The organism is Stakelama saccharophila (assembly GCF_032229225.1).
Classification (GTDB): Bacteria; Pseudomonadota; Alphaproteobacteria; order Sphingomonadales; family Sphingomonadaceae; genus Sphingomonas; species Sphingomonas saccharophila.
Genome location: NZ_CP135076.1, coordinates 1,290,424 through 1,402,035, shown reverse-complemented (window position 1 = coordinate 1,402,035; position 111,612 = coordinate 1,290,424). Strand labels below are relative to the sequence as shown.

General features: G+C 65.9%; 114 protein-coding genes (2 of these 114 cut by a window edge). 30 read left to right on the top strand and 84 right to left on the bottom strand.

Features of this window, described 5'->3' with window-relative positions; genetic code table 11:
- From nagZ to argS, 3 genes are all read right to left on the bottom strand, one after another.
- On the bottom strand, positions 1-973 hold the 5' portion of the coding sequence (nagZ, locus tag RPR59_RS06565) for a beta-N-acetylhexosaminidase (protein ID WP_313917905.1). The gene continues 41 nt to the left of window position 1, outside the view; only the first 973 of its 1,014 coding nucleotides appear in the window; the start codon lies at positions 971-973; its stop codon lies beyond the left edge, outside the window.
- A gap of 71 nt (positions 974-1,044) precedes the next feature.
- A complete protein-coding gene (locus tag RPR59_RS06560; protein WP_313917903.1) occupies positions 1,045-1,791 on the bottom strand; it encodes an SPOR domain-containing protein in 747 nt (248 codons plus the stop codon).
- A complete protein-coding gene (argS, locus tag RPR59_RS06555; protein ID WP_313917901.1) occupies positions 1,791-3,518 on the bottom strand; it encodes an arginine--tRNA ligase in 1,728 nt (575 codons plus the stop codon). Before argS ends, RPR59_RS06560 begins: the two co-directional genes overlap by 1 nt.
- A 136-nt stretch (positions 3,519-3,654) precedes the next feature.
- Here argS and purL point away from each other — a divergent pair, with 136 nt between their 5' ends.
- The 5 genes from purL (at position 3,655) to bfr (ending at position 8,448) form a co-directional block, all read left to right on the top strand.
- Complete coding sequence (gene purL / locus RPR59_RS06550; protein ID WP_313917899.1) at positions 3,655-5,898, top strand: phosphoribosylformylglycinamidine synthase subunit PurL; 2,244 nt, start codon at positions 3,655-3,657, stop codon at positions 5,896-5,898.
- 73 nt (positions 5,899-5,971) lie between these two features.
- Positions 5,972-6,346 carry a hypothetical protein gene (locus tag RPR59_RS06545; RefSeq protein ID WP_313917897.1) on the top strand — a complete coding sequence of 125 codons (375 nt, stop codon included), beginning with the start codon at positions 5,972-5,974 and terminating at the stop codon, positions 6,344-6,346.
- Positions 6,347-6,379: 33 nt separating this feature from the next.
- Positions 6,380-7,621 (top strand): DUF418 domain-containing protein, encoded by a 1,242-nt coding sequence (locus RPR59_RS06540; RefSeq protein WP_313917895.1) that lies wholly within the window; start codon positions 6,380-6,382, stop codon positions 7,619-7,621.
- Between the two features lie 108 nt (positions 7,622-7,729).
- Positions 7,730-7,900, top strand: a complete 171-nt coding sequence (locus RPR59_RS06535; protein WP_313917893.1) for a (2Fe-2S)-binding protein — start codon at positions 7,730-7,732, stop codon at positions 7,898-7,900.
- A gap of 65 nt (positions 7,901-7,965) precedes the next feature.
- Positions 7,966-8,448 carry a bacterioferritin gene (gene bfr, locus RPR59_RS06530; protein ID WP_313917892.1) on the top strand — a complete coding sequence of 161 codons (483 nt, stop codon included), beginning with the start codon at positions 7,966-7,968 and terminating at the stop codon, positions 8,446-8,448.
- A gap of 23 nt (positions 8,449-8,471) precedes the next feature.
- Here bfr and RPR59_RS06525 read toward each other — a convergent pair whose 3' ends face one another.
- From RPR59_RS06525 to panB, 6 genes are all read right to left on the bottom strand, one after another.
- Positions 8,472-8,891: an Hpt domain-containing protein gene (locus RPR59_RS06525; RefSeq protein ID WP_432280298.1), complete on the bottom strand. Its 420-nt coding sequence runs from the start codon at positions 8,889-8,891 to the stop codon at positions 8,472-8,474.
- A gap of 90 nt (positions 8,892-8,981) precedes the next feature.
- Positions 8,982-9,191, bottom strand: coding sequence for a sulfurtransferase TusA family protein (locus tag RPR59_RS06520; RefSeq protein WP_313917889.1), 210 nt, complete (start codon positions 9,189-9,191; stop codon positions 8,982-8,984).
- Positions 9,188-10,540, bottom strand: coding sequence for a ribosome biogenesis GTPase Der (der, locus tag RPR59_RS06515; RefSeq protein ID WP_313917888.1), 1,353 nt, complete (start codon positions 10,538-10,540; stop codon positions 9,188-9,190). Before der ends, RPR59_RS06520 begins: the two co-directional genes overlap by 4 nt.
- A gap of 37 nt (positions 10,541-10,577) precedes the next feature.
- The gene (locus RPR59_RS06510) at positions 10,578-11,900 is read right to left on the bottom strand and encodes an outer membrane protein assembly factor BamB family protein (RefSeq protein ID WP_313917886.1); all 1,323 of its coding nucleotides are present in this window, start codon (positions 11,898-11,900) and stop codon (positions 10,578-10,580) included.
- Positions 11,897-12,634, bottom strand: a complete 738-nt coding sequence (locus tag RPR59_RS06505; RefSeq protein ID WP_313917883.1) for a tetratricopeptide repeat protein — start codon at positions 12,632-12,634, stop codon at positions 11,897-11,899. Before RPR59_RS06505 ends, RPR59_RS06510 begins: the two co-directional genes overlap by 4 nt.
- 62 nt (positions 12,635-12,696) lie before the next feature.
- Positions 12,697-13,563 (bottom strand): 3-methyl-2-oxobutanoate hydroxymethyltransferase, encoded by an 867-nt coding sequence (gene panB / locus RPR59_RS06500; RefSeq protein WP_313917882.1) that lies wholly within the window; start codon positions 13,561-13,563, stop codon positions 12,697-12,699.
- Positions 13,564-13,688: 125 nt separating this feature from the next.
- Here panB and RPR59_RS06495 point away from each other — a divergent pair, with 125 nt between their 5' ends.
- Together RPR59_RS06495 and RPR59_RS06490 are read left to right on the top strand one after the other, a co-directional pair.
- Positions 13,689-14,123, top strand: coding sequence for a DUF2178 domain-containing protein (locus tag RPR59_RS06495; protein WP_313917880.1), 435 nt, complete (start codon positions 13,689-13,691; stop codon positions 14,121-14,123).
- The gene (locus tag RPR59_RS06490; RefSeq protein WP_313917878.1) at positions 14,116-14,328 is read left to right on the top strand and encodes a helix-turn-helix transcriptional regulator; all 213 of its coding nucleotides are present in this window, start codon (positions 14,116-14,118) and stop codon (positions 14,326-14,328) included. Before RPR59_RS06495 ends, RPR59_RS06490 begins: the two co-directional genes overlap by 8 nt.
- A gap of 10 nt (positions 14,329-14,338) precedes the next feature.
- Here the strand turns inward: RPR59_RS06490 and RPR59_RS06485 are convergent, their stop codons facing one another.
- The 40 genes from RPR59_RS06485 to rpsL form a co-directional block, all read right to left on the bottom strand.
- Positions 14,339-14,992: a TIGR02466 family protein gene (locus RPR59_RS06485; RefSeq protein ID WP_313917876.1), complete on the bottom strand. Its 654-nt coding sequence runs from the start codon at positions 14,990-14,992 to the stop codon at positions 14,339-14,341.
- A gap of 67 nt (positions 14,993-15,059) precedes the next feature.
- The gene (locus RPR59_RS06480; RefSeq protein WP_313917875.1) at positions 15,060-15,407 is read right to left on the bottom strand and encodes an ArsC family reductase; all 348 of its coding nucleotides are present in this window, start codon (positions 15,405-15,407) and stop codon (positions 15,060-15,062) included.
- Positions 15,404-16,045, bottom strand: coding sequence for a hypothetical protein (locus tag RPR59_RS06475; RefSeq protein ID WP_313917874.1), 642 nt, complete (start codon positions 16,043-16,045; stop codon positions 15,404-15,406). Before RPR59_RS06475 ends, RPR59_RS06480 begins: the two co-directional genes overlap by 4 nt.
- Positions 16,039-16,470 carry a hypothetical protein gene (locus tag RPR59_RS06470; RefSeq protein ID WP_313917873.1) on the bottom strand — a complete coding sequence of 144 codons (432 nt, stop codon included), beginning with the start codon at positions 16,468-16,470 and terminating at the stop codon, positions 16,039-16,041. Before RPR59_RS06470 ends, RPR59_RS06475 begins: the two co-directional genes overlap by 7 nt.
- Before the next feature lie 2 nt (positions 16,471-16,472).
- Positions 16,473-17,435, bottom strand: a complete 963-nt coding sequence (locus tag RPR59_RS06465; protein ID WP_313917872.1) for a cobalamin-binding protein — start codon at positions 17,433-17,435, stop codon at positions 16,473-16,475.
- Positions 17,435-17,971 carry a hypothetical protein gene (locus RPR59_RS06460; RefSeq protein ID WP_313917871.1) on the bottom strand — a complete coding sequence of 179 codons (537 nt, stop codon included), beginning with the start codon at positions 17,969-17,971 and terminating at the stop codon, positions 17,435-17,437. Before RPR59_RS06460 ends, RPR59_RS06465 begins: the two co-directional genes overlap by 1 nt.
- Before the next feature lie 390 nt (positions 17,972-18,361).
- Entirely contained in the window at positions 18,362-19,921 is a 1,560-nt protein-coding gene (gene guaA / locus RPR59_RS06455; RefSeq protein ID WP_313917870.1) for a glutamine-hydrolyzing GMP synthase, read from the bottom strand.
- A 57-nt stretch (positions 19,922-19,978) separates the two neighbouring features.
- Positions 19,979-20,371, bottom strand: a complete 393-nt coding sequence (locus RPR59_RS06450) for a hypothetical protein (RefSeq protein WP_313917868.1) — start codon at positions 20,369-20,371, stop codon at positions 19,979-19,981.
- 167 nt (positions 20,372-20,538) lie between these two features.
- Complete coding sequence (locus tag RPR59_RS06445; RefSeq protein WP_313917866.1) at positions 20,539-22,707, bottom strand: prolyl oligopeptidase family serine peptidase; 2,169 nt, start codon at positions 22,705-22,707, stop codon at positions 20,539-20,541.
- A 182-nt stretch (positions 22,708-22,889) separates the two neighbouring features.
- Entirely contained in the window at positions 22,890-23,312 is a 423-nt protein-coding gene (gene rplQ, locus RPR59_RS06440; RefSeq protein ID WP_313917864.1) for a 50S ribosomal protein L17, read from the bottom strand.
- Between the two features lie 227 nt (positions 23,313-23,539).
- Positions 23,540-24,604, bottom strand: coding sequence for a DNA-directed RNA polymerase subunit alpha (locus RPR59_RS06435; RefSeq protein ID WP_313917863.1), 1,065 nt, complete (start codon positions 24,602-24,604; stop codon positions 23,540-23,542).
- 107 nt (positions 24,605-24,711) lie between these two features.
- Entirely contained in the window at positions 24,712-25,101 is a 390-nt protein-coding gene (rpsK, locus tag RPR59_RS06430) for a 30S ribosomal protein S11 (RefSeq protein WP_313917860.1), read from the bottom strand.
- 87 nt (positions 25,102-25,188) lie between these two features.
- Entirely contained in the window at positions 25,189-25,557 is a 369-nt protein-coding gene (gene rpsM, locus RPR59_RS06425; RefSeq protein ID WP_313917859.1) for a 30S ribosomal protein S13, read from the bottom strand.
- Between the two features lie 267 nt (positions 25,558-25,824).
- Positions 25,825-26,505 (bottom strand): adenylate kinase, encoded by a 681-nt coding sequence (locus RPR59_RS06420; protein ID WP_313917857.1) that lies wholly within the window; start codon positions 26,503-26,505, stop codon positions 25,825-25,827.
- A gap of 42 nt (positions 26,506-26,547) precedes the next feature.
- The gene (gene secY, locus RPR59_RS06415) at positions 26,548-27,912 is read right to left on the bottom strand and encodes a preprotein translocase subunit SecY (RefSeq protein ID WP_313917856.1); all 1,365 of its coding nucleotides are present in this window, start codon (positions 27,910-27,912) and stop codon (positions 26,548-26,550) included.
- A gap of 114 nt (positions 27,913-28,026) precedes the next feature.
- A complete protein-coding gene (gene rplO / locus RPR59_RS06410) occupies positions 28,027-28,551 on the bottom strand; it encodes a 50S ribosomal protein L15 (RefSeq protein ID WP_313917855.1) in 525 nt (174 codons plus the stop codon).
- Positions 28,552-28,766: 215 nt separating this feature from the next.
- On the bottom strand, positions 28,767-28,961 hold the full coding sequence (gene rpmD, locus RPR59_RS06405) for a 50S ribosomal protein L30 (protein WP_313917853.1): 195 nt from the start codon (positions 28,959-28,961) through the stop codon (positions 28,767-28,769).
- A gap of 6 nt (positions 28,962-28,967) precedes the next feature.
- Positions 28,968-29,720, bottom strand: coding sequence for a 30S ribosomal protein S5 (rpsE, locus tag RPR59_RS06400; RefSeq protein ID WP_313917852.1), 753 nt, complete (start codon positions 29,718-29,720; stop codon positions 28,968-28,970).
- A 3-nt stretch (positions 29,721-29,723) separates the two neighbouring features.
- Positions 29,724-30,080 carry a 50S ribosomal protein L18 gene (gene rplR, locus RPR59_RS06395; protein ID WP_313917851.1) on the bottom strand — a complete coding sequence of 119 codons (357 nt, stop codon included), beginning with the start codon at positions 30,078-30,080 and terminating at the stop codon, positions 29,724-29,726.
- Positions 30,080-30,613, bottom strand: coding sequence for a 50S ribosomal protein L6 (gene rplF / locus RPR59_RS06390; protein ID WP_313917850.1), 534 nt, complete (start codon positions 30,611-30,613; stop codon positions 30,080-30,082). The genes rplR and rplF overlap by 1 nt, the downstream gene beginning before the upstream one ends.
- Complete coding sequence (gene rpsH / locus RPR59_RS06385; protein ID WP_313917848.1) at positions 30,613-31,008, bottom strand: 30S ribosomal protein S8; 396 nt, start codon at positions 31,006-31,008, stop codon at positions 30,613-30,615. Before rpsH ends, rplF begins: the two co-directional genes overlap by 1 nt.
- A gap of 12 nt (positions 31,009-31,020) precedes the next feature.
- Positions 31,021-31,326, bottom strand: coding sequence for a 30S ribosomal protein S14 (rpsN, locus tag RPR59_RS06380; RefSeq protein ID WP_313917846.1), 306 nt, complete (start codon positions 31,324-31,326; stop codon positions 31,021-31,023).
- 19 nt (positions 31,327-31,345) lie between these two features.
- Positions 31,346-31,930: a 50S ribosomal protein L5 gene (rplE, locus tag RPR59_RS06375; protein WP_313917842.1), complete on the bottom strand. Its 585-nt coding sequence runs from the start codon at positions 31,928-31,930 to the stop codon at positions 31,346-31,348.
- On the bottom strand, positions 31,923-32,240 hold the full coding sequence (rplX, locus tag RPR59_RS06370; RefSeq protein WP_313917840.1) for a 50S ribosomal protein L24: 318 nt from the start codon (positions 32,238-32,240) through the stop codon (positions 31,923-31,925). Before rplX ends, rplE begins: the two co-directional genes overlap by 8 nt.
- On the bottom strand, positions 32,240-32,608 hold the full coding sequence (rplN, locus tag RPR59_RS06365; protein WP_313917838.1) for a 50S ribosomal protein L14: 369 nt from the start codon (positions 32,606-32,608) through the stop codon (positions 32,240-32,242). The genes rplX and rplN overlap by 1 nt, the downstream gene beginning before the upstream one ends.
- 157 nt (positions 32,609-32,765) lie before the next feature.
- Entirely contained in the window at positions 32,766-33,038 is a 273-nt protein-coding gene (rpsQ, locus tag RPR59_RS06360) for a 30S ribosomal protein S17 (RefSeq protein ID WP_313917836.1), read from the bottom strand.
- A gap of 13 nt (positions 33,039-33,051) precedes the next feature.
- Positions 33,052-33,255 (bottom strand): 50S ribosomal protein L29, encoded by a 204-nt coding sequence (gene rpmC, locus RPR59_RS06355; RefSeq protein ID WP_313917833.1) that lies wholly within the window; start codon positions 33,253-33,255, stop codon positions 33,052-33,054.
- Between the two features lie 5 nt (positions 33,256-33,260).
- On the bottom strand, positions 33,261-33,692 hold the full coding sequence (gene rplP, locus RPR59_RS06350; RefSeq protein WP_313917831.1) for a 50S ribosomal protein L16: 432 nt from the start codon (positions 33,690-33,692) through the stop codon (positions 33,261-33,263).
- A gap of 20 nt (positions 33,693-33,712) precedes the next feature.
- A complete protein-coding gene (rpsC, locus tag RPR59_RS06345) occupies positions 33,713-34,408 on the bottom strand; it encodes a 30S ribosomal protein S3 (RefSeq protein WP_313917829.1) in 696 nt (231 codons plus the stop codon).
- Positions 34,409-34,411: 3 nt separating this feature from the next.
- Entirely contained in the window at positions 34,412-34,789 is a 378-nt protein-coding gene (gene rplV, locus RPR59_RS06340) for a 50S ribosomal protein L22 (RefSeq protein ID WP_313917827.1), read from the bottom strand.
- Positions 34,789-35,064, bottom strand: a complete 276-nt coding sequence (gene rpsS / locus RPR59_RS06335) for a 30S ribosomal protein S19 (protein ID WP_313917825.1) — start codon at positions 35,062-35,064, stop codon at positions 34,789-34,791. The genes rplV and rpsS overlap by 1 nt, the downstream gene beginning before the upstream one ends.
- A gap of 5 nt (positions 35,065-35,069) precedes the next feature.
- Positions 35,070-35,906, bottom strand: a complete 837-nt coding sequence (gene rplB / locus RPR59_RS06330) for a 50S ribosomal protein L2 (protein ID WP_313917823.1) — start codon at positions 35,904-35,906, stop codon at positions 35,070-35,072.
- 5 nt (positions 35,907-35,911) lie between these two features.
- Complete coding sequence (locus RPR59_RS06325; RefSeq protein WP_313917821.1) at positions 35,912-36,229, bottom strand: 50S ribosomal protein L23; 318 nt, start codon at positions 36,227-36,229, stop codon at positions 35,912-35,914.
- Positions 36,222-36,854, bottom strand: a complete 633-nt coding sequence (rplD, locus tag RPR59_RS06320; protein ID WP_313917820.1) for a 50S ribosomal protein L4 — start codon at positions 36,852-36,854, stop codon at positions 36,222-36,224. The genes RPR59_RS06325 and rplD overlap by 8 nt, the downstream gene beginning before the upstream one ends.
- A 4-nt stretch (positions 36,855-36,858) precedes the next feature.
- The gene (gene rplC / locus RPR59_RS06315) at positions 36,859-37,614 is read right to left on the bottom strand and encodes a 50S ribosomal protein L3 (RefSeq protein WP_313917817.1); all 756 of its coding nucleotides are present in this window, start codon (positions 37,612-37,614) and stop codon (positions 36,859-36,861) included.
- 342 nt (positions 37,615-37,956) lie between these two features.
- Complete coding sequence (rpsJ, locus tag RPR59_RS06310; protein WP_313917816.1) at positions 37,957-38,268, bottom strand: 30S ribosomal protein S10; 312 nt, start codon at positions 38,266-38,268, stop codon at positions 37,957-37,959.
- A 632-nt stretch (positions 38,269-38,900) separates the two neighbouring features.
- A complete protein-coding gene (gene tuf / locus RPR59_RS06305) occupies positions 38,901-40,091 on the bottom strand; it encodes an elongation factor Tu (RefSeq protein ID WP_313917814.1) in 1,191 nt (396 codons plus the stop codon).
- A gap of 80 nt (positions 40,092-40,171) precedes the next feature.
- Entirely contained in the window at positions 40,172-42,244 is a 2,073-nt protein-coding gene (gene fusA, locus RPR59_RS06300; RefSeq protein ID WP_313917812.1) for an elongation factor G, read from the bottom strand.
- Positions 42,245-42,452: 208 nt separating this feature from the next.
- Complete coding sequence (rpsG, locus tag RPR59_RS06295; protein ID WP_313917810.1) at positions 42,453-42,923, bottom strand: 30S ribosomal protein S7; 471 nt, start codon at positions 42,921-42,923, stop codon at positions 42,453-42,455.
- A gap of 99 nt (positions 42,924-43,022) precedes the next feature.
- The gene (gene rpsL / locus RPR59_RS06290; RefSeq protein WP_029936467.1) at positions 43,023-43,394 is read right to left on the bottom strand and encodes a 30S ribosomal protein S12; all 372 of its coding nucleotides are present in this window, start codon (positions 43,392-43,394) and stop codon (positions 43,023-43,025) included.
- Between the two features lie 374 nt (positions 43,395-43,768).
- Here rpsL and RPR59_RS06285 point away from each other — a divergent pair, with 374 nt between their 5' ends.
- Entirely contained in the window at positions 43,769-44,194 is a 426-nt protein-coding gene (locus RPR59_RS06285; RefSeq protein ID WP_313917808.1) for a bactofilin family protein, read from the top strand.
- A 421-nt stretch (positions 44,195-44,615) separates the two neighbouring features.
- On the opposite strand, the gene lpdA is transcribed toward RPR59_RS06285, so the two are convergent.
- From lpdA to RPR59_RS06260, 5 genes are read right to left on the bottom strand one after another with little or no spacing between them, the layout of a single operon-like run.
- A complete protein-coding gene (gene lpdA / locus RPR59_RS06280) occupies positions 44,616-46,010 on the bottom strand; it encodes a dihydrolipoyl dehydrogenase (protein ID WP_313917806.1) in 1,395 nt (464 codons plus the stop codon).
- A gap of 25 nt (positions 46,011-46,035) precedes the next feature.
- Positions 46,036-46,416: an acyl-CoA thioesterase gene (locus RPR59_RS06275; protein WP_313917804.1), complete on the bottom strand. Its 381-nt coding sequence runs from the start codon at positions 46,414-46,416 to the stop codon at positions 46,036-46,038.
- Positions 46,409-46,627, bottom strand: coding sequence for a hypothetical protein (locus RPR59_RS06270; RefSeq protein ID WP_313917802.1), 219 nt, complete (start codon positions 46,625-46,627; stop codon positions 46,409-46,411). The genes RPR59_RS06275 and RPR59_RS06270 overlap by 8 nt, the downstream gene beginning before the upstream one ends.
- Entirely contained in the window at positions 46,627-47,034 is a 408-nt protein-coding gene (locus tag RPR59_RS06265) for a hypothetical protein (protein WP_313917800.1), read from the bottom strand. Before RPR59_RS06265 ends, RPR59_RS06270 begins: the two co-directional genes overlap by 1 nt.
- 4 nt (positions 47,035-47,038) lie before the next feature.
- A complete protein-coding gene (locus RPR59_RS06260) occupies positions 47,039-48,406 on the bottom strand; it encodes a pyruvate dehydrogenase complex dihydrolipoamide acetyltransferase (RefSeq protein WP_313917798.1) in 1,368 nt (455 codons plus the stop codon).
- Between the two features lie 128 nt (positions 48,407-48,534).
- Here RPR59_RS06260 and RPR59_RS06255 point away from each other — a divergent pair, with 128 nt between their 5' ends.
- Positions 48,535-48,990: a universal stress protein gene (locus RPR59_RS06255; protein WP_313917796.1), complete on the top strand. Its 456-nt coding sequence runs from the start codon at positions 48,535-48,537 to the stop codon at positions 48,988-48,990.
- A 3-nt stretch (positions 48,991-48,993) separates the two neighbouring features.
- On the opposite strand, the gene RPR59_RS06250 is transcribed toward RPR59_RS06255, so the two are convergent.
- The gene (locus RPR59_RS06250; RefSeq protein WP_313917794.1) at positions 48,994-49,977 is read right to left on the bottom strand and encodes a sulfotransferase; all 984 of its coding nucleotides are present in this window, start codon (positions 49,975-49,977) and stop codon (positions 48,994-48,996) included.
- Positions 49,978-50,081: 104 nt separating this feature from the next.
- Here RPR59_RS06250 and RPR59_RS06245 point away from each other — a divergent pair, with 104 nt between their 5' ends.
- Positions 50,082-51,383: a M28 family metallopeptidase gene (locus RPR59_RS06245; RefSeq protein ID WP_432280297.1), complete on the top strand. Its 1,302-nt coding sequence runs from the start codon at positions 50,082-50,084 to the stop codon at positions 51,381-51,383.
- Between the two features lie 21 nt (positions 51,384-51,404).
- Here RPR59_RS06245 and RPR59_RS06240 read toward each other — a convergent pair whose 3' ends face one another.
- The 7 genes from RPR59_RS06240 to RPR59_RS06210 form a co-directional block, all read right to left on the bottom strand.
- Complete coding sequence (locus RPR59_RS06240) at positions 51,405-52,394, bottom strand: RcnB family protein (RefSeq protein ID WP_313917792.1); 990 nt, start codon at positions 52,392-52,394, stop codon at positions 51,405-51,407.
- Positions 52,395-52,708: 314 nt separating this feature from the next.
- Positions 52,709-53,191, bottom strand: a complete 483-nt coding sequence (locus RPR59_RS06235; RefSeq protein WP_313917790.1) for a GAF domain-containing protein — start codon at positions 53,189-53,191, stop codon at positions 52,709-52,711.
- Positions 53,192-53,199: 8 nt separating this feature from the next.
- A complete protein-coding gene (gene arfB / locus RPR59_RS06230) occupies positions 53,200-53,607 on the bottom strand; it encodes an alternative ribosome rescue aminoacyl-tRNA hydrolase ArfB (protein ID WP_313917788.1) in 408 nt (135 codons plus the stop codon).
- The gene (locus tag RPR59_RS06225) at positions 53,600-54,250 is read right to left on the bottom strand and encodes an RluA family pseudouridine synthase (RefSeq protein ID WP_313917786.1); all 651 of its coding nucleotides are present in this window, start codon (positions 54,248-54,250) and stop codon (positions 53,600-53,602) included. The genes arfB and RPR59_RS06225 overlap by 8 nt, the downstream gene beginning before the upstream one ends.
- Positions 54,250-54,762 carry a DUF421 domain-containing protein gene (locus RPR59_RS06220; protein WP_313917784.1) on the bottom strand — a complete coding sequence of 171 codons (513 nt, stop codon included), beginning with the start codon at positions 54,760-54,762 and terminating at the stop codon, positions 54,250-54,252. The genes RPR59_RS06225 and RPR59_RS06220 overlap by 1 nt, the downstream gene beginning before the upstream one ends.
- A 67-nt stretch (positions 54,763-54,829) precedes the next feature.
- Positions 54,830-55,432 carry an NAD(P)H:quinone oxidoreductase gene (wrbA, locus tag RPR59_RS06215; protein WP_313917782.1) on the bottom strand — a complete coding sequence of 201 codons (603 nt, stop codon included), beginning with the start codon at positions 55,430-55,432 and terminating at the stop codon, positions 54,830-54,832.
- Positions 55,433-55,482: 50 nt separating this feature from the next.
- Positions 55,483-56,205: a pirin family protein gene (locus RPR59_RS06210; protein ID WP_313917780.1), complete on the bottom strand. Its 723-nt coding sequence runs from the start codon at positions 56,203-56,205 to the stop codon at positions 55,483-55,485.
- A gap of 82 nt (positions 56,206-56,287) precedes the next feature.
- Between RPR59_RS06210 and RPR59_RS06205 the strand changes: the two genes are divergently transcribed.
- From RPR59_RS06205 to RPR59_RS06190, 4 genes are all read left to right on the top strand, one after another.
- Positions 56,288-57,199, top strand: a complete 912-nt coding sequence (locus tag RPR59_RS06205) for a LysR family transcriptional regulator (RefSeq protein WP_313917779.1) — start codon at positions 56,288-56,290, stop codon at positions 57,197-57,199.
- Positions 57,196-58,221, top strand: a complete 1,026-nt coding sequence (locus RPR59_RS06200; RefSeq protein ID WP_313917776.1) for an AI-2E family transporter — start codon at positions 57,196-57,198, stop codon at positions 58,219-58,221. Before RPR59_RS06205 ends, RPR59_RS06200 begins: the two co-directional genes overlap by 4 nt.
- A gap of 146 nt (positions 58,222-58,367) precedes the next feature.
- A complete protein-coding gene (gene ctrA / locus RPR59_RS06195; protein ID WP_313917774.1) occupies positions 58,368-59,075 on the top strand; it encodes a response regulator transcription factor CtrA in 708 nt (235 codons plus the stop codon).
- 206 nt (positions 59,076-59,281) lie between these two features.
- A complete protein-coding gene (locus tag RPR59_RS06190; protein WP_313917772.1) occupies positions 59,282-59,857 on the top strand; it encodes a L,D-transpeptidase family protein in 576 nt (191 codons plus the stop codon).
- A 36-nt stretch (positions 59,858-59,893) separates the two neighbouring features.
- On the opposite strand, the gene RPR59_RS06185 is transcribed toward RPR59_RS06190, so the two are convergent.
- Positions 59,894-61,510, bottom strand: a complete 1,617-nt coding sequence (locus tag RPR59_RS06185; RefSeq protein WP_313918368.1) for an amidohydrolase — start codon at positions 61,508-61,510, stop codon at positions 59,894-59,896.
- Positions 61,511-61,691: 181 nt separating this feature from the next.
- On the opposite strand from RPR59_RS06185, the gene RPR59_RS06180 reads away from it, so the two are divergent.
- A complete protein-coding gene (locus RPR59_RS06180) occupies positions 61,692-62,933 on the top strand; it encodes a threonine ammonia-lyase (RefSeq protein ID WP_313917769.1) in 1,242 nt (413 codons plus the stop codon).
- Positions 62,934-63,074: 141 nt separating this feature from the next.
- Positions 63,075-63,851, top strand: a complete 777-nt coding sequence (locus tag RPR59_RS06175) for an arginyltransferase (RefSeq protein WP_313917767.1) — start codon at positions 63,075-63,077, stop codon at positions 63,849-63,851.
- Between the two features lie 96 nt (positions 63,852-63,947).
- Here RPR59_RS06175 and RPR59_RS06170 read toward each other — a convergent pair whose 3' ends face one another.
- Positions 63,948-64,562: a redoxin domain-containing protein gene (locus RPR59_RS06170; RefSeq protein WP_313917765.1), complete on the bottom strand. Its 615-nt coding sequence runs from the start codon at positions 64,560-64,562 to the stop codon at positions 63,948-63,950.
- A gap of 20 nt (positions 64,563-64,582) precedes the next feature.
- Positions 64,583-66,646 (bottom strand): protein-disulfide reductase DsbD family protein, encoded by a 2,064-nt coding sequence (locus RPR59_RS06165; protein ID WP_313917763.1) that lies wholly within the window; start codon positions 66,644-66,646, stop codon positions 64,583-64,585.
- 73 nt (positions 66,647-66,719) lie between these two features.
- Between RPR59_RS06165 and RPR59_RS06160 the strand changes: the two genes are divergently transcribed.
- Positions 66,720-68,396, top strand: a complete 1,677-nt coding sequence (locus tag RPR59_RS06160) for an alkaline phosphatase family protein (RefSeq protein WP_313917761.1) — start codon at positions 66,720-66,722, stop codon at positions 68,394-68,396.
- Between the two features lie 180 nt (positions 68,397-68,576).
- A complete protein-coding gene (locus RPR59_RS06155; protein WP_313917750.1) occupies positions 68,577-69,809 on the top strand; it encodes an MFS transporter in 1,233 nt (410 codons plus the stop codon).
- 104 nt (positions 69,810-69,913) lie between these two features.
- Here the strand turns inward: RPR59_RS06155 and RPR59_RS06150 are convergent, their stop codons facing one another.
- The 9 genes from RPR59_RS06150 to RPR59_RS06110 all read right to left on the bottom strand — a co-directional run bounded on the left by RPR59_RS06150 (position 69,914) and on the right by RPR59_RS06110 (position 82,972).
- Positions 69,914-70,351 (bottom strand): FKBP-type peptidyl-prolyl cis-trans isomerase, encoded by a 438-nt coding sequence (locus RPR59_RS06150; RefSeq protein WP_313917749.1) that lies wholly within the window; start codon positions 70,349-70,351, stop codon positions 69,914-69,916.
- Positions 70,352-70,569: 218 nt separating this feature from the next.
- Positions 70,570-72,144, bottom strand: a complete 1,575-nt coding sequence (locus tag RPR59_RS06145) for a DUF885 family protein (RefSeq protein WP_313917746.1) — start codon at positions 72,142-72,144, stop codon at positions 70,570-70,572.
- Positions 72,145-72,149: 5 nt separating this feature from the next.
- Complete coding sequence (locus RPR59_RS06140) at positions 72,150-73,157, bottom strand: alpha/beta hydrolase (protein WP_313917744.1); 1,008 nt, start codon at positions 73,155-73,157, stop codon at positions 72,150-72,152.
- Entirely contained in the window at positions 73,154-74,773 is a 1,620-nt protein-coding gene (locus tag RPR59_RS06135) for a family 43 glycosylhydrolase (protein WP_313917741.1), read from the bottom strand. The genes RPR59_RS06140 and RPR59_RS06135 overlap by 4 nt, the downstream gene beginning before the upstream one ends.
- A gap of 79 nt (positions 74,774-74,852) precedes the next feature.
- Positions 74,853-77,672 carry a TonB-dependent receptor gene (locus RPR59_RS06130; protein WP_432280296.1) on the bottom strand — a complete coding sequence of 940 codons (2,820 nt, stop codon included), beginning with the start codon at positions 77,670-77,672 and terminating at the stop codon, positions 74,853-74,855.
- Positions 77,673-77,955: 283 nt separating this feature from the next.
- Entirely contained in the window at positions 77,956-79,488 is a 1,533-nt protein-coding gene (locus tag RPR59_RS06125) for a carboxylesterase/lipase family protein (RefSeq protein WP_313917737.1), read from the bottom strand.
- A 165-nt stretch (positions 79,489-79,653) separates the two neighbouring features.
- Positions 79,654-80,409 (bottom strand): 2-dehydro-3-deoxy-D-gluconate 5-dehydrogenase KduD, encoded by a 756-nt coding sequence (gene kduD, locus RPR59_RS06120; RefSeq protein ID WP_313917734.1) that lies wholly within the window; start codon positions 80,407-80,409, stop codon positions 79,654-79,656.
- Between the two features lie 5 nt (positions 80,410-80,414).
- Positions 80,415-81,248 (bottom strand): 5-dehydro-4-deoxy-D-glucuronate isomerase, encoded by an 834-nt coding sequence (gene kduI / locus RPR59_RS06115; protein WP_313917732.1) that lies wholly within the window; start codon positions 81,246-81,248, stop codon positions 80,415-80,417.
- A 677-nt stretch (positions 81,249-81,925) separates the two neighbouring features.
- Positions 81,926-82,972 carry a LacI family DNA-binding transcriptional regulator gene (locus tag RPR59_RS06110; RefSeq protein WP_313917730.1) on the bottom strand — a complete coding sequence of 349 codons (1,047 nt, stop codon included), beginning with the start codon at positions 82,970-82,972 and terminating at the stop codon, positions 81,926-81,928.
- A gap of 225 nt (positions 82,973-83,197) precedes the next feature.
- On the opposite strand from RPR59_RS06110, the gene RPR59_RS06105 reads away from it, so the two are divergent.
- Entirely contained in the window at positions 83,198-83,989 is a 792-nt protein-coding gene (locus RPR59_RS06105) for a 2-keto-4-pentenoate hydratase (protein WP_313917729.1), read from the top strand.
- 111 nt (positions 83,990-84,100) lie between these two features.
- Here the strand turns inward: RPR59_RS06105 and RPR59_RS06100 are convergent, their stop codons facing one another.
- Both RPR59_RS06100 and RPR59_RS06095 read right to left on the bottom strand, forming a co-directional pair.
- Positions 84,101-84,511, bottom strand: a complete 411-nt coding sequence (locus tag RPR59_RS06100; RefSeq protein WP_432280295.1) for a cupin domain-containing protein — start codon at positions 84,509-84,511, stop codon at positions 84,101-84,103.
- 13 nt (positions 84,512-84,524) lie between these two features.
- Complete coding sequence (locus RPR59_RS06095; RefSeq protein WP_313917727.1) at positions 84,525-86,162, bottom strand: pectate lyase; 1,638 nt, start codon at positions 86,160-86,162, stop codon at positions 84,525-84,527.
- 214 nt (positions 86,163-86,376) lie between these two features.
- Between RPR59_RS06095 and RPR59_RS06090 the strand changes: the two genes are divergently transcribed.
- From RPR59_RS06090 to RPR59_RS06065, 6 genes are all read left to right on the top strand, one after another.
- A complete protein-coding gene (locus RPR59_RS06090) occupies positions 86,377-87,366 on the top strand; it encodes a TRAP transporter substrate-binding protein (protein WP_313917725.1) in 990 nt (329 codons plus the stop codon).
- A complete protein-coding gene (locus tag RPR59_RS06085) occupies positions 87,359-87,859 on the top strand; it encodes a TRAP transporter small permease (RefSeq protein ID WP_313917723.1) in 501 nt (166 codons plus the stop codon). The genes RPR59_RS06090 and RPR59_RS06085 overlap by 8 nt, the downstream gene beginning before the upstream one ends.
- A gap of 3 nt (positions 87,860-87,862) precedes the next feature.
- A complete protein-coding gene (locus RPR59_RS06080) occupies positions 87,863-89,146 on the top strand; it encodes a TRAP transporter large permease (RefSeq protein WP_313917720.1) in 1,284 nt (427 codons plus the stop codon).
- Between the two features lie 344 nt (positions 89,147-89,490).
- Positions 89,491-89,883: a GtrA family protein gene (locus tag RPR59_RS06075; RefSeq protein WP_313917716.1), complete on the top strand. Its 393-nt coding sequence runs from the start codon at positions 89,491-89,493 to the stop codon at positions 89,881-89,883.
- A gap of 81 nt (positions 89,884-89,964) precedes the next feature.
- Positions 89,965-91,038, top strand: coding sequence for a potassium channel family protein (locus RPR59_RS06070; RefSeq protein WP_313917714.1), 1,074 nt, complete (start codon positions 89,965-89,967; stop codon positions 91,036-91,038).
- A gap of 201 nt (positions 91,039-91,239) precedes the next feature.
- Entirely contained in the window at positions 91,240-92,817 is a 1,578-nt protein-coding gene (locus tag RPR59_RS06065) for a BCCT family transporter (RefSeq protein ID WP_313917712.1), read from the top strand.
- An 82-nt stretch (positions 92,818-92,899) separates the two neighbouring features.
- On the opposite strand, the gene RPR59_RS06060 is transcribed toward RPR59_RS06065, so the two are convergent.
- Both RPR59_RS06060 and RPR59_RS06055 read right to left on the bottom strand, forming a co-directional pair.
- Positions 92,900-93,958, bottom strand: coding sequence for a glycosyltransferase family 2 protein (locus RPR59_RS06060; RefSeq protein WP_313917710.1), 1,059 nt, complete (start codon positions 93,956-93,958; stop codon positions 92,900-92,902).
- A gap of 2 nt (positions 93,959-93,960) precedes the next feature.
- A complete protein-coding gene (locus RPR59_RS06055; protein WP_313917708.1) occupies positions 93,961-96,465 on the bottom strand; it encodes a DegT/DnrJ/EryC1/StrS family aminotransferase in 2,505 nt (834 codons plus the stop codon).
- Between the two features lie 139 nt (positions 96,466-96,604).
- Here RPR59_RS06055 and RPR59_RS06050 point away from each other — a divergent pair, with 139 nt between their 5' ends.
- Positions 96,605-97,993: an MFS transporter gene (locus tag RPR59_RS06050; RefSeq protein ID WP_313917706.1), complete on the top strand. Its 1,389-nt coding sequence runs from the start codon at positions 96,605-96,607 to the stop codon at positions 97,991-97,993.
- A 426-nt stretch (positions 97,994-98,419) separates the two neighbouring features.
- On the opposite strand, the gene RPR59_RS06045 is transcribed toward RPR59_RS06050, so the two are convergent.
- Positions 98,420-100,717: a glycoside hydrolase family 3 N-terminal domain-containing protein gene (locus RPR59_RS06045; protein ID WP_313917704.1), complete on the bottom strand. Its 2,298-nt coding sequence runs from the start codon at positions 100,715-100,717 to the stop codon at positions 98,420-98,422.
- 194 nt (positions 100,718-100,911) lie between these two features.
- Between RPR59_RS06045 and RPR59_RS06040 the strand changes: the two genes are divergently transcribed.
- From RPR59_RS06040 to RPR59_RS06030, 3 genes are all read left to right on the top strand, one after another.
- On the top strand, positions 100,912-101,910 hold the full coding sequence (locus tag RPR59_RS06040) for a LacI family DNA-binding transcriptional regulator (protein WP_313917702.1): 999 nt from the start codon (positions 100,912-100,914) through the stop codon (positions 101,908-101,910).
- A gap of 123 nt (positions 101,911-102,033) precedes the next feature.
- The gene (locus tag RPR59_RS06035; RefSeq protein WP_313917700.1) at positions 102,034-105,066 is read left to right on the top strand and encodes a TonB-dependent receptor; all 3,033 of its coding nucleotides are present in this window, start codon (positions 102,034-102,036) and stop codon (positions 105,064-105,066) included.
- A gap of 71 nt (positions 105,067-105,137) precedes the next feature.
- Entirely contained in the window at positions 105,138-106,577 is a 1,440-nt protein-coding gene (locus RPR59_RS06030) for a glucoamylase family protein (protein ID WP_313917698.1), read from the top strand.
- Between the two features lie 6 nt (positions 106,578-106,583).
- Here the strand turns inward: RPR59_RS06030 and RPR59_RS06025 are convergent, their stop codons facing one another.
- Genes RPR59_RS06025 through RPR59_RS06005 form a run of 5 tightly spaced genes read right to left on the bottom strand, consistent with a single transcriptional unit; the run spans position 106,584 to position 110,943 of the window.
- Positions 106,584-107,729 (bottom strand): aminotransferase class V-fold PLP-dependent enzyme, encoded by a 1,146-nt coding sequence (locus RPR59_RS06025; RefSeq protein ID WP_313917695.1) that lies wholly within the window; start codon positions 107,727-107,729, stop codon positions 106,584-106,586.
- Positions 107,726-108,490: a tryptophan 2,3-dioxygenase gene (locus RPR59_RS06020; protein WP_313917693.1), complete on the bottom strand. Its 765-nt coding sequence runs from the start codon at positions 108,488-108,490 to the stop codon at positions 107,726-107,728. Before RPR59_RS06020 ends, RPR59_RS06025 begins: the two co-directional genes overlap by 4 nt.
- A 16-nt stretch (positions 108,491-108,506) precedes the next feature.
- Complete coding sequence (locus tag RPR59_RS06015; RefSeq protein WP_313917691.1) at positions 108,507-109,388, bottom strand: type II secretion system minor pseudopilin; 882 nt, start codon at positions 109,386-109,388, stop codon at positions 108,507-108,509.
- Complete coding sequence (locus RPR59_RS06010; RefSeq protein WP_313917689.1) at positions 109,385-109,915, bottom strand: type II secretion system protein GspJ; 531 nt, start codon at positions 109,913-109,915, stop codon at positions 109,385-109,387. The genes RPR59_RS06015 and RPR59_RS06010 overlap by 4 nt, the downstream gene beginning before the upstream one ends.
- A complete protein-coding gene (locus RPR59_RS06005) occupies positions 109,912-110,943 on the bottom strand; it encodes an ABC transporter substrate-binding protein (RefSeq protein ID WP_313917686.1) in 1,032 nt (343 codons plus the stop codon). Before RPR59_RS06005 ends, RPR59_RS06010 begins: the two co-directional genes overlap by 4 nt.
- An 86-nt stretch (positions 110,944-111,029) precedes the next feature.
- On the opposite strand from RPR59_RS06005, the gene gspN reads away from it, so the two are divergent.
- Positions 111,030-111,612 carry the 5' portion of a type II secretion system protein N gene (gspN, locus tag RPR59_RS06000; protein WP_313918364.1) on the top strand. The gene runs 44 nt beyond the window's last position, so the window shows 583 of its 627 coding nt (coding positions 1-583); the start codon lies at positions 111,030-111,032; its stop codon lies off the right edge, out of view.

Here is a 111,612-nt window from a genome sequence, read left to right as displayed (position 1 = left end):
TCAGGTCGGCAAGATCGGCCTCCCGGCGCGCCTCTGCCAAGCCGGACATCGCCCGGTCGAGGCGATCGCGGCCGCCGGAAGAGAGCGTTCCGGTCCGTTCGGCGATGTCCGTCATCTCGTCCATGCGCGCCCAGCAGTCCAGAACCACGTCACAGCCGGCCGCGATCGCCGCCGCCGCCTTTTCGCCGGCGGACCCCGTCAGCGCCTTCATGTCGATGTCGTCGGTCATCAGCAGGCCGTCAAAGCCGATGCGGCCGCGAATGATGCGCTCGATCACGGTCGGCGACAGGGTGGCCGGCCGGTCCGTGTCCCATGCCTGGTAGACGACATGCGCCGTCATCCCCATCGGCGCCGATGCGAGCGTGCGGAACGGTTCGATGTCCGACGCCAGTTCGTCCTCGCCCGCGGTCACGACGGGAAGCTCGTAATGGCTGTCGACCTGCGCACGGCCGTGGCCGGGCATGTGCTTCACCACCCCCACGACGCCGCCGCGACGCAGACCGTCCAGCATCGCGCGGCCGAGCGCCGCCACCCGCATCGGATCGGCACCATATACGCGTTCCGCCACGGCCGGCGTGGTCTCCGCCCGGCGCACGTCCAGCAGCGGGAGGCAATCGACCGTGATCCCCACCTCCGCCAGCATCATACCCAGCGCGTGTCCGTTCAGAAAGGCGGCCTGGATCGCCGAGGCGGGGGCCTTCTCGTACAGCGCATCGAAAGCGGGTCCGGCGGGAAAAGCGGGCCATTCCGGCGGCTGCATGCGCGCCACGCGTCCACCCTCCTGATCAATCAAAATCGGCAGGTCGTCACGGCCCGACAGGGCGCGCAGATCGTCCGTCAGCGCGCGAAGCTGCGCGCGGTCCGCCACGTTGCGCCGGAACAGGATGTAGCCGACGGGATCGGCCTCCCGAAAGAAGGCGCGTTCGTCGGCGGTCAGTTGGAGGCCGGACAGGCCGTAGATAACGGGCTTCATGCCCGCCGCGCTAGCAAATCAGCGCGGCAATAGGGAGAGGCAAACGCCGGCGCCGCGATTCCACCGGCACGTCACTGCGCCGGGATATAGCATGCCTCGCCGGCGACCTTCAGCTTGCCGCACAACTGCTTCGCCTGTCCGGCACTGCCGGCATTCACCCGCAGCCGGTAAACGGTATTGCCGTCCACTTCGGCCTTCTGCACCGACGAGCCGAGGTCGGCGAGATATTTGAAGCGCTCGGAAAACTGCTTCCACGCCCGGTTCGCGCGCGCCTCGCTGGGGAAGGAACCGAGCTGGATCACCGATCCGCCGCCGCCCGGTGCGGTGCCCGCGGTCGATGACCGGGACGGTGCTTTCGGGGCGCGTTCCAGGTTCTTGCTATCGCCGGGCACCGCGGCCACGACCGTCTTTTCCCCCTTGCCGGCGGGCGCCTGCGGTTCGGCCACGCGGCGGCCGTCGACGGGCTGTTCCGGCAGGGCGTCGACGTCCAGCGCACCGCGGGCCGCGCCGCCTTCACTGGTGACGAAGCGCGTATCGCCCTCTCCCGCCACCTTCATGCCGCCGCTTTCTTCGGGCCGCACCTTGTAGCTGCCCTCCTGCGCCTGGATCAGCTGGCCGCTGCCATGGCCGCCGCGGCTGCGCTGGTACATGAGATAGCCGAAGACGAGCGCGGCGATGACGACCAGGCCGAGTGCCACCAGCGCCGCGACGCGCAAGGCCGAGGGTCCCTCGTCGCGCTCTTCCGCCACGCTTTCCAGCCAGGGCAGCCGATCCTCCTCGCGAAGGTCGTGATCACCGTCGGCGCCGGTGTCGGTCATCAGTGCATCTCCTCGACGGCCTCCACCCCCATGATGCCGAGACCGTTGCGGATTATCTGCCCGATCGCGTCCGCCAAGAAAAGGCGCGCGGCAGTCCGTGCCGGGTCGTCGGACCGCACGAACCGACGGGCCGGATCGTCGTTGCCCATATTCCACAGCGCGTGAAATTCGGCCGCCAGGTCATAGAGAAAAAACGCGATTCTGTGCGGTTCGCGTGCAGCCGCCGCGCCCTCCACCGTGCGCGGGAACTGTGCGGCGCGCTTCACCAGCGCCAGTTCCGCTGTATCAAGAAGGGACAGGTCGGCACGATCGGCCGCGATATTCTCCGCCGCCGCCTTGCGCTTCAGCGAGGCGATCCGGGCGTGCGCATACTGGACATAGAAGACCGGATTGTCCTTCGACGCCTCTACCACCCTGGCGAAGTCGAAATCCATCTGCGCGTCGGCCTTGCGCGTCAGCATGGTGAAGCGCACGACGTCCTTGCCGACCTCGTTCACGACATCGGCGAGCGTGACGAAATTGCCCGCGCGCTTCGACATCTTCACCGGTTCGCCGCCGCGCAGCAGCCGCACCATCTGGATCAGCTTCACGTCGAAGCGCGTTTTGCCTTCGGTCAGGGCGGCGACGGCGGCGACGATCCGCTTGACCGTCCCGGCATGATCGGCGCCCCAGATGTCGATCAACTGATCGGCTTCCTGCGCCTTCTGGTAATGGTAAGCGAGGTCGGCGCCGAAATAGGTCCAGCTTCCGTTGGACTTCCGGATCGGCCGGTCCTGGTCGTCGCCGAACTTCGTCGAGCGGAACAGCGGCAGCTCGACCGGCTCCCAGTCCTCGGGCGTCTCGCCCTTCGGCGCTTCGAGCAGGCCGTCATAAACGAGGTCGCGTTCGCGCAGCCATTTCTCCGCCGCCTCGGGCTTGCCGGCCTTCTGCAGCTCGGCCTCGCTCGCGAAGACGTCGTGATGAATGCCGAGGAGCGCCAGATCGGCCTTGATCATCTTGAGCATGGCGGCGACCGCCTCGGCCCGGAACAAAGCGAGCCACTCCGCCTCGGGCCTGCCGACATAGGCGTCGCCATATTCGCCGGCGAGGTGGCGGCCGACGGGCTTCAGATAATCGCCGGGATAGAAGCCGTCGGGGATCGCGCCGATATCCTCGCCCAGCGCCTCGCGGTAGCGAAGGTGCGCCGAACGCGCGAGCACGTCGACCTGGCCGCCGGCGTCGTTGACATAATATTCCCGGATCACCTTGTGACCGGCGAATTCCAGCAGGTTGGCAAGCGCGTCGCCCACCACCGCGCCGCGGCAATGGCCCATGTGCATCGGCCCCGTGGGGTTGGCCGAGACATATTCGACGTTGACGGTGACGTCCCTGCCCATGCCGGACTTGCCGTAACCATCGCCTTCGTCGGTGATCGCGCGCAGTTCCTCGCGCCACGTCGCGTCGGTCAGCGTCAGGTTGATGAAGCCCGGCCCGGCGACCGCGACCGATTCGACCTCGTCCAGCTTTGCCAGCCCGGCCGCGACCTGCTCCGCGAGCGCGCGCGGGTTGGTTCCGGCCGGCCTGGCCAGCACCATCGCGGCATTGGTGGCGAGGTCGCCGTGGCTCGGATCGCGCGGCGGCTCCACCGTCACGTTGCGTCGCTCGACGCCGTCGGGCAGCACACCGTCGGCGGCGAGCTGGTCGAGCACGGCATCGAGATGGGCAGCGAAACGGGCGTAGAGCGTCATGGATTTGGCCTAGTGTTGGAAAGCGCGCGCTTTAGCCGATGAGCGCTGAAGTGCAAAGGCCGCGCCGCGGCGAGCCGCCCACCCCCTCCAGAAATGCCCTAGCCCCTTTTCCCGCCTCTCGCTAAATGCCTGGGGCATGACCGAGACCAGCCCCGCCATCACGCCCGAGATCGTCGCCGAGCACGGTTTCTCCCCGGAGGAATATGCACGCGTCCTAAACGCCATGGGGCGCGAGCCGAACCTGACCGAACTGGGCATCTTTTCGGTGATGTGGTCGGAGCATTGTTCGTACAAGTCGAGCCGCATCCACTTGAAAAAGCTCCCGACGACCGGACCACAGGTCATTTGCGGGCCGGGCGAGAATGCGGGCGTGATCGATATCGGCGACGGCCAGGCGGCGATCTTCAAGATGGAGAGCCACAACCATCCCAGCTATATCGAGCCCTATCAGGGCGCGGCGACCGGCGTGGGCGGCATCCTGCGCGACGTGTTCACGATGGGCGCGCGGCCGGTGGCGAACCTGAACGCGCTGCGTTTCGGCCGACCCGATCATCCCAAGATGCGCCACCTGATCGCCGGCGTCGTCCACGGCATCGGCGGCTACGGCAATTGCGTCGGCGTGCCGACCGTCGGCGGCGAGGTGAATTTCCACTCCGCTTATGACGGCAACATCCTGGTCAACGCGATGACGGTGGGCGTCGCCGATACGGACAAGATCTTCTATTCGGCGGCCTCGGGCGTCGGCAATCCGATCGTCTATGTCGGGTCGAAGACCGGCCGCGACGGCATTCACGGTGCGACCATGGCCTCGGCCGATTTCGGTGAGGACAGTGAGGAAAAGCGCCCCACCGTGCAGGTCGGCGACCCGTTCACCGAAAAGCTGCTGATCGAGGCGTGCCTCGAACTGATGGCCTCGGACGCGATCGTCGCGATTCAGGACATGGGCGCGGCCGGCCTCACCTCCTCGAGCGTGGAGATGGCGTCGAAGGGCGGGGTCGGCATCGAACTGGTGATGGACGATGTGCCGCAGCGCGAAGCGGGCATGACGCCCTATGAGATGATGCTATCGGAGAGCCAGGAGCGTATGCTGATGGTGCTGAAGCCCGGCCGCGAGGCCGAGGCGGAGGCGATCTTCCGCAAATGGGAACTCGATTTCGCCGTCATCGGGCGCGTCACCGATACCGGGCGCATGATCCTGAAATGGCAGGGCGACACCGTCGCCGACATTCCGCTGGCGCCGCTTGCCGACGACGCACCGCTTTACGACCGTCCGCACGTGGCAACGGTGGTGCCGACGATGCCGGAGGTGCCCGAATCGAGCGATATCAAGGCCGATCTGCTGACGCTGATGGGATCGCCCGACATCGCTTCGCGGCGTTGGATCTGGGAGCAATACGACCATATGGTCGGCGCCGACACGGTGCAGCGCCCCGGTGGCGACGCAGCGGTGGTGCGCGTGCACGATACGCAAAAGGCGCTGGCGATGACGACGGACTGCACGCCGCGCTATTGCTTCGCCGACCCGGTGGAGGGTGGCCGGCAGGCGGTGGCGGAAGCCTGGCGCAACCTGTGCGCGGTGGGTGCAAAGCCGCTCGCCATCACCAACTGCCTGAACTTCGCGAACCCGCAGCGGCCCGAGATCATGGGCCAGTTCGTCGGCTGCCTGGCGGGCATGGGCGAGGCATGCACCGCGCTCGACTTCCCCGTCGTGTCGGGCAACGTCTCGCTCTACAACGAGTCGAAGGCGCCAAAGGAAGATGGCGGCGGCGGCGGATCGGCGATCCTCCCTACTCCCGCGATCGGCGGCGTCGGGCTGCTGCGCGACTGGGGCAAGTCGTGCACCATCGGGTTCAAGAATGCCGGCGACGCGATCCTCGTCATCGGTGACCGGATGGGCCATCTGGGCCAGTCGCTGTGGCTGCGCGAGGTGCATGGCCGCGAGGAAGGGCCGCCGCCGCCGGTCGACCTCAATGCCGAACGCCGCGCCGGCGACCTGATCCGCACCGCGATCGAACAGGACTGGGTTACCGCCTGTCACGACGTGTCGGACGGCGGCCTGGCCGTCACGGTCGCGGAAATGGTGCTGGCCTCGAACATCGGCGCGATGATCACCGAGGCGCAGCCCTTCGGCGTCGCGGGTTCCTTCTTCGGCGAGGATCAGGGCGTCTATGTCGTGACGGTGCGGGACGAATTCGCCGCCGACTTCATGGAAGCGGCGGAGAAGGCGGATGTCGTCGTCGATCTGCTGGGCCGGACGATCAAGGACCGGATCGTGTTCGAGCTGGAGGATGCCGACGCGGTCGTGACGATCGACGAGCTGCGTGCGGCGCACGAAGGCTTCTTCCCCAAGCTGATGGGCGAGGATGCGGCGCTGGCCTGAGCCGCCGCGGGGGAACCGCCGGACCGTTCCGGCAGTAGTCGCGGGTATCGCCTGACCATGAAAAGGACGCGCCATGACCGATGATCACCCCACCCTCGCCCGCCAGCTCGGTTTCGAGCGCGGCATGAAGGTCTGGTTCCGCGACATGCCGGCGCCTATCCGGTCGGCCATCGACCCGCCGGGCAACGACCTGGAGGAACTCGTCGCACCATCGCAGGGAATCGAGGGCGCGGCGATCTTCGTCGACGCGCGCGACGCGCTGTCGAAGGAGGTACATGCGCTGCACGAACTGCTGACCCCGGCAGGATTCGTCTGGGTGGCATGGCGCAGCGGCCTGGACGAATCGGTGGTGCGTGAAACCGGGCGATCGTTCGACATGCTGCCGACAGATACGGCGGCGATCGGCGACTGGACGGCGATGAAGCTGGTCGGCAAGGGCGCGCACTGAACCATGCCCCGCCGGCGCCGATAGACCGCCGCCATGGCGACCACGGCACCGGATCGCATCGTCACCCTCGACATCGTTCGCGGCGTCGCGGTGATGGGCATATTGTTCATGAACATCACCGGCTTCGCCATGCCGGAGCCAGCCTATATGAACCCGCGCGCGTTCGGCGGCGCACAGGGACTCGACCTCGCCGTCTATGTCGCCGATTTCATCCTGGTCGACGGCAAGATGCGCGGGCTGTTCTCGCTGCTGTTCGGGGCGTCGCTGCTGCTGGTGGTGGAGCGGGCGGAAGCGGGCGGGCTCGATCCCGCCCGGGTGCATTATTCGCGCATGGTGTGGCTGCTCGTCTTCGGCCTCGTCCACCTCTGGGCGATCTGGTGGGGGGACATCCTGACGCTGTATGCGGTGATCGGCATGATCGCCTATGCCTTTCGCGGGCGGTCTCCGGAGCGGCTGATCTCGGCTGCGGCGACCTTGATCCTGATCCAGTGGGCGATCGCGGCGACCGTGCCGCTGGGTATCGACGCGACCGCCAGGGCGCTGCGCGAAGCCGCCGCCGATCCCGGTGCGCAGCAGGCATGGGACAGCATGGTCCGCGGCTTCGGCGTGCCGCCGGCGTCGTGGACCGAGGCGCGGCTGGCGCTGATGCGCGGCGGCTATGGCCCGATCGCGCTCGACCGCTTACGGGCGCATTTCACGACGCCGGTCACGAGCGCGATCTTCGTCGGGCCGGAAACGCTCGGCTATATGCTGCTGGGAATGGCGGCGCTGAAATCGGGCTTTCTGGGCGGCGAATGGCCGGCAGCGCGCTATCGCCGGGTGGCGTTGGCGGGGTTCGCGATCGGCATCGCCGGGTACGGCGCGATCGCTGTCTGGCTGATGGCGAGCGATTACACCATGCGCGCGGTAGCGATGGGCGTTATCGCGCTGACGGTGCCGCTGCGGCCGCCGATGATCGCCGGATGGGCCGCGCTGATCATCCTGGCTGTTCGGCCCGGCGGCACACTGGCGACGCGCATCGCGGCGACCGGCCGCATGGCATTTACCAACTATCTCTGCACCAGCCTGATCTGCACTACCCTGTTCTACGGCTATGGCTTCGGCTGGTTCGGCCGGGTGACCCGTGCGGAACTGCTCGTCGTCGTGATCGCCGTCTGCGCCGCGATGCTCGGCTGGTCGAAACCGTGGCTGGCCCGCTTTCGCTACGGACCGCTGGAATGGCTGTGGCGCTCGGCGGCGCGAGGGCGTGCGCAACCCATGCGGGGCGAAGCATAGCCGCGCCGACCGATCCGGGGACTCGTTTTATTGCGAGCGCCACGCAATAGGGATTGCAAGTCACTCGCATTATCCCTATTGCGGTTGGGCACAGCGAGGGATTCATTCATGGTCGTCTGCGTCTGCAATGCCATCCGCGAACAAGATGTCCGCGCCGCCGCGCGGGCCGGCGCGATGAGCGCGTGCCAGGCCTATCGCGCACTCGGCCGTCAGGCGAAATGCGGCCAGTGCGTCCGATTCGCGCGCGAGATCATCGCCGACGAACGCACCGCCGCCTGAGTCCGTACCTTGTCTCGCCCCCGCGCCCGGTCTAGCCCTGGGGCGAACGAACCGGAGGCGCGGCCATGAAGGGCGACGAAAAGATCATCGAATTTCTGAACACGGCGCTCAAGAATGAGCTGACCGCGATCAACCAGTATTTCCTGCATTACCGCATGCTCGATCATTGGGGCGTCCACCGCCTCGCCAAGTTCGAATATGACGAATCGATCGACGAGATGAAGCACGCCGACAAGCTGGCGGAGCGCATCCTCTTCCTCGACGGTCTGCCCAATTTCCAGAATATCGGCCGGCTGCGCATCGGCGAGACGGTGGAAGAGGTCATCAAGGCCGATCTCGATCTGGAGATGGAGGCCCTGCCCCTGTTGCGCGATGCGATTCAATATTGCGAGGAAAAGCGCGACTATGTCAGCCGCGATCTGTTCGCGGAGATCCTCGCCAGCGAGGAAGAGCATGTCGACACGCTGGAGCGGCAGTTCGAAATGATCGAACGCATGGGCCTCGAAAACTATATCCAGCTCAACGCCAGGTCCGAAGCCGACGAATGAAGGCGCCAGCCGTCGGCGCCGCGTCAGATGCCGGCGACCCGGCGGCCGAAGCCCTGACGGCGCGCAACGAGCGGGCTCGCCTCCTTTTCCAGCAGGGCCAGCGTGTTTTCGAACAGCGGCCGCAGTTGCGCGACATATTGCAGCGCCTCGGTCGGCGTGTCGTGCCGCTCGACGCAATCGCGCGCGATCGTCTCGATCGTCTCGGCCAGGTCGGATAGCGGATCGGCCCCGAACTGGCGCGATTCGCCCTTGAGCGTGTGGGCCGGGATGACGAGCGCGGCCGCATTCTGCGCGCGCATCGCTGCTTCGATCTGCTCGACCGACTTCACGCCGTCTTCGCGAAAATAGCCGAGGATGCGAACGAAGTTCGCGCCGAGTTCCGAACGCGCCTGGGAAAAGGCGGTCCAGTTCACCAGCGACACCCCTCCGCTCATGTCGTTCATCTGCGTCCTCCGAAATGCGCGTGTCCAGAACCGCCGCTCTACCCCGCGGATCGTAAACAGGCGGTTGACGAAAGGGGCGCGCGGGGACCGCTACAGCCGCACTATGCGAAAATGATTCGGGCCGACAACCGACAGCGCAGCACCGTTCGTTTCGGCAACGATACGCATTTCCGAAGCCGCCGCCGGATCGTCGGCACGGACCTCGAACTCGCGCTCCTGCGGCGCGGTTCTGAGGGCGCGCGCCAGCCGTACCGCCGGCCAGGGGCAGCGCATGCCGCGTGCCTCCACGCGGACGGTCATGCCTGCTTGTCGAAAGGGTTCTTCGCGGCCCGCAGCATCAGCCGCACGGGCACGGCGCCGAAATCGAATTCGCGCCGGATGCCGTTGATCAGATAGCGCTTGTAGCTGTCCGGCAGCAGGTCGACGCGCGTGCCGAACAGGGCGAAGCTGGGCGGGCGGCTGTTGATCTGCGTCAGATAGCGCGGCTTGATCCGCTTGCCGCCGGGCGCGGGCGGCGGGTTGGCCTCCATCGCGCGTTCGAACCAGCGGTTGAGCGCGCCCGTGGACACCCGCCGCGACCACGAATCGCGCGTTTCGAACGCGACCTTCAGCAGCGTGTCGATGCCCTTGCCGGTAATCGCCGACACGGTCAGCACGGGAATGCCGCGCGCCTGCGACAGGCCCTCCTCCAGCGCCGCCTTCACGCCGTTGAACAGACGGCTGGCATCTTCGGCGACATCCCATTTGTTGAGCGCGATGATGAGGGCGCGGCCTTCCTTCAGGACATTGTCGGCGATGCGCAGATCCTGTCCCTCCAGCCCCTTGGTCGCGTCGAGCAGCAGGATGACGACTTCGGCGAAATCAATGGCGTGCAGCGCATCGGCGACCGCCAGCCGTTCCAGCTTTTCCTGGACGCGGGCGCGCTTGCGCATGCCCGCCGTGTCGATCAGGCGGACGGGGCGGCCCTGCCATGCCCAGTCGGTGGCGATGGAATCCCTCGTGATGCCCGCTTCCGGCCCGGTGATCAGCCGGTCCTGCCCCAGCATGCGGTTGATCAGCGTCGACTTGCCCGCGTTTGGGCGCCCCACCACGGCCAGCTTCAACGGTGCGTCCGGTGCGTCGGCGTCCTCGACGTCCGCCGCTGCTTCCGCCGCCTCGACAAGCGGGCGCAGCGCTTCGAACAGCTCGACCACGCCCTCGCCATGCTCCGCCGACAGCGCGACGGGATCGCCCATGCCCAGCGACAGCGCGTCCAGCATGCCGGCCTCACCGGCGCGGCCCTCGGCCTTGTTGGCGACGAGTATGACCGGCGTCTCCGCCGCACGGAGCCAGCGGGCGATCTCTTCATCCAGCGGGGTCAGCCCGGTCCGGGCGTCGATCATGAACAAGGCGACATCGGCGCCCTGCACCGCCGATTCGGTCTGACGGCGCATGCGGCCGGGCAGGCTGTCGGGATCCTCGTCCTCATAGCCGGCGGTATCGATGATGCGGAAATCCAGCCCCAGCAGGCTGGCGTCACCTTCGCGGCGATCGCGGGTGACGCCGGGGCGATTGTCGACCAGCGCCAGCCGCTTTCCCACCAGGCGGTTGAACAGCGTGGACTTGCCGACATTCGGCCTGCCGATGATGGCGACGATAGGATGCGGCATGCAAATGTTCCCGTGCCGGCGCAGGTCGCGCGCCGGATCAGCGATATGCGGTCAGCGTACCGTTATTGGCGAGGACGTACAGCATGTTGTTGGCCACCACCGGCGGTAACGAGAAGTCGTAACCGGTGTCGACCGACGCCTGCACGGTGCCGTCTGCCGGAGCGACATTGGTGATTTCACCGTCGGAACTGACGAGCACAAGTCGGCCGCCGGCAAGCACGGGGCCGTACCAGTCGATCGGATCTTCCTTGTCGTCGGGGTCGCCATAGGCGCGCAACTGGCTGACCCAGCGGATCTTGCCGCTGTCGCGCGCGATCGCGAGCAGCTTCGCATCGGTGGTGACGAGATAGATCCAGTCACCCGCGACCCACGGCGTGGCGATGCCGGCGATATTCTGTTCCCATAGCCGCTGGCCGCTCAGCAGGTCGAGCGCCACCATGCGCCCCCCCTGGCCCACCGCATAGGCGCGGTCGCCGTCGATCACCGGATCGGCATCGATGTCGTCCAGCGACGATACCGAGGTCGAGATGCGCGTGCGCGACAGCACGTCGCCCCACAGGCTGCGGCCGTTTTCATAGCGATAGGCGTTGAGTTCGCCCGACGAGAACCCGGCGACCACCGTGCCGCGCGCCGATGCGGGTGCGGCCACGCCGAACACGCCCTGCGATTCGAGCGAAGCCGACTGGGTCCACTGCACCTTGCCGTCGCTCTGGCTGAGGGCGAAGAGCTGATTGTCCTGGCTGAGGACATAGACATTGTTGTTGGCGAGCGTGGGCGCGCCGCGCAACGGACCACCCGGCTTCGCCCGCCAGATCTCATCGCCCGTCGCAGCGTCGAGCGCCACGACCTCGCCCAGGCCGTTGGTGGCGAAGACGTGGCCGCCATCGAACGAAACGCCGCCGCCGAAGCGCGCATTCGCATTCTCTTCGCCCGGCGCGGTCTGCTTCGTCCACACCGTCGCACCGCTCTGCGCATCGACGGCATGTACCGCGCCATTGGTATCCATGACGTAGAGACGGCCACCCGCGACCACCGGCGCGGCGGCAAAGTGGCTGCGCTTCGATCCGCCCGGCACCCGGATGCTCCAGGCGCGCGAGAGCTGATCCGGCAGCGCCAGCGCGCCCATCGCCTTCGCCGCATCGCCGCCCGGCTGCGTCCAGGCATCGTTGGCGCGGGGGGCCGGAACCGTTACCGGCACGTCGGCGATCGTCTCGTCCACGTTGATTTCGGTCTCGGACGCCAGGATCGGAACCCGGTCGCCCAATACGGGCGTGTGCTTGTCGCCACCCTTGAAAATGCCGCATGCGCCCAGCGTGACCAGCGTAGCAATCGCCGCGGAGGTCTTCAGCTTGTTCATCATTGCGCGTTCTTGTCCTTCGATTCGCTCGGCTTGTCGCCGGCGTCACCCTTGGCGGCGCCGTTCTTCGTCGCGCCGTCCAATACAGCAGCCATCTGAACCGCACGTTGCCGGATCGAATCGGGCACCCCCGACGCCGCGGCAATATCGCTGTACATCTTCGCCGCCAGATCGCTGCGTCCCTGACGCAGATAGGCGATCGCCACCAGTTCGCCGGCGCTGCCGAACCAGGGGCTTTCCTTCGTCGCCAGCGGACGCAGACGCTGCACCACCGCATCGGGCTTCATCGTGTCGAATTCGATCGCCGTCCGCCGGACCGTCGCGAGATCGCGATAGGGCTGAGCCAGCGATGCGTCGGCAGCGATGGTGCCGAGGATCGCGGCCGCCCCCTTGTTATCGTCCTTCTTCATCAGCGCATCGGCGCGGGCGAAGCGGGCCATGGCGCTGTACCCGTCGACATCGCTGTCCGACAGCTCGGTGAGCGACGGCATCACCTTGTCCACATTGCCGTCGCGCAGCCCCTTCAGCGCCTGGTCATAGGCCACGCCCTGCTCCCCGGCGCGGACGCTCTGGCGGTGCTGCCAATAGAACCAGCCGCCGAGCGCCGCCACCAACAGCACCACCAGCAGCCCGATCCACAGGCCCCAACGCCTGCCGAATTCGGTCAGTTGCTCGCGTCGAAGTTCCTCGTCGACTTCGCGCTGGAACGCTTCGTTGGATTGGGGGGTAAGCGCCAAGACGGACTCCATTGGGGCGGGAAGGTCGCGGACCTTAACCGCGACATATGTGAAAACCTAGATCAGTTTTTGGGTGCGTAGATCTGATCCGCACCGGGAAACGCCCGTGACCGGACATCGCCCGCATAGGCCTGGACCGCGGCAGAAATGCGGCCGGCCAGATCGTCGAATTTCTTCACGAAACGCGGTGTGCGATCGAACAGGCCGAGCATGTCCTCGGCCACCAGCACCTGCCCGTCGCACCGGGCCGACGCGCCGATGCCGATGGCGGGACAGGAAATGGCGTCGGTGATCGCAACGGCGATGGGTTCGACCACGCCTTCGACCACCACGGCAAAGGCGCCGGCCTGCGCCACCGCTTTCGCATCGCCGACGATCTTTTCGGCCTCGGCCTCGCTGCGGCCGCGCGCGCCATAGCCGCCCAGGACGTTCACCGCCTGCGGCGTCAGGCCGACATGGCCCATTACCGGGATGCCGCGCTCGACAAGGAAGCGGACGGTATCCGCCATCGCCTCGCCGCCTTCCATCTTCACCGCGGCGGCGCCGGTCTGCTTCAGGAGCCAGGACGCGCTTTCAAACGCTTTTTCGGGCGAAGCCTCGTAGCTGCCGAACGGCATGTCGACGACGACCAGCGCGTGATAGCTGCCGCGCACCACCGCCGCACCGTGGCCGGCCATCATCTCCAGCGTCACCGGCACCGTCGAGGGCAGGCCGTAGATCACCTGGCCCAGGCTGTCGCCGACCAGCAGCATGTCGCAATGCGGGTCCATCAACTGGGCCATGCGCACGGTATATGCGGTCAGCATCACCAGCGGTTCGGAGTCGGCACCCTTGCGCTTGCGGATCGCGGGCACCGTCAGCCGCTTCATCGGCGCGGAAACCGGCGTCGCACGGCTTGTCGACGTGTCGATCGTGTAAGTGGTGGACATGGATCAGCGCTGTAGGCGCTCGCCCCGCTTGCGCCAAGCGAACAGGCGGTCTTTGCAATATAGGCTTGACATCATGTTATCTTTAATTAACATCGTGGCCAACGTATCGAACACAGGAGTCGGTGATGGCCTTTCGGGAAAAACTCGCCTGGGCACTGCTCGCCACCACGGCCGGCGGCTATGCGATCTATTGCTACCTGCTCGCGGGCGTGACCGGCCGGAACGGCTGGGACGGACCGGTCTGGTCGATCGTGCCACCGCTGATCGGCATGGGTGTGCTGATGGCCCTGCTCGCAACCATCGGCGCAGGCGGCGCAGCAATTTCGGCGCCGCGCGACGCCACCGCGCCGCCCGACGAGCGCGATCGGCTGGTCGCCCGGACAGCGCAGGCCCATGCCTATTGGGTCCTGACATCCGGCATCGGCGTCACCGTGGCGCTGATGCTGGCCGGGATCAGCCTGTTCCAGATCACAAACCTGCTCGTCAGCATCCTCGTGATCGCCGAAATCGTCCGCTATGCCAGCGAAGCCTGGCATTATCGCCGGGGCTGGCATGGCTAGACCGCCCATTTCCAACGACATCCGCACGCTGCGTTTCCTCGCCGGCGAGATGACGCAGGCCGAGCTGGGCGAGCGGATCGGCGTGACGCGGCAGACCGTCGCCGCGATCGAGGCGGGCAAATACGCACCCTCGCTGGAGGTCGCCTTTCGCATTTCGCAGGTGTTCGGCAAGCCGTTGGAAGCGGTGTTCCGCTGGGAGGGATAGGCCCCCTGCCCTATTTTTCCTTGCCGTAGATGTTCATGGCGATGGAGATGCGCTCACGACTGCCGCAATGGGGGCGGACGCCGTGGCGGACCCAGGCCGGGAACAGCACGAGATCACCGGCCCTGGTCGTCAGCCGCCGCTCGTTCTGCTGCGGCCGGCCGTCCACGCCGACGGCGCGAAAGCCGGGAAAGGTCATCAGCGGTACGGGAAAGCGCGGATCCTCGAAATAGAGTTCGCCGCCGCCGCTCCCGCCCGGCTCCTCGCCCATGTCGACATAATAGACCGCGGCCCACAGGACGCCGGGATGGGCGTGGCTCATATTGAGCGCGCCGGGCGGCGAGACATTGGCCCACATGCGTACCGACCAGGCGACGCTGTCGGGATCGCGCGCCTCGAAATAGGACAGGCGCTTCGCCATGCGCAGGGCGGTGTCCCACACCCGCTCGGCCGCCGGGCCGCCCCAGTACAGCATATCGGTCGTGGAATGCCAGCCGCCCACGTTGGAGCGGTTGAGACCTGCGTCCTGCCCGCGGCGCTGCGCGATCGCGGCCTTCAGGTCGGCGTTCAGCGTCGTCGCATCCTCCACATGCCCGTGCAGGATGCCCGTTTCGAACAGGCCGATATGTTCGGCGCGAACGCGCAGCGGATCGGATGGCGCAGCCATGTCGCCGCGCTTATAGGTCCGCGATCAGGAAATCCAGCCGCGCGAAACGGCGCCGTGGCCGGGCCGGCTATAGCAGCGCCGCGGCGTAGCGCTCCGCATCGAACCCGACGAGGATACCGCCGGGATATTCCAGCACCGGCCGCTTGATGAGCGACGGGTGCTGCGCCATCAGCGCGACCGCCCGATCCTGATCGAGACCCTCCCTGGCGTCGTCGGGAAGCTTGCGAAACGTGGTGCCGCGCCGGTTGACGAGCGTTTCCCATCCGACGTGATCGGCCCAAAGCGTCAGCCTGGCGGGATCGGCGCCGGCCTTCTTGTAATCGTGAAAGGCATAGCCGACGGCATGATCGTCCAGCCATGCCCGCGCCTTCTTCATCGTGTCGCAATTGGGAATGCCGTACAGGGTGATGCTCATGATGGCTGGCCTCGTTCGGTTCCGCGCGTGCCGCGACAGGCGAGCACGACGCGCTTCAAGTCATCCGACACCGGCACCGAAAGCGGCGCCTTGCCGTCGAGATCGCTTTCCAGCGTACCGGAACTGGCCAGCAGCACGTCCAGCCATGGCTGGCGCAGCGGCATCCGCCCGGTATAGCGATAGGCGTTGTCCTGTTCCTGAAAGGCGCGGACCAGGGTGCGCCCCTGCGGCAGCGACAGATTGAGCGCCACGACGGGATCGGGGTTCGATTCAACCGCGGTTCGCCGCACCCGAAGCATATGCCGCGATCGTTCGCAGGTCACGGCCATCATGCCCTCGCCGCCGAGGCGCCCGAACACGGCGCCCGGCCCGTCCGGCGTGTCCTGCAACGTCCAGCGCCCCTCGCGCGGCGGCTCGGGCAGGGTCACGGTGCCGGCGGGGGCCGGCGTGGGATAGACGATCGGGGGGCCGTCGTCTTCCTGCCCGTCGTCGGTGGCGCCGTCCCCGCCATCGCCCGCCTTCGCGACCGCATGGCTGTTGACCGGAGCCTCGTCATTGCCGCCGAAATAGCCGCCGCAGCCGCCGAGCAGGACGGTCACGGCTCCGGCGATCAGCCATCGCGCCGATGGATTCAGCACCGCACCCGAACCATGGTCGAACCGCCGGTGGTCACCGCGAGCCGACCATCCGGTTCGAGCGCGAGGTCGAACCGGCGCTCCTCGGTCATTCCCTCCGCATCCAGGGTCGCCGCGACCGCGATGCCGTCTCCGCCGGCCGGGCCGACCGACCGCACCCTGGCGCTGCCTTCGTAGAATTGCAGGTGCTGCGGCTGCACGACCAGCCGCATCTCCGAGCTTTCGTCGCGGCAGGCCTCTTCACTGCTGTCCCACTCGCCGAGAAAACGTTCGGGGATCAGATTTGCGTCACGCGCATCGGCGGTCGGCGGCGCATCGGCGGCATTGATTGCAGCCATGTTCTCCGCCCCCTGATCCTGCGCGCCGTCGCAGGCCGCCAGCGCCGCGATCACCGGCGCCGCCGCCAGCATCCTCCACATCTTCGCCATCGTCATCCTCCCGATTGCCAGGCGGGTTCGCGATCCTGCACCGCGACCCGGCGCCAGGCTTCGCCACCATGGCCGAAAGCATGGAGGTCCGAATGCATGAGCTGGGCAAGAATTTCCGCGGATTCGACGAGGCGCGGTCCCGGCCGGTTGAAGAAATACTGCCCGTCGGTGGCAAAGACCCGTCCGGATCGCACCGCACGCATGTCGCGCCATTCGGGCCGCCCGGTCAGCGCGTCCAGTTCGGCCAGCGTCTGCGGAATGCGAAAGCCGCACGGCATCAGGGCGACGACGTCCGGATCGGCCTCGACCAGGTCGGCCCACGCGATCGCCGGCGAATGCTCGCCCGGCGTCGCCAACAGGCTCTCGCCACCGGCAAGCGCGATCAGTTCGGGCACCCAGTTTCCGGCAACCATCAACGGGTCGATCCATTCGATCGCGGCGACGCGCGGACGCGGCCGATCGGCCACGGCCGCCTGCACCGCATCGAGCCGCACGCGGCAATCGCCGATCACGCGCTCCGCCCGATCCTGGGCACAAAGCGCCGCGCCGACGTTGCGGAAATCCTGCCACACATCGTCCAGATCATCGGGCGCCAGGCTGATCAGGCGCGGCGCCGCCCCCGTCCAGTCATCGAGCGCGGCCTGCAGATCGTCCGGCGTGACGGCACAGACGGCGCATTGCGTCTGCGTCAGGATCACATCGGGTTCGAGCGCGCGCAGGAGATCGGTGTCCACCTCGTACACCGACAGGCCCGCGCCGACGATCGCCTGCACCCGCGCCTCTATCGCACCGGACCGCAGCCCCTTGGCGAGCTTGCTGCGGGTGACGACCGGCAGGTCGGACACTCCCTCGGGCCAGTCGCATTCGTGGCTGCGCCCGACCAGCGCGTCCCGAAAGCCCAGCGCGCACGCGATCTCCGTCGCGCTGGGCAGCAGCGATACGATGCGGGGTCGCGCACCCGCCATCAGGCGAGGCGGAGCGGCTTGCCGAACAGACGCGGCGAGCTGGCCGACAATGCCCGCTGCGCCGCGAGGAGCACGGCGAGCCAGACCGCATTGTTCACGGCGAGGCCCAGCACGATGTCGGCGGTGAAGGTGTGCACCCCGCCAAATGCCAGCGCCACGGCGTAGAGCGATGCTTCATAGGCGACATAGGCGGCAACGGCCGCGATCGCGGTACGCGCCAACGTGGCGCCTTCGCCGCCGGTCATCCAGCGCGCGACAAGGTAGGACAGCATCGTGCCGCCACCCAGGGCCGCGCCCCAGCCGAGCGAATACTGGTCGACGGGATAGCCCGACAGGCAATAGCCCGACGCCTGATTGAGCGCCCAGCAGCCCGCCGCCGTCAACGCACCGCGGCGCACGTCCATGGTGACTGCCGCGACGACCGCGACGGCGACGAAGGGCGTCATGCACTTGAACACCATCGATCCCGCGACGGCGAAGATCGCGAGCGTCAACGGCCACAGCACGTTTCGGATCAGCGGATTGGCGTGGGTCATCGGGTCATATCCTTATCGCTATGGGTCGGCGGCGCCGCGCGGCCAAATTGCCGCTCACCCGCGCGATATGTCAGCACCTGCCCCAGGTCCAGCATTGCGGGCGGCCGCTGCGGCGGCGGCGGTAAATTCCGTTCACCCGACATATACGCTGGCGCGCCGCGAAGAAAGGGGCTGCGCGCGCTGCGATGCTCCGCTCGGCCGGTGCCGCGACAGGTGGAGAGCGTCGGCGCAATCGGGCGCGACTCAAGCAGAACGGCGCTTCGACAGACTCAGCGCGAGCGGGAGGGGAGGATGCTGACCGGATGATCGGGGCGAGTCCGGGCCTTTGCGGCGGCTTTCAGCCGCCGAGTGAACCGGGTGAACGCGCCCCGCGCGTTCCCTGATTCCGGTTCACTCCCACTCGATCGTGCCGGGGGGTTTGGAGGTGTAGTCGTACACCACCCGGTTCACGCCGCGCACTTCGTTGACGATGCGGGTCGCCACGCGCGACAGGAAATCGCCGGGGAACGGAAAGACCTCTGCCGTCATCCCGTCGGTCGACGTTACCGCGCGCAGAGCAAGGACGTGGTCGTAGGTGCGCCCGTCGCCCATCACGCCGACCGTGCGCACAGGCAGCAGCACCGCGAACGCCTGCCAGATCGCATCGTAGAGCCCGGCGGCGCGGATTTCCTCGAGATAGATGGCATCGGCCTTGCGCAATATGTCGCAGCGTTCCTTCGACACCTCGCCGGGAATGCGGATGGCGAGGCCGGGGCCGGGGAAGGGATGGCGGCCGACGAACACTTCGGGCAGGCCCAGTTCGCGGCCCAGCGCGCGAACCTCGTCCTTGAACAGTTCGCGCAAGGGCTCGACCAGCTTCATGTTCATGCGTTCGGGCAGGCCGCCGACATTGTGGTGGCTCTTGATCGTGACGCTCGGCCCGCCGGTGAAGCTGACGCTTTCGATCACGTCCGGATAGAGCGTGCCCTGCGCCAGGAAATCAGCGCCGCCGATCTTCTTCGCCTCGTCCTCGAACACGTCGATGAAGGTCTTGCCGATGAACTTGCGCTTCAACTCCGGGTCGGTGACACCCGACAGACCGTTCAGGAACAGCGTTTCGGCGTTCACATGGACGAGCGGGATATTGTAGCTGCCGCGGAACAGGCTCACCACCTGTTCGGCCTCACCGGCGCGCATCAGGCCGTGATCGACAAAGACGCAGGTAAGCTGTTCGCCGATCGCTTCGTGGACCAGCACCGCCGCGACCGCGCTGTCGACGCCGCCCGACAGCCCGCAGATCACCTTGCCGTCGCCCACAGTTTCTCGAATCTCGGCGATCTTGGCATCGCGGAACTCGGCCATGGTCCAGTCGCCCGCCAGTCCGCAGACGTGACGCGCGAAATTGGCGATCAGCTTCGCGCCGTCGGGGGTGTGCACGACTTCCGGATGGAACTGCATGCCGTAATAGCGGCGCTCGTCATCGGCGATGACCGCGAAGGGCGCGCCGGGGCTGGTCGCGACGACACGGAAGCCCGGCGCTAGGTCGGTGACCTTGTCGCCGTGGCTCATCCATACCTGGTGCTGCTCGCCCTCGCGCCACATGCCGTCGAACAGCTCGCAGCTATTCTCGATGGCGATGAAGGCGCGGCCGAACTCGCCCGAATCGCCCATTTCGACCGCGCCGCCGAGTTGCGCCATCATCGTCTGCTGACCGTAGCAGATGCCGAGGATCGGCCGGCCGCTGTCGAAGATCACTTGCGGCGCGCGCGGGCTGCCTTCTTCCGCGACCGAGGCGGGGCTGCCGGAGAGAATGACGCCTTTGGGCTTCAGCCGCTCGAACGCCTCTTCGGCCATGTTGAAGGGCGCGATTTCACTATAGACGCCCGCTTCGCGCACGCGGCGCGCGATAAGCTGCGTCACCTGGCTGCCGAAATCGACGATGAGGATGGACTCGGGGGGCTGCGCGATCATGGATGCGCGATAGAAAGCCGCGCCGCGCGTGTAAAGCGGGCGGAGCGCCGGTGCGGATCAGTATCCCGGCGCGCCGTAGATGTCGGGCGCGGTGCGATAGCCGTCGCCATAGCCATCGCCGTACCCGTCGCGATATCCCTCGCGATAGTCGCTGTCGGGAGCGCCGTAATAGCCGCCGTCTTCATAGCCGTAATCGCGCGGCGGCGGCGGTGGGGGCGGCGGCACGCGTTCGTAGCGATCGTTGCCGCGGTCGATCGACGAGGCGAGCGCGATCGCCCCGCCCGCGATCACCGCGCCGAGCAGCAGGTCGCCGCCGTCGATCCCGCCACCGCGATGGCCGTGATAATGATGATAGCGATGGTGCCGCCATCCTTGCGCCTGCGCCGGCACCGCCGTCGCCAGCATCGCGACACTCGCCGCGGCTGCACCCAATGTCCGAACCATCCGCATCGTCCGACTCCCGAAAGGTCTCGATCCTATATAGCGTATTCGGCGGCGGCTGTCGCGACGCTGAACGATGGCCCTTTCGTCATCCTGACGAAGGTCGGAATCCAGAGCCCAGTGGACAGAGCCGCTCTGGATCCTGAATCGAGTTCAGGATGACGACAGAAAATCGGTTACTCTTTCGCCGTGACCTTCATCCCCGTCCATTTCGCGGCGAAGGCCCACATATCGGCATATTCCTCGATGATCTTGTCGGTCGGCTTGCCCGAGCCGTGGCCGGCGCGCGTCTCGATGCGGACGATGTGCGGCTTGGTCCCGATATCGGCATGCTGGAGCGCGGCGGTATATTTGAACGTATGCCCCGGCACGACGCGGTCGTCGGTGTCCGCGGTCAGCGCCATGATCGCCGGATAGTCCTCGCCCGAGCGGATATTGTGATAGGGCGAGTATTTGTAGAGGACCTTGAAGTCCGCCTCCTTCGACGGATAGCCGTAATCGTCGACCCAATAGCGCCCGGCGGTGAACTGGTCGAAGCGCAGCATGTCCATCACGCCGACCTCGGGAAGCGCGGCGGCAAACAGGTCCGGCCGCTGGTTCGTGACCGCGCCGATCAGCAATCCGCCATTCGATCCGCCCTGGATGGCGAGCTGGTCCTTCGTCGTCACGCCTTCGGCGATCAGGTCCTCGGCCGCGGCGATGAAATCGTCGAAGACGTTTTGCTTGTTGTGCAGCCGTCCGGCATCGTGCCACGCCTTGCCATATTCGCCGCCGCCGCGAAGGTTGGCGACCGCCAGCACCCCGCCCTGTTCCATCCAGGCCAGCCGGGTCGCGGAAAAGGCGGGCGTCAGCGAAATATCGAAGCCGCCATAGCCGTAGAGCAGCGTCGGCGCGGGCGTTTTCAGCCCCTTCTTATGGACGATGAACATCGGCACGCGGGTGCCGTCCTTCGACGTGTAGAAACGCTGCCGCACGTCATATTGCTCGGGGTCGAAGGCGACCTCCGGCTGCGCCCAGGGCGTCACCTCGCCGGTTGCGATGTCGTAGCGATAGATCGTCGCGGGCCGGGCAAAGCTGGTGAAGGCGTAGAAGGTTTCCGTCTGGCCCTGCTCGCCGTCGAAGCCGCTTGCCGTGCCGATGCCGGGCAGCGGCACCTCGCCCTTCGGCGTGCCGTCGGGTGCGAAGCGGCGCACCTCGCTTTTCACGTCGCTCAGATAGTTGGCGAACAGGGTGCCGCCCACCATGCTGGCGCCCTGCAGCGTCGCCTCGGTCTGCGGCACGAGTTCGGCGACGGTCGCCAGCGGATCGGTGGCCGCGACGTCCATGGTGACGATCCGTCCGCGCGGCGCGTCCTTGTTGGTCAGGAAGTAGAATTTCGAGCCGATATTGCCCGCCGGCGACCATTCGTTTTCCAGCTTGGAGATGATCGTGCGCGGCTTGGCGTCGGGGCGGGTCAGATCGAGCACGGTCACGCCGTAGCGATTGTCCGTCCCTTCCGTGGTGATGATGACCAGCCAGTTTCCGTCATCGGTGACATAGGCGCCGTGGCCGTATTTGGGATGGTCGGGCGTGGCATAGACCAGCCGGTCGGCCGACTGCGCGGTGCCCAGTTTGTGGAAATAGACCGCCTGGTTCTCGTTCGTCGCCTGAAACTTCTCGCCCGCCTGTGGCTCTGGAAAGCGCGAATAGTAAAATCCCGATCCGTCCCTGGCCCAGGACAGCGCCGAAAACTTCACCCACTCGACCTTGTCGGACAGCGGCTTGCCGGTGGCGACGTCCAGCACCTTGATCGTGCGCCAGTCGGTGCCGCCGTCCTGGATCGCGTAGAGCAGCTTCGTCCCGTCCTCCGACGGCACCCATTCGGCCAGCGCGGTCGCGCCGTCCTTCGACCAGCCATTGGGATCGAGCAGCACCCGCCCCTCGCCGTTCGGCGAATCGCGCACGAACAGCACCGCCTGGTTCTGCAGACCGCTGTTATGGTTATAGAAATAGCGCCCGCCGCGTTCGACCGGCAGGCCGAAGCGTTCGTAATCGATCAACGCCTTCAACCGCCGGCGAAAGACATCGCGGCCGGGCAGGGTTTGCAGATAAGCGTCGGTGACTTTGTTTTCCGCCGCCACCCAGGCGGCGACCTCCGGATCGTTGCGCACATCGTTTTCGAGCCAGCGATAGGGATCGGCCACCGTGATCCCGAAATGATCCTCGACAATGTCGCCGCGGCGGGTTTCGGGATAATCGAGCGGTGCGGTCATCGTGGACGAAGTCTCCGAACTGGATTGGGCGAGCGCGACATGCGGCGCGGTGGCAAAGAGAAGCGGCAGGGCAAGCAGACTGAGGCGGCGCATCGGATTCCCCCCGAACGAAAAAGAGGCCGCACCCTAGCAGGGCCGACCTCCTTCTCAAGCGGGTTCGAAGCCCGAACGCCGCCGTTCGCCCCGGGCCTGTCGAAGGGCTGCTCTTCTTCGGGATAGTCAAGAAGAAGGGCAGTGCTTCGACAAGCTCAGCACAAACGGTTGGGATCAATCACTTACGCCACGTCTTCGAAATCCTCGTCGCCCATCACCGGGCCGGAATCCTGGCCCTTGGCGTCAACATCGCGGTCGACGAATTCGATGATCGCCATGGGCGACGCATCCGAGGCGCGGATGCCGGCCTTGATGATGCGGGTATAGCCGCCGTTGCGATCGGCATAGCGCTTGGCCAGCACGTCGAACAGCTTGGCGAGCTGCGCGTCGTCGAGCAGGCGCGCATGTGCGAGACGACGGTTCGACAGGCCGCCCTTCTTGCCCAGCGTCACCAGCTTTTCGACATAGGGGCGAAGCTCCTTCGCCTTGGCGAGCGTGGTGGTGATCTGCTCGTGCTTGATCAGCGCCGCGGCCATGTTGCGGAACAGGGCCTGACGGTGGCTGGAGGTGCGCTGCAGCTTACGGCCGCCCATACGATGACGCATGATTCTTTCCTTCGTTCGTTAAGGGGCCGCGCGAAGGACGCCCATCGCCCTTCCAGGTACCCCAGACCAGGTGGGACGGTGGCCACCCATATTGCCGTCGTTCCGAAATAGTTCGGAACCCGTATTTCCGCCGCCTTACTCCTGCGAAGGCAGGAGTCCAGAGCTGCAGGCTGTTTCGCTCGACGCCCTGTGCTCCTGCCTTCGCAGGAGCACAAGACGGCAGACTGTTAGCCGAGGATTTCCTGCTCGAGCTTCTTGGCCATTTCCTCGATATTCTCCGGCGGCCAGCCGGGGATGTCCATACCGAGCCGCAGGCCCATGGACGAGAGCACTTCCTTGATCTCGTTCAACGACTTGCGGCCGAAATTCGGCGTGCGGAGCATCTCGGCCTCGGTCTTCTGGACCAGGTCGCCGATATAGATGATGTTGTCGTTCTTGAGGCAGTTGGCCGACCGCACCGACAGTTCCAGCTCGTCGACCTTCTTGAGCAGATACCGATTGATCTGCGCGGTATCGCCCTCGCCTTCGGCGGCACCACCCGGCTGCGCCGCACCGGCGGGCTGGGCCGCAGCCAGCGCGGAATCGTCGAAATGCACGAACAGCGCGAGCTGGTCCTGGAGAATGCGGGCACCATAAGCCAGCGCATCGTCGGGTCCGATCGTGCCGTCGGTCTCGATCGTCAGCGTCAGCTTGTCGTAATCGAGATCCTGGCCGACGCGGGTGGGATCGACCTTATAGCTGACCTGGCGCACCGGCGAATACAGCGAATCGACCGGAATCAGGCCGATCGGCGCATCCGCGGGCCGGTTCGCCACCGCAGGGACATATCCCTTGCCGGTGTCGGCGGTCAGTTCCATGTTCAGCGTCGCGCCGTCATCCAGGTGGCACAGCACCAGATCCGGGTTCAGCACTTCGATGTCGCCGGAAACGGCGATGTCGCCGGCCTTCACCTCGGCCGGACCGGTCGCGGAAAGCTGAAGCCGCTTCGGCCCCTCGCCTTCCATCTTAAGCGCGATCTGCTTCACGTTGAGGACGATGTCGGTCACGTCCTCGCGAACGCCTGCGAGGCTCGAAAATTCGTGCAGCACATTCTCGATCTTGATCGAGGTGACGGCCGCACCCTGAAGCGACGACAGCAGCACGCGCCGAAGCGCGTTGCCGAGCGTCAGGCCGAATCCGCGCTCCAACGGCTCGGCGACGAACGTCGCCTTGCGCTTGGAATCGCCGCCGGACTTCTTTTCGAGGCCGTTGGGCTTCTTGAGTTCCTGCCAGTTCTTTGCGTTGACAGACACGGGCTTCCCCTAGGTTGTGGGCGGGAACGGGCGCGTTTCCCGCCGGGATGTCCTGAACCCGCCGCCCTCAGTGCGCGCGATGAGGGGGCAGATGTGGAACGAAAAAATCAGACGCGGCGACGCTTGGACGGGCGGACGCCATTGTGCGGGATCGGGGTGACGTCCCGGATCGAGGTGATCTGGAAACCGACCGCCTGCAACGCGCGAAGCGCCGATTCGCGGCCCGAACCAGGCCCCTTGACCTCTACCTCGAGTGTGCGGACGCCGTGGTCCGCAGCCTTCTTGCCCGCATCCTCGGCGGCGACCTGGGCGGCGTAAGGCGTCGACTTGCGCGACCCCTTGAAACCCATCATGCCGGCCGACGACCACGAAATCGCGTTGCCCTGGGCATCGCAGATGGTGATCATCGTGTTGTTGAAGCTGGCGTTCACATGCGCGACGCCCGCCGAGATGTTCTTGCGCTCGCGCCTGCGAATGCGCTGCGGTTCACGTGCCATTTGTTGTTCCTGACCTGTAAATCCTGAGACCGGGAGGCGGCTCGCCTTGAACCTGCCTCCGGCGGAGTAATTCGCGCTCCGCGCGAATTACTTCTTCTTGCCGGCGATCGCCTTGGGCTTGCCCTTGCGGGTGCGCGCATTGGTATGCGTGCGCTGACCGCGGACCGGCAGACCCTTGCGATGACGCAGCCCGCGATAGCAGGCCAGGTCCATCAGCCGCTTGATGTTCATCGCGGTCTGACGGCGCAGATCGCCTTCGACGGTGTAACCACCGTCGATCGCTTCGCGAATCTGCAACACTTCCTGGTCGGTCAGGTCCTGAACCCGGCGCTCCGGCGCGATCTTCAGGTTGCTCGTGATCTCCTTGGCCTTGGTCTGACCAATGCCGTGGATATACTGAAGCGCGATTACGACGCGCTTGTTGGTCGGGATGTTCACACCCGCGATACGTGCCATGTACTTGTTTCTCCCAGCTCCACGGGGCGCCGCATGGCAGCTCGCACCCCATCTCGTCGCGTTGACAATCCCGAAACGCACGATGCCGGCGAACGCAAGCACGCGCCGCCGGAATCACCGGTGTGTCAGAATGACGCCCAATTAGGCCCCGCGGCCGCCACTGTCAAGCGGCGTGTGCCAGCGCCACCTCATCACCGCCCCCGCGCCGTTCCGGCGAAGGCCGGAATCCGGAGCTGCAAGCGGCACGGTCCGTTGCCTGCCCCCGGATCAAATTCGGGGCGACGGTGATCCCGAATCAGCCCTTCCATCGAGAACCGCCTCGATCTCGCGCGTCACCGTGTCGATATCGGCCATGCCGTCGACGCGCCGCACCAGGCCGCGCGCTTCGTAGATCGGCAGGATGGGCGCCGTCTTGGCACGATATTCGGCCATGCGGGTGCGCACCGTCTCCGCATTGTCGTCGGGGCGCCGCTTGAACTCGTGACCGCCGCAGACGTCGCAGCTACCCTCGACCTTCGGCTGCTTGTAGCGCTCGTGATAGCCCGCGCCGCAGGTCGCGCAGGTGAAGCGGCCGACGATGCGGTCGACCAGTGCATCCTCGTCGACCTTGAGTTCGATCACATAATCGAGCTTGCGGCCCCGCTCTGCCAACAGCTCGTCCAGCGCCGTGGCCTGCGCCGCCGTGCGCGGATAGCCATCGAAAATCACACCGTTCTCGGTATCCGGCTGGTCCAGCCGATCGCCGATGATGCCCGAGACGATCTCGTCGGAGACGAGTTCCCCCGCATCCATGACCTTCTTCGCCTGAAGGCCCGTCGGCGTACCCGCCTTCACCGCGGCACGCAGCATGTCGCCGGTCGACAACTGCACCATGCCGCGATCGGCCTCTAGCCTGCTCGCCTGCGTTCCCTTACCGGCGCCCGGCGGCCCGAGCAGGATGATATTCACGAAAACGTCCCCCTATTCTCGCTTGGCGCAGGGCGTGGCGGATCAACGGCCGCGGCGACCCTTCAGCTTCGATTTCTTGATCAGGTCGCCATACTGATGCGCCAGCAGGTGCGACTGGATCTGCGCCACCGTGTCCATCGTCACGTTGACGACGATCAGCAGGCTCGTGCCGCCGAGATAGAAGGGAATCGACATCGCCGAAACCAGATATTCGGGCACCAGGCAGATGAAGGCCAGATAGGCCGCGCCGATCACGGTGATGCGGGTCAGCACATAATCGAGATAGGTCTCTGTACTCTTGCCCGGCCGGATGCCGGGAATGAACCCGCCATAGCGCTTCAGATTGTCGGCCGTCTCCTCCGGATTGAACACCACGGCGGTGTAGAAGAAGGAAAAGAAGATGATGCCCGCGCCGTAGAGCAGCATATATATCGGCGATCCGTGCTGCAGATACTGGTTGAGCGTGATGATGGCGTCGCCCCACATGCTCTCGCCCGCGACATGGCCGCCGGCGAACTGGCTAACGGTCAGCGGCATCAGCAGCAGCGAGGATGCGAAGATCGGCGGAATCACGCCCGCGGTGTTGATCTTCAGCGGCAGGTGGCTGCGTTCCGCCTGCATCCCGCGCTGCGTCTGTCGCTTGGGATACTGGATCAGGATCCGCCGCTGCGCGCGCTCCATGAAGCAGATGAACAGGACGATGCCCGCCACTGCGAGGATGATGGCGACGATGGTGATCGGGTTGAGCGTCCCGGCGCGGCCGCCTTCGAACAACTGCACCAGCGCGGTCGGCATGCTGGCGACGATGCCGGCCATGATGATCAGCGAGATGCCGTTGCCGATGCCCCGGCTGGTGATCTGTTCGCCCAGCCACATCAGGAACATCGTGCCGCCGACCAGGCTGACGACCGCGGCGACGCGGAACAGCATGCCGGGGTCGACCACGGCCTGCACCCCCTGGTTGGCGCCCAGCGTTTCCAGGCCGACGGCGAGGAAATAACCCTGGACCGCGGTGAGGCCCACCGTGCCGTAGCGGGTATATTGGTTCAGCCGCTTGCGCCCGGATTCGCCTTCCTTCTTGATCGCGCCGAGTTGCGGACTGAGCGAGGTGGCGAGCTGCACCACGATCGACGCCGTGATGTAGGGCATCACGCCGAGCGCGGTAACGCTCATGCGTTTCAGCGAACCGCCCGAAAAGCTGTTGAAGAAATCGAGCACACCGCCCGAGGTGTTCTGCGCGAGCAGGCCCAGCGCACTGGGGTCGATCCCCGGCAGCGGCACATAGCTCAGCATACGGAACACGATCAGCGCCCCGAGCGTAAACCACAGGCGCTTCTTGAGTTCCGTGGCCTTGCTGAAATTGGCCAGGCTCAGACTGGCGGACATATTGTCGGCGGCACTTGCCATTATCGTCTACACGTCCCGAATAAAGAAAAGCGGCGGGATCGTCCCCCGACCCCGCCGCTCCATATAGTCATCCGACCCGGCTTGTCTAAGCCGGAAGTCGCGAGCAGCGGAAGATCAGCCCGCCTTCTTGGCGCTCGCGCCCTTGCCCTTCTTGGCGGCGGCCTTCTCGGCAGCGGAAACGCGCTCGACCACCTCGACCGATCCGCCGGCCTTCTCGACCGCTTCCTTCGCGCCCTTCGACGCGCCGGCGACGACGAATTTCAGCTTCGCCGAGAAATCGCCCTTGCCGAGCAGGCGGACGCCGTCCTTGCCGCCGCGCGCCAGGCCGGCGGCCTTCAACGCCGCGTGGTCGACATCCTTCTTCGCGTCCAGCTTCTTGGCGTCGATCGCCTTCTGCACCGCTCCCAGATTTACCTCGGCAAAGTCCTTGGCAAAGGGATTGTTGAAGCCGCGCTTCGGCAGGCGCATGTGGAGCGGCATCTGACCGCCCTCGAAGCCCTTTACGGCGACGCCCTCGCGGCTCTTCTGACCCTTCTGGCCGCGACCGGCGGTCTTGCCCAGGCCCGAGCCGATGCCGCGCCCGACGCGCACGCGGTCCTGCCGGGCGCCCTTGTTGTCCTTTAGTTCGTTGAGTTTCATGTCTGCACTCGCTTTCGCTGTGTTCGCGCTGAAATTATCCTCTCCCCTCGGGAGAGGAGAGACGGGCCGACAGGCCCGGCGATGGTGAGGGCTGGGTCGTGAAGGATCGCAAGGAAACCCCGAAGCAACCCTTCACGACCCAGCCCTCTCCCGACCTCACGCGGCCTGCGCCGGGCTCGGCCGCCCTCTCCCGCAAGCGGGAGAGGGAAATACCGTCAGCCCTCGACCGACACCATATGCGCGACCTTGCGGATCATGCCGCGATTCGCCGGCGTGTCGGCCAGTTCGACCGTCTTGTGACGCTTGTTGAGACCCATGCCGATCAGCGTGGCGCGCTGATGCTTTTCGCGGCGGATCGGCGACCCGGTCTGGGTCACCTTCAGCGTCTTCGTCTCGTCCTTTTTCGCCATGGTGGCTTACTCCGTCACCGCCGCGGCATCCGCCTCGGCCGTTTGCGAACCGCCACGGCCCAGCAGGTCGGCAATCTTCTTGCCGCGGCGCTGCGCCACCGCCTTCGGGCTCGACTGGTCGCCCAGCGCCTCGAAGGTCGCGCGGATCATGTTATAGGGATTGGAGGTGCCGACCGACTTGGTCACCACGTCCGCGACACCCAGCGATTCGAACACCGCACGCATCGGACCGCCGGCGATGATGCCGGTGCCCGACGGCGCCGCACGGACATAGACGCGACCCGCGCCGAAATGACCACGGCCGTCATGGTGCAGCGTCCGACCCTCGCGCAGCGGCACGCGGACCATCTTCTTCTTCGCCGACGCGGTCGCCTTGGAAATCGCCTCGGGAACCTCGCGCGCCTTGCCGTGGCCGAAGCCGACCCGGCCCTTGCCGTCGCCGACGACGACGAGTGCCGCAAAGCCGAAGCGCTTGCCGCCCTTCACCGTCTTGGAGACGCGGTTGATGTGGACGAGCTTCTCGATCAGCTCCTCGCCATCGTCGCTGCCGCCGCGCCCGCCGCGACGATCGTCGCGCCGACCCCGACCGCCCCGATCACCGCCGCGACCGCGGCCACCGCCGCCGCCGCGACCACCGCGCGGACCGCGACCCGAAGGCTGCGTTTCCTGCGCCTTGTGCGTCACTTCCTGCGGCTTGGTTTCGGGAGCGATGGTCTGCTCGGGCTGGTTGCCTTCGCCCGTCGTGTTTTCTTCCGCCATGCCTTAAAACTCCAATCCGCCTTCACGCGCCGCATCGGCGAGCGCCTTGACGCGACCGTGGAACAGGAACCCGCCACGATCGAAAACCACCCTGGTGACGCCGGCCTTCTTCGCAGCTTCCGCAACGCGGCTGCCGACATCCCTGGCGGCGTCGATATTCGCGCCGTTCTTGCCGCGCTCGGCCTTTTCCAGCGTGGAGGCGGCGGCGACCGTCTTGCCCGCGCTATCGTCGATCACCTGGGCATAGATATGCCTGCCCGAACGGTGGATCGACAGCCGGGGACGGCCGCCCGCGCGCTTCGCCAGCGCACTGCGATTGCGGCGACGCCGCTTCTGAAAGAGAGACAGACCCTTGGTCATTACTTCTTCTTCCCTTCCTTGCGGAAGATATACTCGCCGGCATATTTCACGCCCTTGCCCTTATAGGGTTCGGGCTTGCGCCAGCGACGGATCTCCGCGGCCAACTGGCCGACCTTCTGCTTGTCCATGCCCGACACCTCGACCGTGGTCTGGTCGGGCGTCTTGACGTCGAGGCCTTCCGGCACGTCGATCTCGACATCGTGGCTGAAGCCGAGCTGAAGCTTCAGCTTCTTGCCCTGCATGTTCGCACGATAGCCGACACCGTTGATCTCCAGGCGCTTCGAGAACCCGTCGGTCACGCCGGTGACCAGGTTCTGCACCATGGTGCGCTGCATGCCCCAGAAGGACCGGGCCTTCTTGGTATCGTTGGCAGGCTGCACAGAGATCGCGTCGTCCTTGACCTCATAGCTGACATTGTCGGCAAGCTTCAGCGACAGGGTGCCCTTGGGGCCCTTCACCGACAGGATACCGTCCGCGATGTTCGCGGTCACGCCACTGGGGATCGCGACCGGCCTTTTGCCGATGCGGCTCATCAGAACACCTCCGCCAGAACTTCGCCACCGACATTCTGCTCGCGCGCTTCCGCGTCCGACAGAACGCCACGCGGCGTCGATACGATGGTGATACCCAGGCCGTTGCGCACCGTCGGCAGTTCCCTGGAACCCGAATAGACGCGGCGGCCGGGCTTCGAGACGCGCGCGATACGCTTGATCGCGGGCTGGCCCTCGAAATATTTCAATTCGATGCGGATACCGGCGGCGGGGCCCATCTGCTCCTCGCTATACCCACGGATAAAGCCCTCGCGCTGCAGCACGTCGAGGACGCGGCTGCGCAGCTTCGACGCGGGCGTGAGCACGCTGTCCATACGCGCGCGCTGGCCGTTGCGGATGCGGGTGAGCATATCACCCAGGGGATCGGTCAATGCCATATCTTGTGATCCTTACCAGCTCGACTTCACGACGCCCGGGATCATGCCGCGGTTGGCAAGATCGCGAAGCATGACGCGCGCGAGACGGAACTTGCGGTAGTAACCGCGCGGACGGCCCGTCACCTCGCACCGGTTGCGGATCCTGGTGGGATTCGCGTTGCGGGGCAGCTCAGCCATCTTCAGACGCGCGATCCAACGATCCTGGAACTCCAGGCTCTCGTCGTCCGCAATAGCCTTCAGCTTCGCATATTTGCCGGCATATTGCTTCACCAGCTTCTTGCGACGCTCGTTCTTGTTGATCGAACTCAGTTTCGCCATGACTTAAGTTCTTCCTTCCTTATGCCGCCTGCTTCGCTTCACCGTCGGCCTCGGCCGGGAACGGGAAGCCGAACAGACGCAGCAGTTCGCGTGCTTCATCATCAGTCTTCGCGGTCGTGGTCACGATAATGTCCATGCCGCGGACCTTGTCGATCTGGTCATATGCGATTTCGGGGAAGATGAGCTGTTCCCTCAACCCCATCGCATAATTGCCGCGACCGTCGAACGATTTCGGGTTCAGGCCACGGAAGTCGCGGATGCGCGGCATCGCGATCGTGACCAGACGGTCGAGAAATTCGTACATGCGCTCACGCCGCAGCGTGACCTTGCAGCCGATGGCCATGCCTTCACGCAGCTTGAATTGCGCGATCGACTTCTTGGCCTTGGTCACCACGGGCTTCTGGCCCGCGATCAACTGCATCTCGGCGACGGCCTGATCGACCTTCTTGCGATCCTGGGTCGCTTCGCCCACGCCCATGTTGAGCACGATCTTTTCGACGCGCGGAACCTCGAAGCGGTTCTTGTACCCGAACTTCTCCGTCATCGCCTTGGCGATTTCGTCGTCGTAGCGCTTGCGCATGCGCGGCACGTATTTGTCAGCCATTGATGACCTCCCCGGTCTTGACGGCCACACGGACCTTCTTGCCGTCGCGCTCCTCGAAGCGGACGCGGGTGGGCTTGCCGTCCTTGGTCACATGCGCGACCTTGGAGACGTGCATCGGGGCCTCTCGGCGCTCGATACCGCCCTGCGGATTTTCCTGGCTCGGCTTGCGGTGCCGGGCCGCGACGTTGATGCCGGACACGACGACCTTGTCCTCGCGCGGCAGCGACCGGACGACCTCGCCGGTGCGGCCCTTGTCCTTGCCGGACAGGACGATCACCTGATCGCCCTTCTTGATCTTGGCGGCAGCCATCACAGCACCTCCGGAGCGAGCGAGATGATCTTCATGTGCTTCTTCGCACGCAGTTCGCGGACGACGGGGCCGAAGATACGGGTGCCGATCGGCTCCTCGTTCTTGTTGACGAGCACGGCCGCGTTCGAATCGAAGCGGATGACCGAGCCGTCGGGACGGCGCACGTCCTTGGCGGTGCGCACGATCACCGCGCGGTGAACGTCGCCCTTCTTGACGCGACCACGCGGCGCGGCCTCCTTCACCGACACGACGATGATGTCGCCCACGCCGGCGAAGCGGCGCTTGGAGCCGCCCAGCACCTTGATGCACTGCACCCGCTTCGCGCCGCTATTGTCCGCGACGTCGAGATTGGACTGCATCTGGATCATGGATCCAATTCCTTCTCAAATGGCTTTCCGGGACCCGCCCGGAAGTTCCTAATTCCGCCCGGCCCGTTCGGACCGAACTTGTCGAAGTCCCGTTCTTCCTTCCGACAGGAAGTGCAGCCCTTCGACAAGCTCAGGGCAAACGGGGTTCAGTTCGAATTCAACCCTCGGCCGTGGCCCGTTCCGGCGTCGCGTGGGTGTTCACCCGCTCGATCACCTTCCAGGCCTTCAGCTTCGACATCGGCGCGATCTCTTCGATCCGCACGGTCTCGCCGGCCTTGTACGCATTGCCCTCGTCATGGGCATGATATTTCTTCGAGCGGCGCATGATCTTGCCGTAGAGCGGATGCTTGATCTGCCGCTCCACCTTCACCACCACCGTCTTGTCGGTCTTGTCCGAGACGATCATCCCGGTCAGCACGCGCTTCGGCATGTCAGTTCGTCCCTTACTTGGCAGCCGAGCGCTGGCGCTCGTTCTGCAGAGTCTTGATGCGGGCGATGTCGCGACGAACCTCCTTGACGCGGCTCGACTTCTCGAGCTGCTGGGTCGCGGCCTGAAAGCGCAGGTTGAACTGCTCGCGCTTCAGGTTGCCGAGATCCTCGGCAAGCTGGTCGTCGGTCTTGGCCCGAAAATCGGATACCTTCGTCATTGTCCTCAACCCTCCTTGTGCGAGTGGTCGCCGAGGCGGGCCACCACACGGGTCTTGATCGGAAGCTTCATCGCCGCGCGCTCGAACGCCTCGGCCGCCAGCGGGCCGGCGACGCCGTCCAGCTCGAACAGGATACGGCCGGGCTTCACGCGGACGGCCCAGTATTCCGGGCTGCCCTTGCCCTTGCCCTGACGGACTTCGGCGGGCTTCTTCGACACCGGCACGTCCGGGAACACGCGGATCCACAAGCGTCCCTGACGCTTGATGTGGCGCGTGATGGCACGACGGGCGGCCTCGATCTGGCGGGCGGTGACCCGCTCCGGCTCCAGCGCCTTCAGGCCGTACGAGCCGAAATTCAGGCTCGTGCCGCCCTTGGCGGCGCCGTGGATACGGCCCTTGTGCGCCTTGCGGAACTTGGTGCGCTTCGGTTGCAGCATTGCTCTTTCCTAGTCCCTGATTAGCGCGCCGGACGCACGCCGGAGGTCTGAGCCTCCATCATCAGGCGGTCCTGCGCCAACGGATCGTGGCCCAGGATCTCGCCCTTGAAGATCCACACCTTCACGCCGCACACGCCGTAGGCGGTGTAGGCGGTCGCTTCGGCGTAATCGACGTTCGCACGCAGCGTGTGCAGCGGCACACGGCCCTCGCGATACCATTCGGTCCGCGCGATCTCGGCGCCGCCGAGGCGACCCGAACAGGTGATCCGAATGCCCTCCGCGCCCAGGCGCAGCGCCGACTGCACCGCGCGCTTCATGGCGCGGCGGAAGGCGATGCGGCGCTCGAGCTGGTCGGCGACGCCCTGCGCGACGAGCTTGGCGTCGATTTCCGGCTTGCGGATCTCGACGATGTTCAGGCTCACGTCGGACTGCGTCATGTCGGACAGCGTGCGACGAAGCCTTTCTATGTCCGCACCCTTCTTGCCGATGATCACGCCGGGGCGCGCGGCATAGACGGAGATGCGGCACAGCTTGGCCGGACGCTCGATCACCACCTTCGAGATGGCAGCCTGCGGCACCTTCTCGAGGATGTACTTGCGGATCTTCAGGTCCTCCATGAGGAGGCGGCCGTAATCATGGCCTTCGGCGAACCAGCGGCTGTCCCAGGTGCGGTTGACCTGGAGCCGGAGGCCGATCGGATTGCTCTTCTGACCCATGACTTATGCCTCTTCCGCTTCACGCACGACGATCCGGAGCCGCGAAAACGGCTTCAGGATGCGCGTGGACTTGCCACGGCCGCGCGTCGCGAAGCGCTTCATGGTCAGCGACTTGCCGACCGATGCTTCGGCGACGACCAGCGCGTCGACGTCGAGATTGTGGTTGTTCTCGGCATTGGCGATCGCCGATGCCAGCACCTTGCGCGCGTCGACGGCCATCGCCTTCGACGAGAACGCCAGGATGTTCATCGCCTCTTCCGCCTTCTTGCCGCGGATCAGACCGGCGACCAGATTGAGCTTCTGGGCCGAACCACGGATCGTGGTGCCGACCGCCAGCGCTTCATTGTCGCCGACGCGACGCGGAGCTGCTTGCTTCGACATCAGCGCTTACCCTTCCTGTCGGCGGCGTGGCCGGGGAAGAAACGCGTCGGCGCGAACTCACCCAGCTTCATGCCGACCATGTCCTCGTTGACCGAAACCGGCACGAACTTACGGCCGTTATAGACGCTGAACGTCAGCCCGACGAACTGCGGCAGGATGGTGGAGCGGCGCGACCAGGTCTTGATCGGCGCACGGCCACCGGCTTCCTGCGCGGCTTCCGCCTTCTTCAGCAGACTCAGTTCGACGAACGGGCCTTTCCAAACAGAACGAGCCATTGCCGTTAACCCTTCTTCTTCGCGTGACGCGACCGGATGATCATGCGGTCGGTCTGCTTGTTGTTGCGCGTGCGCGCGCCCTTGGTCGGCTTGCCCCACGGCGTGACCGGATGGCGACCGCCCGAAGTCCGGCCTTCACCGCCACCATGGGGGTGGTCGACCGGGTTCTTCGCGACACCGCGCGTCAGCGGACGCCTGCCCTTCCAGCGGGTGCGACCGGCCTTGGCGAAGTTCTGGTTGCCGTTGTCGGGGTTGGAGACGGCACCGACCGTTCCCATGCAATTCGCATGGACGTAGCGCTGCTCGCCCGAATTCAGGCGGACGATCACCATGCCGCGGTCGCGGCCGACGACCTGGACATAGGTGCCGGCGGAGCGTGCGATCTGACCGCCCTTGCCCGGCTTCATCTCCACATTGTGGCAGATGGTGCCGACCGGCATCTGACCCAGCTCCATCGCATTGCCCGGCTTGGTGTCGACCTTCCTGCCGGCGACGATCTTGTCGCCCGCGGCCAGACGCTGCGGCGCGATGATATAGGCGAGTTCGCCGTCCTCATACTTGATCAGGGCGATGAAGGCGGTGCGGTTAGGATCGTATTCGATCCGCTCCACGGTCGCTTCCATGTCCCACTTGCGGCGCTTGAAATCGATGAACCGATAGCGCTGCTTGTGGCCGCCGGCGATACCGCGCGACGTCACGTGACCCTTGTTGTTGCGGCCGCCGGACTTACGCTTGCCCTCGGTAAGCGCCTTGACGGGGTCGCCCTTGTGCAGGCCGGAACGGTCGACGAGGATCAGTCCACGTCGCGCCGGCGAGGTCGGATTGTAATGCTTGAGTGCCATCTGCCTCAGATCCCCGTCGTCACGTCGATCGAGTCGCCGTCCTTCAGCGTCACGATCGCCTTCTTCATGTCGGAGCGGCGATACGGCGCGCCCTTCCACTTCTTGGTCTTGCCCTTCTGGACAATGGTGTTGACGCCCGTGACCGAGACATCGAACAGCGCTTCGACCGCTGCCTTGATCTCGGGCTTGGTCGCGTCGTTCGCCACCTTGAACACCACCGCATTCGCCTCGCTCACCAGCGTCGACTTCTCGGTGATGTGGGGCGCGAGCACCACGTCGTAATGGCGGTTGTCCACCGCCTGCTTGGCAGGCTTCTTAGCCATTGAACCGCGCCTCCAGCTTCTCGACCGCGGCGCGCGTCAGCACCAGCGTGTCATGCTTCAGGATGTCGTACACGTTCGCGCCGCCCGCCGGCAGGACGTTGACGCCCGCCAGGTTGTGCGCCGCGCGGGCGAAACTCGTCTCGACCGCCTCGCCGTCGATGACCAGCGCGCTGCCGCCGAAGCCCAGCTTGGCGAAGTCGCCCTTGAGCGCCTTCGTCTTGCCGTCCTTCACCTCGATTGACTCGAGAACGACCAGCGAACCCGCCTTGGCATGGCTCGAAAGCGCCATCTTCAGCCCGAGCGCGCGGATCTTCTTGTTCAGCGACGGATTGAAGTCGCGAACGCGCGGGCCGTGCGCCTTGCCGCCGCCGATGAAGATCGGGGCGCGCTTGTCACCGTGACGGGCGCCGCCGCTGCCCTTCTGACGGCCCCACTTCTTGCCGGTGCGCGCGACGTCGGAACGCTCGCGCGCGCCGCGGGCCGTACCCCGGCGCTTTTCGAGCTGCCAGGTGACGACACGGTGGAGAATGTCGGCACGCGGATCGAGGCCGAAGATATCGTCCTTCAGGTCGATATCGGCGCCCTTCGCCGCCTTGCCGTCGAGGGTCTGAACCTTGACCTTCACGTTATCAGCCCTCCTGGCCTTCGGTCGCTTCCGCAGGCGCCGCTTCATCAGCGGGCTTGTCGGCGGAAGCGCCATCGTTGGAATTGGCGGCCCTGAGGCCCGCCGGATACGGCGCGTCGGCGTGGCGCGGAACCTTCACCGCGTCCTTGACGATCAGCCAGGCGCCCTTGTGACCGGGCACCGAGCCCTTCACGAAGATCAGGCCGCGCTCGACGTCGGTCGACACGATCTCGAGATTCTGCTGCGTGCGGTTCCGGTCGCCCATATGGCCGGCCATCTTCTTGTTCTTGAAGACGCGGCCCGGATCCTGCCGGTTACCGGTCGAACCATGCGAACGATGCGAAACGGACACGCCGTGGGTGGCGCGCAGACCGCCGAAGCCCCAGCGCTTCATGGCGCCGGCGAAACCCTTGCCCTGGGTGCGGCCCGAAACGTCGACCATCTGACCGGCGACGAAATGGTCGGCCGAAAGCTCGGCGCCCACGTCGAGCAGGCCGTCTTCCTCGACCCGGAACTCGCAAAGCATCGCCTTCGGCTCCACCTCGGCCTTGCCGAAATGGCCGCGCTGCGGCTTCGCGACGTTCTTAACCTTGGCGGTGCCGGCACCAACCTGAACGGCGGTGTAGCCATCCCTGTCCATTTCGCGACGGGCGACGACCTGCACGCCTTCGAGCGCCAGAACGGTCACCGGCACGTGCCGGCCGTCGTCCTGGAACAGGCGGGTCATCCCCATTTTCTTCGCGATCACGCCAGTGCGCATGATCCACTCACTCCCATACAGAGGCCCGCGGAAGACCATCCCCCGCGGGCGTGCCTCAGCCCAATATGTGCGATGCGTGCCCCGTCCCGGGCTGGCACCCGGCGAACCGGGCATGACGGGGGACGCAGACCCAGCGTCCGAAGACACTGGCGGTATCCCAAGAATGAAAAGCCTGGGGCCTTTCGTTCGCAGCCCCCGCAGAGGCGGGGGCCTATCCCTCCATCCGAATGCTGCGCCGCGAGATTTGCGGCCCGACATACGGAGAGAGACATGGATCCCCGCCTTCGCGGGGACGACGGAAAGCTTCCGCCCGAATCTCTTTATCGTCGAGAAGCCGCGTCCTTACGCGAGTTTGATCTCGACATCAACACCCGCGGCCAGATCCAGCTTCATCAGCGCATCGACGGTCTGCGGCGTGGGCTGAACGATGTCCAGCATGCGCTTGTAGGTGCGGACCTCGAACTGCTCGCGCGACTTCTTGTCGATGTGCGGGCCGCGGTTCACCGTGAACTTCTCGATGCGCGTCGGCATGGGAATGGGGCCACGGATGAGGGCGCCGGTGCGCCGTGCGGTATCGGCGATATCGCCGGTCGCCTGGTCGAGCACGCGATGATCGAACGCCTTGAGGCGAATGCGGATATTCTGAGCTTCCATGTCCCTACCGATGCGAAAGAGCGGGGTGGCTCTCTCAAACGCCACGCCGGCATGTGCCGGGGCGACGGCTGAAAGGCCGCCTCTTGCTGTTCAAAACCAAATGTGAAGGCGCGCCTCTATAGCGAAGCGAAGGGCAGATCAAGCCCGGATGAGAGATTTTGTTCGCCCATGCGCTCGTGCGGGATGCTCCTTTAGACATTGCCGCTGCAACGGCTGTGCGACTCTGTGCCGAGCAAACATATCTTGGCGTGTCGAGCATTAATCTGGATGTGCCCGCCGTTCGGGCTGAGCTTATCGAAGCCCTGGCTTTGCCTGCTGCGAACAAAAGGAAGAACAGCCCTTCGAGGGGCTCAGGGCAAACGGGTATGGTCCGATGCTCGGTGTTCTGAAATCTTCCTTCCGAGAACGCAGCGAGCCTCGCTCGCACATAAAAAGCTACCCCCTCGGGCGACGAAGGAGCAGGTGATCGGTGGTGAGCATGAAACTTTATCGCTTGGTCCGAACGCTGTCTCAACAGACCATGAACGGCTTGTCTGCTTCATAAGCGGCGCGCCACAGCCCCGCAAAACAAAAAGCCCGGCCTCCCCCAAGGAGAAGCCGGGCTCTTTACTCTCGGCCCTTGCGGGCGTCGATTACTTGTCGATGTTGCTCACGACACCCGCGCCGACGGTGCGGCCGCCCTCGCGGATGGTGAAGCGCTGACCGACGTCCATGGCGATCGGCGCGATCAGCTTGACGCCCAGCGCGACATTGTCGCCCGGCATGACCATCTCGGTGCCCTCGGGCAGCTCGACGGTGCCGGTCACGTCGGTCGTGCGGAAGTAGAACTGCGGACGATAGTTCGCGAAGAACGGCGTGTGACGGCCACCCTCGTCCTTCGACAGGACGTACACTTCCGACTTGAACTCGGTGTGCGGCGTGATCGAACCCGGCTTGGCGAGCACCTGGCCACGCTCCACGTCGTCACGGGCAACGCCGCGCAGCAGGGCGCCGACATTGTCGCCGGCATGGCCTTCGTCGAGCAGCTTACGGAACATCTCGACGCCTGTGACCGTGGTCTTGCGGGTGTCGGTGATGCCGACGATCTCGACTTCCTCGCCGACCTTGATGACGCCGGTCTCGATACGACCGGTGACGACCGTACCGCGACCCGAGATCGAGAACACGTCTTCGATCGGCATCATGAACGGCTTGTCCAGCGGACGCTCGGGGGCCGGGAAATATTCGTCGACGTTGCGCATCAGCTCGAGGATGGCGTCCTTGCCGATCTTGGCGTCGCCGTCTTCGATGGCGGCCAGGGCCGAACCCTTGATGATCGGAATGTTGTCGCCGTCGAATTCGTAGCTGGAGAGCAGCTCGCGGATTTCCAGCTCGACCAGTTCGAGAAGCTCTTCGTCGTCGACCTGATCGACCTTGTTCATGAACACGACCATGCCGGGCACGCCGACCTGGCGGGCGAGCAGGATGTGCTCACGCGTCTGCGGCATCGGGCCGTCGGCGGCCGACACCACCAGGATCGCACCGTCCATCTGGGCGGCGCCGGTGATCATGTTCTTCACATAGTCGGCGTGGCCGGGGCAGTCGACATGCGCATAGTGGCGGTTCTCGGTCTCATACTCGACGTGCGCCGTCGAGATGGTGATGCCGCGCTCGCGCTCTTCGGGTGCCTTGTCGATATTGGCATAGTCGGTGTACGTCGCGCCGCCCGTCTCCGCGAGCACCTTCGTGATCGCGGCCGTCAGCGTGGTCTTGCCGTGGTCGACGTGACCGATGGTGCCGATGTTGAGATGCGGTTTGGACCGCTCGTACTTTGCTTTCGCCATTATATCCTACCTTTTGATCTACGCTAATCCGAATCGAGATGGACCACGCGGAAGCGCGCCCCTTAACGCCTTCCCGAACGTTATGCCAGCTTCGCCTTCACTTCGTCGGCGACGTTCTGCGGCACTTCGTCATAGTGCGAGAATTGCATCGTGTACTGGGCACGTCCCTGCGTGAACGAACGCAGCTCGTTCACATAGCCGAACATGTTGGCCAGCGGCACGATGGCGTGCACCGCCTGGGCATTGCCGCGCGAGTCGGTGCCCTGAATCTGGCCGCGACGGCTGTTCATGTCGCCGATCACGTCACCCAGATAATCTTCCGGCGTCACCACCTCGACGTTCATCATCGGCTCGAGCAGCTTGATGCCGGCCTTCTGCGCGACTTCGCGCATGGCGCCGCGCGCCGTGATCTCGAACGCGAGCGCCGAGGAGTCGACGTCGTGATACTTGCCGTCGACGAGGTGAACCTCGAAATCGATGATCGGGAAGCCGATCAGATGGCCGGTCTCGGCCGTTTCCTTGAAGCCCTTCTCGACTGACGGGATATATTCGCGCGGGATATTGCCGCCCTTGATCTCGTCGAAGAACTGGAAGCCCGAACCACGCTCGCCTGGCTTCACCTGGACCTTCACTTCACCGAACTGGCCGGAACCGCCCGACTGCTTCTTGTGCGTGTAGGTCAGCTCGACCGGCTTGGCGAGATATTCGCGATACGCCACCTGCGGCGCGCCGACATTCGCCTCGACCTTGAACTCGCGCTTCATGCGATCAACCAGGATGTCGAGGTGAAGCTCGCCCATGCCCTTGATGATCGTCTGGCCCGATTCGTGATCGGTCGACACCCGGAAGGAGGGATCTTCGGCGGCCAGGCGGTTGAGCGCGACGCCCATCTTCTCCTGGTCGGCCTTGGTCTTCGGCTCCACCGACAGCTCGATGACGGGCTCGGGGAACTCCATCCGCTCCAGGATGATCGGCGCCGACGGCGCGCACAGCGTGTCGCCGGTCGTCGTTTCCTTCAGCCCCGCGATGGCGACGATGTCGCCGGCATAGGCCTCGTCGATGTCCTCACGCGTGTTGGCGTGCATAAGGAGCATACGGCCGATCTTTTCCTTCTTGTCCTTCACCGAGTTGAGAACCGAGCCCTTTTCGAGCTTGCCCGAATAGATGCGGGCGAAGGTGAGCGAGCCGACGAACGGGTCGTTCATGATCTTGAACGCGAGTGCGGAGAACGGCGCCTCGTCGGACGACGGACGGCTGTCCTCTTCGTCGCTGTCGGGCTTCACGCCCTTGATGGCCGGCACGTCGATCGGGCTCGGCAGATAGTCGACGATGGCGTCGAGCAGCGGCTGCACGCCCTTGTTCTTGAACGCCGAACCGCACAGCACCGGCACGAACGCATGCTCCAGCGTGCCCTTGCGGATCAGCCGCTTCAGCGTCGCCGAATCCGGCTCGTTGCCTTCCAAATACTGTTCCATCACCTCGTCGTCCTGCTCGACGGCAAGCTCGATCAGCTCCTGGCGATACTGGGCGGCCTTGTCCTTCAGGTCGTCCGGGATCTCTTCATAGTTGAACTTGGCGCCCAGACCTTCCGATTCCCAGATGATCGCGCGCTGCTCGACCAGGTCGACCAGGCCCCGCAGATCGCTCTCGATGCCGATCGGGATGTAGAGCACGGCCGGGGTCGCGCCGAGACGCTCCTTGATGGAGTTCACGCAATATTCGAAGTTCGCGCCCATGCGGTCGAGCTTGTTGATGAAGCACATCCGCGGGACCTTGTACTTGTCCGCCTGGCGCCACACGGTCTCCGACTGCGGCTCCACGCCGGCAACGCCGTCGAAGCACGCGACTGCGCCGTCGAGCACGCGCAAGCTGCGTTCGACTTCGATCGTGAAGTCGACGTGGCCCGGCGTGTCGATGATGTTGATGCGGTGGTCGTTCCAGAAACAGGTCGTCGCGGCAGACGTGATCGTGATGCCGCGCTCCTGCTCCTGCTCCATCCAGTCCATCGTCGCGGTGCCTTCATGCACTTCGCCGATCTTGTAGGACTTGCCGGTGTAGAACAGGATGCGCTCGGTCGTCGTCGTCTTACCGGCATCGATGTGCGCCATGATGCCGATATTGCGATAGGTGCTGAGCGGTTCTTTGCGGGCCATTGTAAACTCCGTGCGCCGGCAAATCCGGCTATTCGAATATGTGTCGGGCGTACCCCAACTATGTATCGGGCCTAACCCAACCCGTTCGGGCTGAGCTTGTCGAAGCCCCGTCTTCCCTTCTTCATCCGGAAGAAGGACGGCCCTTCGACAAGCCCAGGGCGGACGGCAGGTCGGGATGAGGCCCGAAAGCCTCACCCCAATATAGTCTTTACCAGCGATAGTGCGAGAAGGCGCGGTTGGCCTCGGCCATCCGGTGCGCGTCCTCGCGCTTCTTCACGGCATTGCCGCGATTGTTGGCAGCGTCCATCAACTCGCCCGACAGGCGGGCCGCCATGGTGTGCTCGCTGCGCGCACGCGCAGCGCCGATCAGCCAGCGGATGGCAAGCGCCTGCGCACGCTCGGGACGCACCTCGACGGGAACCTGATAGGTCGCGCCGCCGACGCGGCGGCTGCGGACCTCGATGCCCGGCTTGATGTTGTTCAGCGCCTCGTGGAACAGCGCGAGCGGCTCCTTCTTGGCGCGCGCCTCGACGGTGTCGAGCGCGCCATAGACGATGCGCTCGGCAGTGGACTTCTTACCGTCCAGCATCACCGAGTTCATGAACTTGGAAAGGACGATATCTCCGAACTTCGGATCAGGCAGGATTTCCCGCTTTTCGGGACGACGACGACGAGCCATTTCTGTTTCCTTGGACTAATTCAGCTTACCCGGAACCCATGGGGGCCCATCAAAATGCGATTTTGACGGACGCCCTGTCCGGCGCTTACTTTGGCTGTGTTACTTCGGACGCTTGGCGCCGTACTTCGAACGGGACTGGCGACGATCCTTCACGCCCTGCGTGTCGAGGACCCCGCGCAGCACATGGTAGCGCACGCCGGGAAGGTCGCGCACACGCCCGCCGCGGATCAGCACCACCGAGTGCTCCTGCAGGTTGTGCCCCTCGCCGGGGATATAGCTGATCACCTCGCGCTGGTTGGTCAGGCGGACCTTGGCAACCTTGCGCAGCGCCGAGTTCGGCTTTTTCGGCGTGGTGGTATAAACACGCGTGCAGACGCCGCGCTTCTGCGGGTTCTGCTCCATCGCAGGGACCTTCGACTTGGCCTTCTGCGGTTCGCGGCCCTTGCGGACCAACTGGTTAATCGTCGGCATGAAGCCCTTCACCTTTTCTTGACCAGAGTTCTGGCGGTTACTTTGCTGGAGCCCTAGGTTGTGCAACGCGTCAAAGGCCAGGGCGGTCAGGAACCTCCCGGGCCTCGTCTCCAACAACGTTCAGCTCTATTTCCTACCTGCCGAAGCATCAGCCATGCCGATCCCCCTGACGAGGTCGCGGCGCCTATAGCGGCGGCATAAGCAACGGTCAACTGCTGCACGCCGCAAATCCGCGAACGGCATCACCCGGCACGCGCGCCGGGCGCGGGAATGGAGCACGGCCATGTCGCGGCCAATGCGCGACTCGCTTCGCTTGGCATGGCATACCGATCGGCCGATGATAGCAGACAGGCGAATCGTCGAGGGGTGGGTAGATGATCAAGAAAAAGGACAAGACCGAGCGTGAGCGCAAGGCAGGCCGAAATCCTGGAAGCCTCTCCGTTCTCGGAGCGGATCTCGGCGTGAAGGGTGATCTCAGCGCGGAAGCGGACCTGCATATCGAAGGGCGGGTCGAGGGCGATATCGACTGCCGGACGCTGATCCTGGGCGCCGGATCCCATGTGACGGGCGGCGTGACCGCCGGCGTGGCACGCGTCGCCGGCCGCGTGGACGGCGGGATGACCGTCGACGAACTGACGATCGAACGGGGCGCGACCGTCGCCGGCGACATCACCTACGCGACCATCTCGGTCGAGGCGGGTGCACGGATCGACGGCACGCTTTCGTGCAGCACGGCGTCGCAGGCGGCCGAGGGCGCCGACGACAATGTGCGCGTCCTCGAAATGGCCGAAACCGGCTGAGTACCAGCCGACGGCGACGGCCAATTCCGCGCCATGCGTATCTGGCGCGGCCCCTCCCCCGAACGAGACTCGGGAAGGAACCCAGGTGCGCTATCGGGATGGCTGCTGTCGCCCCCCGTTTCGCGCGTGAAGCGGCGCGGATGCCGATGGGCACACGGGTCCTGCGCGCAAGGGATGGTCAGCAAATGCGAGGCTCGATGCCTTGCTTTATCCGACGCCGGCGCTCGCTCCCTTCGCAGGAGGCTTCTGCGAAAGGCGCGAAACGGAAACCTCTTTCGTCATGCTGAACTTGTTTCAGCATCCACTTGGCTGCAATATCAAATGCTTAGGCTGAGCGGCTCGGTGGACCCCGGCCTTCGCCGGGGTGACGAGATTGGGTTTCGCGGAGGCACCCTTCGCAGGGAGGGGAGAATTTCCCACCTCAGAAATGCAGCGCCCTTCCATATGCGCCGAGCACGCTTTCGTGCATCATCTCGCTGAGCGTCGGGTGGGCGAAGACGGTTTCCATCAGTTCCGCCTCGGTCGTCTCGAGCTGGCGCGATACGACATAGCCCTGGATCAGTTCGGTCACCTCCGCGCCGACCATGTGCGCGCCGAGCAGTTCGCCGGTTGTTTCGTCGAACACGGTCTTGATGAAGCCCTCGGCCTCTCCCAGCGCGATCGCCTTGCCGTTGCCGATGAAGGGGAATTTGCCGACCTTGACCTTGTGGCCGGCTTCCTTGGCCTTCGCCTCGGTCAGCCCCACACTCGCCACCTGCGGGCGCGAATAGGTGCAGCCCGGGATGTTCCACTTCTCGAACGGATGCGGCTTTTCGCCCGCGATCGCCTCGACGCAGACGACGCCTTCATGGCTCGCCTTGTGCGCCAGCCACGGCGCGCCGGTGACGTCGCCGATCGCATAGATGCCATCGACATTGGTCCGGGCATAGCCGTCGGTGACGATATGCCCCTTCTCGGTCTTTACGCCGAGCGCCTCCAGCCCGATCTCCTCGGTATTGGGGACGATGCCGATGGCGACGATGACGTGGCTGTACTCCTCGGTAACGGTCTTGCCGTCCTTGCCCTTGATCCATGCCTTCACGCCCTTTGACGACGTCTCCAGCTTCTCGACGCCCGCGCCGGTCATGATTTTCATGCCCTGTTTGTTAAGCGTCTTGTCCATGTGCGCGGAGATTTCCTCGTCCTCGACCGGCAGGATGCGCGGCAGCATCTCCACGATCGTCACGTCGGCGCCCATATCATTGTAGAAGCTGGCGAACTCGACGCCGATCGCGCCCGATCCGATGACGAGCAGCCTGGTCGGCATCTCTTCGGGCGTCATCGCGTGGCGATAGGTCCAGATGCGCTTGCCGTCGGCCTTGGCGAAGGGCAGGTCGCGGGCGCGCGCGCCGGTGGCGACGATGATGTGCTTGGCGGTCAGCTCGGTCTTCTTGTCGCCCTGCGTGACGGTCAGCTTGCCCTTGCCCGTCAGCTTGCCGACGCCTTCGTGCACGGCGACCTTGTTCTTCTTCATCAGGCCCTTCACGCCGGCGTTGAGCTGGCCCGAAACCTTGCGGCTGCGCTCGACCACCTTGGCGAGATCGAAGCCGACATTGTCGGCCTTCAACCCGTAATCCTTGGCGTGGCTCATATAGTGATAGATCTCGGACGTGCGCAGCAGTGCCTTGGTCGGGATGCAGCCCCAGTTGAGGCAGATGCCGCCGAGCCGCTCGCGCTCGACGATCGCGGTCTTGAGGCCGAGCTGCGCCGCCCGGATCGCCGCGACATAGCCGCCGGGTCCGGAACCGAGAACGATGAGGTCGTAGGTGTCAGCCACAATATGCTCCTGTCGAATACGTCAATTACTGCGCCAATGGCCGCGGCTTGCGCGCCTCGTCGATGGCGACGAAGGTGAACCGCGCCTGGGTCACCCGCTCCTGATCCTCGCTGTGCCGGGCGCGCCGCCAGCTTTCGACCTCGATCGTCATCGAGGTGCGCCCGGTCTTCACCAGCTCGGCATAGACCGACACTTCGTCGCCGACCAGCACGGGGGCGTGGAACTTCATCGCCTCCACCGCGATGGTCACGGCGCGGCCGCGCGACCGGCGCGAGGCGACGAGGCCGGCCGCCATGTCCATCTGGCTCATCAGCCAGCCGCCGAAGATGTCGCCATATGGATTGGCATCGGCGGGCATGGTGGTCACGCGGATCGCGGGATTGCGGTCGGGCGGGGTCTCAGCCATTCAGGTTCCTTTTTCGCAATTTGCGGCGGTCGACACGGATGGCGCGGCGCATCGGGCCGATGCCCATCACCAGCGTCACGCCCATCGCCGCCCAGGTGACAAGCCAGATATCCTGCCGCCCCAGCGGATAGGACCAGGCCGACAGCCAGCCGAGCAGCAGCGGCGCGCCGAGCCCCGCCAGGACGTGGACGGTTTCGATCAGGCCCCGCATCACGCCGCCTGCAGCTTCGCAAATTGCATGCGGAAGAACAGCCGGAACGCCCAGCCCCCCGTCACGCCGAAGACTGCGCCATAGCCCAGCGCCAGGACGCGCAGCGGTGCCGCCGGCGCACCGGCAAAGACGATCGCAACGCCAGCGAACACCAGCCCGATTACCGCACCCGCAAGGGTCGCCGGCACCAGACGGTCGGCATTCTTCCGCATGCGAAACGCGATCGTGCCGCCCAGCGCCATGCCGAACATGGTCACCGGATAGGCCACCAGACCGAGCAGCGCGTACCAGCTCGGCGCATAGGGATCGGCCGGAGAAACGCCGCGCACACCCCAGTCGAACAGGATGGCGAGCGGCAATCCGGCGATCACGGCCAGGAGCGCCGCGATGGGCAGCCGCCAAGCCATCGGCTCAGGCGATCATGCCCAGCGGATTTTCGACCAGCTCCTGGAACAGCTTGAGCATGGCCGCGCCGTCCGCGCCGTCGATCGCGCGGTGGTCGAAGCTGCCCGTCGCCGACATCACCGTCGCGCTGGAGACCGCATCGTCGACGATATAGGGCCGCTTTTCGCCCGCGCCGACCGCCAGGATCATGCCCTGCGGCGGATTGATGACGGCATCGAACTGCTTGATGCCGAACATGCCCATATTGGAAAGCGAAGCGGTGCCGCCCTGATATTCGTGCGGTTGCAGCTTGTTGTCCTTGGCGCGGCCGGCAAGGTCCTTCATCTCGGTCGAGATCGAGGACACGCTCTTGTTCGCCGCATCGCGGATGATCGGCGTGATCAGACCCGATGGCGTCGACACCGCGACCGACACGTCGGCGCGGCTGTACTTGATCAGCTTGTCGCCGGCGAAGGTGACGTTGCACTTCGGGCGGGCCTCCAGCGCCACGCCCAGCGCCTTGATCAGCAGGTCGTTGACCGACAGCTTGATCTCGCGCGCGGCGAGGCTTTCGTTGAGCTGGCTGCGCAGCTTCAACAGCGCGTCGAGGCGGATGTCGACGGTCAGATAGATGTGGGGAATCGTCTGCTTCGCCTCGGTCAGGCGGCGCGCGATCGTCTTGCGGATGTTTGAGAGCTTTTCTTCCTCGTGCGGGATCGAATCGTCGAACCACACCGCCTTCGGCTCGACCGGCGCGGCGGCGGGCGCCTCCGCCGACGGCGCCTGCGCCGCTGGCTTGCCGGCGCTCGGCTCGACGCCTTCGACATCGGCCTTGACGATACGGCCATTGGGACCGGAACCGGTCACCTGGGACAGGTCGAGTCCCTTGTCGGCGGCGATGCGGCGGGCAAGCGGCGTGACCTTGATGCGCTCCCCGTCCTTGACCGGGGCCGGGCCGGCCTCGGCGGTCTCGGGCGCGCTCGCGGTCGGCTTGCCATGATCTTCGGCCTGCACCGCGTCGCGCTTGGCGGGCTTCGCCTCGTCGCCGGTCTTGTTCGGGTCCGTCGGATCGGGCTTGCCTTCGTCATTCTCCGGCTTGGGCGTTTCCGCCTTGTCGCCGCCCGAGGGCGCCTCGACGTCGCCCACATCCTCGCCTTCCTCGGCGAGCATGGCGATGACGGTGCCGACCTTCACATTGTCGCTGCCTTCTTCCACCAGGATCTTCGCGATCGTGCCCTCGTCGACCGCCTCGAATTCCATCGTCGCCTTATCGGTCTCGATTTCCGCCATCAGATCACCGGCGGAGACGGTGTCGCCTTCCTTGACCAGCCATTTGGCGAGCGTGCCCTCTTCCATGGTGGGCGACAGAGCGGGCATCTTGATTTCGATCGACATTCACGGTCCTGATCGCTTGAGTCCTGGGAAGCGCCCTCCATCACCATCGCGGGGCATGTGGTCAAGCCCGCAGACTTGCGAAAGAGCGCGTCTCGCGGCATCGAACGCGGGTCAGGAGCAATTTATCCATGCGAACATATCTTGTCGTCATCGACGAAAGCAGGGAATCCGAGGTCGCGCTGCGCTTTGCCGCAAGGCGCGCGGTGAAAACCGGCGGCGGGATCGAGATCCTCGCCTTCATCGCCACGCCCGAATTCGTCCAATGGGGCGGCGTCATGGCGACGATGGAGGAAGAAGCCCGCCAGCGCGCGCAGGCGCTGGTTGCCGGCGCGGCCGGCACGCTTCTGGAGGAATCGGGCCTGAAACCCTCCATCGTCGTGCGCAAGGGCGACGGGCCGAAGATCGTGCGCGAGATGATCGAGGCCAACAAGGACATCGCCGCCCTGGTGCTGGGCGCCGCGCCGGAGGGCGTGCCCGGTCCGCTCGTCGCCCATTTCGCCGGCCCGGACGCGGGCAAGCTGCCGGTGCCGGTGATGATCATCCCCGGCGACCTCGACCGCGAGGCGATCGACCGGCTGAGCTGAGCCTCAGTTCGCCGCCCAGCGCAGCGGCAGGCGGCGACGCGGCGGCGCCCCGTCTTCCGGCGGGTCGAGCGGATAGCCGAGCGTACGCAGATCCTCGCCCATGCGCGCTTCCAGCCAGCGATTGGACCGCCAGAACAGCCCGGCGATATGGTCGACCGTCTTGCGGCCGAGATAGCGCTCCGCCGCCGGTGCGGGGCCGAATAACGGCACGCGGTTGAGCTGAGCCAGCACCGCCTTGCGCACGGTGTACCAATAAGGAATGTGCACCAGCGTCGCCTTGTCGATGACGCTGCGGCGCGTGAACAGGTTCGCCGCACGCGCGATGGGCAGCAGACCGCGACGATAGCAGGCATTGACCTTCGCCGCCTCCGGATCGGGCAGATCGACACCAAGCGCGCCGGACATCCGGGCCAGCAGGGCGGCGGGATCGCGTTTCAGCGCCTCGTAAGGCAGCGCCGTCACCCGGTCGGCGCCGAACAGCGCGTCATACCGTTCCACCAGGCCGCGATAATCGAGCTGGCCGAAATGGAAATGCGGCAGCATGAATGGACGGACATGGCCGAGATGGCGATGCTGCTTCGGAAACAGGTACCGGCGGGTCGACGCCGTTCCGCCTTCGCGTACATATTGCAGATACCAGGACAGTGCGGCCGTGACCTGCGAGCGGACGAAGATGACGATATGCGCCTCCGGCAGCGCCTGGTGCAGCCGCTGCGCCACCACGCCGGCGATATGGCAGGACATCAGGCCGTTGTGCAGCACGCCGGAAAGATCCTCCTCGCACAGGATCGCGGGTCGGTCGTCCGCGTCGATTCCCAGGCGGTCGCGTGCGGCGTGCGCGTCGAAGGAAAAGGCCGGCGGCGCCAGGAACGTTTCGCGGATCAACCGGCGGTCGATCACCCGGTGGCTGGCGACACGGGGATAGACGAAGCGCTGAAACCAGCTCGTCGCCGTCTTGTGATAGCCGATATGGATGATCGGTCGCATGCGGGCGGACGCCTTCTAGCCGGAAAGAACCGCCTGGGCATACCGTCTTACCGCACATGCGTCACGCCTTGCCATTGGCCGGCCCGTCCGCCACGATGCGCCCCATGCGAACCGCTTTCCTGATGCTTCCGCTACTCGCCCTCGCCACCCCGGCTGCGGCGCGCGACACCCCCGATCCCGAGCGGCTGAAGGCGACGGTCGAAAAGCTCGTCAGCTTCGGCACGCGCCACACCCTGTCCGACCCGGACGATCCCGAGCGCGGCATCGGCGCGGCGCGGCACTGGTTCGGTGCGCAGCTCACCAAGATTTCCGACGATTGCGGCGGCTGCATCACGGTCGCGAACATCGCCCGCGGTTTCACCGGCGAGCGTGCGCCGGACGGTGTCCGCGTCGTCGACGTGCTCGGCTTTCAAAAGGGCCGCGATCCGAACCGCGTGGTCATCGTGATGGGCCATATCGACAGCCGCGTCTCCGATGTGATGGACTATACCAGCGACGCCCCCGGTGCGAACGACGACGCCTCCGGCGTGGCGCTGGTATTGGAGGCGGCGCGCATCCTGTCGAAGGAAAAGTTCGACGCCACGATCATCTACGCCGCCCTGTCGGGCGAGGAACAGGGGCTGTGGGGCGGCAAGCTGCTCGCCGACACCGCCAGGGAAAAGGGCTGGGTCGTCAGCGGCGTGCTGAACAACGACATCGTCGGCAACACCATCGGTCAGAACGGCGCGAAGGTCGATGACCGCGTCCGCGTTTTTTCCGAGGGCATTCGCGCGTCGGAAACCCTGAAGGAACAGATGCAGCGCCGCGCCGACGGCGGCGCCGACGACGGGCCGAGCCGCGCGCTGGCCAAAGCGATCGACGGCGTCGCGGAAGGGATTCCGGGAGGGCTCGACGCCTTTCTCGTCCACCGGCCCGACCGATTCGGTCGCGGCGGCGATCACGAGCCGTTCCTGAAGCTCGGCTATCCCGCCGTCCGCTTTTCGGTCGGCGCGGAGAACTACACGCAGCAGCACCAGGACCTGCGCACCGAAGGCGGCATCGAATATGGCGATACCGTCGACAAGATGGATTTCGCCTATCTGGCGAAGGTCACGGCGATCAACGTCGGCACCCTCGCCCGCCTGGCGAGCGCGCCACAAGCGCCGGAGAACCCGGTGATCGAGGGGGCGCTGTCGACCGACACCACGGTCCGCTGGAAACCGGTCGAAGGTGCGGCCGGATACCGCATTCACTGGCGCCGCGCGGACAAGCAGGACTGGACACATCACAAGGACGTGCCCGCCGGGACGACCGAACTTGTGCTCAAGAACGTGATCGTCGACGACAATTTCGTCGGCGTCGGCGCGCTGGACGACCAGGGCCATGAAAGCATCGTCGCCTTCGCCGGCCGCGACTGGGACGACTGAGTACCGCTCGCGCGTGCGGGGTCAGCGGCGGACCACGGTCCGCGTCTGCCGCCCGCCGGGCATGATCGTAACGGTCGTGGTGGTCGCGGGCGGGTAGTAATAGCCGGCCGCGACATAGCCGCGCCCCGCGGTGCTGGTCGTCACCGTGCAGCCCGGACCGCAACTGCTGACCACGGGGGCCCGTCCTTCGGGCGGCGGAATGGTGCGCGCGGCATATTCGTGCCGGCCTGGAGCCGGCGGCATGGAACGATCGGCAGGCCCCGGCGGCGGATAGCCGGCACCCCTAGTAGAGTCGGGATGGCGGCGACCGTCCCCCCAACGGTCCTCCGCCATCCCTTCGGGCGCCCCCGCGCCGTATTCGGCCCAGGCGGCGCCCGCAACCGGCGGCCCCGGCGGCATGGCGGGAGCGATCGGCGGCTCCCGCTCCGCTGTGGCATATTGCGGCGCTTCCGCCCAATCCACATCGTAGATCACGTCGGCGATGACACCGCGGTCGTCGATCAGCACCGCGTCGTCATAGACCCGAACCCAGCGATAGCCTGCATCGGGCGCGCCCAGATTCCAGCGGTCATAGTCCCGCACGGTGAAGCGCGCTGCCCTGAGTTCCGGCGGCAGGACGCCGCCCGGCACGGGCCGGCGGAAGACCGCGCGGCGACCGGTCGGGCGCGGATCGGTGGCGGGTTCGGGCGGTTGCATGTCCGGTTGCCGTGCGACCCGCGCCGGCGGTACGTCGACGGGGCGGACCGCCTGAACCGCGGCGCGACGCACGGGCCGGGGCGGAACCGAAACCGGCGCTTCGGGCGGTGTCTCGCCGACCACCGCCTCTCGACCGGAGGGCGGCGTCCCGGCGACCTGCTGCGCCGGGGCGGCAATGGGCGCCGGCGCGGTTTGCACCTTCGCAGGCGGCGGGGGCGGCGGAGCCTTCACGATCGGCAGCGCGAGTTGCGGCGGTTGCTTCGCCTCCGGCGCGGGCGTGGGCGTGGGCGTGGGCGTGGGCGTGGGTTGGGCCACGGCAGTTTGCGGCGGTGCAACCTGTACCGGCGACGGTGTCGGGCTGGGGGTGGGACTGGGCAGGGGCGTGGGACTGGGGGTGGGAGCCGGCGCCGGTTCGACCCAGCGACCGTCCCGGATCACCTGGCCTTGCGCCGCCAGCGCCAGAGGGCCGCTCAGCAAACCTGCGACTATCAGAGACCGTAGGGGAATCGCTGCCTCCACCCTTGCTTGCGACGCATCCCGGTCGGACTCGCCGTCCGGTTGACGCGCAATTTACCGGCAGCGGCATATCCGGGCCAGACCGGATCGTCGCCCCCCTGTCCCGGATCGGGTCACCCGATGCGCGGGGCGAGCACGGCCACCAATGCCTCGCACCCGGCCGCGTCCTCGGCATCGAAGCGCCCGGTATGCGGGCTGTCGAGATCGAGCACGCCCAGCAGCCGGCCGCCCCGCACGATCGGCACGACCAGTTCGGAACGGCTGGCCGCGTCGCAGGCGATATGGCCGGGAAAAGCCTGGACATCGGCAACCACCTGCGTCTCGCGTGTCTGCGCCGCGGACCCGCAGACGCCGGAGCCGAGCGCGATGCGGATGCAGGCCGCTTTGCCCTGGAACGGCCCCAGCACCAGTTCGTCGCCGACTAGGCGGTAGAAGCCGGCCCAGTTCAGATCGGGCAGATATTGCCAGATCAGTGCGGCGGCATTCGCCATGTTGGCGATGGCGTCCGGCTCCCCGTCGGTCAGCGCATCCAGCGCGCTCGTCAGATCGCGGTAGAGGTCGGCCTTGCTGCCGCCGGCAATGTCGAATTGGTACATGACAGGTCCTAGTCCGTTGTGATGCGCCCGCGCCCGGCCTTCACCTGCGCGCGCTTCTTCTTCGATTCCACCCGCCGCTTCTTCGCGGCGCGGCTCGGCTTCGTCTTCACCCGCTTTGCCTGGCGCTCATGCGCCCTCGCGATCAGATCGCCGAGCCGTTCGCGCGCATCGGCGCGGTTCGCCTCCTGCGTCCGGAACTTGCGCGCGGTGATGACCAGTTCACCGTCGGAATTGAGCCGCGTTCCGGCCAGGCTCTTCAGCTTCTGATAGGCATGCGGCGGCAGGCGCAGGCGAAAGACGTCGACGCGCAATTGCACGGCGGTCGCTACCTTGTTGACGTTCTGCCCGCCCGGACCCGATGCGGCGATGAAGCGCTCGTCGACGATGGCATCGTCGGGAATGGTGAACTCAGCCATGCGAAAATCCGAGATCCGAGAACCGCTCAGGCCATGGTGCCTCGGCGCTGATATCGGGCTTGCCGGGGCGCGGCACCGTGATGGCGGCGGCGTGCAGCATCACCGCCGCCTCGGCACGACCATAAATCGGATCGCCGGTGATCGGAATTCCCAGCCCCTCGGCCGCATGGACACGCAATTGATGCGTCCGTCCGGTTTCGGGATGGAAGGCGACGAGCGCGCGACCATCCCGCGCTGCCAGCAGCCGCCAGCGCGTGCGGGCCGGCTTGCCCGTGGGATCGCCCCGCATCCGCCAGCCGCTGGCGGCGCTGGAAACCTTTTTCAGCGGCAGGTCGATCTCGCCGCTCTCCCCTTCGGGAACGCCATCGAGGATCGCGAGATAGCGCTTGCTCACCTGCCCCGCCTCGAACGCGGCGTGAAACCGCTTCTGCGCCTTCGGGTTGCGTGACAGGAGCAGGCACCCCGAAGTGTCGCGGTCGAGCCGGTGCACCGCCGTCGGCAGCCGCTGAAAGCCGAAGGTCAGCTCGTCCATCATGTCGACCAGCGAGCGCGTGCTATCGCGCGGCGGATCGACCGGCAGGCCGGCGGGCTTGTCGATCACGATCGCCTCGGCATCGATGAACAGGACGCGGTCTTCGAGCATCAGGCGCGCCTCACATCGTCGAGCACCGCCGGTGAAGAATGTCCGCCCGACAGGATCGAGATATCGCCGGTGACCTCGAGGATCACCGCATCGACACGATCGGGGCCGGCGATATTGTGCTCGCGCAGTTTCGAGAGGATGTCGGCGCGCGTCACCCGTGCCTCGGCCATCGCATCCTCGAGATATTTGCCGTTGCGGAGCAGCAGCATCGGCCGGTTCTCGGAAAAGTTGCGCACCGCATCGTTGCGGCGCGCCTTGGCATAGCAATACTGCCAGCCGGTCAGCATCGCGACGCCGATCAACGCCTGAACGAAGCCGGGCCACGAACTGCTCGACACCATCGTCGCGAGCAGCGACCCGGTGGCCAGCGTCGCGACGAAATCGATCGCCGTCATCTTCGACAGCGTCCGCAGCCCGGCGATCCGCACCAGCGTCACGATCCAGACGAGCCCGATCAGCGACAACAGCGCGCCGCGAACGACCGCTTCGGGGATGGGGTCCAATCCGAACATCGCTGTCCAGATAGGACGAACCGGCGACGACGGCTACCCGTCGTCACCGCTCGTTGCCGGCTTTCGATCAGCCGAACAGCTTCGTCGCCGTTTCGGCGATGCGGCGCCCCTGATAGCGCGCGCCGTCGAGCTCCTCCTCGCCCGGCTGGCGGCTACCGTCGCCGCCGGCGATGGTGGTGGCGCCGTACGGCGATCCGCCCCGCAGCTTGTCCACGCCCATCTGCGCCTGAAAACCGTAATCGAGGCCGATAATCGTCATGCCGAAATGCAGCAGGTTGGTCAGGAGCGAGAACAGCGTCGTCTCCTGCCCGCCATGCTGGCTGGCGGTGGAGGTGAAGGCGCCGCCGACCTTGCCGTTCAGCGATCCGTTCAGCCATAGGCCGCCTGCCTTGTCGAGGAACGCCGCCATCTGGCTCGGCATCCGGCCGAAGCGGGTCGGCGCGCCGACGACGATCGCGTCGTAATCGGCGAGCGCGTTCACATCCTCCAGCACCGGATGTTCGCTTTCGGTCTTGAAGCCCGCCTGCGCGACGATCTCGGCCGGCGCCGTTTCCGGCACGCGGCGGATATCGACCGTCGCACCGGTTTCGCGCGCGCCCTGCGCGACAGCATCGGCCATCTGCTCGATATGACCGTAAGACGAGTAATAGAGGACGAGAACTTTGGACATGTGGGAAACTCCTTCAAAATGCCCCCTCCCGCGAGCAGGAGGGGAGATGGCTATTCCGCATCGACGAGAACGATTTCGCTGTCCTCGATCGCGGTGATGGTGACGGTCTGCCCGCCCGACAGCGCCGCACCGTCGCGTGCATCGAAGCGCTGGGCGGGCGCACCGGTTTCCGATCCGGTCGCAATCTCGATCGCACCGGTGGCGGGCACCAGATAGGCGTGCCGCCCGTCGCCGACGCTGTGCTCGACACTGTCCCCCGCCTTCAGCGTCGCACCCAATACCCGCGCATCGGCGCGGATCGGAAGGGCATCCGCATCGTCGGCAAAACCCGACGCCAGCGTCACCAGCCGGCCGGAGCGCGCATCCCTGGGAAACGGCTTGGCGCCCCAGCTCGGACTACCGCCGGGCCGCTTCGGCTCGATCCAGATCTGGAACAGCGTCGTCGTCTCCGGTTCCAGATTGTATTCGGCGTGGCGCACACCGGTGCCGGCACTCATCACCTGCACGTCGCCGGCGCCGGTGCGGCCGGTATTGCCCATCGAATCCTGGTGCGTGATCGCGCCGGTGCGGACATAGGTGATGATCTCCATGTCGCGGTGCGGGTGCGGCGGAAAGCCGCTGTCGGCCGCGATCTCGTCATCGTTCCACACGCGGATGGCGCCCCAGCCCATCCGATCCGGGTCGTAGTAATTGGCGAAGGAAAAATGGTGGCGGGCGTTCAGCCAGCCGTGATCGGCATGGCCCAGCCCTGCGAACGGTCGTTTCTCGATCATGGTACGAACTCCATTGCTTGGCTGAGAGATAGGCGTCATGGTGAGCGCGTAAACGGAAACAGCGGAAACGGATCGTTTCGCGATGCAGCTTCCCGACTTCGACGGCTGGGCCATTTTCGCACGCGTCGTGGAGCACCGCTCGTTCAGCGCCGCGGCCGATGCGACCGGCGTATCCAAGGCGACGGTGTCGAAGGCGATCGCGCGACTGGAACAACGGTTGGGAACGAGCCTGTTCCACCGGACCTCGCGCAAGCTGACGCTCACCGAAAGCGGCAAGGCGCTGGCGGAGCACGCCCAGCGCATTCTGACCGAAGGCGAATGCGCCGAAGAGGCTGCACGCGACAGCGCATCGCGGCCGGCGGGCCTCGTCCGCGTCGCGGCGCCGATGACCTATGGCCTTGCCCATGTCGCGCCGGTGGTGGCGGAATTTCTGGCGAAACATCCCGACATCACGGTCGATCTCAGCCTGTCCGACGCCAAGATCGACATCGTCGCCGACGGCTTCGACATCGCGCTCAGGATCGCCGATCTGCCCGACAGCTCGCTGCGCGCACGGCGTCTGGCGCCCGTTCGCATCCATATCGTCGCCGCGCCCGCTTATCTGGAACGCCACGGACGCCCCCGACATCCGGCCGAACTGGGCGAGCATGCCTGCTTCGGCTACACCAACGCGCCCAATCCGCTGACCTGGCATTTCCGCGGTCCCGGCGGCGCGGAAGTGGCGGTGCGTCCCGAGGGACCGCTGCGCTGCGACAGCGGAACGGCGATGCTTCCCGCCCTGCGCGCCGGGCTCGGCATCGCCCGGCTGCCCGATTTCATCGTCGGCGAGGATCTGGCCAGCGGCACGCTGGAGACCATCCTGGAAGCATGGGCGCCGCCGCCGGTGGGGCTCCACCTGATGACGCCGCCCGGCACGCTCCGTCCCGCGCGCGTCGAGGCGCTGATCGATTTTCTTGCACATCGCCTGCCGGCACGCGATGGAATGGCCGGATGAAACGCCTCCAGCCCGATGGAGACGACGCCCGCTTCCTGCGCCGCGCCGCCCTCCTTATCCTGCTCGTCGCGATCACGGTCGCGCTCTACCGGGCGATGGACCTGATCATCCTCGCCTTCGGTTCGATGCTGGTGGCAATCGTCATCCACGCACTGGCCGACATCTACGGCCGTTATCTGCATCTGCCGCGGCGCGTGCAGGTGCCCGCCGGCACGCTGACGGTACTGGCGGTCATCGCCTTTCTCGTCTGGCTGTTCGCCTATCAGTTCGGCGCGCAGGTGAATGCGCTGGTGGTGGCGCTGCCGGGCCTGATCGCGGACCTGGAGCAGCACATGTCGCAATCCCCGGTCGGGACCAAGATCGTGAATGCCGTGGAAGCGGCCTTCGCCGGCTCGCGCGTTGCCCAGGACATCGGCGGACTGGTGACGGGTGCGGGCGAGTTGATCCTGAACTTCATCCTGATGCTGGTCGGCGGCATCTTCTTCGCGGCGGACCCGTCGGTGTACAGTCGCGGCTTCCTGATGCTCTTTCCGCGATCCAAGCGCGACGCCTTCGCCCACGCGCTGGACGACACCTCGCGCACGCTCAGGCTCTGGTTGCAGGCGCAGCTCATCTCGATGCTCAGCATGGGCGCGATGGTGGGCGTCGGCCTGTGGATCGCCGGCGTGCCGTCGGCCGCGGCACTCGGCCTGCTCGCCGGCCTCAGCGAATTCATCCCCTATGTCGGCCCGACCGCCGCGATGCTGCCGGCGCTCGGCCTTGCCGCCACCAAGGGCACGTCGCCGCTCATCGGCGCGCTTGTCACCTATGCGGTGGTGCGGCTGATCCAGACCAATTTCATCACGCCGCTGGTGCAGCAGCGCGTCGTCCGGATTCCGCCCGCCATCACCGTGTTCGCGATCATCGGCATCGGCGTGGTGTTCGGCCTGTTCGGCCTGTTCTTCTCCGCCGCGATCCTGGTCGTGTTCTACACCCTGATCCGCCGTCTTTACCTTCGCGAAACCCTGGGCGAAGACGTTTAGGTAACGATTCGGGACCGCGCGACTCGTGGATTTCCGCTGGTTAGGATGAAATTAACCTTTTGCCTTCACAAGCGTTTAGGTTAATGAATTCCGCACGGGGCGCAGACCGACAGGGGACAGCGTCCGCAACGGGACAGGGGAAACCGATGCGCGTACTGCTGATCGAAGACGAGCCGAGCACCGCGAAAGCGATCGAACTCATGCTCTCGACCGAGGGCTTCAACGTGTACACGACGGACCTGGGCGAGGAAGGCCTCGATCTGGGCAAGCTTTACGACTACGACATCATTCTGCTCGATCTGAACCTGCCGGACATGCACGGCTATGACGTGCTGAAGAAGCTGCGCGTGGCGCGGGTGCAGACGCCGGTGCTCATTCTGTCGGGCATTGCCGAGACGGATTCGAAGATCCGCAGCTTCGGCTTCGGCGCCGACGACTATGTCACCAAACCCTTCCACCGCGAGGAACTGGTCGCGCGCATTCATGCGGTGGTGCGCCGTTCCAAGGGGCATTCGCAATCGGTCATCAAGACGGGCAAGCTGGCGGTCAACCTCGATGCCAAGACGGTCGAGGTCGACGGCGCGCGCGTGCACCTGACCGGCAAGGAATATGCGATGCTGGAACTGCTCAGCCTGCGCAAGGGCACGACGCTGACCAAGGAAATGTTTCTCAACCACCTGTATGGCGGCATGGACGAGCCGGAGTTGAAGATCATCGACGTCTTCATCTGCAAGCTCAGGAAGAAGCTGTCCATGGCGACCGAGGGCGACAATTATATCGAGACGGTCTGGGGCCGCGGCTATGTGCTGCGCGATCCGGACGAACAGAGCGACAAAGAGACCAAGGTCGCCTGACCTTCACGATTTTGCTGGGGGGCAAGGGCCGCGGTGCCGAGGGCGCCGCGGCCTTTTCTTTACCTCTACCCACTCCGCACACGAGAACCGCCGGATAGGCGTCTTGGTTAACGTGCCATAGTGAAACGCCAGCGATTCCGCCACTGGCGACGTCCTCGCAATCGCCTATGTCTCAGCCGGAATCGAGCATTGTCAGGGACTGGATCATGGTTATCATCGCACGGCATCTTGCCCGGATCGGCCACGCGGCGCTGCTGGCGGCCATCGTCATTCTCGGTACCTTCGTCGCCGGCCCGGTATTCGCCCGCCCCGCATCGGCGGGTAATTTCACGGTCAGAACCATGCTGCAGATCGACGGCGAGCTGCCCATGGGCGGCTATATGTGGTCGGACGCCGGCGTGCCCGACGGCGAAATGCGCATCGTGGTCGATCTCGCCAACGAAACGCTGCACGTCTATCGCGCCGGCAACGAGATCGGCCGCTCAACCCTGATCTACGGCGACGATCGCAAGCCGACGCCACACGGTTCGTTCACGATCCTGCAGAAGGATGCCGACCACGTCTCCAACATCTACAAGGGCGCGCCCATGCCCTATATGATGAAGCTGACGACCGACGGGGTGGCCCTGCACGGCAGCGCGCAGATCGAAAGCGACATCGCCACCCATGGCTGTGTCGGCCTGCCGGAAGGGTTCGCACGCATCCTGTTCGAGCACGCCAGGCTCGGCGACAAGGTCTTCATCACCGACGACTGGATGACGGGCGAATATGCCGGCTATTGAGCGGGCGGCCGGACGGCGGTCCCTGCCCGCCTTCCGTCAGTCCCGCTTCCAGACGCGCTGACCGCCGATCCAGGTTTCCAGCACCTTCGTGTTGCGCAGTTCCTTCGGCGTCGCCTCCAGCGGATCGCGGTCGACGATCAGGAAGTCCGCCTTCAGGCCCGGCGCCAGCGTGCCGAATTCCTCCTCGGCGAACCCCGCATAGGCCGCGCCCAGCGTGAAGGCGCGCCATGCTTCGATCCGGCTGACCTTTTCCTGGGGGCGCCAGCCGCCGGCGGGCTCGCCGGCCGCGTTCTGGCGGGTGAAGGCGACGGCCCAGCCGACAAACGGATCCGGATCCTCGACCGGATAGTCCGAGCCGAAGGCCAGCGGCACGCCCATGTCGAGCATCGTCCGCCAGGCATAGGCGCCCTTCAACCGCGCCTCGCCCAATCGCGCCTCGGCCATGTTCATGTCCGACGTCGCATGCGTGGGCTGCATCGAGGCGATGATGCCGTGCCGTTTGAACTTGGGAAGATCGGCAGGGTCGACGATCTGGGCATGTTCGATCCGCCAGCGCCGATCGCCGTCATAGGTTTCGGAAAGCACGTCGATGGCGTCGAGCACCTGTTGGTTGGCCCGGTCGCCAATGGCGTGGACCGCGATCTGGAAATCGTCCATCGCGCCCCGGCTCATCAGGTTGAGGAGCTGATCGTCGCTCAATAGCTGGATACCGGTTTCGCCCGACGCGTCGGCATAGGGCTGTTTCAGCCAGGCCCCGCGCGAACCGAGCGCGCCGTCGGCATAGAGCTTGATGCCGCCGGCCTTCAGCCGGTCCTGATACAGCCACGGCGTCGGCCGCGGCCCGGCGATCAGCGTGGCGGTGTCGACGCCGTGGGCATAGCTCATGATGCGAATGCGAAGCGCGCCCCGGTCGCCGGCGCGGCGATAGGCCATCCAGTCTTCCAGCGTCGTACCCATATCGGCCGTCGCCGTGATGCCGTCGCTCAGCAGATGTTTCTGCGCCTGCAGGAACGCCGCATCGTAATCCAGCGGGCTCGGCTTGGGCACCGCCTTTTCGATCAGATTCGTCGCGGCATCGACGAACACGCCGGCCGGCACCCCGCCGGCCCCCGTCTCGATCCGGCCGCCCGACGGCGCCTTCGTCTTCGCCGTCACGCCCGCCGCGGCCAGCGCGCGGCTGTTGGCCCAGCCGGCATGGCCGTCGGCACGCATCAGCCAGACCGGCCGGTCCGACACCGTCTTGTCGAGCTCGGCCGCGGTGGGAAAGCGGCCCAGGCCCCAACGCTCCTGATTCCAGCCGCCGCCCAGGATCCACGGCCGGTCGGGATGCTCCTTCGCGAACCGCGCGATCTTCGCCTGCGCCTCGGCAAGCGAACCGGTATCGGAAAGGTCGAGCGAGAGGTCCCGAAAACCCAGCTCCATGACGTGGCCGTGGGCATCGATCATGCCGGGGATGACGATCCGGCCATGCATATCGGTGCGCCAGTCGAGGATTTGCGGCCGTTCGTCGCCTTCGTGCAGCAGCTTCACGATCCGGCCCTGCCGATCGATCAGCATCCCGGTGAAGTGGACGACCTCGCCCTGCTTGTCGAGCGTTTCGCCGCGAACATTGTCGATCAACGCATCGGCCCGCGCGGAACCGGAACCCAGCATGGCCACCGCCAGCGCGGCGAAGGCGAGGAAACGCGAAATCACCTGGTCAATCTCCCTTATGAACCCGCACGCGCATAGGCCGTGCGATCGCGGCTGGCCAGATGCGACGGCGTACCGCTCGCCACTTGCCCAAGGCCGGTCGCCACTTGCCCAAGGTACGTCGAGCGCCTAGTGCCGCCGCATGGCTACCTCTCCGGCGCATTCCGCTTCCACCGTCGTCACCGTCGACGATGTCCGCCTCGCCCATGTCCGCATTCGCGATCAGATCGTGCGCACGCCGACGCTGTTCAGCAGGACGCTTTCGGACCTGACGGGTGCGAAGGTGTATCTGAAGTTCGAGAACCTGCAGTTCACCGCCGCTTATAAGGAACGCGGCGCGCTCAACACGCTGCTCCAGCTCGACGAGGAGGCGCGCTCCAAGGGCGTGATCGCCGCATCCGCCGGCAACCATGCGCAGGGCATCGCCTATCACGCCACCCGGCTCGGCATTCCGTCGGTCATCGTAATGCCGAAGCCGACGCCGACGGTGAAGGTCACCCAGACCGAGGGGCACGGCGCCCGGATCGTGCTGGAGGGAGAAACCTTCGACGAAGCCTATGCCCATGCCCGCAAGCTGGAGGCGGAGGAAGGCTATACCTTCGTCCATCCGTTCGACGATCCGCGCGTCATCGCCGGCCAGGGAACGGTGGCGCTGGAAATGATCGAGGATGTGCCGGACATCGACATGCTGGTCGTGCCGATCGGCGGCGGCGGGCTGATCTCCGGCATCTCGACGGTCGCCAAGAGTCAGCCGCATAATATCGAGGTGGTGGGCGTCGAGGCCGAACTCTATCCCTCGATGCACAACCGCATCACCGGAGGCGACGCACCATGCGCCGGCGACACGCTGGCCGAAGGCATCGCCGTCAAGGAACCGGGCAAGATCACGGCCGGGATCATCAAGGAACTGGTCGACGATATCGTGCTCGTCAGCGAGCGCCGGCTGGAGGAATCGGTCAGTCTGCTGCTCCAGATCGAAAAGACGGTGGTCGAGGGCGCCGGAGCCGCGGGTCTGGCGGCGCTGCTGGAATATCCGGAGCGCTTCAAGGGAAAGACGGTCGCCACGGTCCTGTGCGGCGGCAATATCGACACCCGCCTGCTCGCCAATGTCCTGCTGCGCGACCTTGCGCGCTCCGGCCGCCTCGCACGGCTGCGCATCCGCCTGCAGGATCGGCCCGGCGCATTGTTCAACGTCGCACGCATCTTCCACGAACAGGGCGTCAATATCATAGAGGTTTATCACCAGCGCGTGTTCACCTCGCTGCCGGCAAAGGGACTGATCACCGATATCGAGTGCGAGACGCGCGATGCCGCGCATCTCGACCGGCTGATGAAGGCGCTGCGCGGGGCGAACTATACGGTCAGCCCGGTCGAACTCGACTGATTGGCACCTGATCGGCGCGAATCTCAACGAAGGGTTACCGTTAACCCTCTTTCTTGGTGAATCGCCTTTTCATACCTTCGCCGGCATTGCATATTCGGTGACAGGCAACCGATCAGCAGGGTGTCGAGAGGACCAGGCCAGGTGAGCGCACCATTTCGATTTCCGCGATTTTTCGTCACCAGCCCGGCGCCCTGCCCGTATCTGCCCGGCCGACAGGAACGCAAGGTGTTCACCGAGCTGACGGGCCCGCATGCCGGCGAACTGAACGACGCGCTCGGCCGGATCGGTTTCCGCCGCAGTCAGTCGGTGGCCTATCGCCCCAGTTGCGCCGGCTGTTCCGCCTGTCGCTCGGTCCGGATCGTTGCCGACGCATTCACGGCCAACACGACCCAGCGCAAGCTCCTGCGCCGCAATGCCGACCTGGAAATTTCCGCCTGCCGCCCCTGGGCGACCGACGAGCAGTTCCAATTGTTGCGCCGCTATCTCGATGCCCGGCATCCCGGCGGCGGCATGGCGACGATGGACGAGGGCGACTATGCCGACATGGTCGAGCACAGCCCCGTATCCTCTTATGTCATCGAATATCGCGAGCCGTCCGATGACGAAAAGCCCGGTCGCCTGATCGGTGCGTGCATCACCGATCAGCAGGCCGACGGCCTGTCCATGATCTACAGCTTCTTCGACGCCAGCGAAGATGCCCGGCCGAGCCTCGGCACCTTCATCATCCTCGACCACATCATGCGTGCCCGCGGCGCCGGACTGCCCTATGTCTATCTCGGATATTGGGTGAAGGGGTCGGCGCGCATGGCGTACAAGACACGCTACAAGCCGATCGAAATCCTCGGCCCCAATGGCTGGGCGCTGATGGACGAAGAGGAAGAGCGCGCGGCCGAAGCGGCGGCGTTCCAGCCGGCCTGAACATGCGGCGCGGGCGCTGTTGCACGCCCGCGCGCTGCCGCGACGGCGACGGACAGGTCTTCCTCGCCGGCTCCTGCCCGCGACCGATGCGATCGCTCAGGAAGCGTATTTCACGGAGCAGCCATAAGGCCGTGTCTCCGTCACCGACACGGGAATCCCGGCTTCGAGTTCATCCAGCGCCGCCAATACGTGATTGCGCGCCGTCGTGATGTCCGCGACATCGGCGGTCGGCTTGTCGTCGATCCCGCCCTGATAGACGAGCGTGCCGTCCGCATCGATGATGTACATGTGCGGCGTCGTCTTGGCGGCATAGGCCTTGCCGACCACGCCCTTGGGATCGAGCAGATAATCGGTCGGATGCGCGTCCATCGTGTCGACGAAATCCTGCGCCTGCTTGCCGGTCATATAGCCCTGCTTGCCCGGCGCGCCGGAATTGATGGTCAGCCACACCGCGCCATCTGCCCGCGCCGCGGCCTGCGTCTTCTGCATGTTCCCGCTCTTGTAATGCTTCTGCACGAAGGGGCAGCCGGGATTGTTCCACTCCAGCACCACCACCTTGCCGCGATAGTCGGCGAGCTGGACGTTCTTGCCGTGCATGTCGGTCAGGCGGAAATTCTGCGCCGGCTGGCCCACGATCTGCTGTGCCGCGGCAGGCGCGGTAACGGCGATGGAAGCGGCGGCGGCGAATATAGTCAAAAGAGAGCGGTTCATCGGCAATCTCCCGATCGGTGTCAGCCCCCCGGCAACGCCGTCAGCCGCTGCCGCGTCAGGATCTGCGGCAACACCCGCGGCGCATCGCTCTCGCTATCATACCACAGATACAGCGGAACGCCCGCACGATTATGGCGCTCGATGAAGCGGCCCAGTTCGGGGTCGCCGTCGGTCCAGTCGCCCACCAGCACGGCGACGTTCGCCTTGGCGAAGGCATCGGCCACCGCCTGCGTCTCGATCGCGGCCTTCTCGTTCACCTTGCACGTCAGGCACCAGTCGGCGGTGAAATAGGCGAAGACCGGCCGCCCCTCGGCCCGCAGATCCGCCAGACGCTGCTCGCTGAACGGTTCGGCGCCCAACCGGTCGGCGCTCTCCGTTTTCGCTTGCGCCGGGGCTTCGCGCACCAGCGCAAGCCCGCCCAGTGCCACCAGCGCCGCGATCAGTGCCGGCGCCCATTGCGCGACCCGCCCGCGCATCTGCCGCCGGCCGGTCCACCACAGGCCGAGCGCGAGCAGCAATGCAGCCCCCAGCCCCAGCGTCATGCCGCCGACGCCTGCCTGCCGCCCCAGCACCCAGGCGAGCGCGAGCGCGGTCAGGAACATCGGCACCGACAGGATGTGGCGGAAGGTTTCCATCCACGCGCCCGGCTTCGGCAGCATTGCGCGCAGCCGGGGCACGAACCCGATCAGCAGGAACGGCAGCGCCAGTCCCAGCCCGAGACCGGCGAAGATCGCCAGCGCCGCCACCGCCGGCAACACCAGCGCCGCGCCCAGCGCCACGCCCATGAAGGGCCCGGTGCACGGCGTCGCGACGAAAGCGGCGAGCGCGCCGGTCGCGAACGCCCCGCCACTTCCCCTCGCCGTGGCGCGATTGGCAAAGCCGGGCGCCGACAACTCGAACAGTCCGGCCAGGTTGAAGGCGATTCCGGTTACCAGCAGCAACAGGAACAGGATAACGCGCGGATCCTGCAACTGGAATGCCCAGCCCGCGCTCACCCCCGCTGCGCGCAGTGCGAGCAACACGGCGCCAAGCACCACGCAGACCAGCACCACGCCGGCGGTATAAGCCAGCGCCTCGGCCCGCGCGCCTGCCTGCGTCTCGCCGGCGCGCGCAAGGTTCAGCGCCTTCAGACTCAGGATCGGGAAGACGCAGGGCATGATATTCAGGATCAGGCCGCCCAGTACCGCGCCGAAAAAGGCGATCAGGGCGCGCGTCCACACCGAACCGCGCTCGCCGGACCCGCCGTCGCCGGCATCGGCCGCCACGGTGCCCGGTTCCGCGGTGACGACGAAACCCTGCTCCGGCCCGACCTTGAGGACGCCGGTGACGGCGCCATCGACATCGCCTTCGGCCTTCGTCGCGATGATCAGGCGGTCGCCCTCGCGCGTGACCGTCTGCGGCGCGGAATAGACGGCCGCGCCCTCCGTTTCCGGAAAGAAATACGCATCCGTCGCCGTCGCGCCTTGCGGAAACGGCACCGACAGGCGGAACGTATCGCCGGCGATTTGATAGGTCGCCTGCGCGCCGAGCGGTTTGGGCAACGCCTTGCGCCACCGATCGAACCGGGCGCGCCGATCGGCCGGCACCGCGCCGTCGCCCACCGTCAGCACGGTCGACAGTGTCCGGCTCTCCGGCACGCAGATTTCGTGCGTGCAGACGAGGTAATCCAGCTTTGCGGTGACCGGCAGCTCGGTCCCGCGCGCCAGCCCTTCGGGAATGTGCAGCTCGGCGAACTGGGTGAACGGCCCTTCATAGACATAATTCATGATGCCGCCGATCATCAGCGTCTGCGGCACCGGATATTGCAGCGAATCGGCCGTCACGCCGTCCGGCAGCGTCCAGTGGGCGGTGGTCGGCACGCCCGCCTCCCCCGGATTCTTCCAATAGCCGTGCCAGCCCGCCTCCGGCCGCGCGACGAAGGCGAGCGTAACCGTGCTCGCCGGCGCCGGATGCGACGTCTCGGGCACCATCTGCATCGCGATATGCCGCCCCTGCCCGCCGATCTGCGCCGCCGCCGGCCCGACGGCCACCAGAGATGCCAAGGCCGCAAGGACCGTCATCCAGATGAAACGCGCCGTCGTCATCAGCCTCCTTGCCGTCCGGGTATCCGATCGCCCATAGCGGCCGACATCATAGCCTTGTCCGGAGCCAAAGAACATGCGTTTCGCCGCCACCGCCGCCCTCGCGCTCACCACCATGCTGGCCACGCCCGCAAGTGCGCGAAGTGATCCGCAAGACCGGACGGCGGCCGCGAAACCCACCGGTGAAGTACCGTCGCCCGAGAGCAAGCCCGACCTGATCGTCGTCATCTCCGTCGACCAGTTCTCCGCCGATCTCTTTGCCGAATATCGCACCTATTTCTCCGGCGGTTTCGCTCGTCTTCTGAAAGGTGCGGTGTTCCCGTCCGGGTTTCAGAGCCATGCCGCGACCGAGACCTGCCCCGGCCACTCCACCATCCTGACCGGGGACCACCCGTCCCGTACCGGCATCATCGCGAACAACTGGATCGATCTCGATACGCCGCGCAAGGACAAGACGGTCTATTGCGCCGAGGACGAGAGCGTGCCGGGCAGCAATTCCGACGATTACACCGTATCGGACAAACATCTGAAGGTGCCGACGCTCGGGGAACGCATGAAAGCCGCCGACCCGCGCACGCGCGTCGTCTCCGTCGCCGGCAAGGACCGTGCGGCGGTGATGATGGGCGGGCACGATATCGACGAACTCTGGTGGTGGGACGGCAAGCGCTATCGCAGCTATGCGGACCGCGAAGAACCGGATGCGGTGACCCGCACCAACAAGGCCGTCGCAGCCGAAATCGCCCGGGCGCAACCGGCGCTCGAGCTTCCCCCCGTCTGCCGGGCGCATTCGCGCGCCATCCCGATCGGTGCGGGCAAGACCGTCGGCACCGGCCGCTTCGCCCGCGCAGCCGGCGATTATCACGCCTTCCGCGCCTCGCCGGAATTCGACGGTGCGACGCTGGCGCTCGCCGCTGCGCTGATCCAGGACATGAAGCTCGGCCGGGGGCCCGCCACCGACATCATCGACATCGGCGCCTCGGCCACGGACTATGTCGGCCACACCTATGGCACCGAGGGCAGCGAGATGTGCCTGCAACTGCTGTCGCTCGACCGCGATCTCGGCGATTTCTTCGGGGTGCTGGACGCGACCGGCGTCGATTACGTCGTGGCGCTGACCGCCGATCATGGCGGCAACGACCTTCCCGAGCGCGAACGCATGCACGCCATCCCGGATGCGAAGCGCGTCGATCCCTCCATCTCAGCGAAGCTGATCGGCGCGCGCATCGCGCAGGAACTCGGCCTGGCGGACAATCCGCTGCACGGCAGCGGAGTCGGCGACATCTGGATCGATCATGACCTCGACAGCGCGACGCGCGAAAAAGTACTGGCAGCCGCCGTGCAGCGCTACCGCGCCGATCCGCAGGTCGCGGCGGTCTTCACCCGGAAGGATCTGGAGCAGGTTGCCATCGCCCATACGCCGCCGGTCACCTGGAGCCTGGCCGAGCGCGCCCGCGCATCCTTCGATCCGAACCGATCGGGCGACCTGATCGTGATGCTGAAGCCGCGCATCACGCCGATCCCCGATCCCACCGGGGGCTATGTCGCCACCCATGGCAGCATCTGGGATTACGACCGGCGCGTGCCGATCCTGTTCTGGCGCAAGGGGATGGCCGGTTTCGAACAACCGCTCGGCGTGGAAACGGTCGACATCATGCCGAGCCTCGCCGCACTTGTGGACCTGCCGCTCGCGCGCGGCGATGTCGACGGCCGCTGCCTCGACCTCGACGCGAGCGCCGGCGGCACCTGCGACTGAGCGGCGCTCCGGCTCCGGCGCGGCCCGCGGCCGCGCCGGTCCACTCCATAAACGGCTTGCAGGCACAGGTCGGTGCGATCGGTGCGGCGTCCGGTTGCGAAGATTGCGGACATACTTGTCCGCTTCGCAGTTGCGGCCGCTCGTGAGCGGCAACATCTTGCTGCGATGTTGCAGCGCACAATGATCCGCTTGTCCCCAGTTCCCGGTGAGGACTTTTCCGCATCCGTCGTTCTGTTCGCGCTCGCCATGGGCGGTTTCGCGATCGGCACGACCGAATTCGCGGCGATGAGCCTGCTGCCCTATTTCGCCCACGGCCTGAACATCGACGAGCCGACCGCCGGGCACGTCATCAGCGCCTATGCCTTGGGAGTGGTGGTCGGCGCACCGGTGATCGCGGTGCTGGCGGCACGGATTGCGCGCCGCACGCTGCTCATGGCGCTCATGCTCGTCTTCGCGCTCGCCAACGGGCTGAGCGCGCTGGCGCCCAGCTATGGCTGGATGCTGGTTTTCCGTTTTATGAGCGGCCTGCCGCACGGCGCCTATTTCGGCGTCGCCTCGCTGCTCGCGGCATCGCTGGTCCCGCGCGATCGGCGTTCACAGGCGGTCGCGACGGTGATGATCGGCCTGACCGCGGCGACGATCGTCGGCGTACCGCTCGCCAACGGCATAGGCCAGATATTCGGCTGGCGGCTGGGCTTCGGCCTGGTGGCGGTGCTGGCGATGGCGACCGCATTGGCGGTACGGCTGGTGGCACCGATCGGCCTGCCGCGAACGGGCGCGAGCCCACTCCGCGAACTCGGCGCGCTCGGCCGGCGGCAGGTCTGGCTGACGCTCGGCATCGGCGCGATCGGCTTCGGCGGCATGTTCTGTGTCTATACCTATCTCGCCACCACGTTGATCGCGGTCACCGGGATGGCGGAGGCCGCCACCCCGCTCGTCTTCGCCGTATTCGGGCTTGGTATGACGATCGGCACCATCGTATGCGCCAGGGCCGCCGACCGCGCGCTGATGCCGGCAGTGGGCGCGACCCTGTTGTGGAGCGCGGGCGCGCTCGCATTGTTTCCGCTGGCGGCGCACAGCGTCTGGACGGTCGTTCCGGTCGTGTTCCTGATCGGTTGCGGCGGCGGGCTCGGCGCCATTCTGCAAACGCGGCTGATGGACGTCGCCGACGACGCCCAGACCCTGGCCGCAGCGCTCAACCACAGCGCATTCAACACCGCGAACGCATTGGGTCCCCTGTTGGGCGGGCTTGCCATCGGCGCCGGCTATGGCTGGGCGGTCACGGGCTGGGTCGGCGCCGGCCTCGCGCTCGGCGGCTTCGCCATCTTCCTCGTGGCGTTGTGGGATGCGCGACGCGACCAGGCATCGACGTCGTTGGCGCCCGCGCAGACCGGCGGTTCGCCGACCGCCTGATCGCCGGCGCCCCGACCGTTGCGGCATGCGGGGCCGGATGGAGCAGGTCCCCTACCGGCCGCCTGCATGTCCTTTCACGAATATTCCGCGGGAAAAGCGGCCGATCAGGCCGCGTCTTTGATCTCGACCAGGGTCACTTCAAAATTCAGGTCCTCGCCGGCAAGCGGATGATTGCCGTCCGCCGTGATCGACGTCTCTCCAACCTCGGTAATCACGAGATTGGCGGTCGAACCGTCTTGCTGCTTGGCAGAGAGCATCATGCCCGGTTGCGGCTCGGCATCCTGGGGCAGGTTCGCGCGCGGAATATCGATGACCATTTCTTCGTGGCGCGGCCCGAAGGCGTCGGCAGCGGCGATCGTCACGACCTGTTCGTCGCCCACCTTCATGCCGTCCAGGGCGGCCTCGATCTGCGGAAAGATCTCGGCTCCGCCGATCTTTACGGTTTGCGGCCCGTCCTGTTCGGTGCCGCCGACAATGCTGTCATCGCTCTTGCGCACGACATAGTCGATACGCACGGTATCGCCGTTTTTCGCGGTTTGCATAATCATCCTTTCGATACGGTATTAGGGCGCGTGGCGCCTTCCAGATCAGCGCTTCAAAAAGCGCCAGCGTTCCCCAACAGTGGTAATCCCAAGCCGGCCAGTCAATGTGAAGCGGCCGCGCATTGTCTTCGCGGTCGGCCACCACGTCTGCCCAGGGGGCGAACCGAACCCATAGGGTCCGGTGCGGATCACGGGCATCTCCGCCTTGCCCACGACTTTCAGGCTGCGCCCCCTCGGCCGGAATATGTCGTCGGCACGGCCGTACCGGCACCATCGTGTCGCGCCACCGCCTCCACCAGATGAAGCGGCAGCGATCCGGGCGCCAGCACATGATCGTGAAAGTCGCGGACATCGCCCGCTATGTCCCGCAGATCGGCAAGCGAGGCGGCCATCAAAAATTCGGCCGAGCGGATGCCCGGTTCGAGGCAGATGCGCGCGACATCCTCCTCGATGGGCGCGAAGATCACGCCCTCGCCCTGCAGGTCGCGCAACCGCGCGATCGCCTGCGCTTGCGTCCAGCCCCGGCTGTGGATGCCGGTATCGGCCAGCGCGCGGCCGACGCGGAACAGCGCCCATTGGATATAGCCGAGTTCCGCCTCGGGCGCTCCCTCGAACGCGCCGGCATGCGCCATCAGTTCCTCGGCATAGATCGCCCATCCCTCGGTGAAGGCGGCGGCATAGGACAGCCGCAATGGGTGTGGATCGGCCGCCGCTTCGATCGGCATCTGCAGCATATGGCCGGGCAGAAGCTCGTGATGCACCACGCTGGAAAGTGTCCAGTCGGGCCGGCGCCGGATATGCGCGAGGTCGACGTAATAGCCGCCCTCGCCCGATCCATCGGCGGGCGGCACGGTGCGATAGCCGCCGCGCCCCGCCGCCTCGTCGGCGCGCGACATGCGCCGCGCCGCGACATGATCGACGGCGGGCGGAATCGTGCCGAACGCCTGCGGCATCCATCGACGCGCACGCGCCATCCAGCGATTCATGTCGGCCACCGCCCGATCGCGCCCGGCACCGCTGTCGGCATAGAGGTGGCGCGGATCGCGCGCCAACGCACGGAAGCGCTCACCGTTCGAGCCGCCCTTCATGCCGAGTTTGGCGAACAGCATGTCGGCGCGCCGGGCCAGCGCTCGCGCCGCCGCCTCGGCGCGCGCATGCGCAGCGGCAGGCGCGATCGCCTCGCCCAGTGCACGTTCGAGCATCAGCGCGAAATAATCGGATCCGCCGCGCAGGCGCACCAGGCCGGCATGATCGGGAGCGTGGGGACGCTGCTTGCGCAACGCTGCCGCCTGTCCGGCAAGCGCCGCCGCACTTTCGCCGCTCGCCCTGCCCCGTGCCGCCTCGACGGCGCGTAGCGTCTCGTCGAGCAGCGCCCTTGGCAGCACCACGCCCTGGTTCGCCGCTGCGTCGAGCATTTGCGTATCGGCGCGGATCGCATCGGCTGCGACGGTGCCGCCTTCCGCCACCTTGCGCCAGTTCCCGGTACGCGGCGACACCGGATAGGGCGAGCGGCCCGGCCTGAGCCAATTCCACCGCGCCAGCATCCGCGCATCGACCGCAAGGCCCTGCCGCACCGCGAGCAGATCGAGCCGGCGCACCGGCGACAGCCCGCGTGCATCGAAACCACGCAGCGCCCCCAGGCCAGCCACCGGGTCGCCCGCGTCGATCCGGTCGAGCAGCGCAACAAGCCCGGCATCGCGCGAAGTGGCGGCACGGGCCGGGGCGAACACCCTCGGCAACAACGCCAGCACAGCCAGCCCGGCGAGCGCGCCGCGCCGGTCGGGAGAAAACACCTCCGTCAGATCAGCACCTCGTGCGTGCGCGCCCAATTGAGGAACAGTTCGGGCCAGCGTCCGGCCGGCTTGCCGATCACGCGGCGCATGGCGAAGCCGTGGCCGCCATGTTCGAACAGATGCGTCTCGACCGGCACGCCCTTCGCTTTCAGCGCGGCGCGGAACAGCAGCGTGTTTTCGACCGGCACCGCGGGATCGTCCTCGGCATGGCAGAGGAAGCAGGGCGGCGTGTTGTCCTTCACGTTCCTATCGGGCGAATGCGCCGTCTCCAGCGTCGCTCCGGCATCCGCGCCGATCAGCGCGGTGCGCGATCCTTCATGCGCGTAAGGCCGCTTCATCGTCATCACCGGATAGATCGGCGCCGCCACCTGCGGCCGTGCCGAGAGCTTGTCGGCATCGTCGACCGCGTCATAGGTCCGCGCATCGAAGCGTGTCGCGAGGTCGGCGCACAGATGGCCGCCCGCCGAAAAGCCCATCGCGCTCACCCGCGCCGGATCGACCGCATAGTCGACGGCGCGGTGGCGGATCAGCCGCATTGCGCGCTGCGCATCGGACAGCGAGACATCGGGACCGGCCGCCCAGCCCTCGCCCGGCAGGCGATAGAACAGCACGAAGCAGGTGAATCCGCGCTCGGCGAGCCACTGCGCCATTTCATAGCCTTCGCGGTCGATGACCACGCGGATATAGCCGCCGCCCGGCATGATCAGCATCGACGCGCCGTTGGGCCGCCACGGCTTGAACACCGCCATGCGCGGCACGGCGACATGATCCACCGCGCGGTCGTTCACTTCGCCGTCCTCGCTGCGCTCGGTGACACGCTCCTCAAAGGGCGTCGCCGGCGCGCCCGGCGCGCCGTCCGGCCACAAATCGATCGTCTCCGTCGGTTGCGGCCAGGCGGGTACGTCTCCGCCTTCGATATGCGGTGGGGCGGTCTGCGCGCCCGCGCGCCCGGCAAATCCCGCGCCGGCCGCGGCGGCGAGCGATCCGATGAGTGCGCTACGACGATCGATCATGGCAGAGTTCTGTAGGTGAAGTTGGCGAAACGCACCTCGCCCCTGCCCGCCGCATAGAGGCCGGGGCGCAGGCTGAGGAAATCATAGGCGGTGTTGTGATTGTATCCCGACACTTCCATCTGGACGTCGAACTTCTCCCACGACTTGCCGCCATCGGCGCTGGTGTACATCGTCACGATATTGCGATCGTTTTCGATCGCCACGCGCATCTTGCGCGCGATCGCGGGCGGCTTGCCGGTCTGCCGCTGCAGGCCGTAGCGGTGCATCATCAGGCCCTTTGCGTTCAGCCCCAGCCCGGCATAGAGCCGGCGATTGTAGTAAAGCAGCAGTCCGCCCTCGGCGTCCGGATCGACTTCGACATCGACTTCCATCCGGTACGCGTGATCCCCGCAGATGCAGGTGATCGGCGAACAATCGGACGGCGTTCTGCCCTTGCCGCGGACATGCATCACCTTGCCCGCGCGGCGCACGCGCGCCTTCTCGTTCGGGCCGGGATCATAAAAGGACCATTGGATACCGAACCTGTCGGTCGAAAAATCGTCGCTGAGCGGCATGCCGGTGGGCAGTTCGCCGAGATCGACCGGTTTTTTCAGCGGCTTCGACAGATCGCCGCCGATCGGCTTCGCCCAGCCGTCCTCGCCCCACTCGAAAGGCTGCAACAATGCCTGCCGGCCGAGCGTCCAATAGCCGTTCTCATAGCCGTGATAGATCATCCACCACCGGCCGTCCGGCCCCTCGAACGGCGTCGCATGGCCGCGCGACCACCATTTCTCCCCGGCCGACATCGTCTTGATGACGGGATTGTTCGGATCGTTCTCCCACGGCCCGTCGATCGTCCGCGCCCGCGCCATGATGACCATGTGCCCGGTCGGCGGCCCCGCCGTCCCGCCGACGGCGAGCGTCATATAGTAATAGTCGCCGGCCCTGGTGATCTTCGGCCCCTCGGGCGCGAAGGTTTCGACCACCCAGTCCTCGGGATAGTGCCAGGGATCGTAGACGTGCTCGACGGGGCCCGCCTTGGCGAGACCGTCGGGCGTCAGCTTCACCCGGTCGCCGCCCGACAGGAAGATATAGCGCGTGCCGTCCTCGCCCACCGCATGACCGGGATCGATATGATCGGGCAGGTCGAGATCGATCGGTTCCGACCACGGCCCTTCGATCCGGTCGGCATGGATGACATAGATCGACTTCTTGTCCGGTGTTCGTGCCGGGATATAGACGAAATAGCGCCCGTCATGCTTGACCAGTTCGGGCGCCCATACCGATCCGATCGGCACGGTCAGCGCCGCCGTCACCGGCCGCCAGTTCACGAGGTCGCGGCTGTGCCAGATGACGATGCCCGGATAGGCGTCGAAGCTGGAAAAGGTCAGGTAATAATCGTCGCCGTCGCGGATAATCGACGGATCGGGATGATCGCCGGCGAAGACGGGATTGAGGAAGGTGCCGTCGCCGAGATCGGCCTTGCGCTGCCCCTCAAAACCGCGGCCCCATTGCATATCGGCATAGGGGTCGAGCGACGATGTCGCGCGCGATCCCTGCGCGGCCGCCACACCCGGCACGAGCCGTAACATCCCGGCCGCCGCCACCGCCTTGAGCCCGGTTCTTCGATTGATCATGCGATGCCCTCGGCAAAAGAGTGGCCGGCGCGACAGGGTCGCTCCGGCCGGGAGGTTGGGGAAAACTACGCAACGATCGTCACAGCTTGAAACGAACCCCGGCCATGATGACCCGCCCGTAATGGTTGTTCTCATAATTGCGGCGGGCGAAATCATCGACGAAACGGTATCGATAGTCGTCGGTCAGGTTCGTACCGTCCAGCGACAGCTCGATCTGGTCGGTCAGCGCATAGCGAATCGCGGCGTCGAGATTGAACGAGCTGCCGTAACCTTCGAAGATGTTGCTGTTGCCGCTCGTGCTCGTCAGATAGCCCTCGCGATAGGCACCGGACACGCGGATCGAAAAGGTGCCGTCGTCATAATAGACGGTCCCGTTGGCCGATTTCTTGGAAAGACCAAGCAGCGGCCGTGTGTAGACATCGCCGTTGACCGTATAGTCCACATCGCTGTCGACCAGGGTCAGATTGCCCAGCACACCGAATGACCGCAAGGATTCGGAAAAGATCGAGAACGGCAGGTTGAGCGCCAGTTCCACGCCCTTCAGACTCGCCCCCGGCCCGTTGATCGTGGTCCGGAATTCGAATTCGCGGTCGGGATCCGTTCCGTTCACGATCGCGTCATAGACGGGCGTTCCGGGCGTCAGGATGGAGGTTGGAAGACCGGAAGAGGCATAGGTGCCTTCGCGGGTGCTGCCCAACGGGAAGCTGACGATGTCCTTTTTGAACAACGCCACCGACGCCAGCGCGCTCGGCGCGAAATACCATTCGACGGCCACGTCATAGTTGGTCGCGCGATAGGGGTCGATGAACGGATTGCCCGACGAGATCCTGAAGTTGAACTCGTCCACCGATCCTCCCGGCGTCAGCGATCCCAGCGACGGGCGGGTCATCACCTTGGCGATGGCGCCGCGCACGATCAGATCGTCGGTCGGATGGAAATTGATGTTCATGGCCGGCAGCCAGTCGTCATAGCTGCGTTTCACGGTGACATATTCGCCGCTGACGAAGCCTTGCGATGCCTGATCCGTATTGGCGTAGCGCATACCGGCATTGCCGGTGACACGCAGACCCAGCAGATGCGTCTCGAAATTCGCCTGGAACCAGCCGCCGCTCGATTCCTCGGTGACCGAGCGCTTGTCGCCTTCGTCGACGACCGCCTCTCGATTGTACAGATCGAGGAAATCCGTTCCGCCCTGCAGGTTGGGTTCGACCCAGGCATTGGTGTTGCCTTCCGGCTGCCCCGCCTCGCCCAGATGGAAGATGTCGGAAAATTCTTCGGTGACCGGCGCGCCGTACTGGCCGGCTTCGCAGGCGAATGCGTTGCAATAGGTGCTGTCGCGGCGATAGCCGACCGTGTCGAAATCGAACCGGCGATAAAAAGGTCCGCCGGTCAGTTCGAAACCGTCCGTGACCTGCCAGTTCAAATCCAGCGCGGCGGTGCGAAACTTGTTGGTAACCGTCGATGGCCGATCGCGGAATTCGGCGAACTGAAAGGCACCCGGATCCTCGATTTCAGAGCCGAAGGAAAGCACCGGCGACTTCATATCGGTATAGTCGTAGCTGTATCCGGTCGCGTCCCGGTTATCGAACATCAATGAGGTTTCGATCGGGATGTCCGCATCCGACTGCGAAAAGCCGCCGCGCAGGGTCGCGGAAAACCGGTCGCTGAATTCCTGTTCGAGCTTGCCCGACAATTGGTAGAATTCGGTCTCGCTCTCGCGGTGGTAGCGCTCGGTACGGACATAGACATTGTCCAGGTCGGCGGAGATGATGTTGTTCTCGTCGTCGATCACGTAATTGGACAGGTCGATCCCGTCCTCGTTGCTGCGCAAGAGCACCTCGCCCCAATGCTCGTCGCGCTGTTCCTTGAAGTTGGAATAGAGTCCGTCGATCGACAGGGTCGTGCGGTCGGTCGGCTTCCACTGCAGCGACGCGGTCGCGCCCAGCCGCTTGCGGTCATGGGCGACCAGGCCGTACCGTGGAATGCGCGGGTGAAACGCGTCCGCAACCTCCGCACAGGCCCCTGTCGGGGAATCCAGATCGCATGCGACGCCGTCGACCGACCGGAACGGAGCCTGCGCCCAGCGGACCGAGTTGTTGCCGAGTTCCGGCGTTTTATATTGCGAATACGCGATGGACGCGGAGACACCGAACGTCTCGTCATCGTTCACCCAGCCGAGCAACCCCGCCAGCCGCGGCCCTACATCATCGTTGAGGTCGTTGTACCGCGCCTGAGCGCTGGCGGTCAGCGTCACGCCCCGGCCATACGCCAACGGATTGCCGGTGTTGAGATCGACGACCGCGCCCAGCGATCCCTCGTCGAGCGCCGCCTCCGCCGTCTTGTGCACCACGATCGAGGTGAAGAGTTCGGACGCGAAGACGTTGAAGTCGAACGCGCGGTCGCGATTGGCCGATGCACCGTCGGTCGAGGTCGCGATCGTCTCCATCCCGTTCACGCGAACGCGGGTGAACTGCGCGCCGAGACCGCGCACCGTGATCGCGCGGCCTTCGCCGGCGTCGCGCTCGATGGCGATGCCGGGAATGCGCTGCAGCGATTCTGCCAGGTTCTGGTCGGGGAACTTCGCGATGTCCTCCGCCACGATCGCGTCGATTGCCGAGTCGGACTGCCGTTTCAGGTCGAGCGCGGCGTCCAGCGAGGCGCGATACCCGGTGACGACGATCGTCTCCGGTGCCTGGTCGACCGACTGATAGCTGTCGTCCGCCTGATATGTTGCCGGTGCATTCGCGCTCGCCTCGCCCTCCTGCGAAGCCGCGCGGTCCTCTTGTGCGGATAGATCCTGCGCCTGCGCCGTGCCGATAGCCAGCACCGCCACGGATGCAGCGCCGAGCAGCCGCGTCGAAATCCTGTTCAGTCTCTCAGAACGCTTCCAACCGCGCATCTCTCTCTCCCTTTCATGGCATCAAGCGGCTCGTTTTCCGATGACACCGGTATCTTTTTCTGGATCGCGCCGAGGCGATCCGGCGAAATTTTGCGGGAGAATGGTCTTTCGACTCAGCCCTTCAGCCCATCTCCCATCCTGCAGCGCCGCTTTCCGCGGTCGTTTCTTTCTTTGTCGTCCTCCGGCACGCTTACATCTGCGTGTAAGTAACCGGTGTCATAGACAGTGATCGTAGATAATTTGCTTGTCAAGCGCCCGACGAGATCGTCCGTGCGTATTGCCGTCAGGTTCCCGGCTGGATGTAGGGCACCCGCGCGAACAGCTCGCGCTGCCAACGCCGCGGATCGTCCTCCAGCCTTGAATTCGCGTCGAATATCATCGTTTCCCGATCCGGCACGGTGTAGCGCGCCCAGTGATCGAGCCCGGAATGATTGGGATCGCCGGTTCGCGCGCAAGCGAGGAAAGCATCCATCATCTGCCGGCTGACCCGCTGCGCCTCCGCCCCGGTCCCGGTGATCGAGTTCGGTGCGCCGAGCGTGCCGAACACCAGCGGAATGTCGAGCGTATGCGGCGCACCGCGTTCCGGCTCGACCGGCGAGGGGAAGTTCAGTTGATAGACCCAGGTGGGCGTATCCGCCTCGGCGCGCGCATCGGCCTCGATCACCTGGCCGCGCCAGCTCCGCCCCGCCGTTGTCGCGGCATAGAAAAGCTCGGTCGGCGACATTTGGGGAAAGCGTTCGCGATACTGCGCCACCACCCATTCGGGCAGGATGTCGATGCGCAGTTCCGGGGCGATGCGCTTCGGCAGATTATCCCAGGTCAGCCCTCGCACCTTCTCGCCATGCGGTGAAATGAAAGCACGCGTCTCGTCATGGGTGTTGCCGAGGATCATCGGCATCGCATTCGATTGCGGATTGGCATCGGGCCAGAACGGATGGCGCGTCAGCCACTTCATATCGAGCACCGGCCCGAAATAGACATGGCCGCCCAACACGGGATCGACCGCGCCGAGGCCGTCCATCAGCTTTTCGACCGGCATCGACAATAGCGGCGACAGATCGCCCTCACCCACGCCGACGGCGTCGAGATACGCCCTGGTCCGCTCGCTCGCGTTGAGCGGCCCCGAAGCGGTCACCTGCTGTCCGCTCATCGTTGCGGCGCGCTGGAACAGGCCCTTGGCGGCGGGCATGCCCATCATCGTCGCGATCTTCGCACCGCCGCCCGACTGGCCGAACACCAGCACGCGGTTCGGATCACCGCCGAAAGCCGCGATATTCTCCCGCACCCATTTGAGCGCGAGGATCAGGTCGAGCTGCCCGACATTGCCGCTGTCCGAAAAGCGCGGATCGAGCCGCGCGAGATAGCAATAGCCCAGTGCATTGAGCCGGTGATTGACCGTCACCACCACCGCATCACCGTGCGCGGCAAGCCTGTCGCCATAGTTGAGGGGGTCGATGACGCTGCCCGACGAATAGGCGCCGCCATGGATGTAGAGCATCACCGGCCGGTTCGCGCGCGCATCGGCGCCCGGAGTCCAGATGTTGAGGAAGAGGCAGTCCTCGCTCTGCCTCGCATAGTGATTGCTTGCCTGCGGGCAAGACGCGGCGAATTCGGTGGCGTTCTGCACCTCGCGCCTCGGCTCTGGCGCCAGCGGCGCCCGGAACCGCCTTGTGCGCGTGTCCTGTCCGTACCGGATACCGCGAAAGACGCTGAGACCATTCTCGGAAACGCCGCGATACCGCCCGCCGGGCGCCGTGACCACGGGATCGCCGGCAGCCGCTCGCGCCAGTCCCGGCATCGTGCCAAGCGCGCCCATTCCGGCGGCCGCCCCGATCAATTCACGCCGCCGCCAACCTCGCCTCGCATTGCGAGTCTCCATAGCCCCTCCTTTTCGGCCATCACGACGCCCGCTTCTCTCGGCGGTCCGCTTCGCTGCTGTCCGTCTAATGCATGTCGCGGCGGCCCGCGCCCGTCCCCTTCGTCAGCGCGCGAGCCAGCCGCCATCGACCGCCAGGACATGGCCGTCGACATAATCGGAAGCGCTCGATGCCAGGAACACCGCAGCGCCGCCCATATCCTTCGGATCGCCCCAGCGCCCCGCCGGAATGCGGTCGAGGATCGCCTTCGACCGGTCCGCGTCGTCGCGCAGCGCCTGGGTGTTGTTGGTGGCGATATAGCCCGGCGCGATCGCGTTCACGTTGATGCCTTTCGCGGCCCATTCGTTGGCGAGGATTTTGGTCAGCCCCGCCACGCCGCTCTTCGACGCGGTATAGCTCGGCACGCGGATGCCGCCCTGAAAGCTCAGGAGCGAGGCGATGTTGATGATCTTGCCACCTCCCTGCTTCACCATGTGCCGCGCCGCGGCCTGGCACAGGAAGAAGACGCTCTTCATATTGGTGTCGACCACCGCGTCCCAGTCCTCCTCGGTGAAGTCGAGGCTGTCGTTGCGGCGGATGATGCCGGCATTGTTGACCAGGATGTCGCACCCGCCGAGCTTTTCGACCGCCTCGTCGACCACGCGCGCGACCGGTTCGATGGTCGACAGGTCGGCCGACACCATCTCGGCCCGGCGCCCCAGCTCGCGCGCCTTGGCCACGGTCTCCTCGGCCGGCGTGCGGCCGACTGCGGCGATATCTGCGCCGGCCTCGGCCAGCGCGAGCGCGATGCCCTGGCCGATGCCGGTATTCGCGCCGGTGACGACAGCGACCCTGCCGCTCAAATCGAAAGGACTGGTCATCGCGCTCACTTCAACTGGCAGATGTCGAGGACGTTCATGTCCGTATAGTCGAGATTCTCGCCGCCCATCGCCCAGATGAAGGTATAGGCCTTGGTGCCCGAGCCCATATGGATCGACCAGGGCGGGCTGATCACCGCCTGCTCGTTCTCCATGACGATGTGCCGCATCGAATCGGGCTGGCCCATATAATGGAAGACACGGTCGTCCTCATCGAGGTCGAAATAGAGATAGATCTCGCTGCGCCGGTCGTGGAGGTGCGGCGGCATGGTGTTCCATACGCTGCCCGGCTGCAGGATGGTCAGGCCCATCAGCAGCTGCGAGCTTTCGCAGATGCCGGGGATGACGAGCTGATAGATGGTGCGCTCGTTCGACGCCTCGAGCCCGCCTTTCTTCAGCGGATTGGCCTCGGCGACCGAGATCTTCTTCACCTCGCAGCGCTTGTGCGCCGGCAGCGAGACGATGTAGTAGCGCGCGCCATCGCCCGAGAACTGCACGTCCTTCGATCCCATCGGGATATAGAGGCAATCCTTGTTGGCCATGTCGAAGCCCTGGCCGTCCACGGTGACCTTGCCCGGCTGACCGATATTGACCACGCCCATTTCGCGCCGCTCGAGGAACGGATGCCCCCTGGCGCTTTCGGGCTCGGTCTGGTCGGGCAGCTTCAGTGCGCCGCCCTTGGGAACGGCCCCGCCGATGACGAAGCGTTCGTTATGCGAGTAATTGAGGTTGATCTCGCCGTCCGCGAACATGCCCTGAACCAGATAGCGGTCGCGCAATTCATCATTTTCAACCCGATCCATCATGTCCGGGTGGGTGGCGTGATAGGTTTTCTCGAACATGGCAGCTCCTGCTTCATGATTGGGACCGCGAGCCCGCGATCGCATGAATCGACGGGAGCGAACCTGTCGCCCATCCGCGCCGCCCTTGGCAGCAAGCCCGTCCTCTCCCGGCCGATCCGCTGTTCCGACTGGCCCGATTGGTAACCGGTGTCAGATTGCAATGCAAGGCCATCGCAAACCACCGAAGACGATTTTCCGGAAATGATCGGCCACCACAGGAATGGTCGGGCTGGGCAATCAAGATTCACCCCATTCCAGTTGGGCTGAACGTTCGAACACCCACAACCGTTGGGGCCGAGCTTGTCGAAGCCTTGCGCTCCTACCCAGGATGCCTCTGCGAAACCCATTCTCGTCTCTCCGGCGGAGGCCGGGGCCACCGAGCCGCTTATCTTAAGCGCTTGATATTGCAGCTAAGCGGATACTGAAACAAGTTCAGCATGACGAAAGAGGCTTCCGTTTCGCGCCTTTTGCGGAAGTCTCCTTTCGAGGGAAGAAGAAGAACAGCCCTTCGACAGGCGCAGGGCAAGCGAATCGGATTTAACGCTCGATACTCGAATAACCCTGACAATGGCCCCCGCACTTCAGGCTATGTCAAAGCAATATCCCGCCGGCCCCTCAGCCGGGACAGCGCAGGCGAAGCCCCGGTTAGGATCGCCTCCCCAAGCTCGCAATCGGCTCTAATCGCGCGGCGGCGGGGCGACCGATCCGCGGCGGATCAGCGTCGACAGGAACATCGATGGCTCATCCACCTCCTGTTCGCCTTCGGTCACGCTGACGGTCAGTTTCAGCGCGGCGGAGCGCGCCATGGTGGCGATCGGCCAGCGCACTGTCGTCAGCGGCGGCCAGATATGGCTGGCGATCGGCGTGTCGTCGAAACCGACGATCGACAGGTCCTTGGGCACGTCCATCCCGCGCCGCCGCGCCGCCTGCAGCACGCCGGTCGCCATCTCGTCGTTGCTGGCGAAGATCGCGGTCGGCCGCGGCGACAGATCCAGCAGCCGCTCGGCGGCGAGCAGCCCCGAATCGAACGTGTAATTGCCGTCGGCGATCATGCTGCGCGGCAGCTTGAGGTCCGCCTGTTCCAGCGCTTCCTCAAAGCCCAGCCGGCGCTCGAGCGCGGAGCGAAAGCCGTGCGGCCCCGACACGAAGCCGATCCGGCTATGTCCCTGCTCGATCAGATACCTGATCGCATCGCGCACCGCTTCCCGATCGTTCGACGCGACCATGTTGCCGGGTTGGTCGAGTTCGGCCGAGCCCATCCGGACATAGCGACACCCGATCTGGCGACAGAGTTCGGCCAGCGAATCGTTTTCCGAGATAGGCGGCATCAACACCACGCCGAACAGCCGCTGCCGCTCCAGGAACTGCCGAATATCCTCCAGCATGTTCACCATGCCGCGATCGACCGGGCGCACGACAAGCTCGAATTCGGTATCGCGGATCGCTTCGAGGATGCCCTGCTGCACCTTCAACACGGTCTGCGCATTGGGGTTGTCGTGGACCAGCCCGATCAGGAAATTGCGCCGCAGCGCAAGCGCGCGCGCTTGCGGATTGGGAACGTAGCCGAGATCCTTGATGACCTCCTGAACGCGCTTGCGGGTATCGTCGTTCAGCAGCGGCGATCCGTTGATGACGCGGCTTACGGTCTTTTTCGAGACGCTGGCGACACGGGCCACGTCGTTGATCGTCGGCTGCGACCCGTTCTCTCTATTCTTTGCGGCCATCCGCCCTCCTCTGCGCCGCAGGCTGACGCCCGGACAATGTGACGGAGCGCTTTGTACGGCAATATCCTTCAGGGCTTATGCGGAGTCGGAAAGAAAGCAAGCTTTTACGCGGGTAAAACAACCGGGCTCGAACGATCCCTTGCTTGTGACACCGGTTTCCCATATCGCTGTCCGCACCGGGTCGGACAATCATCCGCACCGACCGACGAAAGGGAGAAATGCCGAATGAGCGCGAGCGCCAAGGCGATCGCGGAACGGTTCGTCAATGCGCGCCGCTCCGCCACCGTCCTACCTGAATATCCCGGCTCGGCTCCGGAAACACTGGAAGCTGCCTATCGCATCCAGGACGAAGCGATTGCGCTCGATGCTCGGCCGGTCCTGGGCTGGAAGGTCGGCCGCATCATGCCGCCCCTCGACGATCAATATGGGGCGGATCGCCTCGCCGGCCCCATTTTCACGGTCACCGATGCCGCAGCCGGCAATTCCATGCCCGTCTTTGCCGATGGCTTCGCCGCCGGCGAGGCCGAATTCCTCCTGCGCGTGGGCAAGCGCCCGCCGCACGGAAAGGTCGATTTCACCCTTGCTGAAGCGAAGGCGCTGCTCGATGCCGTCCATCTCGGCATCGAGGTGGCGAGTTCGCCCTTTCCCGGCATCAACGACCACGGCCCCGGCGTCACCGTCTCCGACTGCGGCAACAATTACGGCCTGTTGATCGGCGAGGCGGTATCCAACTGGCAGGACGATGCTTTCGCCGATTGGGATGTCGTCTCCTATCGCAATGGCGAAGAGGTCGGGCGCGCCAAGGCATCCGCCATGCCGGACGGCCCGATCGGCGCCGCTCGGTTCCTGTTCTCGCTGCTCGCGCGGCGCGGCATCGCCATCGAACCGGGCCTGTGGATATCATCCGGCGCGGTGACCGGGGTTCACCCGGTGTCGGTCGGCGACAGCTTCTCTGCGCGATTCGACGGGCACGACCCCCTCGACTGCACTTTCGTAGCCGCGCAAGGCGAAGGATGATCGCACCGGGGGATGTTCACACAGCCCCGGATTTGACGCACCTATCGACTCTTTTCCGCCACGCGTCCGGGCACGGGTGAGTATGCCTGTCCGCAGGAAGCCGGCCGGGCTTTACTCCGCGCGCTCGCGGAGCGGATACGCGATCAACAGCACCAGGTCGTCGTCTCCCGTCTGACGAATGCCGACATCGTTCCCGTCGTACAGATATGCCGCATCGCCGGCGCGAACGGTCGACACCCTGCCGTCGACCGTCAGTTCGCCTGTGCCGCCGACGACATAATAGACCTCGTCATGCGCGATCACATGCATGCCGATGCTCGCGCCGGGATGCATGACGCGCTTGCGGAATTCCATCGACCGGTTCGGCATCTGATCGCTGATCCGATAGGCGGTGCTCATGCCCGTGCCGTGATGTGGTGGCACTTCGCGCGTCACCGTGTCGCCTTCGTGGATGACGCGCCCCTGGCCGGCGGCGGGCACCGCCTGAAGCGCAAGCGTGATCAGAAGTGCCATACCCGTCATCGTTTCGTCTCCCTCAGCCGCCCTGCCGTTCCAGCGCGGAGATCAACTTGCCCATATTGTTGAGATAAGCCGCCGTCGAAATCCCGATGACGGGCTTGTCCGCATAATAAGGCGACGTGTCGTATCTGTCGCCGACGCGCGTCGTTTCGTAATCCTTGTCGGCCGGCGCGTCGGATGGATCGCCGATATAGGGATTGCTCGTCGCCTTCAGTTCGGTCGGCCAATAGCCCTGCGCGTTGAGCCCGGCGACGATCGCCTGCGTGTTCCTTGCGCTCATATCGTCATTCAGGTCCGACGTCCCCGACGTGTCGGTTTCCACGAAGCGCGGAAAGGCCCCGGCCTGCGCATGGAAAAGCGGCGATTCGCTGCGCGCCTCCTCCGGCGGCATCGCCCGCATCCGTTCATATTCCCGGCGCAGGGCCGCGACGTCGATATTTCGATAGGACGAATAGTGGCCGATGACGTGATCCGGCTCGCTGCTCGTATAATATTCGCCGTTGGCGGCGTTCGAGCCCCGGCGATGCAGATAGAGCGGCTTGCCCGTGCCGATCTCGATAAAGGTGGGATAGGCTCCCTTGGGGCTCGCCTGATCCGGCGGCAGTTTCACCGATTCCAGCCAGTCGAGCGCTTCGGGAATGCGCGCCAGATATCTGCTGTCCCCGGTCAGGCGATAAAAGCGCATCAATTGCTCGACGGCCGATGCGGTGGTGTGCGTCGCCAATGCCTTGGGCTCGTAACTGCGCGCCGCCGCGGGCTCCAGCTTTACCGGCGTATATTGCAAGGCCCAGCCCGGCTGCGGCTGACCCTGCTGCGTCAGGAGATAGATGTCCATTCCGCGATAGATGGCCGGAAGCAGCCGTTGGTCCGACAGGACCTGATAACAGTCGATCAGATAATCGACATTTTCCGCCGTCACATTGTCGTTGAACGTGATATAGGACGTATAGTCCGCCAGACCGTGGTGCACGAACTCGTGCTTCAACGGCCAGCGTTGCGGCCATCCGCCATTGGGATATTGGCTTTCCAGCACGAAGTCGATGTTGCGCATCACTTCGCTCTTGTACTTCGGATCGAATTTCTCGGCATAAAGGCGCAGGATGAACTTCATCGCCTGCGCCGTGCCGTCGTCATCGAAGGTGGCATTGCCCCAATAGTGCTGGAATTCCTCCATCCGCCACGCATTCTTGCCGACGGTGTCATAGAATTGGCGGGTCGACGCCTCGCCGGCGAAATCGATGAAATAGTTCCAGCCGCCGGTCGCTATCTCGCCGGCGATCAACGCGTCGGCGGCCTTTTTCGCGGCCTCATAATAATATTCGTCGCCCGTTGCGTGATAGGCGTCGAGGAACAGGTTCCCCATGTCGGGCGTACCGGGCGGCTGCACCCAGATCATGCTCGGCCTGGCCTCCAATTCGCCCCAGCGGCGCGACATATCCGGCAGGTACGACCATACATAGCCGCCATGCGTGCTCACATCCTCAACCATGAACTTCGTCGCGCGCTTCATGGCGTCGAGTATCCGCTGGCGATCCGGGGCCTGCTGTTCCCGCGCTTCCGCCGGCGTCATCCCCGCGAGGGGAACGAACGCAATGGCAAGCGCCGTCGCCGCCAGCCCGGCCCTGATCCGATTCTGCACAACCCCTTTCGACATCCAGTTCTCCTTTATCCTGCGCAACTGCACGCTCGGCCCGGCCATCCGAACCCGCAAAAGGGGCTGGTAACCGGTGTCATGTTTCGTTAGGCCTAAGGCAGAAACGGTCCGATGACAATGCGTCGTGTACGATGCAGCATCGGCGCTAGTAAGTTTGCCGGCGCGCAAGAAACGGCAGTGGGGATCGGCACGGCGCCGGTCGGACGGGAGGGATATGCTCAGAACGGGCCGCCGCGGGTTCATGATCGGGTCGCTGTGCATGCTGGCTGCATGCGATCGCGCGCCCCGGACGCAGATGTTCGCCAACGACACGCATCCGCGCGACTATCCGACGGTAAGGGCGGTCGAATATTTCGGCGACCTGATCGAAAGGCGCAGCAACGGGCGGTTGTCGATCAAGATGTTCGCCGGCGGGCAATTGGGCTCCGAACGCGACACGCTGGAGATCACGGCATTCGGCGGGCTCGACATCAATCGCGTCAACATCGCGCCGCTCAACGCGATCGAGCCGATGACGATGATCCTGTCGCTGCCCTTCCTGTTCGATTCGATCGAACACAGCCGCCGGGCATTCGACGGTCCGCCCGGCCAGGCGATCCTGCAATCGCTGACCAGGCACGGACTGATCGGCCTGTGCTATTATGATTCCGGCGCGCGCAGCTTCTACAACACCTACGGTCCCGTCCGTACGCCCGGCGACATGCGCGGGCGCAAATACCGGGTGCAGAATTCCGATCTTTATGTCGGTACGGTCAACGCACTCGGCGCGGACGCGACGCCGATGGCGCTGGGCGAGATCTATCAGGGCCTTGTTCAGGGCGTGATCGACGGTGCCGAGAACAACTGGCCCACCTACCAGTCCGAACGCCATTTCGAAGTGGCGCCCTATTACAGCGAAACGCAGCACGTCATGGCGCCCGAGGTGCTGCTGATGTCGAAGATCCGCTGGGACAAGCTATCGCGCGCCGATCAGGAGATCATCATGGAAAGCGCGCGGGAATCGGTGCCGTACATGCGCAGATTATGGGACGCGCGCGTCGTCGCGGCGCGCCGGGCGGTGCTTGCCGCCGGCGCGAAGGTCAACGAGGTCGATCACAAGGCGTTTCAGGACAAGACGCGGCCGCTGTGGGACCGGTTCGTCACGACCGGGCGGGAGCGCGACCTCGTGCGGCAGATCCAGGCGATGGGAGGGGCGGATGCGTGAACCGCTGGGCCGCTGGCCCGAACGCAGCAGCAATTTCATGCTGGCGGCCGGCGCCGTCGGCCTGATCCTGATGACCGCGATCATCGGTTATCAGGTGTTCGGCCGATATGTTCTCCATTCCAGCCCGTCCTGGGCCGAGGAAGCCTCGCTCATCCTGATGATCTGGTACGTCTTCTTCGCCGCGGCGGCCGGGGTGCGCGAACGCTTCCACATCCGCATCACCGCGCTCGAAAACGCGGTGCCGGCGCATGTCCGCCGGCCGATGCGCTGGTTCGTGCACACGGTGGTCGCGCTTGCCGGCCTGTCGCTCGCGATCTGGGGCACCGAACTCGTATGCCTGACCTGGGAGCACGAAATCCCGACGCTCGGCCTGTCACGCGGCGTCGCCTATCTGCCGCTGCCGCTGTCGGGCGTGTTGATGATCCTGTTTTCCATCGAACATTTGCTGCGCGGCGATCCCGCTGGCGACGAAGACGAAGCGAGCGTGGACTGACCCATGGCATTGACGATCCTCATCGCGACCCTGCTCATCCTGCTTGCGCTGGGCGTGCCGGTCGCCTTCGCGCTGATGGGCGCATCACTCGCGACCTTCGCCTGGCTCGACATCCCGATGGTGGTCGCGATGCAGCGTATGGCGTCGGGCATCAGCGTCTTCACGCTCATGGCGATTCCCTTCTTCATCTTCGCCGGCGACCTGATGTACCGCGCCGGCATCGCCCGGCGGCTGATGCAGGTGGCGGAAGCCGTATTCGGCCGCGCGCGCGGCGGGCTGGGCCAGGTCGATGTCGGCGCCTCGATGCTGTTCGGCGCGGTATCGGGATCGGCGATCGCCAGTGCCTCCGCCATGGGTTCGACGCTCGTGCCGCTGATGAAGGAAAAGGGCTATGACGCCGATTACGCCGTCAACGTCACGGTGACGGCGGCAATCGTCGGCCTGCTGATCCCGCCGTCGCACAATATGATCATCTATGCCGCCGCATCTGGCACGGGCGTGTCGATCGGCGCGCTGTTCCTCGCCGGCATCGTGCCGGGCGTGCTGACCGGCGCGCTGCTGATGGTCGTCGCCTGGATCGTCGCGGTGAAGCGCGACTATCCGGCCGGCGTGTTTCCCGGCTGGCGGCCGTTCATGGTCGCCTTCTTCGGCGCGATCCCCGGTATGCTGACCGCCGTGATCATCATGGGCGGAATCCTTAGCGGTATCTTCACCGCCACCGAAAGCTCCGCGATCGCCGTGATCTACACGATCCTGATCGGCGTCTTCGGCTATCGCACATTGGGCCTGAAGGACTTTTTCGGCGCCGCGATGCAATCGGTGCGGACAACGGCGATGGTGCTTCTCATCATCAGCGCCGCCACCGCGTTCGGCTATGCGCTCGCCATCCTCGAAGTGCCGAAGGAACTGTCGCAGGTGATGACGTCGATCTCCGACAATCCGCTGATCATCCTTCTCATGATCAACGTCATGCTGCTCGTGCTCGGCACGTTCATGGACATGGCGCCGCTGATCGTCATCACCACGCCCATCTTCCTGCCGGTCGTCGCCCCGCTGGGCATCGACCCCGTGCATTTCGGGATCATCCTGATGCTGAACCTGGGCATCGGCCTGGTGACTCCGCCGGTGGGATCGGTGCTGTTCGTCGGATCGGCGGTGGGCAAGATCCCCGTCGAACGCGCAGTCAGGACGATATGGCCCTTCTACGGCGCCCTCGTCGTTGCACTGGGCTTCGTTACCTATGTCCCCTGGCTGTCGATGGCGCTGCCGCATTATTTCGGGGATTGATAGCGATTCTGACGCTCTTTCCGCTGCGTTCCTGCAAGCCGGTGCCCAGCGCATGACCTGCGGTGCCCACAGGTGCGGCGGGTCGGAATCCGTGCGGCCGCGCGGTCCTTCGATGCACGACGCCGATGCCAGCGGCGCGCACCCGCTTTCCGGTGGCGCGTGGCATAGACGCCGCCGCCCGATCGCGGCGATCGCACCGCGATGGATAAGATCGTTCCGCAAGCCGTTTCCGCAACGTGAGCCTTTCCGTTTCTCCCCCTCGTACCGGCCGCCGCTCCGCGACCGAGCCGCCATATAGACGACCACAGACCGATCAGGCACATGCCGGGCCGTTCGCGCAGCGCTTGTTCAATCGCCGCTCGTTCGCCCTGTTCACCCGCAATGCCGTCGCCTCCGTCATTGCGTTCGTGCTGGATCTGGCGGCACTGTGGCTGATGGTCGACGGCCTGGGCTGGAACCGGATGGCAGCGGCCGCCTTCGCCTTTTTCTGCGCCAATTCGCTGCATTATGCCCTGGCCCGCATCTGCGTGTTTCCGGGCAGTGAGCGCGATCTCTGGCTCGGCTATATCTATTTCGTCGTCAATGGCTGCATCGGCCTGATCGCGATCCTGTCGCTATTCTGGTTGCTGTCGGGGCCGGCCGGAATCCCGTACCTGCTTGCCCGCATCGCAGCGTCCCTGTGCGGCGGCACCTTGGTGTTCCTGCTGAACGCAACGGGAAATTTCCGGCAATTATAGACGCGTTGCCGATGCCGCGCGGAACCGGCCATGCCGGGCGGGCGTAGGGCTGACGACGAAGCGGCAAGACGGAGATGTGCAATGCCGGCCCTGGCGACGCTGTGCGGCGCGGTTCTGATCGCGATCACGCTGGCCGACATCTTCGCCACCGTGCTGATGGCGCGCGCCAATATCAACCTGCTGTCCTCGCGCCTGATCCGGGCATGCTGGCCGATATTCCGCGCCGTGGACCAGGCGCTGCACCTGCGCGGCCGAGTCATGCTTTTCGCCGGTCCCGCCCTGCTGATGGGAATCGCGGCGATCTGGGCGATCCTGCTGACGATCGGCTTTGCGCTCGTCTATCTGCCCATGCTCGGCGACGGAATTACCGCGTCCTCTGGCAGTACCGGGACCGATTTCATCACCGCCGTCTATTTCAGCGGCTACAACTTCGCCACGCTGGGACTGGGCGATCTGGTGCCCGGCAAGCCGATCGCGCGATTGCTGACGATCATCGAGGCCGCGGCCGGCTTCAGCATCGTCACGCTGGTTCTCAGCTACACTCTCAATATCTACGGCGCCGTGAACGCGCGAGACAGCTTCGCCCTTTCGCTTCACGGCGGCACGGGCGGCACGGGGCGGATCGCCGATGCACTGGCCGGATTGTTCCCGACCGGCAGCGCCGACCCGACCGCCAGCAACTCGCTCGAAAGCCTCGGCGACCGGCTGTTTTCGTTGATCCAGCTTCAACATGCCTATCCGATCGCGCGCTATTACCGGCGGCGCCGGCCCGAACTTTCCAGCGCCTGGATCGCCTTCCACGCGCTCGACCTCACGACATTGGCAGACGCGCTGCTGGACCCGGACCGCAATGCCCAATTGCTCCGGTCACGCGGCTTCGTGAGCCTGCGCGATGCCGCACGGCATTTCATCGACGAGTGCCGCCGAACCGCTCCCTCGCACGACGAAAGCGTAAAGCCGCAAGCGCGGGCCAACGCCGATTGGCGCGAACATCTTGGCGAGGTGCATTCCGCGCTGGCGGACCGGGGTGTGGCCCTGCGCGGCATGGACCGGGCGTGGGAGATCTATCGACGGGAGCGCAGCCGCTGGGACAGCGACGTCAGCCAACTCGCACACCATATGGGATATGAATATCGCATGGTTGCGGAATGCTGACGAACCGGCCGTCAGGCGCCGCCACCGTGGCGCGGATGCGTAACGCCGCAACGCCAGCAGCGAGGCCGGGCGGTTTGCCGCATTGTGTCTTCCACTGCGGCATCGGCCTTGCGCCCGGCCGACCGATATGGTCGAACATATGCTCACTATGCCGGACGATGGCAGGCGAGATCGCCACCCGGCGTCTTCGGGAGACATGGTTTGGAAGAAGCCCCCAGCCCGCCGGAGCGCAACGACATCGATCCCGTCGTATTCGCATGTTCGTTCGGCTTCGTTCTGATTTTCTGCATTACCGGCGCGCTGGCCCCCGATGCCGTCAACCGCATTTCCAGCGGGGCGCTGGACTGGGTGATGCAGAATCTGGGTTGGGTCTTCATCCTTGCCGCCACCGGATTCCTGATATTCCTGCTCGTCCTCGCCCTCGGCCCCTGGGGCCGCATCCCGCTCGGCCAGCCGGACGAGGAACCGGAATTCTCCACCGCGTCCTGGGTGGCGATGATGTTCAGCGCCGGCATGGGCATCGGCCTGATGTTCTACGGCGTGTACGAACCGGTATCCCATTTCACCAATCCCCCGCCGGGCTGGGGAGTCGATGCCGGCACGGCGGATGCCGGGCGGTTGTCGATGGCCTACACCTTGTTCCATTGGGGGCTGCATCCCTGGGCGATCTATGGCCTGTTCGCCCTCGCCCTTGCCTACTCCACCTTCCGCAAGGGGCGCGGCAACCTGATCAGCGGGCCGTTCCAGGCCCTGCTGGGCCAGGACCGGATCGAACGGCGCGGCTGGGGCAGGCCCATCGACATCTGGGCGATCGTGGCGACGAAATTCGGCGGCGCCACTTCGCTCGGTCTCGGCGCGCTCCAGATCGCGGGCGGATTGGGCCTCTACCTCGGCTGGAGCCAGCACGTCTCCGTCGAAGGCACCGGCGGCGGCAATGTCGGTCTGGCCATGGTGATCATCGTGATATTGTCGATCTTCGCCATCATCTCGGCGCTGAGCGGCGTCGATCGCGGCATCAAATGGCTCTCCAACGGCAACATGATCCTGGCCGGGCTCCTGCTGCTGTTCGTGCTGGTGTTCGGTTCCACCGTGTTCCTGTTCGACCTCATCCCGTCGTCGCTCGGCGCCTATCTCAACGATTTCGTGGCGATGAGCTTCCACTCCGCGGCCTTCGGCGGCGAGGACTGGATGTCGAACTGGACGATCTTCTTCTGGGCCTGGTGGATCTCCTGGACCCCGTTCGTTTCCACCTTCATCGCCCGCATCTCGCGCGGACGCACAATCCGCGAATTCGTTTTCGGCGTGCTGGTCATTCCCACCCTCGTCTCCACGCTCTGGTTCGTGGTGTTCGGCGGCGCGGGCATCGACCTGCAGGCCAGCGGCGTGGTCGACATCGCCGCGGCCGGTGCGCCGGAAAACGCCTTCTTCGCCGCGCTGCAGGGCTTCCCCTATCCGATCGTCACCGGCGCGGTCGTGATGGCGCTGACCGCGATCTTCTGGGTAAGCGGCGCGGATGCGAGCGCGATCGTGCTGGCGACGCTGTCGTCACGCGGCGCGATCAGCCCCAAACGCTGGCTGATCGCCCTCTGGGCTGTGGCCAGCGCGGCCGTGGCGGCCGTGTTGCTGCTGGTCGGCGGCCTCGCGGCGCTGCAGACCTTCACGATCCTGGTCGCCTGCCCCTTCGTCTTCGTGATGATGCTCCTGTGCTGGGCGCTGTTCCAGGATCTGTGCGCCGATCCCGGCCTTATCGAACACGAACAGGCCGAACGCGTACGCTGAAATCCCGTTGCCGGTGCGGATGGGTGCCGGGCGACGGGTTCGCCATCCGACTGATCGCCGCAAGGCGATAAAAGGGGGGGCGTCAGGCCCGTATGCGCGCCTGGCGTACCGCCCGAATCCGGCCGATCACCTCGGACATCAGGAGATCTCCGGGCCGGGCATGGCGCACCGCGTCGCGTCCCGCCGGCGTCGCCAGCGCGCGGCGGAGCGGCATCGCGCCGGATCGCACCGCCTCGCGACAGGTTCGCCACCAGAGTTGCGAAATGTCGTGATCCACGGCCATCCGCGCCGCATCGTCGAGCGCCTTTGCGGCGAAGAATTGTCGCCGCAACGCGGCCACGGCGGTAAACAGCCGCTCCAGGGTCGCTGCATCGCGAACCGGCTCGCGCGCCATCAGGTGGCGGATGAACAACCCGATCGCGTCGGCGTCGTGGCGGCCGAACAGGCGGTCCTGCGCCTCCGCCAGCACCATACTCGCCGTTTCCAGCATCCGGCCGGCAAATCGTTTGGACAATCCGCCCGCATGGGAACGATAGCATACCAGCGGCAGATCGATCTCGGCGATCCGCCCGAAGGAGCGCAGGCGGTGATAGAGGTCGAAATCCTCGACATAGAGGCGATCGCACCGCTCGAACACGTCCAGCCGCCGCGCCGCATCCGCGCGGAACATCACCGACGACCAGACCAGCGGATTGCGCGTCAGCATCATCCAGTCGATCTGGTCGGGCGTCATGCCGTGAACGCGTGGCGATGGCCGCACCATCCCGTCGACCAGCAGCTCGGCATGGCTGGCGACCAGGACGAAGTCCGGATTTGCGTCGAGAAAGGCCGCCTGTCGCGCCAGCCGGTCGGGCCGGCAGACATCGTCATGGTCCAGCCCGGCGACATAGCGGCCGCGAACGGCGGCGAACGCCCGATTGCGCGCGGCGACGGGGCCGCCATTTTCGGGCGCCACGATCAGCCGGACGCGCGGATCGCCATAGCCGCGCACCAGGGCCGCCGTCTCGTCGCCGGAACAATCGTCGACGATCACGACCTCGAAATCGGAAAATGTCTGGGCGTACAGGCTGTCGAGCGTCTCCGCGATCAGCGGGGCGCCCCTATAGGCTGCGATCAGGACGCTGACCGTCGGCGCGACCATGCCTAGGCCGCCGCGGCGTTCGACCGCCGGGCCAGCACCTGATCCACGACCAGCCGGCCGACATCGTTCTGCCACAGCCACAGGCCGTTGGCCTTGCCGGTGAAGCTGGGCTCCCCGCCCAGCGCGCCTTCGGGAACGAAGCCCGCGGCCAGTCCGATGCCGAACGCGCCGGGAATGGCCGCTCCCGAAGCATCCATGACGCGGCATTGCTGATCGACCATGCGCGGTCGCCCCGCCGCATGCGCCGCCAATGCGATCGCGCGGCCATCGGCGCCGAACAGCGGCAGCGCGCGCGGGCGATAGCCCAGCGCCGCGATCACCAGATCCGCCTGCTCGACGATCCGCCGCGCCGCCCGGTCCTTCACCGCGACATGGTGCAGCGCGACCCTGGGATCGGGCACGCGGCCGCCGATGCCCAACATGCGCAGCACCAATTCGCGTGCCTCCAGCCGGAACCCCGCCAACCGGTAAACGAAGCCGCTGACAGGACAGATGTCGTCCGGTCCGAAATCGGTGAAGCCGTCGGCGCGCGCGGCCTCGACCGAAGGATAGAAGGGGCGCAGCGGCTGTCGGTGCAGCAGCGTCACGGCACCGGCGCCGAGCGGCAGGGCCGGTTGGGCCTTCAACAACAGCGTGACCGCCGCCAACGCACTGGTGGACGCGCCGATCACCGCGATCCGGGGCGCCCGCAGACCGGCCAGTCGCTCGCGCAGGTCGTCGACACCGCCCAGTCGCAGAACGGGATCGCTCGCCACCAGCCTGTCCCCCGCCAGTTCGTGCAGCGGCATGTCGTCGATGCGCGCCTTGCGGATGCTGTCCGCGCACTGGTAGCCGCCGGTGGCGAGAACGATGTTGTCGCTGCGCCAGCACCGCTCGGCGCCGGTGGTGCGGTCGCGCAGCGTCGTGACCCAGCCGCCATCGGCCAGCCGCCTGGTCCCGATTGCTTCCAGCCCGGTCTCCACCGCCCCGCCGTGTCGGCGGGCGAGCGATGTCAGTTCGCGGGCCAGCCCTTCCAGAAAGGGACGGGTCCTGGCGAGGGGCACGCCCAGCGCGCCGGAGAAGCGCGCGATGTCGAGCCCGGCGGGATGGTCGACGAGCGCGGCGAGTTCGGGATAGCGGCTGTCTTTCGCCGCCGACAGAAACGTCTCCGCCGTGCTGTCGGACGTAATGGCATAATTGCCCAGATTGCCGCTGCCCGGTCGGTCGCCGGCATCCGCGATCGCCAGTCCGGATGCGAACTCTTCCAGCCGGCCCGCCTTCGCCGCCGCCGTCAGCACCGCCATGCCGGCGGGGCCGCCGCCGATCATCACCGTTTCGAAACGCTGCTTCGCCGGATCGGCCGCCTGCGCCATGACGCGGCTCGGCCGCGCCGTGGTCTCGCAGGCGTCGAGCAGCGCGTCGCAGACACGGTCGACATCGGGAATGGCCATCGCTTCGTGCAGCGGCAGGTTGACGATGCGCCGGCCGATGGCATCGGCCACCGGCGTCGGTTCGCTGATCGCGGTCCGGCGGAAATGCGGTTGCTGCGCGCAATGCGGCGCGAAGTAATGCGCAGCGCCGATTCCGGCCTGATCCAGCAGGCGCAGGATATCGTCGCGCTGCACCGCCAGCGCTTCGGGCAGCAGCAGCGACTGGAACTGGGCCATCGGCCGGCGGCCGAGCGGCCGCTGCCGATCGAATGCGGCGCCGAGACGCGCGCCATAACGTGCAGCAAGCGCCGCGCGATGCTCGCCCACCGCGTCGATCCCGGCCAGCTTGGCGTGCGCCATCAGTGCGATCACCTCCGGCAGCTTGGCGTTCAGTCCGGGCAGGGTCGCGCACCGCGGACGGGTGAAGCCGAAATTCACCATGTCGCGCAATTCGTCGATGCGCCCCACATCGCCCGAATAGATCAGCCCGCCTTCGGCCGTGGCGAACGGCTTGGTCGCGTGCATGGAAAACACGGTGGCGAACGGCATTCCGGTGCCGATGCCATGCCCGTCGCAGTCCAGCCCGCCCAGCGACGCCGCGGCATCGACGACGACGGCGACGCCGTGATCCTGTTGCAGGCGGCGATAGCGCGCCAGATCAATGCCGTTGCCGAAGGTGGCATAGGGCACGACGACCGCGATCCGATCGCCGTGGGCGGCGAGTGCGGCCTCTTCGGCGGCGGCCGCGGCGGACCAGTCGTCGGGGTCGCTGTCGACGAACAGCGGCGTCAGTCCCGCCCATTGCGCCGCCTGCGCGGTCGCGGCGAAAGTGAAGGCAGGCATCATCGCGAACCGTTCGCCACGCCAGTCCCGGCCCGCCGCCTGGCGGATCGCGAGCATCAGCCCCAGCGTCGCGTTGGCGACGGCGAGGCCGGCGCCCCTGCCGTCGAACAAGCGGGAGACGACCTCCTCCTCGAACCCGCGCACCAGGGGCCCCGCGTTGGAATAGATACCGCGCGCCTCCATCGCCGCCAGTCGCTCGGCGAGCGAACTGAGCGGCACCGGGCGCGGCGCGATCAAGGGAATGGTCGGCGACATGGACGTTGGTCTGCTCCCGTAACCTTTGGCTGCATCGCCGGAGAGGTGCACCGTTCCTGCCATCATCACGGTTACAAAAAGTAAATCGCTCGCCGCTTTACGCTGGCGCAATCCGCGCACCTGCGGCTAGGCGGCAGGCATGATCCCGGTGAGTGCCAAGCGCGGTCGTGTCGGCAAAGGACGCCTGATCCTGTTCGCGTCCGGCGATTTCGGCTGCAACCTCTACTGGCAGAGCCTGATCTTCTATGTCTTCTTCTTCTATACGGAGGCGCTGGGCCTGCCGGCCGGCGTCGCCGGACTGGTCTATATGGCGGGATCCTTCTGGGACGGGCTGGCCGACCTGATCGTCGGCCTCCGGGCGCAGCGCCTGTCGGAACATGACAGCTATCGACGCTATGTCGGCTGGGGAGCGGTTCCGCTCGGCTGCGCCTTCGTCCTGCTCTATGCAGCGCCCGACCTGTCGCTTTCGTTGCTGGTCGGACTGGCGTTCGTCACCCATCTGGCGTTCCGGACGCTCTATGCGCTGGTCAACATCCCCTATTCGGCGATGACGACGCGGATCAGCGACGACAGCCGCGACCGCGCGACCATTTCCGGCCTGCGGATGCTGTTCGGCACCGCCGCGGCGATCGCCGTGGCCCTGGCGACGCCGCGCATCGGGCGGATCGTCGGCGGCGACGCCGAAAGCGCGGCCGGTTTCCTGGCGACCGCGATCCTTTTCGCGCTCGTCGCCACCGTGATCCTGATCCTGGTGGCCACCGGCGTACCGGAACGAACCGCGCCGCGCACGACGGCCCGGCACCCGCTGCGCGACTGCGCCCGCGTCCTGGCGGCGAACCGCGCCTTCGTCACGCTCAATCTCGCGATGGCGGCGGTCGTGATCGGCGTCACCGTGCTGACCAAATCGATCCTCTATTATTTCACCTACGTGCTGGGCGACGCCGGGGGCGGATCGACGGCGCTCGCCCTGATGGGGTTTGCCGGCGCCGTGTTCGTACCGCTCTGGATGGCTGTCTCCAGACGGCTGGGCAGCCGCGGGGTCTGGTTCGCAAGCGCGGGGCTGGCGATCGTCGTGCTCGGCCTGTTCGCGGTCCTGCGCCCGCGCGACCCGATTGTCGTGCAGGCGCTGCTGATCGCGATGCAGGCACCCGTCATCGGCGTCAATTTCGCCTTCTGGGCGCTCCTGCCCGACACGGTCGAACTGGGCGAGCATCGATCCGGCATTCGGGTGGAGGCGATGTCCTACGGCGTCGCCGCCTTGTCACAGAAGCTGTCGCTGGGCCTGGCCGCCGGGCTGATGGGATTGATCTATACGACGATCGGCTATGTCCCCCATGCCGAACAGACGCCGCTCGCCATGGCCGGCATGCGGTGGACCATGCTGCTGCTGCCGGCTGCAGGGTTCCTTCTGTCCGTCCTCGTGATGCTCGCCAATCCGCTGCGTCGCGGCACGCATGATGCCGTGGTCGCGGAGCTGGCCGCCGGACGTAACCCGGCCGCCTGGCGCGAGATCGGTCGTTCCGGATGAGCGAAACGTCCCGCGAAGACGGTGAACCGGCCGTACCAACTCGCGGAGAACCGCAAAGGTCGCACCTCAACGCGCGCGGGTGCGCGGGTGCGCGCGCGGGGAGTATAACCGATATCAAAGAGCAGTGCCGGTGGTGGCATAGACCGGCGGGTGTAGGAAAATGGTTTTCGGCGCGGTGTGGGTGTCGCGGGAGACATGGGTTCCTGCCTGCGCAGGAACGACGGGTGGGATTGGGAAGGTGCCCGTCCATCTCCCCCCTTTCGAGGGAAGGGGTCAAGGGGTGGGTTCAGCGAAGGCGGGGCTCGATGCCCCGGCTTTGCTTCGGCTGGCGTTGAAGCTCGCTGCGCTCGCACCCACCCCTCGCCCCCTTCCTTGAAAGGGAGGGGGGAAGAAGAGCGGCGAGCACGCGTCAGGGTGTAGGGCCGGTCAGCCGCGCACCAGCTCGAATTCGCCGGATACGCCCTCCGCTTCGGACGACGGCGCGATCCAGACATCGAACATGCCGGGTTCGACCGTCGGCTCCATGTCCTGACCGATGAAGGTCAGATCCTGCCGCCGCAACGTGAAGGTCACCGTCTTCGTCTCGCCCGGCGCGAGGGCGACCCGCTTGAAGCCCTTCAGTTCGCGCACGGGCCGCGTGATGGTGGCCGCGCGGTCGTGGATATAGAGTTGCGCCACCTCTTCGCAGCGGCGCTGCCCGTGGTTGCTCAGCGTCGCGCGCACCGTCAGCGTGCCGTCCCAGCCCATCTTCGCGCTGTCGAGCGCAAGGCCGGAATAGACCACCTTTCCGTACGTCAGGCCATGGCCGAACGGAAAGCGGGCGCTGTTCGAAATCCCGCGATAATGCGCCTTGTACGGCTGCAACGGCCCGTCCGGGTTGGGCCTGCCGGTCGATTTGTGCGCATAATGATAGGGTTCCTGCCCCGATACCTGCGGAAAGCTGACGGGCAGGCGCGCCGAGGGCCCCTCGTCGCCGAACAGGATGTCGGCGGTCGCCGGGCCGGTCTCGGTTCCCAGGAACCAGGTGACGAGGATGGCGGGCGCATCGAGCACCGCACCCTCCAGCGCCAGCGCGCGGCCATTCTTCAGGACGACGACAACCGGCTTGCCGGTGGCGGCGACGGCTTCGGCCAGACGCTGCTGCGGTTCGGGCAGGACCACGGCCGCGCGCGACTGCGCCTCGCCCGACATGCCGGTATTCTCGCCGATGGCCAGCACGACCACGTCCGCCGCCCGCGCGGCGGCAACGGCGGCGTCGATGCCGCCGTCCACCGCTTCCTCGACACCCGACCCTTGCGTTACCGTCACCATGTCCGGGTCGGCCACCGCCTGCCGCACGCCGGTGGCGAGATCGACCGCCTGGCTATCGGCGCCATAGATCACCCACGGCCCCACCAGATCGTGCTGCCCGGCGGCGAAGGGGCCGATCAGCGCGATACGCCTGCCCGATTTGGGCAGCGGCAGGAGGTCGCCCTCATTCTTCAGCATGACGATCGACCGGCGCCCGGATTCGCGCGCCAGCGCCCGGTTCTTCGGCGTCAGCACCCGCTGCTTTTCACGGGCCGGCGCGATGCGGCGGAACGGATCGGCGAACAGGCCGAGCTTCGCCTTCACGGCAAGCACCCGGCGGACCGCCTGGTCGAGGCGCGCCATCGGCACCTCGCCCGATTCCACGAGATCGGGCAGATGCTGGATATACAGGCCGCTCTGCATGCTCATGTCGACACCGGCGAGGAAGGCGAGCTTGGTCGCCTCCCGACCGTCGGCGGCGAAGCCGTGCGCGACCAGTTCCTGATCGCCGGTATAGTCCGACACGACGAGGCCGGGGAAATCCCATTCCTCGCGCAGCACCTCCTGCAACAGCCATTCATTGGCGGTCGCCGGCACGCCGGAGAGTTCATTGAACGCCGCCATGGTCGACAGCGACCCTGCGTCGAACGCGGCCTCGAACGGCGGGAAATAGACTTCGCGCAACACGCGTTCCGAAACATTGACGGTGTTGTAGTCCAGCCCCGCCTCGGCCGCGCCATAGGCCGCGAAATGCTTCGCGCAGGAAAGAACGGCATCGTCGCTGGTCAGGTCGTCGCCCTGGAAACCCTTCACGCGCGCCGCCGCCATGCGCATGCCCAGCAGCACGTCCTCGCCGGCCCCTTCGACGCCGCGGCCCCAGCGGGCGTCGCGCGCGATGTCGACCATCGGGGCGAAGGTCCAGTCGATGCCGGCGGCGGACGCTTCCTCCGCCGCCGCGCGTGCCGTGCGCCGCGCGAGTTCGGTGTCGAAGCTCGCGGCCTCGCCCAGCGGGACGGGAAAGATCGTGCGAAATCCGTGAATGACATCGGCGGCGAAGATCAGCGGGACGGGCAGCCGCGCCTCGCGCATGGCGGCCATCTGCATCCGCTTGGCCATTTCCGCGCCGTTGCCGTTGAAGACGCCGGTCAGCCGTCCCTGCCGCACCTGTTCCAACTGGTCCTCGAAGCTGCCGCCCTCGCCCGGCGGATTGAGCGCGGTGGCGGTGCCGCCCGCCCAGGCCGCGGCCATGATCGTGAGCTGGCCCGCCTTTTCCGTCACCGTCATCCGGCCGATCAGCGCTTCGGCCTCGTCCGGAAGCGCCAGCCCTTCCTTCACGACCGAACGCACCAACGCCCGCGCCGGGCTGCTCGCCCAGGCGGCGACGATCCCCGCTCCCATGAGTGCTGCACGGCGCGAAATACGCGGCTGGGCCATCGGCTACCCTCCCTGAAGTGAAATAAAGTCGCCGACGCCTAGCAGCGCCATTGACGAGAATCATGCTCTTGCGAGCGACTGTACGATCATGTAACCGGTTACATCAAGGGCGCGGACATGGTTCGGCGCGACACCGAAATCCGCAGCAAGAACGCGGCTCACGCGTCCGAATCAGTTGGAGGATCCAAAAGGGCATGGCGCACGCCACCATCCGGGATGTCGCACGCAGGGCCAACGTATCCGTCGCCTCCGTTTCGCGTGCGCTGAACGGTCACGACAATGTCCGCCCGGAACTGCGCGAAAAGGTGAAGGTCGCCGCGCGGGAGCTGGGCTATGTCCCGCATGCCGGAGCGCGCAGCCTGTCGCTGGCGCGTGCCCATGCGATCGGCGTGATGCTTCCCGACCTGCACGGCGAATTCTTCTCCGAAGTCGTGCGCGGCATGGACCGGGCCGCGTCGGCGCGGGGCCTGCAACTGCTGCTGTCCAACATGCACGCCGATCCCGAACAGGCGGTCGACGCCGTGCGCACCATGCGCGGCCGCGTCGACGGGCTGGTCATCATGGCGCCCGATATCGACACCGCAACGTTGATCGAGCAGCTTTCCCCGTCCCTGCCCGCGATTCTGATCAACAGCCGCAGCGACACGCCCGATCGCCCGCGAATCCGGGTGGACAACGAAGCCGGCGCCGAGGCGATGGTCGATCACCTGGTCGATACCGGATACCGCCATATCGTCCACATCGCCGGCGCCGCCTGCAACGCCGAAGCAGCCGACCGCGAACAGGGCTATCGCCGCGCGATGCGGCGGCACGATCTGGAACCGCGCGTGATCGCGGGCGATTTCACCGAAGAGGGCGGCGCAAAGGCCGCTGAGGCGCTGCTCGCCGACCGGCGCGGCGCGGACGCGGTCTTCGCCGCCAACGACATGATGGCGATCGGCGCGCTGGTTGCGCTGCGCGATGCCGGCATCGCCGTCGGACGGGAGATCGGCATCGCCGGTTTCGACGACATTCCGCTGGCCCGGCTGATTTCGCCGGGGCTGACCACGATGCGGGTCAACATCGCCGATATCGGCGCCAGCGCGCTCAATCGCATCGCCGCCATCGTCGACGGCGACGACGATACCGACAGCGAGTTCCGGCATCCGGAACTCGTGGTCCGTGCATCCACAAGCAGACGGGCGGAACAATAACCGCCCGCAAAAACCGTGTTCCAGGAGGAAGAAATGCGTACGATTACTTCTACATTCGGGCCGATGCCCCACCGCAGGCGCGGCGCAATACGGTTGGCGGCTGCCCTGATGATGGGCAGTGCGATGGGTGCCATCGCAGCGGTCCCCGCCCACGCCCAGTCGAGCCAGGCGTCGATCCGCGGCACGATCACCGATGCCGGTCAGGCCGTTTCCAACAGCCGTATTACGCTGATCAACGTCAACACGGGCTATCGCCGCGAAGGGACCACCAGCACCGACGGCAGCTATAATTTCAGCGCGATCGGGCCGGGCACCTACAGGTTGGAAATCACGACGGCGAACGGTGTTCGCTCGACGGACAATTTCACCCTCAACGTGTCGCAGACCGCACAGTTGGATCTGGACGTGGCCGCCGGCCAGGCGACCGACGTAACCGGTCAGGAACCCGCCAACGGCGCGGAGCCGGGCACGGAAATCACGGCCGGCGGGACCGAAGGCGGCGCCGGCGACATCATCGTGACCGGCAACAGGCTTCAGACGCTCGAAGGCGGCGAAGTCGGCGTCACGATCACGCAGCGCCTGATCGAGCAACTGCCGCAGGTGAACCGCAATTTCCTGGCCTTCGCCGATCTGGCGCCCGGCGTGCAGTTCCAGACCGGCGCGAACGGCAATTCGAGCATTCGCGGTGGCGCGCAGCAGTCCAATTCGGTGAACGTGTTCATCGACGGCGTCAGCCAGAAGGACTTCGTGCTCAAGAACGGCATCACCGGCCAGGATTCGAGCCAGGGCAACCCGTTCCCGCAGCTCGCCATCGGCGAGTACCGGGTGCTCAGCTCGAACTACAAGGCGGAGTTCGATCAGGTCAGTTCGGTTGCGATTACAGCGTCGACCAAGTCGGGCACGAACGAGTTCCACGGCGAAGGCTTCTTCGACTTCACCAATCAGGATCTGCGCGCGAAGCGTCCGACCGAAAAGTTCAACGGAACCGACAAGGTCGAAACGCAGGACATGCAGTTCGGCGGCGCATTGGGCGGGCCGATCATCAAGGACGTGATGCACTTCTTCGTATCCTACGAAGGAAAGCGCCAGCAGCAGCCGGTCGACATCCGGCCGGACAATGATGCGCCGATCAGCAGCCTGCCGTCCGAATATCAGGATTATTTCGGTTCAACCAACCGGGACTTCAACGAAGACCTGTACTTCGGCAAGATCGACATCGTGCCGACCGATTCAGATCTGATCGAGGTTACCGCGAAATACCGCAACGAAACCGGTCAGAACCTGAATACCGGTCCCGCCGCTTCGGAAACGCGGACCAATGTCGATACGGAGGAACTGCGCGTAGCCGGTCGGTGGCAGCATAGCACCGACAACTGGGTCAACGAACTGCGCGTCTCCTATCAGGACGTGAAGTGGGCGCCGCAGCCGACGATGTTCTCCAACGGCTATCGATTCCAGCAGATCGACCAGAATGGCGACAACTATAACCGGTTCGCGCTGCTGCAGTTCGGCGGCAGCCCGAATTATCAGAACAAGGGCCAGAAGGGCTGGACCGCGCAGGAAGACTTCACCTGGACCGGCTTTGATCGCCACACGATCAAGACCGGGGTGAAGGCATCGTGGATTAAGCTCAACACGCAGGAATTGAATTTCTTCAACCCCCTGTACAGCTACAACTCGATCTATCCGGGGCTGAGCGGCTTCAACGATTCCGTTCCGTATCAGGTCGAATTCGGCGCAGCCACGGGCATCGGCGATACCCGGGTCAAGTCGAACAATTTCCAGTTCGGCGCCTATATTCAGGACGACTGGGAAGTGACCGACCGCCTGACGCTGAACCTCGGCCTGCGCTGGGATTTCGAGCGCAACCCGGCATATCTCGACTTCGCAACCCCGGCGGACGCCGTCGCGGCGGTTTCGCCGGAAAACTATCCGAACCTCGTGAACGCAAGTTACAACATCAACGATTTCATATCGACCGGGGATGAGCGCGAAACGTTCATGAACGCGTTCCAGCCTCGCGTCGGGTTCAGCTACGATGTCGACGGGACCGGCACCTACACCATCTTCGGCGGCTATGGCCGGTCGTACGACCGCAACCAGTTCGACTTCCTGCAACTCGAACGCAGCGGAGGCGCCTTCCCGCGGCGCACGTTCCGCTTCTTCAGCGATGACCCGCTGAGCGATTGCACCCCGGCCGAGGCAAGCTCCACCTGTCTGGCATGGGACCCGGTCTATCTGACCGAAGACGGCCGGCAGCAGTTGCTTGCCGGTACGGAGAATAACGGCGGCGGTCGCGAGCTTCGGTTCATCGACAACGATCTCAAGAACCCGTATTCCGACCAGTTCAGCCTCGGGCTGCGAACGTCGTTCGACCCGATCCAGATCGAGGTCGGTTATATGCGGATCGTGGGCAAGGATGGCTTCACCTACATCCTCGGCAACCGGTCGCCGGATGGCGAGTTCTTCACGCCCGATCCCAATTCGGGCGCGATCAGTTCCCCGTTCCGTTTCTCGCCCACGGGCTATGGCAGCATCCTGCTCGGCGTGAACGGTCTGGAGACCCATTCGGATTCCGGCTATCTGAAGTTCACGAAGAACTACACGCCGTCGTCGCCGTGGAGCTTCAACGCCACCTACACCTATACCGAGGCCGAGGATAATGGCGGCAGCACCTACTCGTTCGACTACGAATATCCGGAGGATTATCCCTTCACGCGCACGCTCGGCGTTCCGAAGCACCGCTTCGTCGCGGCCGGCAGCGTCGACCTGCCGCTCGACTTCAGCTTTTCGGGCCGCCTGACAGTCGAATCGCCGACCTATGTCCGTGGCGTGATCAGCAGCGCGGACCCGTTCCAGCGGGTCATCGTCGACAAGGAAGCCGAGGGCAATGGCGACCGCTGGGGCAAGCGGCAGGTGGACATCGCGCTCACCAAGTACGTGCCCATTCACCTCATCAACGACGAGAGCCGACTGCGCTTCCGCGTGGACATCATCAATCTGTTCAACGATCGGAACTATGTCGATTACAACGGTAGCCCCACCGATGATACGCGCACGGATGCTTCGCCGACGGTGTTCGGCGAACGCTTCGGCTACAATATCGGCGGCAATCCGCCGCGCACGATCAAGCTGACGGCTGGTTTCAGCTTCTGATTCCTCCCCGAACTGGGCGGAGCGCTTCCCCTGGCGCTCCGCCCTTTTTCTTTGTCCAAGCGAGATCCAACATGAATATCAATCGCCGCACCCTTCTCGCCACCACGGCACTGCTGGCCGGCGGCACCGCCTGCGCCGCATGTGCGCCGATGGCCGCGACGGCCCCCGGCGCCGCGTCCGCTGCCACCGGCCTGTTCGACGATATCGCCCAGCGCACCTTTCGCTTCTTCTGGGATACGACGAACCCGAAGAACGGCCTGGCGCCCGACCGCTGGCCGTCGGCGCCCTTCGCAAGCATCGCCGCCACCGGCTTCGCGCTGACCGCCTATCCCATCGGCGTCGCCAATGGCTGGATCAGCCGCGCCCAGGCGCGCGAGCGCACGCTGGCGACCCTCACCTTCTTCCGCGACGCGCCTCAGGGCCCGGCCGAAACCGGCGTTGCGGGCCACAAGGGCTTCTTCTACCACTTTCTCGATCTCGAAACCGGCCTGCGCTACGGCAAGACCGAATTGTCGTCGGTCGATACCACGCTGCTGCTGGGCGGTATCCTGTTCGCCGGCCAATGGTTCGATCAGGACCATCCCGACGAGGCGCGCATCCGCGATCTCGCGCAGGCGATCTATGCCCGCGTCGAATGGCCGTTCCTCAAGAACGACAAGGGCGCCATCTCCATGGGCTGGCATCCGGAAAGCGGCATGATCCCGGCGGCCTGGGTCGGTTATAACGAGGGCATGCTGGTCAACATCCTGGCGCTTGGTGCGCCGCGCCATGCGATCGATCCGGGCCTGTGGGACGTCTGGTGCTCGGGCTATGACGACGATTGGCGCGGGTCGACGCCGGACACGCGCTACCTCGCCTTCGCCCCGCATTTCGGCCATCAGTACAGCCATGTCTGGGTCGATTTCCGTAACATCCAAGACAAGGCGATGCGCGGCGCCGGCCTCGATTATTTCGAGAACAGCCGCCGCGCGACCTATGCCCAGCGCGCCTATGCCATCGCCAATCCGATGGGATGGCAGTCCTATTCCCGCGACGTCTGGGGCCTGACGGCGTGTGACGGCCCCGGCGGCGGCACCCACGAATATCGCGGCGAGCAGCGCCAGTTCCGCACCTATTCGGCCCGCGGCCCCGTCAGCATGCCGGACGCCTTCGACGACGGCACGATCGCGCCGACCGCGGCCGTCGCCTCGCTGCCCTTCGCGCCGGAGATCGTCGAGCCTGCCGCGCGGGCGCTCCGTTCGTTTCAGAACGGCCGCATCTACGGCGAATACGGCTTCCTCGACGCCTTCAATCCCAGCTTCGTCTGGCCGGAGATGAAGGGTCCGCGCGGCACCGTCGATCCGCAGCTCGGCTGGGTCGACGACGATATGCTGGGCATCGACCAGGGACCGATCCTGGCCATGATCGCCAATCACCAGAGCGACTTCGTCTGGAAAACGATGCGGGACGTACCCGCCATCCGCACCGGGTTGCAGCGCGCCGGCTTCACCGGCGGCTGGCTGGACGCCTGATACCGCTCAGAGCCGCGCCAGCGCCTGCAACAACGCCGCGACATCGGCTTCGTCCTGATATGGGCCGAAGCCGATGCGCAGCACGTCGCCGCGCGCATCGGTGACGATGTCGCGCGCCGATAGCGCCTGCTGCCAGCGCTGCGCATCGGGCGACCGGAAGGCAAGGAAACGGGCACTTCCCTCCGCCGGCGGGTTGCACAATTCGGCACCGGCGAGCGGCGTGTCGCCCAACCCGCCCAGCAATTGCCGTTTCAATGCGTCGGCATGGGCCGCCATCGCCGCCATATCCAGCCCTTCGCGCGCCAGCATGTCGCGCACCGCGACGAAACGGTACAGCCCCGACGGATCGAACGTCGCGCCCATGAAGCGGCGGGCGTCGGGGGCGTAGCCCACGCTTCCCGGCGGGCTGGCGAGATCGTCGAACGCGGCATACCAGCCCGTCACCTCCGGCCGGGGGCCGAAACCGGGCGGCGCGTGCATCAGGCCGACCCCCTCGCCCGCCATGGCATATTTATAGCCGCCCGCCAGATAGAAGACCCGGTCGGCGACGGCGGAAAGGTCGGTCGGCACCGCCATGAAGCCGTGATAGCCGTCGATCACCACCCACGGCCCGTCCGGCCGCGCGATGGCGGCGAGGCGCTCGATGCCCGGCACCACCAGCCCGGTGCCGAACATCACCTGGCTGACGAGGATCAGGTCGTATGCGCGCTCCCCCGCCCGCGCCAGCAGGCGGTCGACCAGGTCTTCGCCGACGGGAAGCGCGTCGACCGTCGCCGTCCCGCCCTCGACCCAGCGCTCCGCCTGGCGGCGGAAGCTGTGAAACTCACCCTCGCTGGTGAGGATGCGAACCGGCCGACGGTCGATGGCGGAGAGAATACGAACGAGGAAGTCATGCGTGTTCCCGGCGAAGACCACGGTGTCGGGATCGGGCAGGGACAGCTCCTCGGCGACCTGCCGCTGCGCCGCCGGCCAGACCTCGTCCATCACGCGCGACCATTTCCGGTCGGCGAACCGTGCCGCATCCTCCCACGCCGCCATCTGCCCTTCATGGCTGGCGTCGGGCCAGAGGTGATGGCTGTGCGCGGCGAAATGCAGCCGCTCGGGCGCTGCCGCCAGGCTGCGCCGGAACAGGTGCTTATAGCCGTCGCTCACAGCCGCGTCCGCAGCGACCAGAGTTCGGGAAAGGCGCGCTTCGACAGGGTGGATTGCAGATAGGGCACGCCCGCCGTCCCGCCCGTTCCGCGCTTGCCGCCGATGATGCGCGACACCGTCAAGACATGCTTGTGCCGCCAGGTGGCGAGCGCGTCATCGACATCGACCAGCTTTTCGGCGAGCTGATAGAGATCCCAATAGCGCTCCGTGTCCCGGTAGACATCGGCCCAGGCGGCCTCGACCCCCTCGCTGGGCGCATAGGGTTGCGACCAGTCCCGCGAAAGCGCCGCCTCCGGCACGGCGAAGCCGGCGCGCGCCAGCGCGGCGTTGGCATCGTCCCACAGGCTGGGTTCCACCGCCGCCTGCGCGGTCAGCGGGCCGTGCCGCTGGCTGTCGCGGATGCCCAGCATCACCTCGACCGCGCGGAACTGGTCCGACTGGAAACCGGAGCTGCTGCCCAACACGCCGCGAAACTCGGTATAGTCGGACGGCGTCATGGTTGCCAGCACGTCCCAGCTCAGCGTCATCACCGCCTGGATGCGCGAGACGCGCGCCAGCGACTTGTACGCCTTTACCAGGTGGTCGGCCGCGATCAGCGTCTTCGCCTTGGCGATCTCGGCGATCGTCTGCTTCAGCCACAGCTCCTTGGTCTGGTGAATGATGATGAACAGCAGTTCGTCATGCTTGGTGGAAAGGGGATGCTGCGCCCCCAGGATCGCGTCCAGCGCGAGATAGCGCCCATAGGTCATGTCGTCGGTCATGCCGGCCCCTATAGCGTCAAGACGCTGGCGACGCGAAGGGGGGAACCTCCGGCGGGACGGCGCTGTTGCGCCAGCGTTCGACGGTGGCGACGCGAATGCGCTTATCCTCCCTGATCCGCTGGACGAGGGCAGCCTCCTCCTGCCGGGTCCCGCCGATCGTCGCTGCGGTACGGACCCAGAAATTGTCGGACGTGAAACCGGCGCCGGCCGGCACCGTCTGGTTCATGTCGGAAAGATCGGCGCGCGCAATGAAGCCCTGCCGCCGCCGCAGCGCCAGCAACCGGTCGACGACCGACGGATCGCGGAACAGCACCGTCAGCACCGCGGGCGGGGCGGCGTTGATGTTGATGTCGGTATGCCCCGGCAGGGCCGTTACCAGGGCTTCCAGCCGCGCCGCACGCTCCGGCTCGATCCCCGACAGGCGGATGGGGCGCAGGTCGGTGATGGGTCCGTATTCGCGCACCAGGGCGACCGCGCCGGCGATCTGCTCGTCGCTCAGTCCCGCCGCCTGGGCGATCGACCGGAACATGATCCGGTCCGAAAGCTGCGGCGACATCACGTTGTTGATGTTGTAGCGCCCCTGCGCGTCGGCGATGGCCATGTCGAAGGTGCCGCCGCGGATCGGCGCGCCGCTTTCGGCCAGTGCCGCCCAGGGCTCCGCCGCGTGATCGGATTCGGGCGCTTCGATCGCGTCGCGGCGCAACGCGACGATCGCCGACACCTCGCCGCCGCGCACCACCGACAGCGCCTGCGCCGCCTCGCGCGCGCGGATCGCGCGGTCCAGCGCCAGCTCCTCGCGATTGATCATCAGCATCACCATGCCGCTGGCGATCGCCACGAACAGCAGGACGTTGACGAGGATCATGCCCTTCTCGTCGTCGCGAACGGCGGCCCTCATTCCGTCTCTTCCCCGGCGGGCCGATGCGGCAGGGAGACGACGCGCCGCAACGTGCCGCGCGCCACCTGCATCTCCACCGCCACGGCGCGGGGCCGCACTTCCTTCAGCTCCGCATTGGGCGGCCAATGGTCGGTCCACGCGCCATCGTAGAAATATCGCCAGCGCCCGGTACGAACGCCGGGAAGGACAAGCTGTGGACGAGCGCCGGCAATGCGGGTCAATGCGCCGCCGCGCAGATCGTACCGGACCGGCACCGGCGGCCCTCCGAAGCCCGGCGCCGCGCGCACGAATTGCACGCTGTCCGTATCACCGCTGATGCCGCCGCGCGCGATCTGGTCGAAATCGCTGTCGATGATGAACATCGCGCGGCGATACGCGTCCAGCCGGTCGAGATGCGCCTCGGTCTTGCCCTGTACGTTGAGGACGCTGTCGACCAGGCCCAGCCCCGCGACCGCGATCAGCGCGAACAGGCCGAGCGAGATCATCACCTCGATCAGCGTGAATCCCTGTTCGCGGTGCGGAATCATGCGCCCCGGCTTGTCGCCACCTTGCGATAGCCGCCCGCCGCCGCTTCCAGGATCGCGAACTCGCGCGCGACGCTGCCGTCGGTGCGAAAGCGCACCTCGCCCGTGACCGCCGAAAACCCGTCGCTGCCAAGCACGCCTTCCCGGTCGAGCCTGTTGGCCGCGCGCAGCTTCGCGGCAATGTTCGCGGCGTCATAAGCGAGCGCGGCGATGGCGCCCGGCCGGCCGCCATGTCGCGCCTGGAAGTTGTTGGCGAACCCGCCGAAGGATCTGGGATCGGGGCTCGCGATCCACGCCCCGTCCAGCGCCTCCAACGCGTCGGGGCGGTGGTCGATCATCTCCAGCGTGCCGAGAAGCTGGATACCGGTCGGCTTCAGATTGCGCGCGATCGCCAGCGCGGTCTCGCCGCCGCCGGGGACGAACACCGCATCCGGCGCCTCTCCGGCCAGGGGCAGCGGTGCATCGGCGCGAACCGTGATCGCACGGGCTTCCATGCCCAGCGTACCCTGCAACCGGTCGGCTTCCGCCGCCGCGGCGTCCGCCCAGGCGCTGCCGTCGCCGATCACCGCGACCGAACGCACCCCGCGCGAGCGCGCATAGCCGAGGATCGCCGTCGTCACCTGCCCCGCCGTAATGCCGAAGACGAAGGCGCCGCTCGATCGGACGGCGGCATCGTTGGTGAAGGCGATGACCGGCGTGGTGCCCGCCGCGCCGACCACCGGAGCGACATCCGCCGACATCAAGGGACCCAGGATGAGCGCCGCGTCCCGGTCCACCGCCCTGGCCGCGGCGGCGGCCGCCCCCTGCGGCGTGCCGGCGGTGTCGAAGGCGATCAGCTTGCCGTCATTTTCCGCGAGCGTGGCGGCCTGCCGCATGCTAAGGCCAAGCGCCGCGCGCGGCCCCGTGAGCGGCAACAGCAGCGCCACGGGACGGTCGTCGCCATCGTCCGCAAGCAAGGGGGAAGCGGCCCATGCCGTCGATGACAGCACCAGGCCCGAACGCAGACATCGTAACAACTGACGGCGATGCATCGCCTGTTCCCGATCATCAAAAGGCAGTGGCTCGGCGCCGTATTATCGTGTTTGCGGGCCTTGGGATAGTGGCTTACTTGATCGCCATGATCGCGACGCTGCCGGCCGGCGCGGTGCTGAAGAACCGGCCCTGGCGCACCGGCATTTCGGGCACGGTCTGGGAAGGCGAAGTCGGTGTGGCGGGGGGAAGCATCGTGCGCTGGAACTGGGCGCCGCTGCGATCGCTCACCAGCCTCGGCTTCGCCGTGGACTGGCGCGCCACCGGCGAGAATACCGATCTGGGCGGCCGCGCCCTGTTCCGCCCGGGGCGCATGGTCGTCGACAAGGTCAGCGGCTCCGCCGACGCCACGCTGTTGCGGGCTTTGGCCCCCGATCTGCCGTTCACCTGTTCCATGACCATGCAGGTCGATCTGCCGCGCGTCGCTTTGGGTGGCGGCGACCAGGAAGTCGAAGGGCAGGTCGCCGCCGATCCGGGAAGCTGCGCCGCGACCGGGGGCAGCCCGGCCGTGCCGGTGCCGGCGCTGATGTTCACCGCGACGCCGATCGGCAACGAGACGCGGATGCGCCTCACCCCCATGGCGCAGCGTCGCCGCGAATTCGTGACGGCGACCCTCGCCGAAGACGGAACGCTGCGCGCGACGATGACGCCGGCCGGCGCCGGCGCCCTGC

Excerpts from the sequence above, each read along its gene's own strand:
- rplN (WP_313917838.1), bottom strand. The coding sequence starts at position 32,608 with ATGATCCAGATGCAGTCCAATCTCGACGTCGCGGACAATAGCGGCGCG.
- rplP (WP_313917831.1), bottom strand. The coding sequence starts at position 33,692 with ATGCTGCAACCGAAGCGCACCAAGTTCCGCAAGGCGCACAAGGGCCGT.
- RPR59_RS06005 (WP_313917686.1), bottom strand. The coding sequence starts at position 110,943 with ATGCATCGCCGTCAGTTGTTACGATGTCTGCGTTCGGGCCTGGTGCTG.
- rplX (WP_313917840.1), bottom strand. The coding sequence starts at position 32,240 with ATGGCTGCCGCCAAGATCAAGAAGGGCGATCAGGTGATCGTCCTGTCC.
- fusA (WP_313917812.1), bottom strand. The coding sequence starts at position 42,244 with ATGGCCCGCAAAGAACCGCTCAGCACCTATCGCAATATCGGCATCATG.
- rplO (WP_313917855.1), bottom strand. The coding sequence starts at position 28,551 with ATGAAACTCAACGAACTAAAGGACAACAAGGGCGCCCGGCAGGACCGC.
- RPR59_RS06200 (WP_313917776.1), top strand. The coding sequence starts at position 57,196 with ATGAAACGCCTCCAGCCCGATGGAGACGACGCCCGCTTCCTGCGCCGC.
- RPR59_RS06220 (WP_313917784.1), bottom strand. The coding sequence starts at position 54,762 with ATGTTCGGATTGGACCCCATCCCCGAAGCGGTCGTTCGCGGCGCGCTG.
- rpmD (WP_313917853.1), bottom strand. The coding sequence starts at position 28,961 with ATGGCGAAAAAGGACGAGACGAAGACGCTGAAGGTGACCCAGACCGGG.
- RPR59_RS06095 (WP_313917727.1), bottom strand. The coding sequence starts at position 86,162 with ATGTCGAAAGGGGTTGTGCAGAATCGGATCAGGGCCGGGCTGGCGGCG.
- RPR59_RS06445 (WP_313917866.1), bottom strand. The coding sequence starts at position 22,707 with ATGCGCCGCCTCAGTCTGCTTGCCCTGCCGCTTCTCTTTGCCACCGCG.
- RPR59_RS06050 (WP_313917706.1), top strand. The coding sequence starts at position 96,605 with ATGATCCCGGTGAGTGCCAAGCGCGGTCGTGTCGGCAAAGGACGCCTG.
- RPR59_RS06450 (WP_313917868.1), bottom strand. The coding sequence starts at position 20,371 with ATGCGGATGGTTCGGACATTGGGTGCAGCCGCGGCGAGTGTCGCGATG.
- rplF (WP_313917850.1), bottom strand. The coding sequence starts at position 30,613 with ATGAGCCGCATCGGCAAAAGGCCGGTCGCGATCCCCAGTGGCGTGACC.
- secY (WP_313917856.1), bottom strand. The coding sequence starts at position 27,912 with ATGGCAAGTGCCGCCGACAATATGTCCGCCAGTCTGAGCCTGGCCAAT.
- RPR59_RS06275 (WP_313917804.1), bottom strand. The coding sequence starts at position 46,416 with ATGGCTGAGACCCCGCCCGACCGCAATCCCGCGATCCGCGTGACCACC.
- rpmC (WP_313917833.1), bottom strand. The coding sequence starts at position 33,255 with ATGACGAAGGTATCCGATTTTCGGGCCAAGACCGACGACCAGCTTGCC.
- RPR59_RS06495 (WP_313917880.1), top strand. The coding sequence starts at position 13,689 with ATGGCCTTTCGGGAAAAACTCGCCTGGGCACTGCTCGCCACCACGGCC.
- panB (WP_313917882.1), bottom strand. The coding sequence starts at position 13,563 with ATGTCCACCACTTACACGATCGACACGTCGACAAGCCGTGCGACGCCG.
- rplC (WP_313917817.1), bottom strand. The coding sequence starts at position 37,614 with ATGCGCACTGGCGTGATCGCGAAGAAAATGGGGATGACCCGCCTGTTC.
- RPR59_RS06020 (WP_313917693.1), bottom strand. The coding sequence starts at position 108,490 with ATGACCGACGACATGACCTATGGGCGCTATCTCGCGCTGGACGCGATC.
- RPR59_RS06545 (WP_313917897.1), top strand. The coding sequence starts at position 5,972 with ATGACCGATGATCACCCCACCCTCGCCCGCCAGCTCGGTTTCGAGCGC.
- RPR59_RS06045 (WP_313917704.1), bottom strand. The coding sequence starts at position 100,717 with ATGGCCCAGCCGCGTATTTCGCGCCGTGCAGCACTCATGGGAGCGGGG.
- RPR59_RS06485 (WP_313917876.1), bottom strand. The coding sequence starts at position 14,992 with ATGGCTGCGCCATCCGATCCGCTGCGCGTTCGCGCCGAACATATCGGC.
- rpsK (WP_313917860.1), bottom strand. The coding sequence starts at position 25,101 with ATGGCACGTGAACCGCAGCGCATTCGCAGGCGCGAGCGCAAGAACATC.
- RPR59_RS06205 (WP_313917779.1), top strand. The coding sequence starts at position 56,288 with ATGCAGCTTCCCGACTTCGACGGCTGGGCCATTTTCGCACGCGTCGTG.
- RPR59_RS06250 (WP_313917794.1), bottom strand. The coding sequence starts at position 49,977 with ATGCGACCGATCATCCATATCGGCTATCACAAGACGGCGACGAGCTGG.
- rplQ (WP_313917864.1), bottom strand. The coding sequence starts at position 23,312 with ATGCGTCATCGTATGGGCGGCCGTAAGCTGCAGCGCACCTCCAGCCAC.
- RPR59_RS06030 (WP_313917698.1), top strand. The coding sequence starts at position 105,138 with ATGAATATCAATCGCCGCACCCTTCTCGCCACCACGGCACTGCTGGCC.
- RPR59_RS06070 (WP_313917714.1), top strand. The coding sequence starts at position 89,965 with ATGCCGGCCCTGGCGACGCTGTGCGGCGCGGTTCTGATCGCGATCACG.
- RPR59_RS06140 (WP_313917744.1), bottom strand. The coding sequence starts at position 73,157 with ATGATCGATCGTCGTAGCGCACTCATCGGATCGCTCGCCGCCGCGGCC.
- RPR59_RS06260 (WP_313917798.1), bottom strand. The coding sequence starts at position 48,406 with ATGTCGATCGAAATCAAGATGCCCGCTCTGTCGCCCACCATGGAAGAG.
- rpsG (WP_313917810.1), bottom strand. The coding sequence starts at position 42,923 with ATGGCTCGTCGTCGTCGTCCCGAAAAGCGGGAAATCCTGCCTGATCCG.
- arfB (WP_313917788.1), bottom strand. The coding sequence starts at position 53,607 with ATGGCTGAGTTCACCATTCCCGACGATGCCATCGTCGACGAGCGCTTC.
- RPR59_RS06270 (WP_313917802.1), bottom strand. The coding sequence starts at position 46,627 with ATGCGGGGCCTGATCGAAACCGTCCACGTCCTGGCGGGGCTCGGCGCG.
- RPR59_RS06520 (WP_313917889.1), bottom strand. The coding sequence starts at position 9,191 with ATGACCGTCCGCGTGGAGGCACGCGGCATGCGCTGCCCCTGGCCGGCG.
- der (WP_313917888.1), bottom strand. The coding sequence starts at position 10,540 with ATGCCGCATCCTATCGTCGCCATCATCGGCAGGCCGAATGTCGGCAAG.
- RPR59_RS06135 (WP_313917741.1), bottom strand. The coding sequence starts at position 74,773 with ATGATCAATCGAAGAACCGGGCTCAAGGCGGTGGCGGCGGCCGGGATG.
- RPR59_RS06540 (WP_313917895.1), top strand. The coding sequence starts at position 6,380 with ATGGCGACCACGGCACCGGATCGCATCGTCACCCTCGACATCGTTCGC.
- guaA (WP_313917870.1), bottom strand. The coding sequence starts at position 19,921 with ATGATCGCGCAGCCCCCCGAGTCCATCCTCATCGTCGATTTCGGCAGC.
- RPR59_RS06110 (WP_313917730.1), bottom strand. The coding sequence starts at position 82,972 with ATGGCCGCAAAGAATAGAGAGAACGGGTCGCAGCCGACGATCAACGAC.
- RPR59_RS06040 (WP_313917702.1), top strand. The coding sequence starts at position 100,912 with ATGGCGCACGCCACCATCCGGGATGTCGCACGCAGGGCCAACGTATCC.
- rplE (WP_313917842.1), bottom strand. The coding sequence starts at position 31,930 with ATGGCTGACAAATACGTGCCGCGCATGCGCAAGCGCTACGACGACGAA.
- RPR59_RS06535 (WP_313917893.1), top strand. The coding sequence starts at position 7,730 with ATGGTCGTCTGCGTCTGCAATGCCATCCGCGAACAAGATGTCCGCGCC.
- RPR59_RS06325 (WP_313917821.1), bottom strand. The coding sequence starts at position 36,229 with ATGGCTAAGAAGCCTGCCAAGCAGGCGGTGGACAACCGCCATTACGAC.
- rpsS (WP_313917825.1), bottom strand. The coding sequence starts at position 35,064 with ATGGCTCGTTCTGTTTGGAAAGGCCCGTTCGTCGAACTGAGTCTGCTG.
- rplB (WP_313917823.1), bottom strand. The coding sequence starts at position 35,906 with ATGGCACTCAAGCATTACAATCCGACCTCGCCGGCGCGACGTGGACTG.
- RPR59_RS06185 (WP_313918368.1), bottom strand. The coding sequence starts at position 61,510 with ATGCTGGGTTCCGGTTCCGCGCGGGCCGATGCGTTGATCGACAATGTT.
- RPR59_RS06165 (WP_313917763.1), bottom strand. The coding sequence starts at position 66,646 with ATGACGACGGCGCGTTTCATCTGGATGACGGTCCTTGCGGCCTTGGCA.
- RPR59_RS06180 (WP_313917769.1), top strand. The coding sequence starts at position 61,692 with ATGGCTACCTCTCCGGCGCATTCCGCTTCCACCGTCGTCACCGTCGAC.
- rpsN (WP_313917846.1), bottom strand. The coding sequence starts at position 31,326 with ATGGCGAAACTGAGTTCGATCAACAAGAACGAGCGTCGCAAGAAGCTG.
- RPR59_RS06105 (WP_313917729.1), top strand. The coding sequence starts at position 83,198 with ATGAGCGCGAGCGCCAAGGCGATCGCGGAACGGTTCGTCAATGCGCGC.
- purL (WP_313917899.1), top strand. The coding sequence starts at position 3,655 with ATGACCGAGACCAGCCCCGCCATCACGCCCGAGATCGTCGCCGAGCAC.
- RPR59_RS06285 (WP_313917808.1), top strand. The coding sequence starts at position 43,769 with ATGATCAAGAAAAAGGACAAGACCGAGCGTGAGCGCAAGGCAGGCCGA.
- RPR59_RS06490 (WP_313917878.1), top strand. The coding sequence starts at position 14,116 with ATGGCTAGACCGCCCATTTCCAACGACATCCGCACGCTGCGTTTCCTC.
- RPR59_RS06525 (WP_432280298.1), bottom strand. The coding sequence starts at position 8,891 with ATGAACGACATGAGCGGAGGGGTGTCGCTGGTGAACTGGACCGCCTTT.
- RPR59_RS06210 (WP_313917780.1), bottom strand. The coding sequence starts at position 56,205 with ATGATCGAGAAACGACCGTTCGCAGGGCTGGGCCATGCCGATCACGGC.
- rpsC (WP_313917829.1), bottom strand. The coding sequence starts at position 34,408 with ATGGGTCAGAAGAGCAATCCGATCGGCCTCCGGCTCCAGGTCAACCGC.
- RPR59_RS06090 (WP_313917725.1), top strand. The coding sequence starts at position 86,377 with ATGCTCAGAACGGGCCGCCGCGGGTTCATGATCGGGTCGCTGTGCATG.
- rpsL (WP_029936467.1), bottom strand. The coding sequence starts at position 43,394 with ATGCCGACGATTAACCAGTTGGTCCGCAAGGGCCGCGAACCGCAGAAG.
- RPR59_RS06160 (WP_313917761.1), top strand. The coding sequence starts at position 66,720 with ATGCGTTTCGCCGCCACCGCCGCCCTCGCGCTCACCACCATGCTGGCC.
- rpsM (WP_313917859.1), bottom strand. The coding sequence starts at position 25,557 with ATGGCACGTATCGCGGGTGTGAACATCCCGACCAACAAGCGCGTCGTA.
- RPR59_RS06150 (WP_313917749.1), bottom strand. The coding sequence starts at position 70,351 with ATGCAAACCGCGAAAAACGGCGATACCGTGCGTATCGACTATGTCGTG.
- RPR59_RS06245 (WP_432280297.1), top strand. The coding sequence starts at position 50,082 with ATGCGAACCGCTTTCCTGATGCTTCCGCTACTCGCCCTCGCCACCCCG.
- rpsQ (WP_313917836.1), bottom strand. The coding sequence starts at position 33,038 with ATGCCGAAGCGCGTGCTGACCGGGATGATCGTCTCGGACAAGACCGAC.
- argS (WP_313917901.1), bottom strand. The coding sequence starts at position 3,518 with ATGACGCTCTACGCCCGTTTCGCTGCCCATCTCGATGCCGTGCTCGAC.
- rplV (WP_313917827.1), bottom strand. The coding sequence starts at position 34,789 with ATGTCGAAGCAAGCAGCTCCGCGTCGCGTCGGCGACAATGAAGCGCTG.
- RPR59_RS06465 (WP_313917872.1), bottom strand. The coding sequence starts at position 17,435 with ATGGCGGGTGCGCGACCCCGCATCGTATCGCTGCTGCCCAGCGCGACG.
- tuf (WP_313917814.1), bottom strand. The coding sequence starts at position 40,091 with ATGGCGAAAGCAAAGTACGAGCGGTCCAAACCGCATCTCAACATCGGC.
- RPR59_RS06460 (WP_313917871.1), bottom strand. The coding sequence starts at position 17,971 with ATGACCCACGCCAATCCGCTGATCCGAAACGTGCTGTGGCCGTTGACG.
- rpsJ (WP_313917816.1), bottom strand. The coding sequence starts at position 38,268 with ATGGAAGCTCAGAATATCCGCATTCGCCTCAAGGCGTTCGATCATCGC.
- RPR59_RS06055 (WP_313917708.1), bottom strand. The coding sequence starts at position 96,465 with ATGTCGCCGACCATTCCCTTGATCGCGCCGCGCCCGGTGCCGCTCAGT.
- wrbA (WP_313917782.1), bottom strand. The coding sequence starts at position 55,432 with ATGTCCAAAGTTCTCGTCCTCTATTACTCGTCTTACGGTCATATCGAG.
- kduI (WP_313917732.1), bottom strand. The coding sequence starts at position 81,248 with ATGTTCGAGAAAACCTATCACGCCACCCACCCGGACATGATGGATCGG.
- RPR59_RS06480 (WP_313917875.1), bottom strand. The coding sequence starts at position 15,407 with ATGAGCATCACCCTGTACGGCATTCCCAATTGCGACACGATGAAGAAG.
- RPR59_RS06100 (WP_432280295.1), bottom strand. The coding sequence starts at position 84,511 with ATGACGGGTATGGCACTTCTGATCACGCTTGCGCTTCAGGCGGTGCCC.
- RPR59_RS06225 (WP_313917786.1), bottom strand. The coding sequence starts at position 54,250 with ATGCTCGAAGACCGCGTCCTGTTCATCGATGCCGAGGCGATCGTGATC.
- RPR59_RS06130 (WP_432280296.1), bottom strand. The coding sequence starts at position 77,672 with ATGCGCGGTTGGAAGCGTTCTGAGAGACTGAACAGGATTTCGACGCGG.
- RPR59_RS06015 (WP_313917691.1), bottom strand. The coding sequence starts at position 109,388 with ATGAGGGCCGCCGTTCGCGACGACGAGAAGGGCATGATCCTCGTCAAC.
- RPR59_RS06265 (WP_313917800.1), bottom strand. The coding sequence starts at position 47,034 with ATGGCTTGGCGGCTGCCCATCGCGGCGCTCCTGGCCGTGATCGCCGGA.
- kduD (WP_313917734.1), bottom strand. The coding sequence starts at position 80,409 with ATGACCAGTCCTTTCGATTTGAGCGGCAGGGTCGCTGTCGTCACCGGC.
- ctrA (WP_313917774.1), top strand. The coding sequence starts at position 58,368 with ATGCGCGTACTGCTGATCGAAGACGAGCCGAGCACCGCGAAAGCGATC.
- RPR59_RS06470 (WP_313917873.1), bottom strand. The coding sequence starts at position 16,470 with ATGGCGAAGATGTGGAGGATGCTGGCGGCGGCGCCGGTGATCGCGGCG.
- bfr (WP_313917892.1), top strand. The coding sequence starts at position 7,966 with ATGAAGGGCGACGAAAAGATCATCGAATTTCTGAACACGGCGCTCAAG.
- RPR59_RS06510 (WP_313917886.1), bottom strand. The coding sequence starts at position 11,900 with ATGATGAACAAGCTGAAGACCTCCGCGGCGATTGCTACGCTGGTCACG.
- RPR59_RS06080 (WP_313917720.1), top strand. The coding sequence starts at position 87,863 with ATGGCATTGACGATCCTCATCGCGACCCTGCTCATCCTGCTTGCGCTG.
- RPR59_RS06060 (WP_313917710.1), bottom strand. The coding sequence starts at position 93,958 with ATGGTCGCGCCGACGGTCAGCGTCCTGATCGCAGCCTATAGGGGCGCC.
- rpsE (WP_313917852.1), bottom strand. The coding sequence starts at position 29,720 with ATGGCGGAAGAAAACACGACGGGCGAAGGCAACCAGCCCGAGCAGACC.
- RPR59_RS06560 (WP_313917903.1), bottom strand. The coding sequence starts at position 1,791 with ATGACCGACACCGGCGCCGACGGTGATCACGACCTTCGCGAGGAGGAT.
- RPR59_RS06125 (WP_313917737.1), bottom strand. The coding sequence starts at position 79,488 with ATGGGCGCGCTTGGCACGATGCCGGGACTGGCGCGAGCGGCTGCCGGC.
- RPR59_RS06035 (WP_313917700.1), top strand. The coding sequence starts at position 102,034 with ATGGGTGCCATCGCAGCGGTCCCCGCCCACGCCCAGTCGAGCCAGGCG.
- RPR59_RS06255 (WP_313917796.1), top strand. The coding sequence starts at position 48,535 with ATGCGAACATATCTTGTCGTCATCGACGAAAGCAGGGAATCCGAGGTC.
- RPR59_RS06085 (WP_313917723.1), top strand. The coding sequence starts at position 87,359 with ATGCGTGAACCGCTGGGCCGCTGGCCCGAACGCAGCAGCAATTTCATG.
- RPR59_RS06235 (WP_313917790.1), bottom strand. The coding sequence starts at position 53,191 with ATGTACCAATTCGACATTGCCGGCGGCAGCAAGGCCGACCTCTACCGC.
- RPR59_RS06190 (WP_313917772.1), top strand. The coding sequence starts at position 59,282 with ATGGTTATCATCGCACGGCATCTTGCCCGGATCGGCCACGCGGCGCTG.
- rplR (WP_313917851.1), bottom strand. The coding sequence starts at position 30,080 with ATGACCAAGGGTCTGTCTCTCTTTCAGAAGCGGCGTCGCCGCAATCGC.
- RPR59_RS06010 (WP_313917689.1), bottom strand. The coding sequence starts at position 109,915 with ATGATTCCGCACCGCGAACAGGGATTCACGCTGATCGAGGTGATGATC.
- rpsH (WP_313917848.1), bottom strand. The coding sequence starts at position 31,008 with ATGGCATTGACCGATCCCCTGGGTGATATGCTCACCCGCATCCGCAAC.
- RPR59_RS06170 (WP_313917765.1), bottom strand. The coding sequence starts at position 64,562 with ATGAACCGCTCTCTTTTGACTATATTCGCCGCCGCCGCTTCCATCGCC.
- RPR59_RS06155 (WP_313917750.1), top strand. The coding sequence starts at position 68,577 with ATGATCCGCTTGTCCCCAGTTCCCGGTGAGGACTTTTCCGCATCCGTC.